We start from the raw sequence: 115,343 nt of genomic DNA, 5'->3' as shown, positions 1-115,343 counted from the left end.
CTGGGCGCCGGTGACCACCGCAGCTTCGGTGCGGCGCTCGGCGGGCGGCCGCACGAGGACGGCCCGCTCGCCCTCGTCTGCACCAACGGCAAGCGCGACCGCTGCTGCGCCCTCCTCGGCCGTCCCCTCGCGGCCGAACTCGGCGCGTCCGGCGTGCGGGGCGTGTGGGAGGTCACTCATCTGGGTGGACATCGCTTCTCACCGACGGTGCTCGTGCTGCCGTACGGATACGCCTACGGCCGGGCCGAGGCCCACGCCGTCAAGGAAGTCCTGCACGGCGTCCAGGAGGGCCGTGTGGTCGCCGAGGGGTGCCGCGGGCGGTCCGCCTGGGCACGCCCCGGACAGGCGGCGGAGCTGGCCGTGCGCTCCGCGACGGGCGAGTACGCGGCGGAGGCGCTGAGCGTCGTACGGACGGACGGCGCGGCGCCGCACTGGGAGGTGACCGTCGCCCACGCCGACGGCCGTCACTGGCGGGTGACCGTGGCCCAGAGTGCCTCGCTGCCACCCCGACCGGAGAGCTGCGGGGCCGCCGTGCTCGGCTCCCCGGCCCGGATGGACGTGGTGGCGGTACGGGAACTGACCGGGGCGGGACTGGCGGGCTGAGCCCTCCGCGCGCGGGACCGCCGTTCGCGGAGACCGCGGCACCGCCGTTCTCGAAAAGGGAGCGGCACGCCGTTTCCCCAAGAATTGGTCAAGAGATCCACGCCACAACCCTTCGGCTGCTCCCGGCGTCCCACGTACCGTCTTGGGTATGAGCCCCACCTCCCCCGCACGCCGTCGGCGCCTGGGTCTGCCACGACGGATGTTCTCGCAGGTCCTGCTGATGCAGCTGGCGATCGCCGCGGGAGTCGTGGTGCTCGCGACCGGGCTGTTCCTGGCGCCGCTGAGCAAGCAGCTCGACCAGGAGGCGATGCGCCGCGCGCTCGCGATCGCGCAGACCACCGCGCAGGACCCGAAGATCGCCGAGGATGTCGTGACCACCCCGCCCAGCGTCGACGGTCCGGTGCAGAAGGAGGCGGAGCGGATCCGCCTCATCACGCACGCCGAGTACATCGTGGTGATGGACCTGCGGGGCTTCCGCTGGTCGCACACCGACCCGAAGCAGATCGGCGAACACGTCTCGACCAGCGCCAAGGAGGTCCTGGCGGGCAAGGAGGTCATGGAGATCGACACCGGCACCCTCGGCCGCTCGGCCCGGGGCAAGGTGCCGCTGTACGACGCCCGCCACCGGATCATCGGCGCGGTCTCGGTCGGTATCGCGTACGACAGCGTGCGGGCGCGGCTGATCGGGGCCATCCCGGGGCTGTTCGCGTACGCGGGCGGCGCACTCGCGGTCGGCGCGCTGGCTGCCTGGCTGATCTCCCGCAGAGTGCAGCGGCAGACCCGGGACCTGGCCTTCTCGGACATAGCGGCACTGCTGGCCGAGCGTGAGGCGATGCTGCACGGGATCCGGGAGGGCGTCGTCGCCCTCGACCGCGCGGGCCGTGTCCGCCTGCTCAACGACGAGGCCCGGCGCCTGCTGGGCATCGGTGACGAGGCCGTCGGCCGGTCGCCGGACGAGGCGCTCGGCGCGGGCCGTACGACCGACGTCCTGGCCGGCCGGGTCACCGGCACCGACCTGCTCACCGTGCGCGGCCAGCGGGTCCTGGTCACCAACCGCATGCCCACCGACGACGGCGGCGCGGTGGCCACCCTGCGCGACCGTACCGAGCTGGAGCAGCTGGGCCGCGAACTCGACTCCACGCGGGGTCTGATCGACGCCCTGCGTGCCCAGGACCACGAGCACGCCAACCGCATGCACACGCTGCTGGGTCTGCTCGAGCTGGAGATGTACGACGACGCCGTGGAGTTCGTCGGAGAGGTGGTCGGCGACCACCGGGCCACCGCGGAGCAGGTCACCGAGAAGATCCAGGACCCGCTGCTGGCCGCCCTGCTGGTCGGCAAGGCGACCGTCGCGGCCGAGCGCGGGGTGGCCCTGTGGGTCTCCGACCGGACCCGGCTGCCGGACCGGCTGATCGAGCCCAGGGGGCTGGTGACGGTCGTGGGCAACCTGGTCGACAACGCGCTCGACGCCGTGGCGGGCACCCCGCACGCGCGCGTGGAGGTCGAGTTGCGCGCCGAGGCGCGTACGGTCGTCCTCAGTGTGCGCGACACCGGTCCTGGTATCCCGGTGGAGCAGCACGAGTTGATCTTCACGGACGGCTGGTCCACGAAGAAGCCGCCCGCGCACGGCAAGCGCGGCCTCGGGCTCTCCCTGGTGCGCCGGTTCGCCGAGCGGCAGGGTGGGAACGCGACGGTGGCCGAAGCGGAGGGCGGGGGCGCCCGGTTCACGGTCGTACTGCCGGAGGCACTGACCGAGCCGGGCCTGGAGGCGGGTCTGCATCCGGCCCTCACCGCGTCCGCCCCGGCCGCCGACGAGGAGGAGGCCCGATGATCGAGGTCCTGGTCGTGGACGACGACGTCCGGGTGGCCCGGGTCAACGCCGCCTACGTGGAGAAGGTACCGGGCTTCCATGTGGCCGCGGAGGCGCACACCGCGGCGGAGGCGCTGCACCGGCTGGAGACACTGCCACGCCTCGACCTGGTCCTGATGGACCATTACCTGCCCGACGAGACGGGCCTGGCGGTCGTGCAGGAGATGCGCCGCCGGGGCCACCAGACCGACGTGATCATGGTGACGGCGGCCCGGGACGTGTCGACGGTCCAGGCCGCCATGCGGCAAGGCGCCCTCCAGTACCTGGTGAAGCCGTTCGCCTTCGCCGGTCTGCGGGCGAAGCTCGAGGCGTACGCGCAGCTGCGCCGGACCCTCGACGGCGGCGGCGAGGCCGAACAGGCCGAGGTGGACCGCATCTTCGGCGCACTGTCCGCGCCGTCGGAGCCCGGGCTGCCCAAGGGGCACTCCCCCACCACCGCCGAGCTGGTGCGCCAGTGCCTGATGAACGCCGAAGGCCCGCTGTCGGCGCAGGAGATCGCCGAGCGGACCGGGGTGAGCCGGCAGACCGCCCAGCGCTATCTGAAGCTGCTGGAGCGCACCGGCCGGGCGAGGCTGACCCTCAAGTACGGCGATGCGGGCCGCCCGGAACACCGTTACGTGTGGGCGACCCGCATCTGACAGCTGCCGACGGGGACGTAAGGCCGACGGGGGCGTCACCCCGCCTACTTCGCGGCCTTGTCGACGAATTCGGTCGTGTAGGTCTTGCTCAGGTCCACCTTGGCGTTCTTGATGTTGGGATTGAAGGCCTTGAGGACCTTCTCGACGGTCTCGGGGCCGTTCGCGGGCATCACCCCGTCGTCGGTGAACATCGGCAGGGTGCTCTTGATGGCCTCGGCGTACAGCGTCTTGTTGCCCTGGGAGTAGTCGGCGGGCATCTTGGCCGCGATCTCCGAAGCGCTGTGGGTCGACATCCACTTGAGGGTCTTGACGAACGCGTTGGCCAGCTTCTGGACGGTGTCCTTGTGGCTGTTCACCCAGTCCGTCGTCATGTACAGGCTGGACGACGGGTACGGGCCGCCGAGCGCCTCCTTGGAGCCTTCGGGCGTCCGCATGTCCAGGAGGACCTTGCCCGCCTTCTTGTCCAGGATCGTGGCGACGGTCGGGTCGGTCGTCATACCGCCGTCGATCGAGCCCTGCTGGAGCGCCGAGATGAACGTCGGGCCCGCGCCCACCGCGACCGGGGTGAAGTCGCTGACCTTCACGCCGTTCTTGACCGCGAGGTACTTGGTGAGGAAGTCGGTCGAGGAGCCGAGACCGGTGATGCCGAGCTTCTTGCCCTTGAAGTCCTTCGGCGAGGTGATGTCGCCCGCGTTCTTGGTGGAGACGACCTCGACCTCGCCGGGAGCGTGCGAGAACTGCACGACGGACTCCACGGACTTGCCCTTCGTCTGAAGGTCGAGGGTGTGGTCGTAGAAGCCGACGGCGCCCTGGACCTGGCCGGAGACGAGCGCTGTCTCGGCCTGGACACCGGCGGGCTCGCTGAGGAGTTCCACGTCGAGGCCCTCGGAGTCGAAGTAGCCGAGCCGCTGGGTCAGCATCGCCGGCATGTAGATGACCTTGTCCAGGCCACCGACCATGATCTTGACCTTCGTGCCCTTGCCGTCGCCCTTGCTGCCGGCGTCGGCGGAGGTGCTGCTCGCCGCGTCATTGGCGCAGGCGGTGAGCGAGGAGAGGGCGAGCAGGCCGGAGGCGGCGAGCGAGGCGTATCTGGCGGTCTTGCGCATGGCGGTTCACGTCCTTGTGAGAGGGCGGTGCGGGGAGAAGGGGGGTGTCTTGGAGCGCTTCGCCCGGTGGCGGCGCTGGGCGGGCCGGACTCAGTTGCCGGAGTTCGCCGGCTTCCACCGGAAGATGCGGTGCTCGGCGAAGGTCAGCAGGCCCTCGGCCACGAGTGCGACGGCCGCGAGGATCACCATCGCGGCGTAGACGCCGGCGGCGTTGAAGGTGCCCTGGGACGCGGCGACGAGCAGGCCGATGCCCTTGGTGGCGCCGATGTACTCGCCGACGATGGCGCCGATGAGGGCGAAGCCGAAGCTGACGTGCAGGCTGGTGAAGATCCAGGAGGTCGCCGACGGGATGACCACCTGAAGCGTCACCCGGCGGTCGCTCGCGCCGAGGATCCGGGCGTTGGCCACCAGGTTGCGGTCGACCTCGCGGGCACCCTGGAAGGCGTTGAAGAACACCGGGAAGAACACCAGCACCACGGCCGACGCGACCTTGGAGGCGGGACCCAGTCCGAACCAGATCAGGAAGATCGGGGCCAGGACGATCCTGGGGATGGAGTTGAGCACCTTGATGTAGGGACCGAGGACATCGGCGAGGAAGGCGATCCGCCCCAGAGCGATACCGAAGATCACACCGGCGACGACACCGATGCCCCAGCCGAGCAGCGCCTCCTGCAACGTGGCCCAGATCTGCTCGCCCAGCGAGCCCTGTGCGGTTCCGTGCATCACCCAGGTGCTGATCTGGTCCCAGATCTGCGAGGGCATCGAGAAGTTGAACGGATCGATGATCTTGGCCCGGGACAGTCCTTCCCACAGGCCGAGCACGACCACCAGGAGGAGCACCCGCGCGGCGGCGACGACCACCTTGCGTCTGCGTGCGGCAGCGGCGCGCGTCTGGGCGCGGCCCGGAGTCTTCGCCGTGTCGACGACCGGCGTGCTGATGACCTCAGGCGACATTGGCGGCACCCCTCTCACGGGTGATGCGGACCTCTTCGCCGAGGGACTCCCAGATCTCGCGGTAGATCTCGATGAACCGCGGCTCCAGACGTACCTGCTCGACCTTGCGCGGCCGCGGCAGGTCGATGTCGAAGACCTGCTTGACGGTCGCGGGCCCGGCGGTCATCACGACGACCTTGTCGGCCAGCGCGATGGACTCCTCCAGGTCGTGGGTGACGAAGACGACGGAGGCGCCGGTGCCCTCCCACAGCTCCAGCAGCTCGTCCGACATCAGCGCCCGGGTCTGCACGTCGAGCGCCGAGAAGGGCTCGTCCATCAGCAGGATCTCGGGGTCGTTGACGAAGGTGGCGGCGAGGGCGACACGCTTGCGCTGACCGCCGGAGAGCTGGTGGGGGTAGCGGTCCTCGAAGGCGGCGAGCCCCACCCGGGCCAGCCACTCACGGGCCTTCTGCTTGGCCTCCGGCTTCGGCACGCCACGGAAACGGGGGCCCGCCATGACGTTGGACAGAACCGTCCGCCAGGGGAAGGTGGCGTCCTGCTGGAAGACGAAGCCGACCTTGTCGCCGACTCCGTTCACCGGCTCCCCGGCAACCAGCACGTCGCCCTCGGTGGGCTCTTCCAGGCCGCTGACCAGGGTCAGCGTGGTGGACTTGCCACAGCCGGTGGGGCCGACGACGGCCACGAACTCGCCGCGCCCGACGGTCAGGTCCAGGTCCCGGACAGCCGTGTGCAGACCCCCCGACGGGGTTCTGAAGGTCTTGCTCGCGCCCCGTAGCTCGATGGCGGGGCTGGTGTCTGCGCTCATGGGCCGGGACGGTAGGTGTGGCCCGGGCCACAGCATCAGTCTTCTGAGCGCAAGCCATTCTTTTGCTCGCAAGAGCCTGTTGTGCTCATTTTGCTCGCGTTACAACTGCGGAGCACGAAACACGGGCTTAACGCTCGCCGGCCTTGAAGGAGAGGCCCGATGATTGACGTCCTGGTCGTGGACGACGACTTCCGCGTCGCCGAGATCAACGCCAAGTACGTGGGAAAGGTTCCCGGCTTCCGGGTGGCCGCCCGCGCGCACTCCGCCGCCCAGGCGCTGTCCGCCGTGGAACGCGGAGGCATCGACCTGGTGCTGCTCGACCACTACCTGCCGGACCGGACCGGCCTCGAACTGGTACACCGCATGCGAGAACAGGGCCACGGCACCGACGTCATCATGATCACGGCGGCCAGCGATGTGACGACGGTGCAGAAGGCCATGCGCCTGGGCGCCCTGCACTATCTGGTCAAGCCGTTCACCTTCGCCGCGCTGCGTACCCGCCTGGACTCGTACGCCGCGCTGCGCCGCACCGTCGACCGGGTCGGCGGCCGGGGCCTGGCGGGCCAGGAACAGGTCGACCGGATCTTCGGCGCCCTGCGGACCGCGCCCGCGCCCTCCTCCCCCGGTCTGCCCAGCGGCCAGTCGGAGCCCACCACGGACCTCATCTGCGGGGTCCTGCACCGCGCCGAGCACCCGCTCTCCGCCCACGAGGTCGCCGCCGAGACCGGTCTGAGCCGCTCCACCGCCCAGCGTTATCTGCGCCACCTGGAACAGGCCGGCCGGCTCCGTCTCTCCCTCAAGTACGGGGACACCGGCCGGCCGGAGCACCGGTACGCATGGGTGGCGCCCTAGCCGTTCACCGTCCGGGGTCGTGCTCCGCCCGGCCCGCTCCCCCGCTACACGGCCCCCGCTCCGGTCAGCGACCGCACCTCGGTCTCCGCGTACCCGGCCTCGTCCGGGGTTTCGTCCGAGGTGACCGTGCCCAGCCAGCCCGCCAGGAAGCCCAACGGGATCGAGACGATGCCCGGGTTCTGCAACGGGAAGTACTGGAAGTCGACGTCCGGGAACAGCGAACCCGGACTGCCCGACACCACCGGGGACAGCACCACGAGCCCCAGGGCCGGCAGCAGCCCTCCGTATACGGCCCATACCGCGCCCCGTGTCGTGAAACCGCGCCAGAACAGCGAGTAGAGCAGCACGGGCAGGTTGGCGGACGCGGCCACGGCGAAGGCGAGTCCCACCAGGAAGGCGACGTTGAGGTCCCGGGCCAGCAGACCGAGCGCGATCGCGAGCACGCCGATGCCCACGGCGGCGACCCGCGCCACGGCCACCTCGCTGCGCGGCGCCCCACGCCCGCGGCGCAGGGACGTGTACAGGTCGTGGGCCACGGACGCCGAGGACGCGAGCGTGATCCCGGCGACCACCGCGAGGATGGTGGCGAAGGCGACGGCTGCCACGACCGCGAACAGAACCGTTCCACCGGTGGAGTCCGCCCCGCCGCCCAGATCGAGCGCGAGCAACGGAACCGCCGTGTTCCCGGCCGCGTTCGACCTGCGTACCTCCTCCGGCCCGACGATCGCGGCCGCGCCGAACCCGAGGACGATCGTCATCAGGTAGAACCCGCCGATCAGCCCGATCGACCAGACCGTCGAACGACGCGCGGCCGGTGCGGTCGGCACCGTGTAGAAGCGCGACAGGATGTGCGGCAGGCCCGCTGTTCCGAGCACCAGCGCTAGGCCCAGGCTGATGAAGTCCAGGCGCGCCGTCCAGTCCCCGCCGTACTTCAGGCCCGGCGCCAGGAAGGCGCGCCCGTGGCCGCTGCGCTCGGCGGCCGTGAGCAGCAGCTGGTCGACGTCGCCGTGGAACCTCAGCAGGACGAGCACGGTCAGCACGACGGTGCCGCTGAGCATCAGGACCGCCTTCACGATCTGAATCCACGTGGTGGCCCGCATCCCTCCCAACGACACATAGATCACCATGAGCGCGCCGACCCCGATGACGGTCCAGGCCTGCGCCGCCTCGCCGGTCCGCCCGAGCAGCAGCGCGACCAGACTGCCCGCGCCCACCATCTGCGCCACCAAGTACAGAACGGACACGGTGACCGAGGAAGTTCCCGCGGCGAGCCGGACCGGCCGCTCGCTCATCCGCGCGGCGATCACATCGGCGAGAGTGAAGCGCCCGCAGTTGCGCACCAGTTCGGCGACCAGGAACAGCACCACGAGCCAAGCGACGAGGAAGCCCACCACATACAGCAGTCCGTCGTAGCCGAACAGCGCGATCAGCCCGGTCACACCCAGGAACGAGGCGGCCGACAGATAGTCGCCCGCGATGGCAAAACCATTCTCCATCGGGGAGAAGAGCCGCCCGCCCGCGTAGAACTCCTCCGCCGAGCCACGCCGGTGGCGGCCCACCCAGGTCGTGATCGCCAGGGTGACGGCCACGAACACGCTGAACAGCCCGAACGCCAGTGTCTGATGCTGACCCGTCACAGCGCACCGCCCCTGCCGCCGCGCGCCAGCTCCTGCGTGTCCCAGCGCAGGTCCAGGGCCGCCCGGTCCCTGCGCAGACGCGCGTGCCGGGAGTAGGCCCAGGTGAAGAGGAAGGTGGTGAGGAACTGTCCTAGCCCCGCGAGCATCGCCACGTTCACCGCGCCCGCCACCGGCCTGGCCATCAGACCGGGTGCGACCGTCGCAGTCACCACATATCCCACGTACCAGCTGAGGAAGAGGACGACCCCGGGCACCACGAACCTCCGGTACCGGCTGCGCACCTCCTGGAAGGCCGCACTCCGCTGCACCTCGAGGTACACGTCGCGGGCGCGCACCTCCGGCCCCGGCCGGCCGGCCCGCGCGACCGGCACGGCGGCCGGAGCGGGAACACCCGTACCGTCCAGTTCGCCCCACCCCGAGGCAACCGCGTCGTGCCAAGGGTCCTCGTACCTCACGTGGTGGGGATCCGGGCCGTGGCCGTCCTGGTTCTCGGCCGTGTTGTCCGGACCGCCCCCGTCTGGGCGGTAACCACCGTTGTTTGACTGCATGCCCAAGGATGGACAGACCGGGGAGACCCCGGCTCTTCTTCGCCGGGCTCTTCACCCCATCAGGTGACTCAACCCGCTGGTGGCCGCGCCAGTCCCTTGGCGTACGCGTAACGCACGGCCTGGGCACGGTCCTTGAGTCCTGTCTTGGCGAAGAGGTTGTTGATGTGTGTCTTCACGGTCGCCGTGGAGACACACAGCTTGCGGGCGATCTCCTGATTGGTGAACCCCTCGGCGATCAGCACCAGTACCTCGGTCTCCCGGGCGGTCAGTCCGTCCGGCGCCTCCTCGGGCGCCGAGGGCGGCTCGGGCTGCGACAGCCGTTCCAGCAGCCGCCGTTGCACGCTCGGCGACAGCCCGGCGTGCCCCGACAGCACGCTCTCCACGGCCCGGACGATCTCCTCACCGCCGGCGTCCTTGGTGAGGTAGCCACGTGCTCCCGCTTTCAGCGCGGGGAACAGCGAATCGTCGTCCGCGAAGGTGGTGAGCACCACGACCTGGGTCCCGGGGTGTTCGGCCCGGATCCGCCGGGTCGCCTCCACACCGTCGCAGCGAGGCATCCGCAGGTCCATCAGGACGACATCGGGTGCGAGTTCGGCGACGAGCCGCACCGCTTCCTCCCCGTCGCCCGCGGCCCCGACGACCTCGATGCCCGGCAGCAGCCCGAGCAGCATCACGATGCCCTCCCGGACCACGGTCTGGTCGTCCACGACGATCACCCGCGCGGGCTTCTTCCCGGCCTCCTCCGTCATGCGGGCACCTTCAGCCTCACCACGAACCCCTCCTCCTCCGGCCCCGCCTCGAGCGAACCACCCAGCAGTTCGGCACGCTCCCGCATGCCCAGCAGACCGTATCCCGCGCCCGCACCGGTCAGTTCCCCCGGCGTTCCGCCCGAGTCCCGCACGCTGAGCATCACTTCGTGCTCGCCGTACTCGAGCCGTATCCGGACCTTGGCGCCGTGGGCGTGCTTGCGCACGTTCGTCAGCGCCTCCTGCGCGACTCTGCGCACGGCCTGCGACGCCTCGGCGGACAGCGGCCTGCGATCACCCGTGACGGTGACCTCGGCTCCGACCGCCTCGCTGACGAGCTCGGCCAGGAACTCCTCCAGCGGGGTCAGCTCGCCCCGCAGCGCGGAGAGGGCCTGCCGGGTCTCGGCGAGACCGTCGCGAGCCATTCCCCGTGCCGCGACCACCCGCTCCAGGATCTGCTCCCGGTCCGCACCCCGCTCTATCAGCAGCCGGGCGGCTTCCAGGTGCACGAGCTGGGCGGAGAGGCTGTGGGCCAGGACGTCGTGGATCTCCCGCGCGATCCTGGCGCGCTCCGCCAGCGCCGCGGACTCGGCCTCGGCGGACCGGGCGGCCCGCTCCTGGGCGAGCAGCCGCTGGGCGCTGCCCCGGGCTTCGGCGTCGAGCCGGAGGACGTAGCCGGCCAGGGCCATGCCCGTGACCGTGGCGACGGTGGTCAGCCATACGTCGTTGTTGGCCGCGGAGAAGGCGGCGAGGGCGAGAGCGGCGACGGGGAGGGCCGCGCCGAGCGGCATCCGCTCCAGCGCTGAGATCGCGCAGCCGCACCACATGACGAGGGCCGGCCCGCGGAACCCCGTCGACTGGGCCACCGTCGCCAGGCCCAGCAGCAGCGTGACGACCGCCAGCGACGTCAGCAGACGGTGCTGGTAGGTGGTCCGGTGGAAGGCCCAGGCGAGAGCTCCGACCAGGACGATGCCGGCCACCGCCACGACCGTGCCCCAGCCGTGCACGTGGCGGTCTTCGAAGGCGCTCCACAGCAGCAGGGTGAGGACGACCAGGCGCACGACCCAGGCGATCACGCGCCTCGGCTGCGAGACACCCTCCCGGCCGAGCGCCTCCCGGGAGGGCCACCGTGTCCAGGCGTTGTCCGTCACACACGTTCCTTCCACGCGGGCCGCGGCATGGCGTCACCGTACGCCGCGGCCGGGGCGACCGCGGTCGGGAGGGACTGGGCACGCCAGAGCAGGATTCCGGAGCGGACGAGCAGGGTGCCGGCGAGCGCGAGGAGCAGAGCGGAGCTGTCCTGGTGGACGCCGAGCAGCACGCCGAGGCCGAAGAGGCCCGCCCGCAGGGCGATACCGAGTATCCAGACGGCCACGCTCGCCTTGGTGCTCCTGCTCCACACGACCCCGTCCGGCTCCCGCCACATGCGGCTCGTCCATGCCCAGCCGGCACCGGTGGCCAGGCCTATGAGCAGCTCGGCGGCGAGCAGCAGGACGGACGCGGTGGGGTGGTGGGCGTCGACCGTCCCCGGCTCGCGCAGCGCCAGGACCGCGAGGACGACGGGCACGAGCCACCACCGTCGGTCGGTGCTGATGGCCTGGGCACGGAACTGGCGCACGATCACCAGCGCGACGACGGCCACGATCAGCAACGCGTTGACGAGCCCGGGCATCAGAGCCTCCGTGAGCGGAAGGGAGTGCCTGCAGCGAGCGCTGCCGACGCCTTCGACGCTACGGAAATTCGCAGGTCAGCAGATCGGAGCAGGGGTGGATCGTGGGTGGATCCGCACCCCCGCACAGCCTCCACCCGCGGGTGGAGAAACACCGGAGCGGTCGGCAGCCACGGGCGGTCACGAGACGCCGGACGACCGCGCTCGGACGACCGCGCTGCGGGGCCCGGCCCGGCCGGTCGGGAGGTGCCCAGCGCTGTGAGCCACGGACAAGGACGGCGGCGGGCGAGACCGCGAGCGCCGCCCCCGCCGGGCCTCCGTCGGCCTTCGGAACCCCAGCTGGGCTTCGGAGCCGCGGTCGGACCGCCACACAGCGCCGCGCAACCCCACGGCACCGTCCGCACGGCACCGCACCGCACCGTACGGCACCGCGCCGACTCAGCGGGCACCGCGCCCGGCCGGGCCCGTCGTACAACGCCCCGGCGACGTCGTCGGCACCCCGATCGGCCACCGGGGTGCCGCACCCACCCGGCCAAGGCCGAGCGCAGCGCCTACGTGTCGATCCGGGAGCGGTCCAGCGTCGCCGCCGAGCTGGAGATGAACTCCTTGCGAGGTGCGACCTCGTTGCCCATCAGCAGATCGAAGACCTGCTCGGCGGCTTCGAGGTCGGAGAGATTGATCCGGCGCAGAGTACGGTGGCGCGGGTCCATCGTCGTCTCGGCCAGCTGGTCGGCGTCCATCTCACCCAGACCCTTGTAGCGCTGGATGGAGTCCTTGTACCGGACGCCCTTGCTCTGGAACTCCATGAGCTTGTCGCGCAGCTCGCGGTCCGAGTACGTGTAGACGTACTTGTCCTGGCCCTTCTTCGGCTGGACGAGCTCGATGCGGTGCAGCGGCGGCACCGCGGCGAACACCCGGCCGGCCTCGACCATGGGCCGCATGTAGCGCTGGAAGAGCGTCAGCAGCAGACAGCGGATGTGGGAGCCGTCCACGTCGGCGTCGGTCATCATGATGATCTTGCCGTAGCGGGCCGCGTCGAGATCGAACGTCCGGCCCGAGCCCGCTCCTATGACCTGGATGATCGCGCCGCACTCGGCGTTCTTCAGCATGTCGGTCACGGATGACTTCTGGACGTTGAGGATCTTGCCGCGGATCGGCAGCAGCGCCTGGAACTCGGAGTTCCGGGCGAGCTTCGCCGTGCCGAGCGCGGAGTCTCCCTCGACGATGAACAGCTCGCTGCGGTCCACGTCGTCGCTGCGGCAGTCGGCGAGCTTGGCGGGCAGCGAGGAGGACTCCAGAGCCGTCTTCCGGCGCTGTGCGTCCTTGTGCTGGCGGGCCGCGATGCGTGTACGGGCGGCGGCGACCGCCTTTTCCAGGACCACCCGGGCCTGCGCGGCCGCGTCGCGCTTGGTGGAGGTCAGGAACGCCTTGAGTTCCTTGGTGATCACGGTGTTCACGATGCGACGGGCCGCCGAGGTACCGAGGACCTCCTTGGTCTGGCCCTCGAACTGCGGCTCGGCCAGGCGTACGGTGACGACCGTGGTGAGGCCCTCCAGGGCGTCGTCCTTGACGATGTCGTCCTCGGCGACGCGCAGCATCTTCTTGGCGCGCAGCACCTCGTTCATCGTCTTGGTGACGGCCTGCTCGAAGCCGGCGACGTGGGTGCCGCCCTTGGGGGTGGCGATGATGTTGACGAACGACCTGAGCGTCGTGTCGTAGCCGGTGCCCCAGCGCAGCGCGACATCGACGCCGAGCTCCCGGGTGACCTCGGTGGGGGTCATCTGGCCGTGGTCGTCGAGGACCGGGACGGTCTCCTTGAAGGTGCCCTGCCCGGTCAAGCGGAGGACGTCGCAGACCGGCTTGTCCGTGGCCAGGTACTCGCAGAACTCGCTGATGCCGCCGTCGAAGCGGAACGACTCCTCACCCTTGCTGCCGCCCTCGCCCAGACCGTACTCGTCACGGACGACGATAGTCAGGCCCGGCACCAGGAACGCGGTCTGGCGCGCGCGCTGGTGCAGCGTCTCCAGGGAGAGCTTCGCGTCCTTGAGGAAGATCTGCCGGTCGGCCCAGTACCGCACGCGTGTGCCGGTGCGGGTCTTGGGGATCTTCTTCGCCTTGCGCAGACCGCCCTTGGCCTCGAACTTGGCGTCCGGGCCGTTGCCCGCGAAGGCACCCGGAACACCGCGCCGGAAGCTGATGGCGTGGGTGTGACCGGCGCGGTCGACCTCGACGTCCAGGCGGGCGGACAGCGCGTTCACCACGGAGGCGCCGACGCCGTGCAGGCCGCCGGAGGCCGCGTACGAGCCTCCGCCGAACTTGCCGCCGGCATGCAGCTTGGTCATGACGACCTCGACACCGGAGAGGCGCGTCTTGGGCTCCACGTCCACGGGGATGCCACGGCCGTTGTCACGGACCTCCACGGAACCGTCGTCCTGGAGGATCACGTCGATGTGGTCGCAGTAGCCACCGAGGGCCTCGTCGACGGCGTTGTCGATGATCTCCCACAGGCAGTGCATCAGGCCACGGCTGTCGGTCGAGCCGATGTACATGCCAGGGCGCTTGCGCACGGCTTCGAGACCCTCGAGGACGAGCAGATGCCGCGCGGTGTAGTTGGAACCGTCCCGGTCTGCTCCTGCCAGCAGCGCTGTGGACGGCACGGACGTCTCGGCGGTCACGCGGTTCGCTCCTCGCTGAATTTCAGGTGGACCCCATTTGGGTAAGGGGCCGGCTTCGGTCGCCGCTCAGAGGGTACCGAGGCCTGGTAGAGCCGTTGTACCGCCACCCTCGTCATGAACTCACCCTAGTCCAGACTCGCATACGCGTTCGATCCCTCGTTGGAGTGAAGCACACATCACGTTCCCTTCGAGGCATGAACCATTTAGGCTCCGGGCACGTCCTCATGAACAACCGGCAAGCCAGCCGGGAGGACGAATACCGACCGACACACTGACAGCGCGAACCCGTAAGCACGCAAGAAACGCAATACGGCACATTCGCCGCCAACCGGCAGCAAGCAGCCGCCCCGGGAAAGATTCTTTCGAGGAAAAGCCACGAGCGGGAACGTTTTCGGGCTGGTTGGATGTTGACCCTGGTACGACAGCTCGTCGAGCTAGAGAAGAGGCGACGTGACTACTGTTCTGACCCCCGCGAGCCCGTTGACGGCCGCCGATCGCTGCGACCGCTGCGGCGCCCAGGCATACCTGCGCGTCGTCCTGCTCAGCGGCGGAGAACTGCTCTTCTGCGCCCACCACGGCCGCAAGTTCGAGCCGGAACTCAAGAAGATCGCCGCTGAGATACAGGACGAGACGGAGCGGCTGACGTCCGTTCCCGCAAACGCGTCCGAAGAAGAGCGCTGACATCTCGCAAAACGACGAGCCAGCGCCGGCACAGGCCGGTGAACGGGCGGCAGCTCCCGACCGACGGGAGCTGCCGCCCGTACTGGTTCACCCGCCGGTCGGGGCCCGCCGCCGTAGCGGCACCGACCCTGAACACCCGTAGGCCCCCAGGAGCCCTCAGGCGCCCGCCTGCGGCCCCCGAACGCCACTCCCCCGGTTCACCCACCCCAGTGCCCGCATGATGTCGGACACCCGCGTGTAGACGCCGGGGCTGCCCGGTCTCCCGCAGCCGTTCCCCCAGGACACCAGTCCGATCAATCGCCCCTGGGCGACCAGCGGGCCTCCGCTGTCACCCTGACAGGCGTCAGGGCCGCCCGCGGCCTCACCGGCGCACAGCATGGAGTCCGACCGGTACTTGCCGTCGGGCCCGCCGGGATAGGCCCGGGCGCAAAGGGCATCGGCCAGCACGCGCACGCGTGCGGCGTGCAAGTGCCGGGCGTAGTCACCGGCGCCGGTCGTGTCACCCCACCCGTAGACCAAGGCGTCGGTCTCCGGCGCGTACGCCGGGTCGCGGTCGGCCGCCATGGGCACGACAGAGCTCTGAAGCATGGGCTCGGCAAGGGTGAGTACGGCGAAGTCCCCGGCGTTGCTGACCTTGTCGTATCCGGGATTGACCCACATGTCGCGCACGGCGATCTCCTGACCAGCGCTCGACAGCAGATCCGTACGACCGGCGATGACCTTGAGGTCGTGTCCCTTGTCGGGCGGCGCCCCCAGGACCTCCTCGGCCAGGCAATGGGCCGCGGTCAGCACCGTCGTCCGCCCGACCACCACCCCTCCGCAGAACTGCCCCGCCCGCGTACCCCCGAACCGGTCACGGCTGGAGAGCGCCACCGTCCACGGACTCTCGGACACGTCCACGGGAAAGCCCCCCACGACAACGCTGTCGGCCGCCACGGGGACCGCGTCGGCCAACGGTATGGCGGCGGTGACAGCCGCCAGGAACAGCGGCCGGAGCAACACTCGGACACAGGGTCGGCGCATAGGGGCTCCTCACTCTGGGTGGGATCAGGACACCCAGAGTCATCCAGAGCGCCACGGCGCGCAGCACGAAGGCCCGGCTCCCGCGCGGGGAGACCGGGCCTTCGATCGGAGCGTGCGACCTAGTCGAGGTAGTCGCGCAGCACCTGCGAACGCGACGGGTGACGCAGCTTCGACATGGTCTTGGACTCGATCTGGCGGATGCGCTCACGCGTCACGCCGTACACCTTGCCGATCTCGTCGAGGGTCTTCGGCTGACCGTCGGTGAGACCGAAGCGCATCGAGACGACGCCGGCCTCGCGCTCGGACAGGGTGTCGAGCACCGAGTGCAGCTGCTCCTGGAGGAGCGTGAAGCTGACCGCGTCGGCCGGGACGACGGCCTCGGAGTCCTCGATGAGGTCGCCGAACTCACTGTCGCCGTCCTCACCCAGCGGGGTGTGCAGCGAGATGGGCTCGCGGCCGTACTTCTGGACCTCGATGACCTTCTCCGGAGTCATGTCGAGCTCCTTGGCCAGCTCCTCCGGGGTGGGCTCGCGGCCCAGGTCCTGGAGCATCTGGCGCTGCACGCGCGCGAGCTTGTTGATGACCTCGACCATGTGCACCGGGATACGGATGGTGCGGGCCTGGTCGGCCATTGCGCGGGTGATCGCCTGACGGATCCACCAGGTGGCGTACGTGGAGAACTTGTAGCCCTTGGTGTAGTCGAACTTCTCGACGGCTCGGATCAGACCGAGGTTGCCCTCCTGGATGAGGTCCAGGAAGAGCATGCCGCGGCCGGTGTACCGCTTGGCCAGGGAGACCACCAGACGGAGGTTGGCCTCCAGGAGGTGGTTCTTGGCGCGGCGGCCGTCCTCGGCGATGATCTCCAGCTCGCGCTTGAGCTTCGGCGCCAGCTTGTCGGCGTTGGCGAGCTTGTCCTCGGCGAAGAGGCCGGCCTCGATGCGCTTGGCCAGCTCGACCTCCTGCTCGGCGTTGAGCAGGGGTACCTTGCCGATCTGCTTGAGGTAGTCCTTGACCGGGTCGGCGGTGGCGCCGGCCGCGGCGACCTGCTGGGCGGGCGCGTCGTCCTCGTCCTCGTCGGAGAGCACGAAGCCCGCGCTCTCGGCGCCCTCGGGTTCGTCGGCGACCTTGGTGTCCTCGAGAACCTCTTCCTCGAGGATCTCGCCGTCGTCCTTCTTCCCGGTCGTCTTCTTGGCCGCCGTCTTCTTGGCGGCGACGGTCTTCTTCGCGGCCGCCTTCTTGGCGGTCGTCTTCTTGGCTGCGGCCTTCTTGGCGGGTGCGGCTTCCTCGGCGGGATCGACGGCGGAGGGGTCGGCGGGCGCGGCCGGAGCGGCCGTGGTGGCGGTGGCCTTCCGCGTGGTCACCGTCTTCGCCGCGACCGTCTTGGTGGCGGTGCGCTTGGCCGGACTCTTCGCTGCGACGCTCTTCCGGGTCCGCTTGGGTTCCGCGGCACTGACCATCAGCGTCACACCCTCTTCCTCGAGGATCTGGTTGAGGCTGCGCAGTACGTTCTTCCACTGAGTGGCCGGGATCTGGTCAGCTTCGAAGGCCCGACGCACATCGTCGCCGGCGATCTGCCCCTCAGCCTTTCCCCGCTCAATGAGCGCCATGACAGAGACGGACTCGGCGATCTCCGGCGGGAGCGTACGGGATGTGCTGGCCGACACGAACAACCTCTCGGAACGTTGGAAAACGGCTTCCGGCCCCGTCCAAGACGGACAGGAGCCGACCGCCGGCTTGGGGATGGGCCGACGGCGCGGGCGGGGGCCGGGAAGATGCACAGCGCCTTGTATGGCGTCCGTATTCCCTCCGCGGCTGTCACCTCTTAGGTCATCGCGTTGTTCCCACAAGCGTTACGCCCAATCTACGTGGCCCGAGTCACACCCCGTAAACACGCAAAAACGGCCAGACACGGACAAACAAGGTCGTAGATGATCACGCCGCCGGACCCGCGGGTTCCCGAAGGATCCGACGCGGTCCGGCGGCTGACGGTTCCCGGGCCCGGCCACACCACGAGAACGCGGCACTCCGACCCCACCGCCCTACGGTGCGGGTCAGTGCTCGCGCGGGGCGGGCACCACGCGCTCGACCTCGGGATGGACGGTGAGCAGTTGACGCATGGCCGCCTCGGCAGCCACGCCGTCCCCGGTGCCGAGCGCGTCGACGATACGCGCGTGGTGGGCCACCGAAGCCTCGTTCGGCCGCTCGCAGCCGGTGACCGGGCCGCCGGAAACCTGCAGGGCGGCGGACACGATGCCGTAGAGGTGCTCCAGCATGCGGTTGCCCGCGATCTGGATGAGCAGCGTGTGGAACTCGGCATCGGCGCGGGAGAAGGTGAGCATGTCACCCTGCGTCATGGCGTGACTCATGATCTCGACCATGTCGGAGAGGCGCTGCTGGACGTCCTCGCGCCCGTGCCCGGCGGCCAGGCGCGCCGCGAGCGGCTCGATCGTCCAGCGCAGCTCACTCAGCTCCCGTCGCTGGTCGTCTCGCTGCGGCCCGAAGGCGCGCCACTCGATGACGTCGGGGTCGAGGAGGTTCCAGTCACTGACGGGACGCACGCGCGTGCCGACGTTCGGGCGGGCGCTGACCAGCCCCTTGGCCTCCAGGACACGGAGGGACTCACGGACGACGGTGCGGGAGACCTCGAAGCGCTGGCCGATCTCCTCGGGCACCAGCGGGCGGTCCGCGCCCAGGTCGCCCGAGACGATCATCTGACCCAGCTGCTGCACGAGCTGGCCGTGCAGTCCGCGGCCGCGGCTGCCCGCGGTGCGTCGGCCCACACGCCCCAGTTCGGGGTCCGCGCCGTCCCAGACGGGCGCTCCCACGCGGTCGACGGCGGACGTCTCGGCGTAGGGATAGCGGTCGAGTTCGCCCGGACCGGACAGACCTGAGTCGGCGGAGCGGGCGGCGGTCATCATGGTGTGCGCAAGGGTACTCACGGATCCTTTGTCGGCGTTGTGTCCAACTCCCTTGAGGGCTTTGGTGAAAAGCACACGAAAGGGTGATCGCTTACCCCATCGCACTTGACGCCTTATCGGAAAGAAATGGGCTTTCTGTGGGGAGTTGTGCGCATGGTGGGGTCAGGTGAGCACGCACAGTAGTCACCGGAGACCGCTCCTCAGGGTCGTGCACAGATACGCGCAGAGCAGGGCCGTCAGCGACAACGCCAGTGCGCTGCCGACGGGTTGGGAGACGACCCGGGCCGCGGCGACCAGGTAGCGCTCGCCCCCGAAGGGCCACTGCAACAGGAAGACCTGATGCATGCGCAGCGGGAAGTCCGCCGCCATCCGCACGGCCGGGCCCTCCAGCGCCTTCTCCACGAGGGGCACGACCACGACCGGTACGGCGACCACCGCGGCGAGCCCGCCCGTGGTAGACCGGAAGACTCCAGCGGCCAGCACACCGGCCCAGGCGCACCCGACCACAAGCCCGAACCAACTCGCGCAGAGGGAGAGCCAGTCGGCGGGAACCTTCGCGAGCTCCCGGCCGTAGACGACGTAGAGCACCTCGGCGTCGCAGCCCACGGTGAGGAAGGCCAGCATCCCCGCCGTGGCACCGGAGACGAGGAGTTTCGCGGTCAGCAGCCCCAGCCTGCGGGGCACGGTGCCGCGGTCGGCCGCCAGGGCGGGATGGCGGAACTCGTCACCGAAGGCCAGCGCGCCGAGCAGCGCCGCGCCGAACGCCGCGGGCGGCAGGGGCAGCTCCAGCGGCCACGCGGCGAACAGGCGCGCCTGTGGGGTGTGACCGAGACGCGCGAACAGCACGGCGGCGAGCGCGGACACCACGAGCACGGCGCCGCAGGTGAGGAAACCCGTGCCGATGCCGGAGGCACGCCGGAGTTCGTAGCGCAGCGGGCGGAGGGGGCTGGGGGCGGCGCGTACGGAGATGGGAGGCGGGAGCGGGGACAGGGGGTCGGAGGCGGGGACGGCATGCTCGGTGGTGAGCCCGGACCCGCTCGGGACGGTCCGATCGCCATCCGGGTCAGGCCCGTCGTGCGGCGCGTACGCCTCGGTGAGGGACGTACGACTCGCCGCCGCGGCGGTGGCGGTGTCCGCATGCGCTTGGGCTGCCTGGGCCATGGCGGAGTCCTGAGCGGAATGCGTGGCGCTGGCGGTCGCGACCGCCACTCCGGCCGACGGGGCGGGGATCGAGGGTGCCGCGTCCGCGGCGGGCGAGTCCCCGTCGGGCTGCGGCTGCCCTCGAGTCCACAGGGCGCCTCCGGCCGGGGATCGGTCCGCCGCCGGCCGTTCGTGGGCGGCCTGCACTCGGTCCATGGCCGAGAACTCACGGGTGTCCTCCGCCCGGTCCGTGGCGGACAACTCATGGATGTCCTCCGCTCGGTCCACCGCGGATGCCTCGTCCGCGCCGGAGCGGTCACCCTTGCGCGGCTGCCCGACAACGGCGTACCCGTCCGCGGTGTGCCGCCGGCTCGCCGGCGCCGCTTCGTCCGCGTCGCGGAGTCCGCTGCCCGCCGACGGCCGGGCTCCGGCTCCGGGGCCCATGTCCCCCACCTCGTCCGCGAGTTGGTGGACGAGGATCCCGTGGCGGAACGCGGTCTCGCCGACCTCGGCGGTCGTACTGCCGTACACGGACAGATGGTTGCCGCCCTCCGGTACGACCTCGACGGAGCGCCGGTCCGTACGGGCCTCCTTGGCGAGAAGGGCGGCGAGCCGGGGGGCGTGCGGGCTGCGGACGGCGACGCGGGGGCGCAGGCGGGTGCGGCCGAACTCCGAGGCGTCCTGGTCGGCGAGGAGCCTGCCCCGCTCCAGGGTGACGACGCGGTCGGCGGTGCGAGCGGCCTCCTTGGGGTCGGCCGTGGCGAGCAGGACCGCGCCGCCCTGCGCCGCGTGCGCGCGCAGCATGCCGTGCAGCCAGCGGCCTTCCCGGACGGACAACCCGTCCACGGGATCGTCCAGCACCAGCGTGTGCGGGTCGGACAGCAGGGCGCAGGCCAGGCCGAGCCGGCGGTCCACGCCGCGCGAGAGCGTACCCAGGCGTTCCTCGCGCAGACTGACGAGCCCGACCGCCTCGAGCACCTCGTCGGCGCGCCGGACGGGCACTCCCGCCGCCGCACAGAGCATGCGCAGGTGACCGCGGACCGAGCGTGCCGGGTGTCCGGGTACGTCACCCAGTAGCGCGCCGACCTCACGCGACGGGTGGGCGATGCGGTGCAGGGGCAGTCCCCTGAAGTAGGTGATCCCGCGCCCCGGTTCGAGTTCCAGCATCAGCCTGAGTGTCGTCGTCTTGCCCGCACCCGGTGCTCCCAGGAGCGCGGTGACACAGCCCGGCCGCGCCTCGAAGGAGACGTCGTCGACGGCAGGCGGGCATCCCCTGCGGGCGTTGCTGGTCAGTCCGATGGCCTGGATCACCCGCAGCAAGATAGCGCGATATGTCCGAATTTTCGGGTACCGCTTCGCTGCCGTCGCTCGGCGCCGGAGCGGTCAGACCTCGGGGCGCAGCATCGGGGGGTTGAGCAGCGTGGCGCCACCGGCCCGGAAAAGCTGGGCCGGGCGGCCTCCTTGGCGGGTGGTCGTACCGCCGGTGGGGACGAGGAACCCCGGGGTGCCGGTGACCTTGCGGTGGAAGTTGCGAGGGTCGAGTGCGACAGCCCACACCGCCTCGTAGACCCGGCGCAGCTCTCCGACGGTGAACTCGGGCGGGCAGAACGCGGTGGCCAGCGACGAGTACTCGATCTTGGACCGCGCCCGCTCCACCCCGTCGGAAAGAATCTGGGCGTGGTCGAAGGCCAGGGGTGCCACCGGCTCCCCGTCGCGGCCGTACCCGCCCTGCTGCAACAGCTCCTCGACGGGCGCCCAGCGCGCGTTGCTGGCGTCGCCGCCCGCGCGGGGTGCGGGCAGGTCGGGCGCGAGCGCGAGGTGCGCGACGCTGACCACGCGCATGCGCGGGTCGCGCTTCGGGTCCCCGTAGGTCGCCAGCTGCTCCAGATGCGCACCGTTGTCCTGGCTCGGCGCGTCCGGGTCGTGGGCGCGCAGCCCGGTCTCCTCGGCGAGTTCGCGCGCCGCGGCCTGTGCCAGGTCCTCGTCCTCCCGTACGAAGCCTCCGGGCAGCGCCCAGCGTCCCTGGAACGGAGGCTCACCCCTGCGTACCGCCAGCGCACACAGGGCGTGGCGGCGCACGGTCAGCACGACCAGGTCCACGGTGACGGCGAAGGGCGGGAACGCTGACGGGTCGTAGGGCATGCCGCGATCATAGTCGTCTGCCTGACGATAAACACGCCCTTCGCCGGTCGCATCGGCGTCTGATCCACTTCAGCCCGTTGTGCGGCCCGTGATCGACTCCAGCTGCTGTCGTCCTTCGTATCGTCCGAGGTCACACTCGCAGTTGCAGGGCGTCCGCCGCCTCCTCGACCATGGCCAGTCCGAGTCTGCTGACCCGTACGGAGAAGGGCGCGCCCGCGACCCGCAGTCCGGTCAGGACGATCTCGCCCAGGGGCGCGCTGTGCATGGGGCGCAGGGTGACCGTGCGGGCGGGCGCGTCGGGGCGGATGCCCGCGAGCGCGGCGAGGACCAGCACGCCGGAGGCCGCCGCCGTGGCCGCCGGGCGGCAGGCCGCAGGATGCGGTACGGGCGCGTTTCCGTCGGCGCGCTGCTCCCCGGCGTACATCTCGGGCAGCCGGTGCCCGAAGCACTCGGCCGCGGCGAGCAGCCCCCGCAGCAGTCCGCCGGCCTCCTTCTCGTAGCCCGCCGCGGCCAGCCCGGCGACGGCGAGGGCCGTCTCCTGGACACGGACGGCCCCGGTCCGGTGGCCGAACGGATTGTGGCCCGCCTCCTTGGCGCCCAGCCCGCGCAGGCCCCAGCCGGAGTCCATGGCCGGAGCGCCGAACAGCCGGGCGAGCTGCCCCGTCCGCATCTTGTCGAGCAGGCCGGGCGCTAGCTCTCCAGCGCCCAGCAGACCTGTGTCCAGGAGATGGACGGCGGCGGAGCCGAGGTGCGGAACGGGGCGACCGTCCGGACCACGGGCCGCGACCGGGCGGCCGCCGCCCGGGTCCTCCGCCCAGAAGTCCTCCCGGAACGCGCTCCGCAGCTCCTGCGCCCACTGCCGCAGCCCGTCGCCACCCGGTCTGCCGTACGCGTCGAGCAGATCGGCGCCGAGCAGCGCGGCGCGGTGCGCGTGGGCCTGTGTCTCACAGCGTATGGGCCCGCCCGGCTGTGGATCGTGGAGGTAGGGACCCTCGCCCACGGTGGTCCGCAGCCAGGTCAGGCAGCGCTCCGCCGTGGGCAGCAGTTGCTCCGTCTCCTGCTCCGGCAGCCCCCAGCGGCGGGCCTCCGCCAGCACGGCCGGGAACAGCAGTGTGGCCTCGGTGCCCGTGCAGCCCGGCGGCAGGAATGCGCCCGCGTCGCGACGCGGCCCCGGGATCATGCCCGTCCGCGGTCCTGGGCCGGTGAGCTGGGTGCGGGCGAGGATGCGCAGGGTGCCCGCGGCGAGTCGGGTGCCGAGCGGCAGCGTCATCCGTGCGGCGGCGAGTGCCTCGGCCGGGGCCGGACCGCAGCGCCAGGGCGCCCCTGCCGCGAGGCAGGTGTCGGAAGGCTGTGCGGGGTCGCGCAGCAGCAGGGCCTGCAGATCCTCGACGCTCGTGCGCAGGAGCGCCGGGACCCGCGGGTCGTCCCCCGCCGCCCGGGCCGCCGCCAGGGGGCTCGTCGCGGCTCGGCCCACGGCTCTGACCGGTCCGCCGCCGTCGGGTCGTACCCGCAGCTCCACGGTGGCCGTGCCGCCCGGCGGCAGTTCGAACTCCCAGCGCAGTAGCCCCGCGGCGGCCAGCGCGTCGGCGGGCGAAGGGTGCGCCGTGACCGAGGAGTTCTCGCCGGCGCGGGTCCAGCGCAGGCCGGAGTCGTGGACGGTGGCGGGCAGTTCGGGGCCCGCGTTGCCGGAGGCGATGGCGCTCAGGTCCGCGAGGTCCGTGGCGAGAGCCACTTCGACCGGCAGGCGCAGTGGGCGCGGGGCGGCGCTGTGGAGCGTGATGCGCTCGGTGCCGTCGGCGTGGCGGATGCGTTCGACGACGACGTCCGGGTCCGGGCCCGCGACCGGCGAGGCGCGCAGCGTCCCCACGAAACGGGCCCGGTCGGCTCCGGTCATCCTGGCCTGAACCGGCAGCGGCTCGCGGCCGGCCACCCTGAGCCGGCAGCGTGAGAGAAGCCGGCGGCCCGCTCGGTAGAAGCCCTCCAGGCCACGTCCGGTCAGCTGTCCCTGTTCCGTGGAGATGGCCAGGGCGGGCAGCGCGACACAGATCAGGGCGGTGTGGGTGGGGGGCAGGTCTGCCGGACGGTGTGTGGCCCGGTGCGGTGCGCGTGCGGGGTCTGCGCGGGGCAGGGTGGCGCCCCGTTTCGGTGGTCGGGGCGGAACGCCCGTGCTGTCCGGGGAGGGCGGGCCGAGGCCGGCGCCCTCCGGAGACGGCGCGGGCCGGCCGGGGGCGAGGCGGCCGTCGCCTGTGGCGTGCGGAGTCGGCTGATGCATGGCGGGCTTCTTCTGCGCTCTCTGTGCCGGGGACGTGCCCGGCGCCGGTTGGGCGAGGGTTCGGGAGGGACACGGGACGTGCGGCGGCACGGCCCGTCCAGGCGTTCCGCCACTCAGGTGAACGGAAACGGGCTCCTCCGGGTCACGCCTCCCCTCGGGTGAGCCGAGCGGATGGCGGCGCGTCCGGAGGGCCGACGTGAGGTTCAGGCCACCGCGCGGGTGGCGGCGGAAGGGTTCCGGGCCGCCGGAACCGGTCCCGCTCCCCCGGACCGGCCGATGCCCGCGCGTGCCGGACGGCGGCCTTCCCGAGCCGTCACAGCCCCGCCTCACCGAGCGACGCCGGAGCCGGAGCCGGGCGCAGGAGAGGAAGCGGCCCGTCGGCAGTCGGATCCAGCCGACGTTCACATGTCCCCCTCCACACCGTTGCCCGCGGATCGTGTGGCCTCCGGCGCGGTGGCATCGGGTCGGCCGCGGCCCTTCCCCGCCGTACGCGCGCGCGTACTCCCCGGCTTCGAGGTGCCGGGGCGGGCGCGGTCCGGCGCCGTGGGGCGGGCTCGCTTGCCCTCCGCCGCTCGTGCCGGTCGCGGGTGGGCGTCGGTGCGCTCGCCGGAGCGTGCGCGGCGGCGTCGCCGGCCGCCGGTCTCCTGCACGTCCCGGCCGGTCACGGCGTCGGGGGCCTGCGTGATGTCCTCGGGCGTGTCGTCCGGAAGGGCGCGTCCCGCGCGTTCCGTGCGCAGGCAGCGGCGGATCGACTCCGGGTCCAGGCCTTCGTTGCACGCCTGGTGCAGGAGGCGGGCGAAGAGGTAGTCGGGGTCCGCGCCCAGCGCCATGGCCAGGGCTTCACGGGCCTCGAGTTCGTCGCCGGTGGACCATGCGACCCAGCCGGCCAGGGTCAGGGGTGCGGCGGCGTGTTCCCCGTAGGGCCCGACGCAGCGGCGGGCCAGGGCGCGCCACAGACGCAGGGCCGGGCCGGCCTCCTCACCCTCCATCCACGCTGCGGCGCGGTCGCGGGTCGTGCGGTCCTGCAGGCCGAGGATGAGCGCCGCGGCCTCGTCGTGACCGAGCAGTTCGTCGTCGCGGCGGTCCGCCTGGATCCCGCCGGACACGGTAGGGGCCGCCGCGAACCGACCGATGACCCGCTCGGCCAGGTCGAGAGTTTGCTCCGCCACTTCGGCACGGCTCGTGTCGTCGAGGATCCGGGGCACCAGATCCATGCCGGCGGCGTCCAGGACGATCTCCTGCTCCAGCGCCGCGGCGGTCTCCCAGGGCAGCAGCCTGGCATGCAACTCGCGGAGTGTTCCGCGCACCTGGATGCCGGCATAGGTGGCCGCAGCCGCCAGCACGGAGGTGCCGGGCAGGCCCATCGGTGTTCCCTCGGCCGGACAGCAGCCCTCCTGCGGACAGCAGTACGACCAGAAGCGGCCGCCGGAGATGCACAGCGCCTCGATCACCGGTACGTCGAGGCGGCCGCACTCGGTGCGCAGCAGTTGGGCGAGCGGACGCAGACGCCGCATGACCTCGCCGCACGACTCGCCCTTCTGCGGTTCCTGGCAGACGTAGGCCACCATCTGCTCCGGGCGGGTGCCCCTGCGTTCGCTGCCGGTCACCAGGCCGTGGGCCAGTTGCCGGGCGGCCGCGGCCCAGTCGTCCGGGTTCGCCGGGATGCCGAGCCGGGCCCGCCCGCCGAACCGGCCGCGGCCGTCGCGGTCGTGGAGGGCGACCAGGACCATGCTGTCCTCGGGGCGGTACCCGAGCAGGTAGGGCAGGGCGTCGGCCAGCTCGGCCGGGGTGCGCAGGGTGACCTGGCCGTCGTGTGCGATGGATGCGTCGAGTGCGCCTCGTGCGGTGATGTCACCGTTTTCGGCGGGTCCAGTCGTTTCGCTGTGGTTCGTCATGCGCCGACGATCTCGCGGATTACGAGATTCCGCTTGAGCCTGTGGATAAGTCCGAGCAGGGACACGCCAAGGGCCGACGCTTCCCGTTCCGGGCGCCGTGGCACGCCCGACTGCCAGCCGTCCTGTTGTCCCGACTGTCAGTGCCGTCCTGTTGTATGGAACGCATGGAGCACACGAGCAACGCGGATCTCCGGACGCAGGCCGACGCCGTCCTCGCCCGCCTCGTCGGGGACACCACCGGCACCGCCCGGCTGCGCGAGGACCAGTGGCGGGCGATCGAGGCACTGGTCGCCGACCGGCGCAGGGCACTGGTCGTCCAGCGCACCGGGTGGGGCAAGTCCGCGGTGTATTTCGTGGCGACCTCCCTGCTGCGGGCCCGCGGCAGCGGGCCCACCGTGATCGTGTCGCCGTTGCTGGCGCTGATGCGGAACCAGGTCGAAGCGGCGGCCCGCGCCGGCATCCACGCCCGGACGATCAACTCCTCGAACACCGAGGACTGGGATGCCATCCAGGACGAGATCGCCGCCGGCGAGGTCGACGTCCTGCTGGTCAGCCCGGAGCGGCTCAACAATCCGGACTTCCGCGACCAGGTCCTGCCCAAGCTCGCCGCCGCGACCGGCCTCCTCGTCGTGGACGAGGCCCACTGCATCTCCGACTGGGGCCATGACTTCCGCCCGGACTACCGTCGGCTGCGCACCATGCTCACCGACCTTCCGCCGGGCGTCCCCGTGCTGGCCACCACTGCCACGGCCAACGCGCGTGTCACCGCTGACGTCGCGGAGCAGCTCGGCACCGGCGGCGCTTCGGACGCGCTGGTGCTGCGCGGCCCGCTGGACCGGGAGAGCCTCTCCCTGAACGTCCTCGGACTGCCGGACGCCGCGCACCGCATGGCGTGGCTCGCCGACCACCTCGACGACCTGCCGGGCTCCGGGATCGTCTACACGCTCACCGTGGCCGCCGCGGAGGAGGTCACCGCCTTCCTCCGGCAGCGCGGGCACGCCGTCGCCTCGTACACCGGCAGGACGGAGAACGCCGACCGGCAGCAGGCCGAGGAAGACCTGCTCGCCAACCGGGTCAAGGCGCTCATCGCGACCTCGGCGCTCGGTATGGGCTTCGACAAGCCCGACCTCGGATTCGTCGTCCACCTCGGCTCGCCCTCCTCCCCCATCGCCTACTACCAGCAGGTCGGCCGCGCGGGCCGCGGCGTCGAGCACGCCGAGGTGCTCCTCCTGCCCGGCAAGGAGGACGAAGCGATCTGGGAATACTTCGCGTCGCTCGCCTTCCCCTCGGAGGATCTGGTGCGCCGCACCCTCGACGTGCTCGCCCGCGCCGACGGCCCGGTGTCGCTGCCCGCCCTGGAGCCCTTGGTGGAACTGCGCCGCTCCAGGTTGGAGACGATGTTGAAGGTCCTCGACGTGGACGGCGCGGTCAAGCGCGTCAAGGGCGGCTGGATCGCCACCGGCCGGCCGTGGGCGTACGACTCCGAGCGGTACGCCTGGGTGGCACGCCAGCGGAAGGCCGAGCAGCAGGCGATGCGTGAGTACGCCGCCACCACGGGCTGCCGTATGGAGTTCCTGCAACGCCAACTGGACGACGAGGGCGCGAAGCCCTGCGGCCGCTGCGACAACTGCGCGGGCGCGCGTTTCACCGCGGACACCTCGACGGCCGCGCTGGACGCGGCGCGTGTCGATCTTGGCCGGGCCGGTGTGGAGGTGGAACCCCGCCGCATGTGGCCGACGGGACTCCCGGCGATCGGCATCGAGCTCAAAGGCCGTATCCCCGCCGCCGAACAGGCTGCCCCGGGGCGGGCCCTGGGACGTCTGTCGGACATCGGCTGGGGCAACCGGCTGCGGCCGATGTTCGCGTCCGGGGCCGCCGACGCGCCCGTACCGGACGACGTCGCACGAGCCGTGGTGGGCGTGCTGGCCGACTGGGCGAAGGGGCCCGGCGGCTGGGCCCCCGGCGCACCCGACGCCCAGGACCGCCCGGTGGGTGTCGTCACCGTCGCCTCGCGCACCAGGCCGCGGCTGATCGATTCCCTGGGCACCCGCATCGCGGAGATCGGCCGGCTGCCCCTGCTGGGCTCGGTTGCGTACGCCGGTGACGTGCCGCGCGCCTCCCGCAGCAACAGCGCGCAGCGCCTCAAGGCCCTGGACGGTGCGTTGACCGTGCCGCCGGAGCTCGCATCGGCCCTCGCCGGGGCGCAGGGTCCCGTCCTCCTCGTGGACGACTACACCGAGACGGGCTGGACCCTGGCGGTCGCGGCCCGGCTGCTCAGGAGGTCCGGCGCACAGGGGGTGTTGCCGCTGGTCCTCGCTCTCCAGGGCTGATCGTCCGCCCCTTGCGTCACCAGGCGACCCAATGGGTAGGGATATAAGTCACGCACCACCAGATAACAGTCGGTGGCCCCAATTGCTCGTTGCCGCATCCAAGTTCGACAGGAAGAATTGAGGTCCGCTCCCCGCACGGCTCGTCCGTGATCCGGCTGGGTTCTGCTGCGGTGCGCGCTCCCCCGAAATCCGACCTCGCCCGCAGTGTGGGCGCGTAGCCGAAGGGAGGAACGTGACCTTCGGATTCGCTCCGTCCTCGGCGGCATCGCTGTCGACGTCCGCGTCCGCCGCGTCCGCCAGTCGCCTGCTCGAGCCGGCGGAATGGGCCGCTGCCGGAATCCCGCTGCTGCGCAACCCCCGCGAGGTGGTCAGCGGGCTGCACGCCCGGCACCTTCCCAAGCCGGCCACCGCGATCGTGGCCGTCCTGGACCCGGACGACCGGTTGTGCGCCAGTGCCTCGTTCACCCGTCGCGCGGCCCCGGCCGACGGCTGGATGTTCCGCAACGCGCTGCTGGCGCAACTCCGCCGGGTCATTCCGCACGACCTGCGGCGCCGCACCCCGGTGCGCACCGCCGTGCTGCTCTACTGCCGCGAGGGGGACGCGCGTTGGACGGAGGAGGACGGCGCGTGGATGTGGGGCCTGCGTGACGCCTGCACGCTGCACGGGCTGCGCTGCGGGGCGTACATCACGCTGACCCGGGACGGCTGGCAGGTCCTCGGCGAAGGCCGCGGTGGACGCCGCCCGAACGCGGACTCGGCACCGGAGTCCCTCGCCGCCTCGGACCCTTCGCCCCTGCTGCCCCGTACCGGCGGCGCCGTCTCGGAGGTCCTTCGCCGCGCGGCGGCCCGCTGAGCGAGGCCCGTACGGGCAGAGGAGCTGTTACGGCACCCTCGTGACGCACGGCAGTCGCCTGTCGGCCAGGCGCTGCTCCGGTACTGCGCCGAGGGGAGCGTAGATTGGCGACTTCGCACTGCGGTGACGGTCACTCACCCGTGACAGTCGTTCTGCGGTGCCGGTCGTTCTGCGGTGACCTACGACGGCCACAGCCGCGTCGTACAACGCACGGAACCCCGCGCGCGATGTCCCCGCGCCGCGCCGCGCGGGGAGCGCCGCCTCCGCCTGTCACGCGGGCACGCCGAAGGCAGCACCGTGCAGGTGCCGCCGCGGCGGCACCACCGTCACCTACGCTGCCCCCGGACGGGCCGGACGCGGATCAGACGCCCGTGCCCAGCACCGAGTTGATCTGCTGCGGGTCACCGCAGACGATCAGCAGGGCACCCGCCCGCCCGTGAGCCAGCGGCAGTGCGGTGGCGGCAGTGGCGCTGGAACCGCCGTTGACGGCGACGACGACCACGGGGCGGGACGCGGCGCGGGAGGCCACGGCGGCGTCGGTGTAGAAGACGTCGTCGCCCGCGTCGTGCTGCGCCCAGTAGGAGGCATCACCGAAGGTCAGCTCATGGGCGGCCCACGGGTGCGGTTCGCCGGTGGTGATCACCAGCACCTCACCGGGGGCACGACCCGATTCCAGGAGCAGGTCCACTGCTTCCTCGGCAGCGTCGAGGGCACCCTCGGCGGAGGCGGGGATCAACTGGATCTGCGGGGTGGCCGTCGCGGTTGCGGCGGCAGCGGTCGGGCCCGACGGGCCTGGCTTGGCAGTGGCCGTGTCACGCGGCGTACGTTGCACCGGGGGCGCGGGCCGGAGAGGGCCCGGACGACCGGGACGCGACGGAGCCGCGGGGCGGGGGCCGGGTACGGGACGGGGGGTCGGCGCGGTACGGCCACTGGCCGGAGTGACGCGGGGACCCTGGGCACTCTCGTGAATCTGAGGCTCCTCGGGAATGAGAGGCATGACCTGATATTTATCAAACGTTGGTGCGGCTTGCGCAACTGGGTGGCACGTCAGTGCGAACGGAACGGTCAGAAATCGAAGCCGAGCTGACCCTCGATTTCCGGAACGCTTCCATCCGCCCAGCTGCGGACCTTCTTGAGGTGCCGCCACTGGGGCAGCGCATCAAGATACGCCCACGACAACCGGTGGTACGGGGTGGGGCCCCGCTCCTCCAGTGCGGCCTTGTGCACAGGTGACGGATACCCGGCGTTGTCCGCAAAACCGAAGTCTGCATGGTCGATACCCAGTTCGGCCATCATTTTGTCGCGCTGAACCTTGGCGATCACCGACGCCGCCGCGACAGCCACGCAGGACCGGTCACCCTTGATCACCGTGCGCACCCTCCAGGGCGCGCCGAGATAGTCGTGCTTCCCGTCGAGGATGACGGCTTCGGGTCGGACGGGCAGGGCCTCCAGGGCACGGACCGCGGCGAGCCGCAGCGCGGCCGTCATCCCGAGATCGTCGATCTCCTCCGGGGAGGCATGTCCCAGGGAGTAGGCCGTCACCCACTGGCGCAGTACCACGGAGAGCTCCGAGCGTCGCTTGACGGTCAGCAGCTTGGAGTCGGTGAGGCCCAACGGCGGACGGCGAAGGCCGGTGATCGCCGCGCAGACGGTCACGGGCCCGGCCCACGCGCCGCGCCCCACCTCGTCGACACCGGCAATGACCTTGGCTCCGGTCGTGGCTCGCAGTGAGCGCTCGACGGTGTGAGTAGGTGGTTCGTACGGCATGGCGCCCTTAGCCTACGCCGCCGAGATCGCTGCGCGACACCCTGGTTGCCCAACCGCGGCCGAGGTCGGTGCGGCCGGGGATCAGGGACCGATCGGCCGCAGCAGCGGAAGCATCAGTTGGTCGATCATCTCCTCCAGATCCCGGTCATTCCATTCGCTTCCGCCAACTTTTGAGCGATACATCATCATCGCCGGGATGGCGTCGAAGACATAGCTGTTCGCCGCGTCGGGCCGCACCTCTCCCCGCTCTATTCCACGGGTGATGACGTCACGCAGCAGCCTGACAGTCGGCTCTACGACACCGTTGAAGATCACACCGTGGAAGCGTTCCGCTTGCACGGGATCGCATTCGTGAATCACGGCACGCAGCGCGAACCCAGGGCGGGAGAACATGGCCCGGCGGGCCTGGCGGCAGAGCTCGAGCAGGTCCTCGCGGACACCGCCCAGGTCGGGTGCCTCCTCGAGGCGCGGCAGTCCGGCCTGCAGCGCGTCCACGACGAGGTCCTCCTTGGACGGCCAGCGGCGGTACACCGCCGCCTTGCCGGTCTGCGCACCGGCGGCGACACCCTCCATCGTGAGGCCGTTCCAGCCGACCGTACTGAGCTGTTCCAGCGCGGCGTCCAGGATCGCGCGTTCGAGTACGACGCCGCGCCGGCGGGGAGTGACCGGACGAGCGGGAGCAGCCGTCCAGCGCGAGGTAACCATCCGAGTTTCTCCAGGGAGCGGGGGGAGCGGGGATTCGGGCAACGAGGGAAGCGCCGCGCTACAGCAAGGGGGACGCAACGCGGCGACGAGCCAAGTGAACGCTTGCGTTCTCTATCGAGGACTCACTACCGTTGACGCAACAGTGAACGCGAGCGTTCACTAATGGCTTTGTGGGGGACCCAAGGTGACAACCTCTCAACTGATTCAGGACGACAAGCCCAAAGCGGCCCGCCGGGAGGGGCATCCCGGCATAGCGCTCACCGTCATCGCGGCCTGCCAACTCATGGTGGTACTCGACGCGACGATTGTGAACATCGCGCTTCCGCACATTCAAGGCGCTCTCAAGTTCAGCACCACGGACCTGACATGGGTGGTCAGCGCCTACACGCTCACCTTCGGTGGTCTCCTGCTGCTCGGCGCACGCGCCGGTGACATCCTCGGCCGCCGACGGGTGTTCATGACCGGAATCCTGCTGTTCACGTTCGCGTCGCTGCTCGGCGGTCTCGCGCAGGAACCCTGGCAGCTGCTCGCGGCACGAGCCCTGCAGGGCATGGGCGGCGCGATCGCGTCGCCCACCTCGCTGGCGCTCATCACCACCACGTTCCCCGAAGGTCCGGAGCGCAACCGGGCGTTCGGTGTGTTCGCCGCGGTCTCCGCGGGCGGCGGCGCCATCGGCCTGCTGGCAGGAGGCATGCTCACCGAGTGGCTCGACTGGCGCTGGGTGCTCTTCGTCAACGTGCCGATCGGAGTACTGATCGCCTTCCTGACACCGCTCTACATCAGCGAATCCGAACGGCACCCCGGGCGCTTCGACATCGCGGGTGCGCTGACCTCCACGGCAGGTATGGCGACGCTCGTCTACGGCTTCATCCGGGCGTCCGAGGAGGGCTGGCGCGACAGTCTGACCCTCGGGTCCTTCGGCGCCGCGGTGGTCCTGCTGCTGACCTTCGCCTTCACCGAGAGGCGGGCCAAGGAGCCGATCACCCCGCTGAAGATGTTCGCCGACCGCAACCGGTCGGGGACCTACGTGATCATGTTGAGCCTGGCCGCGGCCATGTTCGGCATGTTCTTCTACATCGTCCTGTTCGTCCAGAACGTACTGGGCTACAGCCCGATCAAGGCCGGTGTGGCCTTCCTTCCCGTGACGGTCGCCATCGCCGTCGGCGCGGGGCTGTCGCAGCGTTTCCTGCCCGTCCTCGGCCCCAAGCCGTTCATGACGGTGGGCTCGACGCTCGTGGTGATCGGGCTCGCCTGGCAGACCTTCATCAGCCCCGACAGCTCCTACCTCGGTGGAGTACTGGGCCCGATGCTGGTGTTCGGCTTCGGCATGGGCCTGAACTTCGTGACGGTGACGGTCACGGCGGTCTCCGGCGTCGCCCAGCACGAGGCCGGCGCGGCATCCGGGCTGCTCAACGCCACACAGCAGGTGGGCGGTTCGCTGGGGTTGTCGATCCTGACCACGGTGTTCGGGTCCGCCAGCAAGGATGAGGCGAAGAAACAGCTGCCGAAGTTCCTCGCCGACGGCACGTCCCAGCAGCAGGCCGCGTTCGCCAAGACGCATCAGCTGCCCGCCCCTTGGGGGCACGAGGTGCTGGCCCACGGCATCTCGACCGCGTTCGTCCCCGCTGCGGCGATGGCCGTACTGGCCCTGGCCACCGCCGGTCTGGTGATCAAGGTGCGCAAGAGCGACCTCGAGGCCCTCGCGGGCAGCACGGGCCCTGGCATCGGCTGACCCGACCGGGTCCGCCCATGGCCGCGGATGGCCGGCCCGAGCCCGGGGGACAGCCGGCAAGGGCGTCGGACCGGCCATCCGCTTCCCAGCCCGCGAGGCCGGCGAGCAGGCGCGGAGACGGAGCACGAAAAGGGCATGAGAAGGGCCATCACCGTGTGCCACGCCCCCACCTCCTGCTGCCCGCGCGACCCGATGACCGCGTGCCCTCCGCCTTCGCACGGCGACTGTCCGGACAACGCACGACGGTCACGCACAGTTCCCATCGAGCACGCAGCGTTTCCGCGTGGCTTCGGACGAGCCGTATTCAGGCGTCCTCGGGTGTCACGCGGTCGTCGGCGCCCAGTCCGGCAGCGGCTCCGTCCACTGCACCCACTCGGCAGGCGGAGTCCCCGCCTTACCGGCCGCCAGCACACCTCCGACGATGGCGCAGGTGGTGTCCACGTCACCGCCGACCTGGGCGGTGGTCCAGAACGCCGCTTCGTAGTCACCGAGGGAACGGGCGGCCGACCAGAGGGCGAAGGGCACGGTGTCATGGGCGCTGGTACGCCGACCGCAGCCCAGCACGGCGGCGACGGTGCCGGCGTCGCCGTAGTCCAGCATGTCTCGGGCGCGGCGCAGGCCCGCGCCGACGGCGCTCTTGGGGACGAGGGCGACGACCGAGTCGAGAAGTGCTTCGGGGCTCGGCGGACCGCCGGGGGCCGCGACCAGGGCGGCGGCGGCGGCGACGGCCATGGCACCGACGACGGCCTCGCGGTGCTGGTGCGTGGGATACGCGGAGATCTCCGCCTGGTGAGTGGCCTGCTCGGGGTCGTCCGCGTACCAGGCGCCGAGGGGCGCGATCCGCATCGCCGCGCCGTTGCCCCAAGAGCCCTGTCCCTTGAAGAGCGCGGCGGCCAGCTCTCGCCAGTCCTCGCCCTCCCGGACGAGACGCAGCAATCGGTTGACCGCCGGCCCGTAGCCCCGGTCGAAGTCGTGGTGGTGGGCGAAGGAGTGGGCCAGGGCGTCCTGGTCGATGCGTTGGTGGGCGGCCAGCACGGCGACCACCGAGCAGGCCATTTCCGTGTCGTCGGTCCACTGCCACGGCCCGGCGGGCAGCTCGCGGCGCTTGAGCAGGGGGTAGTGCGCCGGAACGAAGAACTGCGAGCCCAGCGCGTCCCCCACAGCGAGGCCGCGCAGGCTGGTCAGGGCGCGCGCCAGGCGGTCGAGGGGAGAGGATTCAGCGGTCATCGCCCTGTCACTCTAGCCGTTGATCCAGTACGGCATCGGTTCCCGCCAGCGTTCGAAGGGCCGGTCGAGGGTGTATCTGCCGTCGTCCCCGAGCACGAGCATGCGCATCTCGGCGTTCCCGGGGTTGGCCAGCGCCTCGAACTCCGCGACCGGCCAGTGGAACCAGCGCATGCAGAAGAGGCGCATGGCCAGGCCGTGGGTCACCAGGAGCACGTTCGGCGGATGGTCGGGGGCCTCGAAGCTACGGAACAGGCTCTCCAGGAAGCCGCCGACCCGGTCGTACACATCGGCACCGGACTCGCCCTGCGGGAAGCGGAAGAAGAAATGCCCGTAGGCGTCCCGGTAGGCCTTCTGGAGGCGTACGTCGTCGCGGTCCTGCCAGTTTCCCCAGTCCTGTTCGCGCAGCCGGGGCTCCTCCCGCACGCGTATGAGGTCCGGGTCGAGGTGGAAGGCGCGCAGCGTCTCGTGGGTACGCCGATAAGGGGACACGTACACGCTCACGCGTTCGCGTCCGAACACCTCGCGAAGTGTCTTTCCGGTCTCTTCCGCCTGCCGCCAGCCCCGCTCGGTGAGCGCGAGGGCGTGGTCGGGCTCCCGCTCGTACACGGAGTCATCAACATTGCCCGTTGACTCCCCGTGTCGGACAAGAACGATGCGCCGTGGTCGTGCCATGCCAGAACCCTAGATCGTATGAGAGCCGGTCGAGCACACGTACGGGCTCCATACGGCATAGGTCACATGATTCCCGCGCCACGGACCACACAAGCACACTCGGCTCGGGGCTGCGGGTGTCAAACCGTCCAGCTCGGCTCCAGTTCCACGATGTCACCGGTGAGGGCGGCGATGTCGGCCTCGGTCTGTGCGCGCAGGGCGAGGCGTTCCACACGCTCGGTGCGGTACTTGCCGTGCTCGGCCGCCGATCGCCACATGGACAACACCAGGAACTCCTGCCCCGGAGCCTCACCGAACATGCCACGGATCATGCCCGGTGAGCCGGCCATCGCAGGGTTCCAGACCTTCTCCTGCATGAGCGTGAAGTGCTCGACGCGCTCCTCGTGGACACGGCAGAGGGCCACGCGGATCAGATCGGTGTCCGTGAACCGTGGTTCGAAGCCGGTCTTCACGTCGAAGCGGTACTCGAACAGCTTGACCTGCATGTCCTTGAACGTGCCCGACTGCGACGCCGCCAGCCGGTCATGGGAGCGAGCCATGAAGGAGTCGTAGAAGGCACGGCTCTCCCAGAAGGCGAAGATGTGCGCCACGCCCGGCCGCTGTCGGCTCCACCCTCCCCCCTGCCCCCGAAATCCCGGCTCCCCCAGAAGCCCCGCCCACTTTCGCTGCCCCCGCTCGAAGCCGCGGCGGTCCACCACGGTGCAGCGAATCCACTTGACCAGCACCGCGCCATGGTAAGGCCACGGGGCGTGGCGCCGGTCACGCTCCGGCGGAGATCGCCCGCGCACACGCCCCCGCGCCCATGGCACGATGGACAACGACCTGTCGCTGCTCAGGAATTGAGGCAGTGAAGCCTCTAGGGGGAAGGGGACGCCTGGTGACCGACTTCAGCAAGGGAATCCGCAAGGTCGAGGTGGCACTCAAGTGGGACCCGAGTCCGGTCGGGCAGCCGCCCACCGATCTGGACATCGTTGCCGCACCGTTCCTCACGAGTGACCCGTACGGTGCTCCGGCGTATGTGGTGCACTTCGACAGCCGGTCCCCCGACGGCACCATCTTCCTCAATCGGGACAGCACCGACGGCAAGGGCTTCGGCTGGGACGAGGTCATGACCCTCGAGCTCGACCGGCTCGACACCCGGTACGCGCGCGTGGTGGTCGGTGTCGTGATCCAGCAGCGCCTCGTGGACCGGACCTTCGTCGGCGTCCTGAACCCCGCGGTGCGCATCCGGGAGGGTTACAACGTGCTCGCCGAGGACGACTTCGGATCGGTACTCGGGGCACCGGCCGCGACGGTCGCGGAGTTCGTGCGCAACGAGTCCGGCGGCTGGAACTTCCACCCGGGCGTGCACGGCTTCGAAGACGACCCGGCGACCTTCACCAGATCCATGGGCCGGATGCAACGGTAAGGGGCGCCGGCCCTGGGCCGGCGCCCCTTACCTCAGGCCATGCCTGTCATCAGCTGCAGCCGCTGGTCGAGCCGCAGCCCTCGCAGATGTAGCAGGAACCGGCCCGCTGCATCTTGGTGCCGCAGGAGAAGCACAGCGGGGCGTCGGCCTGGATGCCCAGCTGCATCTCCACCAGCTCTGCGCTGGTGTGGGCCTGCTTCGGGGCGGGCTTGGCCGCCTCGGACTCGGTCCTCGGGGTGGCGACGGCCTTCAGCTCCTGGGCGCGCGGCGCCGACTGGGCCAGGCCCTCGACGTCGACCTCGTCCTCGGTGGGCTCGTAGGAACCCGTCTCGAGGTGACGCTGGCGCTCCTCGGCGGAGTGGATGCCGAGCGCGGAGCGCGTCTCGAAGGGCAGGAAGTCCAGCGCCAGGCGGCGGAAGATGTAGTCGACGATCGACTGGGCCATCCGCACGTCCGGGTCGTCCGTCATGCCGGCCGGCTCGAAGCGCATGTTGGTGAACTTCGAGACGTACGTCTCCAGCGGCACGCCGTACTGGAGGCCGACCGAGACGGCGATCGAGAAGGCGTCCATCATGCCCGCGAGGGTCGAACCCTGCTTGGACATCTTCAGGAAGACCTCGCCGAGACCGTCGTCCGGGTAGGAGTTGGCGGTCATGTAGCCCTCGGCGCCGCCGACGGTGAAGGAGGTGGTGATACCGGGACGTCCCTTGGGGAGGCGCTTGCGGACCGGGCGGTACTCGACGACCTTCTCGACCGCCTCGCGGATGATCGCCTCGGCCTTCTCCGTGACCTCGACCTTCTCCTTCTCCTTGGTCTTGGCGGAGAGCGGCTGGCCGACCTTGCAGTTGTCGCGGTAGATGGCGAGGGCCTTGATACCCATCTTCCAGGCCTCGAAGTAGATCTCCTCGACCTCCTCGACGGTCGCCGACTCCGGCATGTTGACCGTCTTGGACAGGGCGCCGGAGATCCAGGGCTGGATCGCGGCCATCATGCGGACGTGGCCCATCGGGGAGATGGCGCGCTCGCCCATGGCGCAGTCGAACACCTCGTAGTGCTCGTGCTTGAGGCCGGGGGCGTCGATCACATTGCCGTGCTCGGCGATGTGGGCGACGATCGCCTCGATCTGCTCCTCCTGGTAGCCCAGGCGGCGCAGGGCCTGCGGGACGGTGCCGTTGACGATCTGCATCGAGCCGCCGCCGACCAGCTTCTTGAACTTGACCAGGGCGAGGTCGGGCTCGAGGCCGGTGGTGTCGCAGGACATCGCGAGACCGATGGTGCCGGTCGGGGCGATGACGGACGCCTGGGAGTTACGGAAACCGTTCTGCTCGCCGATGCGCAGGACGTCCTGCCAGGCCTCCGTGGCCGCGGCCCAGACCGGGGTGTCCAGGTCGTCCATGCGGACGGCCACGGCGTTGGCGTCGGAGTGCTGCTTCATGACGCGCTTGTGGGCGTCGGCGTTGCGGGCGTAGCCGTCGTACGGACCGACGACCGCGGCGAGTTCGGCGGAGCGCTTGTACGCGGTGCCGTTCATGAGGGAGGTGATCGCACCGGCCAGCGCACGGCCGCCGTCGGAGTCGTAGGCGTGGCCGGTCGCCATCAGCAGGGCGCCGAGGTTGGCGTAGCCGATGCCGAGCTGGCGGAACGCGCGCGTGTTCTCGCCGATCTTCTGGGTCGGGAAGTCGGCGAAGCAGATGGAGATGTCCATCGCCGTGATGACGAGCTCGACGACCTTGGCGAAGCGCTCGACCTCGAAGGACTGGCTGCCCTTGCCGTCGTCCTTGAGGAACTTCATCAGGTTCAGCGAGGCGAGGTTGCAGGACGTGTTGTCCAGGTGCATGTACTCGCTGCAGGGGTTCGAGCCGTTGATACGGCCGGACTCCGGGCAGGTGTGCCAGTGGTTGATGGTGTCGTCGTACTGGATGCCCGGGTCGGCGCAGGCCCAGGCGGCCTCGGCCATCTTGCGGAAGAGGGACTTGGCGTCGACCTCCTCGATGACCTCGCCGGTCATCCGCGCGCGCAGGCCGAAGGAACTGCCCTGCTCGACCGCCTTCATGAACTCGTCGTTGACCCGGACGGAGTTGTTGGCGTTCTGGTACTGGACGGAGGTGATGTCCTCGCCACCGAGGTCCATGTCGAAGCCCGCGTCGCGGAGGGCGCGGATCTTCTCCTCCTCCTTGACCTTGGTCTCGATGAAGTCCTCGATGTCGGGGTGGTCGACGTCCAGGATGACCATCTTGGCGGCGCGGCGGGTGGCGCCACCGGACTTGATCGTCCCAGCGGAGGCGTCGGCGCCGCGCATGAAGGAGACCGGGCCGGAGGCGTTGCCGCCGGAGGACAGCAGTTCCTTGGAGGAGCGGATACGGGAGAGGTTCAGGCCGGCACCGGAGCCGCCCTTGAAGATCATGCCCTCTTCCTTGTACCAGTCGAGGATCGACTCCATGGAGTCGTCGACGGACAGGATGAAGCAGGCCGACACCTGCTGGGGCTGCGAGGTGCCGACGTTGAACCAGACGGGGCTGTTGAAGCTGAAGATCTGGTGCAGGAGGGCGTACGCCAGCTCGTGCTCGAAGATCTCGGCGTCGGCGGGCGAGGCGAAGTACTTGTAGTCCTCGCCGGCCTTCCGGTACGTCTTCACGATGCGGTCGATCAGCTGCTTGAGGCTGACCTCGCGCTGCGGGGTGCCCACGGCACCGCGGAAGTACTTGCTGGTGACGATGTTGACCGCGTTCACGGACCAGAAGTCCGGGAACTCGACGCCACGCTGCTCGAAGTTGACCGAGCCGTCGCGCCAGTTGGTCATGACGACGTCACGGCGCTCCCAGCTCACCTCGTCGTACGGGTGTACGCCGGGGGTGGTGTGGATGCGCTCGATACGCAGTCCCTTGGTGGCCTTGGCGCCCTTGGATCGGGAACCTCGTGCCGGACCGCTCGCCGTCTCTGTCATGCCGCCTCCCTGTACGGGCAAAAACGCCCTGAAATGCCACGATGTTCCCGTGGCACGGTGTTGTGTCTTGTGTTGCGGACACCCTCACGCTGTGTTGCCCGCAACAGGTCTGTGTCGCCGCCGTCCTGCCGGAACCGGTGTCTCCGCCCTGTTCCGGCTCGCCGATCAGTCGGCGGCGTGGGCGGGCACGGGGACCTGGGAAGTCCCTCCGCGCCCGCGATCGTCTTCCTTGCTCCCCGCTCCCGCGTCTTCGTCGTCCGCGGCGGGGCCTCGCGTCGCCTCCCTGAGTTCCGCGATGGCGGCCTCGAAGTCCTCGAGCGAGTCGAATGCCCGGTAGACGGAGGCGAATCGCAGATAAGCGACGAGGTCGAGCTCCTGCAATGGGCCGAGTATGGCCAGCCCCACGTCGTGGGTGGTCAGCTCGGCGCTTCCGGTGGCCCGCACCGCCTCCTCGACCCGCTGGCCGAGCTGGGCGAGTGCGTCCTCGGTGACAGGCCGCCCCTGGCATGCCTTGCGCACGCCGTTGATGACCTTGGTACGGCTGAAAGGCTCGGTGACTCCGGACCGCTTGACCACCATGAGCGAGCATGTCTCCACGGTCGTGAAACGACGGGAGCAGTCAGGGCACTGGCGGCGCCTGCGGATCGACGTGCCGTCGTCGGTCGTGCGACTGTCGACCACGCGGCTGTCGGGGTGCCTGCAGAAGGGGCAGTGCATGATCTCCAACCCTCCTCACAGCAGACTGAACAGCCCCAAGAGACCTCATGGGCCCCTCGGAGCAGCCACAAGCATAGGGGATCACAGAAGCACCACGGACCCCGGGGACCACAACTTGTGGGTAGCTGTAGCAATCCAACCACTACATGTAGGGCTTGGCTCATACACCAACACGCACGCGTGTCGCAGACGTGTCGCGGGGGCGGATACGGAGATACCGTGGGCGCGGCACGGAGGACACGTAGGACTCCGGCACAGATGGGGTCCGGTACCCGGTTGACGGGCTTCCGGATGGCAGACTGGGGACGCAGCCCACGAGGTCATCACCCCGGCGGTGAAGAGTACAACAATGAGCCCTTTTGTCCGCCAGGTGCCACGTTGGCCATACACCTGCACACGTGATCGCGTCAGGTAAAACGCGTTTTTTCACTCGAACGTGTGTTTGGCGCAACCTTTCGAAAGCAACTACCGTTGTCCAGCAGGGAGACCATCGAGAGGGGCCGACGTGACCACCACCGCAGACAGTGCCACCATCACCGCCCAGGACCGCTCCCAGGGCCGACTCGAGCCGGTGCACGCGATGAACGAAGCCGCGAATCCCGAGGGACCCAAGCGCTCCCTACCGGGCCGACCTCCAGGCATCCGGGCGGACAGCTCCGGACTCACCGACCGGCAACGCCGGGTGATCGAGGTCATCAGGGACTCCGTACAGCGACGGGGCTACCCGCCGTCGATGCGGGAGATCGGCCAGGCCGTCGGCCTCTCCAGCACATCCTCGGTCGCGCACCAGTTGATGGCGCTGGAACGCAAGGGCTTCCTGCGCCGTGACCCGCACCGCCCGCGCGCGTACGAGGTACGCGGCTCCGACCAGGCGGTGACGGTGCAGCCCACCGACACCGCGGGCAAGCCGGCCGCGTCGTACGTCCCACTGGTCGGCCGTATCGCCGCCGGTGGACCGATCCTCGCCGAGGAGTCGGTCGAGGACGTCTTCCCGCTCCCCCGGCAGCTGGTCGGTGACGGCGAGCTCTTCGTCCTCAAGGTCGTCGGCGACTCCATGATCGAGGCCGCGATCTGCGACGGCGACTGGGTCACCGTCCGCCGCCAGCCGGTCGCCGAGAACGGCGACATCGTGGCGGCCATGCTCGACGGCGAGGCCACCGTCAAGCGCTTCAAGCGCGAGGACGGCCATGTCTGGCTCCTGCCCCACAACTCGGCCTACGAGCCGATCCCCGGCGACGACGCCACCATCCTGGGCAAGGTCGTCGCGGTGCTGCGGCGCGTGTGACGGCTGCGGCGGACGGCCGGAGGCGGCTCGTCCACTGACCGGGCCCCGGAACCCCTGCGCCGGTTCCGGGGCCCTGTGCTGTGCGGAGACCGGGGGCGTGGGGCTGTACGAGCCGGAGGCTCGACGTTTGCGTCAGAGGGACCCCGCCCCGGCAGGGGGCGGGCCCTTCTGATCAGTTCGCTTCCGCCTGCTTCGCCACCGCGTCGATGGCGGCCAGGGACTTCCGGACCTGATTGCGGTCCGTGGTGTACCAGAAGTCGGGCAGGGACGCCTTGAGATAGCCGCCGTACCGCGCGGTGGCCAGCCGTTGGTCCAGTACGGCCACCACGCCCCGGTCCCCCGAGGCCCGTACGAGACGGCCGGCGCCCTGGGCCATGAGGAGCGCGGCGTGGGTGGCGGCGACCGCCATGAAGCCGTTGCCGCCGGCGTCCTCCACCGCCTTCTGGCGGGCGCTCATCAACGGGTCGTCGGGGCGCGGGAACGGGATCTTGTCCATGACGACCAGCTGACAGCTGGGGCCGGGGACATCGACGCCCTGCCACAGCGACAGCGTGCCGAAAAGACACGTTTTCGGGTCCGCCGCGAAGTTCTTGATCAGTTCGCCGAGGGTCTCCTCTCCCTGGAGCAGGATCGGGAACTCCGGAATGCGGGAACGGAGCTCCTCGGCGGCGAGCTGGGCGGCACGCATCGAGGAGAACAGGCCGAGCGTGCGGCCACCGGCGGCCTCGATGAGTTCGGTCAGCTCGTCGAGCATGTCGACACGGTCGCCGTCCCGCGCGGGACGGGCCAGGTGCTTGGCGACGTACAGGATGCCCTGCTTGCGGTAGTCGAAGGGCGAGCCGACGTCGACCCCCTTCCACTGGGGGATGTCGTCACCCTCCGTACCCTCGGGGGCAAGCCCCACGGAGGCGCCGACGCCGTTGAAGTCACCGCCGAGCTTGAGCGTCGCGGAGGTGAGGACGACGGAGCGGTCCGCGAAGAGCTTCTCTCTCAGGAGGCCGGAGACCGACATGGGGGCGACACGCAGGGAGGCACCGAAACGGTCGTGCCGCTCGTACCAGACGACGTCCCACTCGGAGCCGTTGACGACGCGCTCGGCCACGTCGTGCACCGTCTCCACAGAGGCGAGGGCCTGCTTGCGGACCGCGTCCTCGTCCTGGACCGACTTGTCGCGGGTCGTGCCGATCGCCGAGATGACCGTGCGCGCGGCGTCCCGCAGGGCCATCAGAGCGTAGCCGAGGTCCTCCGGGATCTCCTCCAGGCGGCCCGGCAGAGCGAGCTCCATCAGCCGTTCGAAGCCCTCGGCCGCGGTCTGCAGCTGGTCGGCGGCCTTCTCGTTGACCAGCTTGGCGGCGCGGCGCACCGCACGGTTGACCTGGCCGGGCGTCAGCTCGCCCGTGGCGACACCGGTGACGCGTGAGACCAGTTCGTGCGCCTCGTCCACGATCAGCACCTCATGCTGCGGAAGCACCGGCGCGCCCTCGATCGCGTCGATGGCGAGCAGAGCGTGGTTGGTGACGACGACCTCGGCGAGCTTGGCCCGTTCGCGGGCCATCTCGGCGAAGCACTCGGCGCCGTACGCGCACTTCGTGGCACCCAGGCACTCCCGGGAGGACACCGACACCTGAGACCAGGCGCGGTCGGAGACGCCGGGCGTGAGGTCGTCCCGGTCGCCCGTCTCGGTCTCGTCCGACCAGTCACGCAGCCGCAGCAGGTCCTGGCCCAGCTTGCTGGTCGGAGCGGCGGCCTCGAACTGGTCGAACAGGCCCTCCTCCTCGTCCTGCGGCATGCCCTCGTGCAGACGGTGCAGGCACAGGTAGTTCGACCGGCCCTTGAGCATGGCGAAGTCCGGGCGGCGGCGCAGCAGTGGGTGCAGCGCCTCCACCGTGCGCGGCAGGTCGCGCTCCACGAGCTGGCGCTGCAGGGCCAGGGTGGCGGTCGCCACGACGACGCGCTCCCCGTGCGCGAGCGCCGGCACGAGGTAGCCCAGCGACTTTCCGGTGCCGGTGCCGGCCTGGGCCAGCAGGTGGGATCCGTCGTCGATCGCCTCGGCGACCGCTTCGGCCATGGTGACCTGGCCGGGGCGCTCCGTGCCGCCGACGGCTGCGACAGCCGCGTGCAGGAGTTCGGGGAGAGAGGGCTTCGTCATAGCGCGTCAACCCTACGGCCCAGCGCTGACAATCGGGCGATCAAGTCCGGAACCAGGGGTGGGAACGCGGAGGCGCGGGACGGGATCAAGCAATTTCCAATTCGTCCGGCCGGCTGGGAACCGGGGCGGCTCGGGCTTCGTTCCATCTGTGACGACGTCGTTACGTAGTGCTACATCAGATGGCGCAGGGTCCGGTCCCGGAGCATGAGGGCGGCCCGCTTGGCGGGCAGGTCGACCTCGGCGCCGAACCGGAAGCCGGCGCTCAGGAAAGCGGCCACGGAGGGAGTGTTGCGAAGGTCGGGTTCCGCGACGACGCGAGCGCAGTGCGGGCGGTGGTCCATGACCAGGTCGGCGACCGATCTGAGCAGGGCCGAGCCGAGGCCCCGCCCACGGTCGGCGACCGTGCCGATGAGGAGGTGGATCCCTGTGTCGTGCGGGCGGGCCGGGTAATGGCGGGCCAGCGGGTCCAGATCGGCCCGGTACACCTCCCAGTAGCTCATCGGGACACCGTCCAGCATGCCGACGCACGGGACGCTGCGTCCGTCGCCGTCCAGTTGGGCGTGCAGGTGTTCCTCGGTCCGCGCCGGGGAACCGGCCAGCCCCCAGAACGCGGAGACGGCGGGGTCGTTCATCCAGCGGCTGATGAGCGGCAGGTCGCGCTCGATGCGGATCCGGGCCAGCTGGAATCTGCCCACGGGTGTGACGGTCGGGCCCCAGCCTCCGACTCCGTCGAGCAGGTCTTCGGCGGACGGGGACAGCGCGCCGGTCTCCTTTGTGCCGCCGAGTACGCGCCGGCCCGCCGCCGCACATCCGCCGCGGGTCGCGGTGTCAGCCGTCTCCGCGGTGAAGAGAGCGACGAGTTCGTCGGGCAGCCGCAGTTCCAGTGTGTCCTCGCCGTCTCCGCCCGGATCGGGGCAGTCCGGGTGGATGGGGACGGGGCCGGCGTCGGTGCTCGCGTCGATGGGAGGCACGGCGCGCTCCTCTCAGGAGACGGGGTGGGTCATGTTCCTCGGAAGCGGATGAAGTCGGTGCTGTCGTGCAGTCGGTTCAGGAGTGAAGGGGGTTGGCGATGGTGACGTAGACGGACTGGGTGTCGACCGGGCCGACCAGCTCGTCGAGGCCGTGCAGCCGGGTCAGCAGGTTGGCCTTGCAGCGCAGGACGGGCGAGTCGAGCAGGAGGGCGGGCAGGGCGGTTCGCAGCGGGGCGGGGCCGGAGGCGATGTCGCCGAGGAACCGGCGGAAGGCGGCGAGCAGCAGGTGTTCGTCCGACAGGTGCTGGGCTCCGAACGCACCGATGAGACCGAGCACGTTGTTGACAGCGAGGTAGTACACGAAGCGTTCGTTCGTGACCTCGTCGGAGACGAAGGTGTCGCTGTGCACGCCGATCCCGGGCAGGCGCGCGTCGAGTTCGGCGCGCCGGGACTCGCGGAAGTAGTAGCCCTGGTTGTCGCGGTAGCGGCCGCCCGCGGGCCAGCCGTCGCCGTCCAGGAGGAGCAGAGTGTTCTGCTGGTGTGCCTCGAGGGCGATGCCCGCCTCGCTGTCCAGCCACAGGACGGGCCGCACGACCTGCTCCAGGTAGCGCAGGAACCACTCGGCGGCGACGGCACCACGAGGTCGGCCCGTGCGCTCGGCGAGCCGTGTGACGACTGCGGCCAGCCGGGAGCGGAGGGGCCACCTCCCGGCACGTGGGCGTTCGTCACCGGTGGCCGGGTGGCCGTCGGGCCGGGGTGAGACGAGTCCGGCGAGGCAGGAGACGTCGTCGGGCGGGGTGAACGGGTTGTGGCGGATCACCACGTCGAGCCCGGGCACGGGCCTGCCGTGCGGGTCGTCGACGGCCAGCCATGCCGGGTCCCGGACGATGTCGAAGCCCGGGTGCACGGCCTGCCACTGCCGGGACAGGCCGCCGCGGAGCAGACGGTGCACCTCGACGCCGCGGTGGAGTTCCTTGCGGAGGTTCTCGCGGCGGGAGTTGGTGATCCGCAGACCGAGGGACAGCTTGAGCATGGCGGCGGCGCCGGACTGGTGGACGGTCCGTACGGAGGAGGTGGGGTGCCACGGGGAGCCGTGGGTGCCGAGTGGCCTGAGCAGCCCGGCGTCGAGGAGGGCCGCGGTCGTGTCGCGGTGCCGGACCTCGCGCCACTGCCAGGGGTGCACGGGCAGGGCGGCGTATCCGTCGGGCAGGGGCAGCCCCTGTCCGGCGAGCCGGGCCGTGAGCCGGTGGGCCGGCACGGGGCGGCCGCTTTCGGTCCAGGCCGAGTCGGTCGCGAGCAGCGAGGGGGCGACAGCGATCCAGTGCAGGGGGAAGGAGCCGCGCAGTTCGGGTGAGTAGAGGAGGGCTTCGGAGTCGGTCAGGCCCTCGCGGCTCTTCGGGGTCGGGTGGAAAGGGTGCCCGAGCAGCAGTGCCTGTTCGGCGGCGAGGAAGCGGTCGGGGCCGTCGGCGGGGCGCGCGCGCCGGTCACGGATGAAGGTGACGGTACGGCGGAGGGAGTCGGCGACGCGTGCGACGAGGTCACCGCCGTCGGCGGCGACGGTGTCCGGGCCCGCGGCGGTACCGTCGGTTCGCCCGTGTGTCTCCCGGCCGATCCCGTGTGTCTCCCGGCCGATCAGGGACGCGAGAGTCACCGCGTCGAGCGGTGGGGCGGTCTCGGGGGCGTTGGTGAACCGGGGCGGTCCGAAGCGGTGCCAGCCGGTCGGGGACCAGTGGTGGACCGGGGCGATCACCGCGGTGCCGCTGGCGGGGAACGGAATGCGGAGGGCGCCGGTGTCCGGTGCCGGGAGGTCCGTCTCGCGTACCCAGCAGCGGAGCAGGTTCTCCACGGCGGCGGCCTGTGCGGCGGTGTGCGGGTCGGGGTGTTCCAGGAGGTCGGCGGTGACGACGCGCGCCGACTCGGCTTCCGGGGACCGCGATGTCAGACGGGGCACCGATTCGGCGGTCGGTTCGGGTGGGGCTGGTACGGGTGGAGAAGAGATGCGGTGGGCGCGAAGGTGTGGGACGTGGGCACTGCCGTTCGGTGCGGGGGTGGCGTTCAAGTCTGGTCCTCCGGAGTTCGTGCAGGGGGGCGCTCGGCGGCGCGGTGGGCGGAGGGGTATGCCTCAGGTCCGGGACCTGACGGCTCCGTTGCGGCGGGAGAGGCCGCGGGACACGGCCTCGACCGCGTCGGCGAGGCGGTCGAGAACGGCGGCGGCCTGCTCGTCGCTGATCGTCAGGGGCGGCAGGAGTCGTACGACGCTGGAGTGGCGGCCGCCGAGTTCGACGATCAGTCCGCGGCGCAGGCACTCCCGCTGGACGGCCGCGGCGAGTTCGGGTGCGGCGGGGTGTGGGCCGCGGAGGCTCCGTGGTCCGGCGACTGGCGCTGTCGGGTCACCTGCCGGACCGTCCGCCGGAGCGAGAACCTGTCCCGGCACGAGAGGGGCGTCGCCCTGCCCAGCCGCGTCCGTCTCCCCACCCGTCTGCCCGCCCGCCTGTCCTTCGCCTTCCGGATCCACCACTTCGACGCCGATCATCAGCCCCCGGCCCCGCACATCACCGACGCAGGGGAATTCCTCCTTGAGGGAGCACAGTTGGGACAGCATGCGCGAGCCGAGCTCGGCGGCGCGTTCGGCGAGGCTGTTCTCGCGGACGTGGGCGAGTGTGGCCGTCCCCGCGGCCATGGCGAGCTGATTGCCGCGGAAGGTGCCGGCGTGGGCGCCGGGTTCCCACACGTCGAGGTCGTCGCGGTAGACGACGACGGCGAGGGGGAGGCTACCCCCGATGGCCTTGGAGAGGACCATCGCGTCGGGCGTGACGCCGCTGTGCTCCACCGCCCAGAAGGTGCCGGTCCGTCCGACTCCCGTCTGGACCTCGTCGGCGATCAGCGGGACGGAGCGGGTGGCCGTGATCTGCCGCATGCGCCGCATCCAGTCGTCCGGGGCGGGAATCACTCCGCCCTCGCCCTGGACGGGTTCGAGGATCATCCCGGCGGGCAGTGGCACGCCCGACTTGGGGTCGTCGAGAACGGATTCGGTCCAGCGCGCGGCGAGTTCGGCGCCGCGTGGACCGCCGACGCCGAACGGGCAGCGGTAGTCCTGCGGGTAGGGCAGGCGGGCGACCCGTACGTCGCAGGCGCCGCCGGACGCGGCCAGGGCGCCGGTGGTCATGCCGTGATAGGCGCCGGTGAAGGCCAGAATTCCGGAGCGGCCGGTCGCGGCCCGGACCAGCTTGAACGCGGCCTCCACGGCGTCCGTACCCGCGGGACCGCAGAACTGGACGCGAGCCCGGTCCGCGAGGCCGGGCGGCAGGGTGCGGAACAGCTCGGTGATGAAGGCGTCCTTGACCGGGGTCGCCAGGTCGAGGACGGACAGGGGGGCACCCGAGTCGAGGACCTTGCGGATCGCCTCCAGGACGACGGGGTGGTTGTGGCCGAGGGCGAGGGTTCCCGCGCCGGAGAGGCAGTCGAGGTAGCGGCGGCCGTCGGCGCCCTCGATGGTCAGGCCGCGCGCCCGGACCGGCACGATGGGGAGGGCGCGTGCGTAGGTGCGCGCCGCGGACTCGCGCGCCGACTGGCGCCGCAAGATCCCCTCGTGTGCTCCGCGCGCTCCCCCGGACACCGATTCCGTCACGGCCACGGCCTTGTCCTCCCGCCGTCCAGAGGCGACTTGCTCCCTCAGGGGACCGGGCACAGGCAGCAGGCCCCCCCACCGCTACCAACCGCGGCCCGGCCGACCGGTTACGGGTTGCTTCAAGATCCTTGCCGTGACGGACCAACTCAGCGGCCCTCGCCACGGCGGCGCAACAGAACCTTCAGCGCTTCACGGGCATCACGGCGCCTGCCGGCACTGCGAGCCAGCGCGGCTGTCAAAGCCACCGTCCCATGTGCGGGGATTGTTCGGGGTTCATTTCGGACCGGCCGAACACCGAATGGCGGACGGGGGCGGTCTCGGTATGACGGAGGCTCGGGGCGATCCGGCACAGGACTTCTGGAGCGAGCTGCACGCCATCCACGTGGCCGCGGGCAGTCCGCCGTACTCGGCGCCGGCCCGTCGGGTGGGCGTGGTGCAGTCCGTCCTCTTTGACTGGGTGAACGGCACATCGATTCCCTCCGACAAGCGCAAGCAAGCGCTCAGCGTTCTGGTGTCCGTGCTGGGTCACATGGCTCCGGCGAAGCACCGGCGGCAGGCGGATCGCTGGTGGGAAGCCGCCCCCGAACGGTGCGCGAAATCCTGGGGCCCGGTCCCGCCGGAGGCGGAGTGCTGTCGGAGCTGTCGAGACTCTCACCGATCTGCTGGAGCATCGCAGGCGGGTGTTGGGCGAGGACCATCCGGACACCGTTGTCAGCAAGGACAATCTGGCGCTCTGGAAGGGGCGCTCGGGCGACACCGACGGGGCTGTCTCCGGGTTCGCCGACGTGGTGGAGGACGCGGCGCGCGTGTTCGGCGTGGACCACTCCAACTCACTGACGGCATGGGCCCAGTTCGCCCTCTGGAAGGGGCGGGCCGGTGATTTCTCCGGGGCGGCGGCCGCCTGTGCCGAGTTGCTGCAACTCCAGAAGCAAGCCATGGGCGAAGACCACGTCGCCATCGGTGTCACGCTGGCCGACATCGCCCGTTGGAGCGTGCGCGCAGGCGACCGCGAGGCGGCAGTCGCGGCGTACGACCGACTGATCGAGGACTTGGTGCGCCGATTGGGGCCGCACGACCCCACCGTTCTCGGCGCGACGGTCGGCCGTGCCAACTACCGGGGGCATCGCGGGGACTTCGCAGGCGCTGCTGACGACCTCACGGAACTGGTCTCCACCCTCAGGAGTCTGGAAGGCGCTGACCAGCCCCGCACGCTGTCCGCCTTGCACGGTGTCTTCATGTGGCGCATGGAGGCCGGAGACGCCGACGCGGCCACGCTCGTGTACACGGAGTTGATGGAAATCCTTCGACGAACCCTGGCGCACGGTCCACAACACCTGGTGCTGCGTCACAACCTCGCTTGCGGGCGTGGAGAGACGGGGGACAGGGCAGGAGCCGCGACCGCGTTCGTCGAACTGACCCGGCATGTCCAGCGTGCGCTCGGCGGCGACGCCTCACCGGTGTACATCGCCGCTGCCGCGGTGGCCTACTGGCGATGGCGTTCCGGCAGGGGAACACTGCTGGCGATCCGTTCGGCTCGGCAATCGGCTCGCACCGAGGCTCTCACAAGCGGCATCGCCGCCGGCCCGCCCGCTTGGTTCAGAGGAATTCAATAGCTCAATAGCCCTTCCGATGCGCCTGAAGCCACATCGGTCGCGGACCGCCGCACCTCCGCCGCTGCCCGCCCAACCCTGGCGATTGCCAGGTCAGACGGGTTGTAGCCGAACCGTTGCCGTTCCGTCGGAAGTCCCCCACAGCGAGCGCATAGTGTGTGGTGCCGTTCCCAGACGTCCGTGAGACAGCCGTGAACTCCCCATGAGTTCCGCCGGGTCACGCGGGCACAGCACCGAAGTTCCTTTACAGCAGGGGGAGTCAAGACCATGCGATCCATACGGCCGTCGTCCACCGTCCGCCGAGGGAGGGGCGGGCCGCGCAGAACCTCCCCCGTGCTGGCGGCCGTCGCCCTCGCCTCGGCGCTGGCGCTGACCGCCACCGCCTGCAACGGCGACGGTGACGCCAAGGCCGACGGCACGCCGACCGCCGCCGCGACCAGCGGCGACGGAAAGATCAAGATTCCGGACGACATCAAGAACAAGCTCAAAGAGCACGGGATCGACATCGACAAGTGGAAGCACGGCGCCTGGAAGAACTGGGACAAGGACGACTGGCTGCGCGAGGCCAACGACTTCATCAACCCGATCATCAAGGGCCTGTGGGACCCGGACCGCATGCGCGACGCCAACGACCCGGACAAGGGTGTCGACGACAACGACATCTCCGGTGACCAGGGCGTGACGGACCCGACGCCGGCTCCGGTCAAGGCGCAGGCGGTGCGGCCGCCGTACCACACCAGCGCGGCCACGGCCGGCAAGGTCTTCTTCGATTCCCCCGAGGGCACGATGGTCTGCTCGGCCACGGTCGTGAAGGACCCGGCGCACCCGGGCAAGTCCAACCTCATCTGGACGGCGGGCCACTGCGTGCACGCCGGCAAGAAGGGCGGCTGGTACCGCAACATCGCCTTCGTGCCCTCCTACAACGACGCGGGCAAGACGGCCGACCAGCTGAAGAACGCCTCCAGGGCCGCGGTCGCCCCGTACGGCGTCTGGTGGGCGGATGCGGCGCAGACGTCCCAGCAGTGGATCGAGCAGGGCGGTGAGACGGGCGGGAACGGCGCGTCGTACGACTTCTCCGTCATCCATGTCACGCCGGAGCAGGGCAACGGCGGCAAGTCGCTGGAGGAGACGGTCGGTTCGGCGCTCCCGGTGAACTTCACCGCGCCGGCGGTACCGAAGGTGCAGAGCATCACGGCGACCGGCTACCCGGCCGCGGCGCCGTACGACGGCCAGCTCGCGTACCAGTGCCAGGACAAGCCGGGCCGGCTGTCGATCCAGAAGTCGGACCCGACGATGTACCGCATCGGGTGCACGATGACGGGTGGTTCGTCCGGCGGCGGCTGGGTGGAGACGGGCTCGGACGGCAAGCCCGCGCTGGTCTCCAACACCTCCATCGGCCCGGTGTCCGCGGGCTGGCTGGCGGGTCCGCGGCTGGGGGACGTGGCCAAGGGCGTGTACGACTCGGTCAGCAAGAAGTTCGCCGGTCAGTAGGGCCCGGTGAGCCGGCCTGAGGCCGGTGTGCGAAAGGCCCGCCCCCGGGTGATCGGGGGCGGGGCCCTCACTGTGGTGCGGCAGAACGGTTGTGCGTCAGAGCGCGGGAGCGGGCGTGTACGGCGCGAGGTCCGACGCCAGCTCCTCGTGCACCCGCACCTTGAGCAGGGTGCCCTCCGCGGTGTGCTCCTCAGAGATCACCTCGCCCTCGGTGTGGGCACGGGCGACCAGCTTGCCGTGCGTGTACGGCACCAGCGCCTCGACCTCGACGGACGGCCTGGGCAGCTCGTTGTCGATGAGCGCCAGCAGCTCGGTGATGCCCCGGCCGGTGCGGGCCGAGACGGCGATCGAGCGCTTCTCCATCCGCATGAGCCGCTGGAGCGTCAGCGGATCGGCCGCGTCCGCCTTGTTGATCACGACGATCTCGGGCACGTCGGTGGCGCCGACGTCCCGGATCACCTCGCGCACGGCAGCCAGCTGCTCCTCCGGGACCGGGTGCGAACCGTCCACGACGTGCAGGATCAGGTCGGAGTCGCCGACCTCCTCCATGGTGGAGCGGAACGCCTCGACCAGGTGGTGCGGCAGATGCCGCACAAAGCCGACCGTGTCGGCCAGGGTGTACACACGGCCGCTCGGGGTCTCGGCCCGGCGCACGGTCGGGTCGAGGGTCGCGAACAGGGCGTTCTCGACCAGCACGCCCGCGCCCGTGAGGCGGTTGAGCAGGGAGGACTTGCCGGCGTTGGTGTAGCCGGCGATGGCGACGGACGGCACCTTGTTGCGCCGGCGCTCCTGGCGCTTCACCTCGCGGCCGGTCTTCATGTCCGCGATCTCCCGGCGCATCTTCGCCATCTTCTCGCGGATCCGGCGCCGGTCCGTCTCGATCTTGGTCTCACCGGGGCCACGCGTGGCGAGGCCGCCGCGACCGCCACCCATCTGCCGGGACAGCGACTGACCCCAGCCTCGCAGCCGCGGCAGCATGTACTGCATCTGCGCGAGCGCGACCTGCGCCTTGCCCTCTCGGGACTTGGCGTGCTGGGCGAAGATGTCCAGGATCAGGGCAGTACGGTCGATGACCTTGACCTTGACGACGTCCTCCAGCTGGATCAGCTGGCCCGGGCTCAGCTCACCGTCGCAGATGACGGTGTCCGCGCCCGTTTCGAGGACGACGTCACGCAGCTCGGCGGCCTTGCCGGAGCCGATGTAGGTGGCCGCGTCGGGCTTGTCGCGGCGCTGGATGACGCCGTCGAGCACGACCGCACCTGCGGTCTCCGCGAGGGCGGCGAGCTCCGCTAGGGAGTTGTCGGCGTCCTGGGCGGTCCCGGTGGTCCACACCCCGACGAGGACGACGCGCTCCAGGCGGAGCTGGCGGTACTCGACCTCGGTGACGTCCTCGAGCTCGGTGGAGAGGCCCACGACGCGGCGCAGGGCCGCCCGCTCGGTGCGGTCGAACTGGTCGCCGTCCCGCTCTCCGTCGATCTCGTGGCTCCAGGCGACGTCCTCTTCCATCAGGGCATCGGCCCGAAGACCTTCGGGGTAGGCGTGCGCGAAGCGCTTGGTGTCCTGGGAAGGGGAAGAAGAGGAGGTCATTTGATCCTTACGTCGATGGAGAATCCGATGGGCGGCCCACGGTGTGATCCGTCCGTCACTGTGTTCAACGCACGAGTACCCGGAGAGATTCCCGTCTCCGTGCCGCGCCGACCCGAAGATGGTCGCACGGAACGACCCGTCTCGTCACCGCCTTATTCCGCGGCGGCGGGACGACAGCGGGCCCCCGTCACGGCCCCTCCTCCGGCCTCACGAGCCCCTACTTCTTCGCCACCCGCCGCGGCGCCGCCGCCTTCCAGTCCGGGTGACCGGGCATGGGCGGGGTCTTCTCGCCGTACAGCCAGGCCTGGAAGAAGTCGGTCAGGTCGTGGCCGGCGAGGTCGGAGGCGAGGCGGGTGAAGTCGGCGGTGGTCGCGGTGCCGTCGCGGTGCTGACCCACCCAGACCCTCTCCAGGCGTTCGAAGGCGGGCCGGCCGATCTCCTGGCGGAGGGCGTAGAGGACCAGCGCGGCTCCGTCGTACACGTTGGGCCGGAAAATGCCGATCTTCTGGCCCGGCTCGGGCGGCTTGGGCAGCGCGGGCGGGCCACCGGAGGCGCGCCAGCGGTCGGAGGAGCTGTAGGCCGCCTTCATGCGGTCGACCATGGGCTTGTGCGCCTTCTCCTCCGCGTAGAGGGCCTCGTACCAGGTGGCGTGCCCCTCGTTGAGCCATACGTCGGACCAGGTGCGCGGGCTCACGCTGTCGCCGAACCACTGGTGGGACAGCTCGTGCACCATGATCGACTCGATGTACCACTTGGGGTAGGCACCATCGGTGAACAGGCTCTTCTCGAAGAGGGAGAGGGTCTGCGTCTCGAGTTCGAAGCCGGTGGCGGCCTCGGCCATGAGCACGCCGTACGTCTCGAAGGGGTAGGGCCCGATCTTGCTCTCCAGCCAGGCGATCTGGTCCGGGGTCTTCGCGAGCCAGGGTTCGAGGGTCTTGCGGTCGGCGGCGGGGACCACGTCGCGGACCGGCAGTGCGTGCGGTCCGGTGCGGTGCAGCACCGCGGAACGGCCGATGGACACCTGTGCGAGTTCGGTGGCCATGGGGTGCTGGGTCCGGTACGTCCAGGTGGTGGAGGCGCCGGCCCGGGTCACGCCGGCCGGGATGCCGTTGGCGACGGCCGTGTAGCCCTTGGGCGCCGTGACCCGGATGGTGAACATCGCCTTGTCGGAGGGGTGGTCGCTGCACGGGAACACCAGGTGCGCGGCGTCGGCCTGGTTGGCCATGACCAGCCCGTCGGCCGTCCGCACCCAGCCGCCGTCCCGGCCCTCGACGGCTCTGGGATCGCTGGTGTGCCGCACGGTGATCCGCGTCCAGCTGCCCTCGGCCAGCGGCGTCTCGGGCGTGACCACCAGGTCGTCGCCGTCGCCGGTGAACGCGGCGGGCCTGCCGTCCACCTGGACGGACTCGACGGTGCCGTGCGCGAAGTCGAGGTTGAGCCGTTCCAGCGGGGCGGTCGTCCAGGCGTGGATCGTGGTCACGGCCTGGAGGGGCTTGTCGTTGGCGCCGGGATACGTGAAGGAGAGGTCGTACGACGCCACGTCGTATCCGGGGTTGCCCAGGTAGGGGTAGAGCCGGTCGCCGACGCCCAGGGGGACGGCGGGGGCGCTCGCGGCGAGGAGACAGGCGGAGACGGCGGAGGCGAGGAGGACGGCGGCCCTCCTGCGGCGGCGGGGGGCGGGTCGGGCACCGGGGGTGCCGGGGCGCCGATCCGGCATGCGGGGCGTGAGCAGCATGGACCACGGCTACCAGCACGCGCCCGCCCCGCCGCGACGGCGCGCGACCGGCCCACCCGAACGGGGGCCGCCGGGTTGCCGGGGCGCATGTCTCAGGAATCGGATCCGGTGCGCGTGTCCCAGGAATCGGATCCCTGGTGCTGCGCCCGGCCGACGTCGTACACGCCCGGCACGTTCCGCATGGCGCGCATGAGAGCCGGGAGGTGGGCCGCGTCGGGGAGCTGGAGGGTGTAGGTGTGGCGGACGCGCTGCTGACTCGGCGGGGCGACGGTGGCGGAGACGATCTCGGCGCCTTCGAGGGCGATCGCCTCGGTGAGGTCGGCGAGCAGATGGGGGCGGCCGAACGATTCGGCGACCAGCGTGACCCGGCACTCGGTGGTGTCACCCCAGCGCACGCCGACCTCCGCACGCCCGACGCTCTTCATGCGCGCCGCTCCGGCGCATTCCACGCGGTGCACGGTCACCACCCCTCCGCGTACGGCGAACCCGGTGACCTCGTCGGGCGGTACGGGCGTACAGCACCCGGCGAGCCGCACGGTCGCCCCGGGCCGGTCCACGACGGCACTGGCCGCCGCGGGGCGGGGGGAAGAGACATCGGCGGCGGGACCGGTCACGGGGCGGAAATCCCGGTCGGCCGCCGCTTCGGAGTGCTGGCCCGTGGTGCCGTCCGCCCCGCCCGGGGACTCCGCGCCGCTCCAGCGGCCCTTGCCGGCCTCCCGTGCCGCCGCGTCGCCGCCCTCCGGGTGGGCCGCCAGCCACCGCTGGATGGCGATCCGGGCGGCCGGGGTGTGGGCGTGGTCCAGCCACTCCCGGGAGGGCTCGGAGGCGGGGTCCTGGCCCATGAGGAGCTGAACGGTGTCGCCGTCTCTCAGCACGGTGCTCAGGGTCGCCAGCCGGCCGTTGACGCGCGCGCCGATGCAGGCGTGCGCGTCCTCGCCGTACTGCGCGTACGCGGCGTCCACGCAAGTGGCGCCCTCGGGCAGGCCCAGCGTGCCGCCGTCGGGCCGGAAGACGGTGATCTCGCGGTCCTGGGCGAGGTCCTCGCGCAGGGTGGACCAGAAGGTGTCGGGGTCGGGTGCCGCCTGCTGCCAGTCGAGGAGACGGGAGAGCCATCCGGGGCGGGTGGGGTCGACACGCTCGTCGCCCGCGGCCTGCTCCTCCGAAGGAGGCGCGTACGGGTTGCCGAGCGCGATGACACCGGCCTCGGCGACCTTGTGCATCTGGTGGGTGCGGATGAGGACTTCGACGACCTGCCCGTCCGCGCGGGCGACGGCGGTGTGCAGCGACTGGTACAGGTTGAACTTCGGTACGGCGATGAAGTCCTTGAACTCCGAGACGACGGGGGTCATGCAGGTGTGCAGCTCGCCCAGCACGCCGTAGCAGTCCGCGTCCTCGTTGACCAGCACCAGCAGGCGGCCGAAGTCCGCGCCGCGCAACTGCCCGCGCTTGCGTGCGACGCGGTGGACGGAGACGAAGTGCCGGGGGCGGATGAGGACTTCCGCCTGGATGCCGGCGTCACGCAGGACCGCGCGGGCCTCGTCGGCGACCTCCGCGAGGGGATCGTCGGGACGGCTCGCGTTGCCGGAGATCAGCTCGTGCGTGTGTGCGTGCTCCTCGGGGTGGAGGATCGCGAAGACGAGGTCCTCCATCTCGGTCTTGAGTGCCTGGACACCGAGACGCTCGGCGAGCGGGATCAGGACGTCCCTGGTCACCTTGGCGATGCGCGCCTGCTTCTCGGGGCGCATGACGCCCAGGGTGCGCATGTTGTGGAGCCGGTCGGCGAGTTTGATCGACATGACGCGGACGTCGTTGCCGGTCGCGACCAGCATCTTGCGGAAGGTCTCGGATTCGGCGGCGGCCCCGTAGTCGACCTTCTCGAGCTTCGTGACCCCGTCGACGAGATAACGAACCTCCTCGCCGAACTGTTCCCGCACCTGATCGAGGGTCACCTCGGTGTCCTCGACGGTGTCGTGGAGCAGAGAGGCCGTCAGGGTGGTGGTCTCGGCGCCGAGTTCGGCGAGGATCAGGGTCACGGCGAGCGGGTGCGTGATGTACGGCTCGCCGCTCTTGCGCATCTGGCCGCGATGCGAGGACTCGGCCAGGACGTAGGCGCGGCGCAGGGGGTCGAGGCCAGCGTCGGGGTAGTGGGCACGGTGCGCCTCGACGACGTGGCCGATGGCGTCGGGCAGCTTGTCGCGGGCACCGGGGCCGAGCAGCGCGGCCCGGCCGAGTCTGCGCAGGTCGATCCGGGGGCGGGCCTTCCTGCGGGGCACTGTAGGGGCTACAGGGCCAGGGGTCGCAGGGTTCGTGGCCTCCGCACTCATGGGCACCTCCGGCTCGTGGACCGGCGGACGGGCCCCCAGGGCATACACGGCTCAGGGATGGCTACGTTCCCCCGTCCGTGCCGGTGCTTGATGCTACCGAGCCCACCACGCCCGACTGACCGCCTCTCGCCGAGCGTGAAACGGATCACCCATTCGTGCGACGGCTGAGAGGTTTACGGTTTTGCGCCACGTGGTCGTCGGCCTGCCGTCGTTTCGCATCGAACCGGCCGTCGGAAGGCGTGATTCGGATGTCCGGGGCCGACCGGGGCCACGGTTCATATGGTCAACGGACCGCGTTTTCCAGCCATTCGGCGTCGATCTCACCCTCGGCGACGATCACGGCGGGTCCGGTCATCTCGATCTGGCCGTCCGGTCGCTCGGTGATCACCAGTCGCCCGCCGGGTACGTCGACCGTGTAGGTCGCCCGGGTGCCGGTGACGGACGGGTCGGCGCCGTCCCGGCGCGCGGCCGCCACGGCGACGGCGCAGGCGCCGGTGCCGCAGGAGCGGGTCTCGCCGGAACCGCGCTCGTGCACGCGCATCGCGACGTGGCGGGGGCCGCGGTCGACCACGAACTCGACGTTCACCCCGTCCGGGTAGGCGGCGGCAGGGCTGAAGGGCGGCGGCGCGAACAGGTCACCGGCGTGCGCGAGGTCGTCGACGAAGGCGACCGCGTGCGGGTTGCCCATGTTCACGTTGCGCGCGGGCCAGCTGCGCTCGCCGACGCTCACCGTGACGTCCCCCTCGGGCAGGCGCGCGCTGCCCATGCCGACGGTGACGTCCCCGTCCTTGGCGATGTGGACGCTCTTCACGCCCCCGCGCGTGGCGATCGCGGTGTCCCCTTCGGCCACGTGCCCGGCGTGCTGGAGGTAGCGCGCGAACACCCGGACTCCGTTGCCGCACATCTCCGCGATCGAGCCGTCGCCGTTGCGGTAGTCCATGAACCACTCCGCCTCGCCAGCCATGTCCCTGGCCTCCGGGTGGGCGGCGGACCGCACGACGTGCAGCACGCCGTCGCCGCCGATGCCGGCGCGGCGGTCGCACAGGGCGGCCACGGCGGCCGGGGTCAGGCCGATGACGTTCTCGGGGTCCGGGACGATCACGAAGTCGTTCTCCGTGCCGTGACCCTTGAGGAAGGCGATCCGCGTGCTCATTCCTCGATCGTACGGGAGCGGGAGCGCTCCGCCGGGGGCCGGTGGGACGGTGCGGGCCGGGAGGAACAGTGCCGGCCGTCTGTGGCCGGTCGCGCCCACTCGGCGGAGCCGCATGCCGATACCGGACCGGCGCCCCTGTCAGGGGCGCCTCAGCGCAGCCTTGCCACGCGCCACACGGCGAGAACCGCCACCACGGCCACCAGCAGCACGTACCCGAGCACGACCCGCCAGTCGGCGCGGCGGTCCGAGCCTCGCGCCGGCAGGCCCGGCCAGGTGTAGCCGACGCGGCGCGCGGCCATCATGCCCCAGCCCGCGGCGCAGGAGCAGATCAGCAGGCCCAGCATGGCGATGACGGCGCCGCTGTCGCCGAAGTCGAAGGCCAGCGGGAAGGCGAACATCAGGGAGCCGCCCGCGGCCAGGCCCACGATGGGGGCGAGCTGCCAGATGCGCAGCCTGCGCTGCGGGCGCAGCTCGACCTCGACCTCCGGGCCGCCCGCGAACATCTCCTCGGGCTCGGGGCCGTCGTCGGTCACACCGTCCGGCGTCTCGTCCGGTCCGTCGGGGCTGAGTCGGTCCTCGCCCTGTTCCGGTTCGCCGCCGTCGGTGGTGACGTACTCGGTGCTTCGTGCGGTGTCGCGAGGGCCGGCCTCCATCGCCACGCGCCCTCCCAACTAGGACTCCACTTGGTCGATCGAAGCTCGATGATGGCACGGCGCCGGAGGCCGAGATGACCGGCGGCGCATCCCGATGCCATGACGTGATCAGGCTGTGACCGGTCGTTCGACCAACGCCAGGGCGAGCTGCGGAAGTTCCTTGCGGTCCGCCACTGCCCCACTCAACCACTGCACCCGGGGATCGCGCCTGAACCATGAATCCTGGCGGCGCGCGAAGCGTTTGGTGGCGCGTACGGTCTCGGCCCGGGCCTCCTCCTCGGTGCACTCCCCGGCGAGCGCCGCGAGGATCTGCTGGTAGCCGAGCGCGCGCGACGCCGTACGCCCCTGGCGCAGGCCCCGCGCCTCCAGTGCGCGCACTTCGTCCACGAGCCCCGCCTCCCACATGCGGTCGACCCGGCGCGCGATGCGCTCGTCGAGCTCGGGGCGGGCCACGTCCACACCGATCTGGATGGTGTCGTAGACGGAGTCGTGACCGGGGAGGTTGGCGGTGAAGGGCTGGCCGGTGATCTCGATCACCTCCAGGGCCCGGACGATTCGGCGGCCGTTGCCGGGCAGGATCGCGCGCGCGGCCTCGGGATCGGCGGCGGCCAGCCGCGCGTGCAGCGCCCCGGAGCCGCGCAGCGCGAGCTCGTCCTCCAGGCGGGCTCGGACCTCGGGGTCGGTGCCGGGGAACTCGAGGTTGTCGACCGCTCCCCGGATGTACAGGCCGGAGCCGCCGACCAGGATGGGCCAGCGCCCCTCGGCGAGCAGCGCGTCGATGCGGGCGCGGGCCAGCTTCTGATACTCGGCGACGGACGCCGTGACGGTGATGTCCCAGATGTCCAGTAGATGATGCGGGACGCCGTCACGTTCCTCGGGCGTCAGTTTGGCGGTGCCGATGTCCATCCCTCGGTAGAGCTGCATGGAGTCGGCGTTGACGACCTCGCCGCCGAGCTGCCGGGACAGGAAGACGCCCAGATCGGACTTTCCGGCCGCGGTGGGTCCGACGACGGCGATGACGCGGGGGGCGGGGGATGCACTGCTCACCGCACCAGTCTCGCAAACCTCCCGGCCGTGCCTCGAACGAGTTACGTGACGACCCGGGTCCGGGGTCGTTGCCCGTTGCGAGGTACCTGCCGCCCGCTTCCGGAGGCGGTGAGCCGGGTCGCGCAAACGGGCGCACCGGGCTTCGCGGGATTCGCCCGCACGAGTAACGTATGGAGTGGATATGGGTGTTTTTGCGCGACTTTTGCGGAGGTCGAAGGCGACGGATGAGGCGTCGGCCACCGAGCCGCTGACCGGTGCGGAGTCGGGCGGGCCCGAGACGGAGGAATCACCGGAGGAGGCGACGGCGTCGGCGACGGCTGCGTCGACTGTGTCGTCCCAGAGCGGGGCTACCGAGATCGGGCCGACGGCGGCGGAGGCTGCGTCCTCGGACGGCGGGGAGACCGGCCGGGCGGCCGCGGCCGAGGCCACCGAGATCCCGAAGCAGCAGTCCGCCGAGGAGGCCGCCGACAACGAGGCCGGTGACGGCGCCCGTACGTGACCGCCCCGCGAGGGAAGGTGGATCAATGGGTCTCTTGCACAATCTGAAGAGCAGGCTCGCCCCGGCCAAGGACAGGATGTCGCACTTCGCGCAGCAGCACGGGGACACGATCGACAAGATCGAGCACGGCATCGACAGGGCCGCGAAGGCCGTGGACGAGCGGACCAAGGGCAAGTACAGCGACAAGATCCACGCCGGTACCGGGAAGGCCAAGGGCGCCATGGACCGGTTCGCGCACAAGGGCGGCACCGAGGCGACCGATGACGGGCCCGGCACGGGACCGGACGTGCCGCCGCCGGTTTCCTGAGCGGCAGCGACCCATCGATCGGCGGACGGCCGCAGAGCGGGACGGCTCCCGGCCGTCCGCCGTTCGCGCCACCCACCGTTCGCGCCACCCACCGTTCGCGCCGCCCGGCGTTCGCGCCACCCACCGGTCCGCCGAGGCCGGCCCGCTAGGACCAGGCCGCGACCATGTACCCCACGCCGTACGGCGCGTCCTCGTACAGCAGCGTTCCCGTCAGACCCGCGTTCTCGGCCGCGCCCGCCAGGACCTGCCAAGGGGCGCGGCCCGACGCCTTCAGCTCGTACGCCAGGCCGGGATCCAGCGCCTTCAGCGCCGCCACGTCCGCCGACCCCAGTGCCCGCGCGACCCCGGCGTCGAAGGGCGCGGCACGTTCGTCGAGGTAGCCCGGTGCTTTGACCGTGCGGCAGGCGCTCGCGTCGCCCATCACCAGCAGCCCCACCCGCTCCCGCCGCGCGCCGATCTCCCTGCCCGCCTCGACACACCGCTCGGGCGCCAGGGGCTCCCCCACGCCCAGTCCCTCGATCGGCGCGTCCGCCCAGCGCGTGCGCTCCAGCAGCCAGCCGGCGACGGCGAGCGACGGCGGCAGCGTACGGTCGTACGCCGTTCCCTGGCCGGGACCGAGCCGTACGTCGAGGTCCACGCCGAAGCCGCGGAAGGACCCCGGGGTGCCCTGCGGGTGCGGTCCGCGCCCGCTCTGCTCGGCGGGCCCGACCACTACCAGCAGGTCGGTGCGGGCGGCGGCGAGCACACCGAGCGCGTCCGCGCACGCGGCACGCGCCGCGTCCAGCTCGGGTGCGGCTCCCGCGGCGACCTGCGGCACGAGCAGCGGCGGACAGGGGCAGAGTGCGGCGGCGACAAGCATGACCGGCAGGGTAACGCCGGGTCCGGGCCTCAGTCGCAGCCGCAACCGCTCGCGGCGACGGGCAGCGGTGCCGGTACGCCGATCTTCGGCAGCCCGAGCAGCACACCCGCCGGCTTGGCGGCCTCCGCGGCGTTGCGCTTCTCCCAGGCGTCGCCCGCGCGCGTGGGACGCACGGCGAGGACGGGGCCCTCGGCGAGGAGGTGGTGCGGGGCGGCGTACGTCACCTCGACCGTGACCACGTCGCCGGGGCGCACCTCCTGCTCCGGCTTGGTGAAGTGGACCAGCCGGTTGTCCGGGGCGCGGCCGGACAGCCGGTGGGTGGCGCCGTCCTTGCGGCCCTCGCCCTCGGCGACCATCAGCTCCAGGGTGCGGCCGACCTGCTTCTTGTTCTCCGCCCAGGAGATCTCCTCCTGGAGGGCGACGAGACGCTCGTAGCGCGCCTGGACGACCTCCTTGGGGATCTGGTCGTCCATGGTCGCGGCGGGCGTGCCGGGCCGCTTGGAGTACTGGAAGGTGAACGCCTGCGTGAACCGTGCCTCGCGCACCGCGTGCAGGGTCTGCTCGAAGTCCTCCTCGGTCTCGCCGGGGAAGCCCACGATGATGTCGGTGGTGATCGCGGCGTGCGGGATGGCGGCGCGTACCTTCTCGATGATCCCGAGGTAGCGCTCCTGCCGGTACGACCGGCGCATCGCCTTCAGGACGGTGTCCGAACCGGACTGGAGCGGCATGTGCAGCTGCGGCATCACGTTCGGGGTCTCGGCCATGGCGGCGATGACGTCGTCGGTGAAGTCGCGCGGGTGCGGGGACGTGAAGCGCACGCGCTCCAGGCCCTCGATCGCGCCGCAGGCCCGCAGCAGCTTGCTGAAGGCCTCGCGGTCGCCGATGTCGGAGCCGTAGGCGTTGACGTTCTGCCCGAGCAGCGTGATCTCGGAGACGCCCTCGGCGACCAGGGCCTCGACCTCGGCGAGGATGTCGCCGGGACGGCGGTCCTTCTCCTTGCCGCGCAGCGCCGGGACGATGCAGAAGGTGCAGGTGTTGTTGCAGCCCACGGAGATCGACACCCAGGCCGCGTACGCGCTCTCGCGCCGGGTCGGCAGCGTGGAGGGGAAGGCCTCCAGCGACTCGGCGATCTCGACCTGCGCCTCCTCCTGCACGCGCGCGCGTTCCAGCAGGACCGGCAGCTTGCCGATGTTGTGCGTGCCGAAGACGACGTCCACCCAGGGCGCCTTCTTCACGATGGTGTCCCGGTCCTTCTGCGCCAGACATCCGCCGACCGCGATCTGCATCCCGGGGCGCTGCGACTTCTTCGGCGCGAGCCGGCCCAGGTTGCCGTAGAGCCGGTTGTCGGCGTTCTCCCGGACCGCGCACGTGTTGAAGACCACGACGTCGGCGTCCCCGTCGGATCCCTCGGGCGCGCGCACGTACCCGGCCTCTTCGAGCAGCCCGGACAATCGCTCGGAGTCGTGGACGTTCATCTGGCACCCGTAGGTGCGCACTTCGTACGTCTTGGATGAGGGGACGTCCACCGCGGGGCTCCGGTCGCTGCTGCTGGTCATTCCTCAAGGGTAGGCGGTCCCGGACGTGCCCCGAGCCGGGCGTGGCCCTGCCGTGCCGGGGTGGGTGCCGCTGCCCAGTTGGTCCGCCAGGCAGGCGAGGTAGAGGGCGGTGGTGGTGCGGTGGTCGCGCAGTGGGCGGCCGGTGAGCTGCTCGATCTTGTTCATCCGGTAGACGACTGTGTTGCGGTGGACGTGCAGGGCGGTCGCGGCCCGTACGAGGGTGAAGCCGCTCTCGCACCAGGCGGTGATCGTTTCGCGGAGGGCCGGCCAGTCCGGCTGGGCGCGCAGGTCCGCCGCGGTGGACTCGAGCAGGCGATGCCGGGCGGACTGGCTCACCGCCGCCAGGATCTGGTGGACCCGCAGCCCGTCGATCGGATGGACGCAGGAGCCGTCCGACCGGCGGGAGCCGAGGCGGAGCGCCTCGCACGCGTCCTGGTAGGAGTCGTGCAGACCGCCGACGGAAGCGGCCGGCTCGCCGATCCCGGCGCGGGCGGCGAGGCCGTCCTGGGCGCGGACGGCGTCGATGACGCGCCGGCAGTCGACCGTCAGGGAGTCCATCGGACGCCGGTCCGGGAAGCGGTGCAGCACGCCGATCCATCCCAGAGCCGTGGCGGCGACGATGTCCTGGGGGTCGGCGAAGACCTCACGGACCGTGCGGAGCAGTTCGGAGCGGACCAGCGCCATGTCCCGGTGCGGGGTGCCCTGGCGGCGGGCCGCCGTGTAGGGCGCGGTCACCTCGAAGGCCACCGCGACCCGGCGCAGTCTCAGGTCGAAGCCGAGTTCGGCGGCCCGGAACACAAGGGTGTCGTCCTCGATGACCTGCGGATCGTACGAGCCGATGTCGGTGAGCAGCTTCTCGGCGGCCCGCTCGGCGAGCAGGCGGGACCGCAGCATCACGGATTCCCGCAGCAGGATCTCCGTCTGGCGCTTGACCAGCAGTCCGAAGCGGCGCACGTGCGCGGGTGTGCCGGTGATGCCCACGGTCCCCACCGCCTGACCGCCCGCGACCAGGGGCAGGGTGACGCCGGGGCGTACTCCCCGCAGCAGCTGAGCCTGCGACGCGGTGTGCGTGGCGGGCTCCTTGGTGCGGATGACCTCGACGGACGCCTCGTGGAACGAGCCGACCCGGCTGCTGTCGCCGCTGCCGATGACCACGCCCTCGGCATCGGTGATGAGCACGTTGAAGCCGATGACGGCGGTGGTGTCCCCGGCGATCTCCTGGGCGAGTGACGGGCTCAGCACAAGCGGTCCTCCCGTCGAAGGGCGGGCTGGGCTTGGACGGACCGTACAGGGGATCGAGCGATTCCAGCCACACATTCGTACGAAGCGAACGGTGACGCGTGGCAGCGCGATGCCTAGCGTATGGGCCCAATCACATCCCCGCCGGGGACACAGCCCGGTGAACGGCGGGGTCCTCCAGTACCGATACGGAAGGCCCGTGCCGATGCTCCGTGTGCGCTCACTCGTCCTGGCCCTGTCCGCCACGCTCATGATGTCCACGGTCGCCGCCTGCGGTTCGGGCGGCGACGACGCCCCCAAGAACGTCTCCGCGAAGACCGCGGCGCTGGGCACGCTCACGCCCGGCGTCATCAAGGTGGCCGTCCAGCCGTACGCGCCCTACACCAGCGTCCAGGGCGGGAAGATCGTCGGCCTCGACGGCGACATCCTCGGCTACGTCGCCAAGAAGCTGGGCCTTCAGATCAAGCCACAGGTCACCGACTTCGCCGGCATGCTCGCCGGGGTGCAGGCCCGCCGCGTGGACATCACCATAGGCGGCGTCGCCTGGTCCGCCGACCGGCAGAAACAGGGCCTGTTCACCGACCCGCCCTACTACTCGCCCCCGGCGATGGCCGTCCGCGACGGGAAGACGTACAAGACGGTCGACGACCTGAAGGGCCTGAACCTGGGCACGGTCGAGGGCTACGTCTGGGTCAAGTCCATCCAGTCCGTGCCCGGCGCCAAGCTGCACGCCTACCCGGACGCCAACGGGGTCTTCGACGATCTCGGCGCGGGCCGCGTCGACGTCGGCTTCCTCGACCCGCTCATCATCATCGCGGCGCAGAAGCAGCGCCCGGACCTGAAGATGACCACGGAGTACCTGACACCGCCGACCGCTGCCGAGGTCAAGGCCAAGCCCGCCTACCAGTACTTCCAGCCGTACCAGACCGGCTTCTACCTCCCGAAGAAGGCGACGAAGCTGGAGAGCGCGATCTCCGCGCAGATCGACGCCATGTACAAGAACGGCGAGATGGCGAAGCTCGTCGAGAAGTACGGCGGCGATCCCGAGCAGTTCCTCAAGCCCTCCGCCGACGTCGCCGCCGCGCGGCGCGGCGTGGACCGGCCGCAGGACTGGACGCCGCCGTCCATCGGACAGTGAGGGGATGACATGTCCGGTCTCTTCCAAGTCCCCTGGTCCGACTACAAGTACGAGCTCTGGCAGGCCCTGGGACGCACCGTGTCCTACACGGCGGCCGGCTTCACCGGCGCGGTCGTCCTCGGACTGGCCGTGGCGCTGCTCCGGCTGAGCAGGGCCTGGCCGGCACGGGCGCTGGCCGCCGTCTACACCGAGGTCTTCAAGAACGTCCCGCTGCTGGCCATCATCTTCCTGACCTACTTCGGCCTGGCCTCGGCCGGGATCCGGCTGGACGTGTTCACGGCCGGCTGCCTGAGCCTCGTCGTCTTCTACGCCGCCTACCTGTCCGAGATCTTCCGGTCCGCGATCAGCGGAGTGCACACAGGGCAGACCGAGGCGGGCGAGGCCCTGGGCCTGGGCAGGGCCGGGATCTTCACCCACGTGATCCTGCCGCAGGCCGTCCGGCAGGCCCTGCCCGGCACCAACACCATGCTGGTCGACCTGCTCAAGTCCACCTCGCTGCTCGTGACGATCTCCGCCGCCGAGCTGATGTCGGAGGGGCGGCTCATCACCTCGGCGACTTTCCGCGCGCTGGAGGTGTACCTGGTCATCTCCGCCGTCTACTTCGCCCTGTGCTACCCGCTCTCCCAGCTCCTTCTGCTGCTGGAGCGGAAGGTACGGGCGGGTGTCCCGCTGTCCCCCTGGCGACGGCGCCGGGTGCGTGCGGCTCGTGCGCTGCTCGCCGCCGATCTCGGCGGGGCAGCCGAACGGAAGGAGGTGACGGCATGACCGAGCCCGTCACCACGGCGAAGACCCTGCCACCCGCCCGTACCGAGGCCGTCGTGCGGATCGAGGGGCTCGGCAAGTCCTTCGACGGCCGCCTGGTCCTCGACGACGTGAGCCTGGAGGTCGACCGCGGCCGTATCGTGAGCGTCATCGGACAGAGCGGCGGCGGCAAGACCACCCTGATGCGCTGCGTCAACCTGCTGGAACGCCCTGACCGGGGCACGGTCGAGGTGGCCGGCGAAGTAGTGCACCAGGGCGGCCGGACGGTCTGCCGCGACCTGCCCCGGCTGCGCCGCAGCGTCGGCATGGTCTTCCAGCGCTTCAACCTCTTCCCGCACCTCACGGCCGTGGAGAACATCGTCCTGGCCCAGCGCAAGGCCGGTGTCCCGCAGCAGCAGGCGCTGGAGACGGCCGTCGCGCTGCTGCGCCGGGTCGGCGTGGCCCACCGCGGGCTCGCCCAGCCCGATCAGCTCTCCGGCGGCGAACAGCAGCGCGTGGCCATCGCCCGGGCGCTGGCGCTCAAGCCCGCGGTCCTGCTCTTCGACGAACCAACGTCCTCCCTGGACCCGGAGGCCACCCGGGAGGTGCTGAGCGTGATGCGGGAACTGGCCGCGGAGGGAATGACGATGCTGCTGGTGACCCATGAACTGCCCTTCGCCCGCGAGGTGTCCGACCACGTCGTGTTCGTCGACGGCGGCCGGATCGTGGAGGCGGGCCGGCCCGAGGACGTGCTCGACCACCCCGCCCACGCACGGACCCGGGAGTTCCTCGCCTCGTACGGATCCGCCTCATGAGCGCTGCGCCCGGCGCGGCCGGCGGGCTCGGCGACGGCCCGGTCGTGGTGGTCGGCGGCGGCGTCGTGGGCCTGTGCACGGCGTACTACCTGGCCGCGGCCGGTGCGCCGGTCGAGGTCGTGGAGCGACGGGACCTGGGCTCGGGGGTGTCGCGGGGCAACGCCGGGTGGGTCTGCCTGAGCCATTCCACGCCCGTCCCCGCGCCGGGCGTGGTCCGCTACGCGCTCCGGTCGCTGGGCCGCCCCGACTCACCGCTGTATCTGCGGCCCCTGCCCGATCCGGCGTTCGTACGGTGGCTGTGGCGGTTCTGGCGCAGCAGTACACCGGCCGCCTTCCGGCGTGGCTACACGGCGATCGCCGAGCTGAACCGCGACACCTTCGGCCTCTTCGAGGGGCTGCGCGAGGCCGGGGTGGAGACGACCCTGGCCCGACCCGGCATGGTGCACGCCTTCCTGTCGCCGGCCGAGGCCCGTCATCACCTCGCCGTCCAGCGGGAGATGGCGGACGGCCGCTACCGGCTCCCCGACGACGTGACCACGGGGGATGACGCCCGGCTGCTGGACGACGCCCTGTCGCCCCGTGTGCGGGCCGCGTATCTCGTCGAAGGGGAAGGCGTGGTGGATCCCGAGGCGTTCGCCCACGGACTCGGCGATGCGCTCGCCGCCTCGGGCGTGAAGATCCACGAGCACGCGGAGGTCACCGGATTCCGCGTCGCCGGGGGGCGCGTCACGGCGCTGCGCACCACCCAGGGCGAGCTCCCCTGCGCGGCCGTCGTCATCGCGGCCGGCATGCGCTCCCCCGACCTGCTGGACCTGCTCGGGCAGCCGCTTCCCCTCCAGGCGGGCAAGGGCTACAGCTTCTCCGTGGACCTGGACCCGGCGCCCCGGCACACCCTGTACTTCGGCGAACGCCGTGCCGTCGCCTCGCCGATCGGCAACACCACGAGGATCGGCGGCACGATGGAGCTGAGCGGCAACAACAACCGCCTCGACTGGCGCCGTGTCGTCGCCGTGGCCCTGGCCAGCCGCCACTACCTGGGCCGCTGGTTCGACGACCCGGACGATCTGGTGGGCCTGATCCGCGACCCATGGGTCGGAGGGCGGCCCTTCCTGCCCGACGGGCTCCCGGTGATCGACCGTGTGCCGGGACACGACAACGCCTTCGCGGCGACCGGCCACGGCATGCTCGGCGTCACGCTCGGCCCCGTCACCGGCCACAGGCTCACCGAGTACGTCCTCACCGGCCGCCGCCCGGAAGTCCTCACGCCCTTCCGCTTCGACCGGCTGCGCCACTGAGCCGCCACTCCGGCAACGGGCCCGAGAGACGCGTGATGCAATGGGGCCACTGAGCGGATCTCGGGCTGGAGTGAGGCGTGTTGAGCGAGGGCGGGGCCGATACGGGGAGTTTCGAGCCGCTGGAGGACGGTGATCCGCGGGTCATCGGCGGGTACCGGCTGATGGCGCGGCTCGGGTCCGGCGGGATGGGGCGGGTGTACCTCTCGCACACGCCGGGCGGGCGGGCCGTCGCGGTCAAGGTGATCCGGCCGGAGCTGGCCGAGAACGCCGAGTTCCGCAAGCGGTTCCGGGCCGAGGTGGCGGCGGCGAGCCGGGTGCACGGGCTCTATACGGCTCCGGTCGTGGACAGCGACACGGAGGGAGCCGTGCCGTGGTGCGCGACCGCCTATGTGCCGGGGCCGTCCCTCGCCGACGCGGTCCGCGACCACGGGCCGCTGCCCGTCGGCACGGTGCTGCGGCTGATCGCCGGTGTCGCGGAGGCGTTGCAGGCGGTGCACCGCGAGGACATCGTGCACCGTGACCTCAAGCCGTCGAACGTGCTGCTCGCCGCCGACGGCCCGCGGGTCATCGACTTCGGTGTCGCGCGGGCCGCGGACGCCACGTCGGTGACACAGAGCGGCGCCACCTTCGGCACGGTCGCCTACATGGCGCCGGAGCAGGTGCTCGGCGGGGTCGCCGCCGCCTCCGCCGACGTGTTCGCCCTGGGGCAGACCGCAGTGTTCGCGGCGACGGGTGCCGGCGCCTTCGGGGACGGGGATCCGCACGCGGTGCTCTATCGGGTGGTGCACGAGGAGCCCGACCTCAGCCGTGTGCCCGAGGAGATACGGGAGTTGGTGGCGCGGTGCCTGCGCAAGCCCGCCGCCGAGCGGCCTTCCGTGGAGGAGGTCATCCGCGCCGTCCAGACGATCCAGGCCGACCGCGGTGACGACGCGCGGCTCGCGTCCGGGGCGTGGCTGCCGGGCGAACTGGCGGCGGGGATCGCGGCTCGGGTGGAAGGCGCTGATCAGGGCCGGGCGGGCGTGGGGGCCGGGCCTGGAACGGCGGCGGGAGCGGGAGCGGCTGAGGGCGCGCAGGCCTCCGCCGGTGCGGGGCCCGTGAGTCCGGGGGAATTCGGGCCTGCGGGTTCCGGCGGTTTCGGACCCGCGGGCAGTCCCGGCGGTTACGGTGCCGTGAGCGGCCCGGGTGGTTACGGCCCCGCCGCGGCCTACTCCCCCACCTCGCCGTCCCCCGCCGTGCCGCACGTGCCCTTCGCGACGCAGCCAGGAGCCGCACCGAATCCGTACGCGCCGTCCCCCTGGGCGCAGTCGCAAGAGGCGGCCTTCGCGCAGACCGCCCCGCAGACCTCTTCCGGACCCACGGGCGGAAAGGGCCGCCGGGCCCGGGTCTGGATGCTGTCGGCGGTCGCCGTCGCCCTCATCGCCGGTGGGGCGACCGTCGCACTGGCGTTCGCCCCACGGGAGGGCGACAAGAGCGACGGCCGGGTGCAGGAGGCGGGCACGTCCCGGTCGGCCACGGCAACCGCCACCGAGGCGTCGCCGTCGGCGTCCGGCTCCCCGTCCACCCGGGCCTCGAAGAAGCCGAAGCCCACCAAGTCCGCTCCGCCGCCCAGCCCTTCGGGGCCCGCGACGCCCACACGGACCGCGACCTCGGCTCCCCCGACTGCCGCGACCGGCGAGCCCGCGGCCTCGAAGGCCCCTGTCGCGACCGCGTACTCCGGGATCCGGATGACCGCGAGCCACGACCTGTACCTGGCGGACTCCCCCGTGCGGTCCAAGGCGGACACCGGGACCTCCGACGAGGATCTGACGTACGCCGTCTACTCCTCGGGCGCGGTCCTCGCCCCCGGCACCGACTCCGGCAGCTCCCTCGCGCTGCTGCCCGCGGGACGGCAGGGCGGCCTCGACGCGTGCAAGGCCGCGACCGGCTACAAGAGCTACATCTGGGTCAAGGACCTGGCCGTCGGCCAGCAGATGTGCGTCATCAGCGGGACGGGGCACGTGGGGCTGGTGACGTACCGGGGCTCGTCCGGGACGACGTACGCGACCCTGGACGTGAAGGTGTGGCGCGACGCGGCCTGAGGCCACGGACCGGGCGCGGCCTCGTGTCGGTCAGGCGCCGTCGGGGGCCCACCCCTGGCGGCGCAGGACGGCCGACACGTCCGGCGCCCGGTAGTGCTCGCCCTTGAGGACCTTGCCGTCGGCGCGGCGGGCTATCTGTCCGTCGGGACCCAGCTTGCTCATGTTGGCGCGGTGGATCTCGGCGATCACCTGGTCGAGGTCGACCCCGTGCACCAGGGCCGTGCCGTACGCCACGTAGACCACGTCGGCCAGTTCGTGCGCGAGCCGGTCGAGCGGGCCGGTGACCGACACCTCGGCGACCTCCGCGGCCTCCTCGGCGAGCAGTTCCCCGCGGTGCGCGGCCAGCTCGGGTGCCACCTCGGCCGGCGCGGTGCGGGCGTCGAGGCCGAAGGCGCGGTGGAACTCACGGACGAGGTCGGCGGGCGAAGAACTCATGTGGCGACTCTAACGGCCACCACTGACAGTCCCCCGTCGCTCGCCCCGCGCTGGTCAGGACCGCGGGCGGCTGGCAGGATCGCGCGCATGTCCAAGGTGTTCCCCCGTATCAGCAGGCGCCGGGCCCTCCAGGGCGCGGCGGCCGGCTTCGTGGTCTTCGGGCTGCTGCTGTGGTGGCTGCTGCCCCTGGGCGAGAACCCGCCGAGCGGGACGATCACCTTCAGCACCGGGGGGTCCCGGGGTGTCTACCAGGAGTACGGCGACCGGCTGCGCAAGGAGTTCCGCAAGGACATGCCGGGGCTGAAGGTGAAGCTGCTGGAGAGCGCCGGTTCACAGCAGAATGTGCGGCGCGTGGCCACGGGGAAGGCCGACTTCACCATCGCGGCGGCCGACGCGGTGGAGACGTACGAGCTGGAGCACCGCAGTGGCGCCGGGCAGTTGCGCGGTGTGGCGCGGCTCTACGACGACTACGTGCAGCTGATCGTGCCGCGCGACTCGGACATCACGACGGTTACGGACCTGCGGCACAAGCGGGTGGCGATCGGGCTGCCCAACTCGGGTGTCCGGCTGATCGCCGACCGGGTCCTCAAGGCCGCGGGGATCGACCCCGACAAGGACATCACCCCGATGTCCGACGGCATCGACACCGGCCCCGGCCGGCTGCGGCACGACAAGATCGACGCGTTCTTCTGGTCGGGCGGGCTGCCCACCAACGGCCTGGTCGAGCTCGCCAGGAAGTTCCCCTTCCGGTTCATTCCGATCGACGGCGGGGTGGTCACCAGGCTGCACGCCGAGGGGGACGTCGCCCGCTACTACCGGACGACCAACATGCCCCAGTCGGCCTATCCCTCCCTGCGGCAGAGCTCCACCGTCCCCACCATCGCGGTGTCCAACCTGCTGATGACCCGCAAGGACATGGATCCCCGGCTCACCGAATGGATCACCCGCATCGTGATCAAGAGCCGTGACGGCATAGGCGCCCACGTCCACTCCGCCCAGCTCGTCGACCTGCGGACAGCGATCTACACCGACCCCCTCGCCCTGCACGAGGGCGCGCGCCGCTACTACCGGTCGGTGAAGCCCTAGCGGTGTCGTTCGGATCAGCCCCGGTGCGCGGGTCCGTTCCTCGGCACCGTGACCGTCACCCGCAGTCCCTGCTGCTCGTGGTGGGCGTACGTGATGGAGCCGCCGGACGCCGTGAGCAGGGCGCGGCTGATGGACAGGCCCAGGCCCGAGCCCTTGACGTTCTGATGGCGGCCGCTGCGCCAGAAGCGGTCGCCGACCCGGGCGAGTTCCTCGTCGGTGAGGCCGGGGCCGGTGTCGGTGACGACGACCGTCGAGGTCTCGCCGTTGGAGGAGACGGCCACCTCGACCTTGCCTCCCTCGGGGGTGAACTTCACCGCGTTGTCGATCACGGCGTCCAGCGCGCTGGACAGCGCGATCGGATCGGCCCAGCCGGTGGCGGGCGGACAGTCGCCGGCCAGCCGGACGGCCTTGACCTCGGCGGCCGGCGCCCAGGCGGCCACTCGCTCGGCGGCCAGCTGGCCGATGTCGGTGAGCCGGACGTCCGCCTCGGCGTGCTCGGCCAGCGCCAGGTCGAGCAGGTCGTCGAGGACCTGCGCGAGACGCTTGCCCTCGGTCCGGACCGAGGCGATCTCCTCGTTGTCCTCGGGCAGTTCGAGGGCGAGCAGTTCGATGCGCAGCAGCAGCGCCGCGAGCGGGTTGCGCAACTGGTGCGAGGCGTCGGCGACGAAGGCGCGCTGCTGCTCCAGCACGTCCTCGACGTTGTCCGCCATCTCGTTGAACGACCGGGCCAGCCGCCTGAGTTCCGGCGGGCCGCCGGCCACCGCGACGCGGGACTTCAGGCGTCCCGTGGCGATGTCGTGGGTGGTGGCGTCGAGGACCCGTACGGGCAGGAGCACCCAGCCGGTCAGCCGCAGCGCGGCGCCGACGGCCAGCAGCATCGCGGCGATCTCGCCCGCGCCGATGAGCAGCCAGCCGTGCAGGATCCGTGAGCGCATCGCACCGGTGGGCGAGTCGGTGACCACCACCGCCACGACGTCGCCGTCCCGGATCACCGGCGAGGCGACGACGAGACGCGTGCGCTGCCAGGGCCACACCTGCCTCGGGTCGTGGCTGCGCCGGCTGAGCAGGGCCTCCTGGAAGGCGTCCCGCATCACACCCTGGTCGGGCAGAATCCAGTCGTCGGGCGCGTTGGCCATCGCCGAGCCGTTGCGGTAGAAGACGCCCGCGCGAATGCCGTAGACGCCGTAGTAGCTGGCGAGTTCGCGGCGCAGGGTCTCGGTGCGCTCGTCGACGCCCGTGGGGCTGGATCCGCCGGCCCCGTCGGTGACGAACTGGGCGAGCGCCGCGAAGCGGGCCGTGTCGTCGATCCGGTCGACGACCACGCGCTGCTGCTGGGCCGCCGCCACACTGACGGCGAGCGGGAAGCCGAGGGCCAGCAGTACGGCCGCCATCAGCACGATGAGCAGCGGGAGGAGCCTGGTGCGCACCCGTCCCCGCTAGGCGGCCGGGGCGACGAGGCGGTAGCCGACGCCGCGTACGGTCTCGATCAGCGCGGGCATGCGCAACTTGGCGCGCAGGGAGGCGACGTGCACTTCCAGGGTGCGTCCCGTGCCCTCCCAGCTCGTCTGCCACACCTCGCTGATGATCTGTTCCCGGCGGAAGACCACTCCGGGGCGCTGGGCGAGCAGGGCGAGGAGATCGAACTCCTTGCGGGTCAGTTGGACGACCGAACCGTCCACGCTGACCTGGCGGGTGGGCAGCTCGATGTGTACGGCACCGAGTCGCAGCACGCTCTCGCCGTCCGGCCCGGCTTCCTCGTGGGCGGTGCGCCGGCTGACGGCGTGGATCCGGGCGAGCAGTTCCCCGGTGTCGTACGGCTTCACCACGTAGTCGTCGGCGCCGAGATTGAGGCCGTGGATGCGGGAGCGGACGTCGGAGCGGGCGGTGACCATGATCACCGGGGTGCTGGTGCGCTTGCGGATCTTGCCGCAGACCTCGTAACCGTCCTGGTCCGGCAGGCCCAGGTCGAGCAGGACGACGCCGAAGCCGTCGCCTTCCGGGACGAGGGCCTGGAGGGCCTCCTCGCCGCTGCGCGCGTGGGTGACGTCGAACCCGTGCCGCTTGAGGACCGCGGACAGAGCTGCGGCGACATGGTTGTCGTCCTCGACGAGCAGCAGTCTCATCCCGGCCCCCTCCGGTTCGAACGGTCGTAGTCTCTGGTTGTAGAAATCCGTAGAACATCGCGTGCACGCGCGCGTGCACCAAGGCAGTCACGCTGATGGACGACTACGGCGTCAAGAGGGTTCCGGTTGCCCGCGACTTCCGTTACCCGGCCGATACGCACACCCGTCGCAACTGCTACGACACGTGTCCGATTGCTATCGGATCGTGATGCTCAGATTCCCCTCAGATGTAATGACGCAGGTCATTCGGCCTCACTACTGTCCTCCGAAACCGAGGAGGACGGAGCCTGAAAGCGATGACCGAAGTATCGGTGGCCAAGGAAGACGTGGCCGCGACCGGCGAACTGGTCGTCCTGAAGAGCGTCAACAAGCACTTCGGCGCGTTGCACGTGCTCCAGGACATCGATCTGACGATCACCCGCGGCGAGGTCGTCGTGGTCATCGGGCCCTCCGGGTCCGGCAAGTCCACCCTGTGCCGCACCATCAACCGGCTGGAGACCATCGACTCGGGCACCATCACGATCGACGGCAAGCCCCTTCCCCTGGAGGGCAAGGAGCTGGCGCGGTTGCGGGCGGACGTCGGGATGGTCTTCCAGTCCTTCAACCTCTTCGCACACAAGACCGTGCTGGAGAACGTGATGCTGGGCCAGATCAAGGTCCGCAAGACCGACAAGAAGCAGGCCGAGGACAAGGCCCGCGCCCTGCTCGACCGGGTCGGTGTGGGCACCCAGGCCGACAAGTACCCCGCGCAGCTCTCCGGCGGCCAGCAGCAGCGCGTGGCCATCGCCCGAGCGCTGGCGATGGGCCCGAAGGTCATGCTCTTCGACGAGCCGACCTCGGCCCTCGACCCCGAGATGATCAACGAGGTCCTCGAGGTCATGCAGCAGCTCGCCCGGGAGGGCATGACGATGGTCGTCGTCACCCATGAGATGGGTTTCGCACGATCGGCTGCAAACCGAGTGGTCTTCATGGCGGACGGCCGCATTGTCGAACAGGCTGCGCCCGACCAGTTCTTCAGCAATCCGCGCAGTGACCGGGCCAAGGACTTCCTGTCGAAGATCCTGCACCACTGACGGCTCGCGGCGCGCCTCACGCTCTGTGTTCACCCGGGCCGAGGGCCCGCATCTCCTCACCACACGAAGGATGTTCACCATGAAGCTCCGCAAGGTCACCGCCGCCTCGGCCGTCGTGCTCGCCCTCGCCATGGCCGCCACGGCGTGCGGCGAGAACAAGAAGGACAAGGAGAGCGGCTCCTCCGGCAGCGGTGGCGGCAACAAGATCGCCATCGGCATCAAGTACGACCAGCCCGGTATCGGCCAGAAGACCCCTCAGGGCTACTCGGGCTTCGACGTGGACGTGGCGACGTACGTGGCCAAGAAGCTCGGCTACAACGCGGACCAGATCGAGTGGAAGGAGTCGAAGAGCGCCGACCGCGAGACGATGCTCAAGCGCGGTGACGTCGACTTCATCGCCGCCTCCTACTCGATCACGCCGGAGCGCCAGAAGCTGGTCGACTTCGCCGGCCCGTACCTGCTCGCCCACCAGGACGTGCTGGTCCGCGCGGACGACAACAGCATCAAGTCGCCCTCGGACCTGAACAAGAAGAAGCTCTGTTCCGTGACCGGCTCCACGTCGGCGCAGAACGTCCACGACAAGCTGGCCCCCAAGGCGCAGCTCCAGCAGTACCCGACCTACTCCGCGTGCCTCACCGGTCTGCAGAACAAGGCCATCGACGCCCTGACCACCGACGACTCGATCCTCGCCGGTTACGCCTCCCAGGCGCAGTTCAAGGGCAAGTTCAAGCTCGGCGGTCTCAAGATGACCAACGAGAACTACGGCATCGGCGTCAAGAAGGGCAGCGACCTCAAGGCCAAGATCAACAAGGCGCTGGAGTCGATGGTCTCCGACGGTTCCTGGCAGAAGGCCGTGGACAAGAACTTCGGTCCGGCCGGCTACAAGAACGAGCCCGCCCCGAAGATCGGCGACGTCAAGAGCTGAGGCAGTGCCCGCCGGTGCGCCGTCCGGCGACGGCGCACCGGGGGCATCCCTACACGCGGAAGCGCGGGAGATCGTGTTCGACTTCGTTGACAATTACGACGTGCTGGGAGCCTTCTGGACGACGGTGCAGCTGGCCCTGCTGTCCGCCGTCGGCTCCCTGATCTGGGGCACCCTGCTGGCCGCCATGCGGGTCAGCCCGGTGCCGCTGATGCGCGGTTTCGGGACCGCCTACGTGAACATCGTGCGGAACATCCCGCTCACGGTGATCATTCTGTTCACCTCGCTCGGCCTCTTCCAGACGCTGAACGTCACCCTCGGCGCCGGAGACGACTTCAAGACGGCCAACTTCCGGCTGGCCGTGCTCGGCCTGATCGTCTACACCTCGGCCTTCGTGTGCGAGGCGCTGCGCTCCGGCATCAACACCGTCCCGGTCGGGCAGGCGGAGGCGGCGCGGGCCATCGGCCTGAGCTTCACTCAGGTGCTGGGACTGGTCGTCCTTCCACAGGCCTTCCGGGCCGCGGTCGGCCCGCTGACCAACGTCCTGATCGCGCTGACGAAGAACACGACGGTGGCTGCCGCGATCGGCGTGGCGGAAGCGGCGTACGTGATGAAGGAAATGCTCGACAAAGAAGCCCAGCTGATGGCGATCTCCGCGGTCATCGCCCTCGGCTTCTGCTGCCTGACGCTGCCGACCGGTCTGATCCTCGGCTGGGTGGGCAAGAAGGTGGCGGTGAAGCGATGAGCTCGGTCCTGTACGACGCCCCGGGCCCAGGCGCCAAGCGGCGCAACATCCTGTACACGGTGGGCTTCCTGGTGGCCTTCGCCGCCGTCGTGTGGTGGGTCTACAGCGCCCTCTCCGACAAGGGCCAGTTGGAGTGGGTGCTGTGGAAGCCGTATCTCGGCGGCAGCACCGAGGCCTATTCCACGTACATCTGGCCCGGTCTGCAGAACACGCTGAAGGCCGCGGCACTGGCCATGGTCATCGCGCTGCCGCTGGGTGCCGTCTTCGGCATAGCCAGGCTCTCGGACCACGTCTGGATCCGCGTACCGGCCGCGGCCGTGGTCGAGTTCTTCCGGGCCATCCCCGTGCTGATCCTGATGATCTTCGGGAACGCCCTGTACGCCGACTACACCGACATCAGTTCGGACGACCGTCCGCTGTTCGCGGTCGTCACGGGCCTCGTGCTGTACAACGCGTCGGTGCTCGCGGAGGTCGTCCGGGCGGGCATCCTCTCGCTGCCCAAAGGCCAGTCCGAGGCCGCGATGGCGATCGGGCTGCGCAAGAACCAGATGATGCGGCTCGTCCTGCTGCCGCAGGCTGTCACCGTCATGCTCCCGGCGATCGTCAGCCAGCTCGTGGTGATCGTGAAGGACACGGCTCTCGGCGGCGCGGTCCTCACCTTCCCCGAGCTGCTCTCCGCGGCCAACACGATGAGCGGCTACTACGGTGCCAACACCATCGCCTCCTTCACCATCGTGGCCTTGATCTTCCTGGCGCTCAACTTCTCCCTCACGAGCTTCGCGACCTGGCTGGAGGGCCGGCTGCGACGCGGCAAGAAGTCCACGGGCGCGGTGCTGGCGCCCAACGACGCGTCGATCGAGGGCACCGCGGGGACGGGCGCCGGCGGTGCGGGAGGCCCTGGCATGGGCGCACTCTGACGTTCTTGAGTCGGTCCCCGGGGTCCTTGACTCGGTCCCCGGGCCAAGTCCGGTCGTCCAAGGGGTGGCACGCATGAGTGCCACCCCTTCTGATCTTCCCGACCGCCACCCCACTCCGTCGCTTGACGCAAACACCGCCAATGGGTTGCATACGTTCTGTGATCGTGCACCCTGCTCCACCTTTTTGTTCACACTCATCCTTCAGGGCACCGCTGCGGGCAGGGGGCGACGCGCCGTGGACCCGGTGATCATCGTCGGAGCGGGACCCGTCGGGCTCACGCTCGCGCTGGCGCTGGCCCGCCAGGAGGTGCCGTGCGTCGTCCTGGACGAGGGACCGGGCAAGGACGAACCACGGCTCGCGCGTACGGTAGTCCTGCGTGAGGACACCGCCGCACTGATGGAACGGCTGACCGGCGTCCCGCTCGGCGAGCGGGGTGTCCACTGGGCCGGATGGCGGTCGATGCGGCGCAAGCAGGTGATGCGTGAGATCACCTTCGGCCTTCCGGCCGAGGCAGCCAAGGACGCCGAGGCCACCGGGGCGGGCGAGGTCTCCGAGGAAGGGGCAGACGGAGGAACCGGTCCCGCCCCGCTGCACCTCGCCCAGCATGAGCTGACCGGCGCGCTGCGTGCCGCTGCTGCCCGCGAGCCGCTGGTGAAGGTCGCCGTGGACAGCCGCGTGGACGCGATCGAGCAGGAGCGTTCCGGCGTCGCCGCGCACACCCGGGGGCCCAGCGGCACCTGGTGGCGCGGCAGTTACCTGGTCGGCTGCGACGGCCCGCGTTCTACCGTGCGCAAGCTGCAGGACATCCGCTTCCCGGGCCGGACGGCGGTGGAACGACACGCCGTAGCCGCCCTGCGCGTGGAACTTCCGCGGCCGGGTCGTGCGTTGCTCCATCGGATGCCGCCGTGGCGGACGTCCGGCCCCTCGGCCGCGGAGGTGACCGCCCGCCCCCTCCCGGACGGGGTGTGGCGTCTGGACTGGCTGCTGCCACCAGGCAAGGACCTGGTCACGCCCGAGCTGCTGGTAGCCCGCGTCCGCGAGACCCTCGCGGGCTGGACGGACGGCACCACACCGCCGTACGAACTCCTCGACACCGGAGTCCACACGGTGCACCACCGGCTGGCCCGCCGGTGGCGCGTCGGCCGGGTCCTCCTCGCCGGGGACGCGGCCCATCTGCTCGGCGCGCTGGGCACCCAGGGTCTGGACGAGGGGCTCCGGGACGCCGACAACCTCGCCTGGAAGCTGGCGCGCGTCTGGCACCACGGCCCGCACGAGCCGCTGCTCGACAGCTACCAGGCCGAGCGGCGCGCCGTGATCGCCGCCAGGCTGCGCGCCGCCGACCAGGCGCTGCCGGTGCTGCGCGGCGGCGGTGGGCTGCGCGCGTACGTCCCCGGCACCGCCCGGGGGCACGACGCACTGCTCATGGACGCTCATCTCGGGCGTGGGCCGCTCGGCGCGCCGGGGACGTACGTCGACTCGCCGCTCGCGCCCCCGCACATCGAGGGCGAGATCACCGTCGGCACCCCGCCCGGCGCGCAGGTGAGCGACGTTCGGGTCACGGCGGAGGACGGCACCTTCGTACGGCTGCGGGACCGGCTCGGCCGCGGCGCGCTGCTCGTCGTCCTGATCGCGCCGGGCACGGGTGTGTGGGACCGCAAGCACTGGGTGACCGCCGGGGTCATGCCCCGGCTCGCGGGCGCGGTGACCGCGCTGCCGCACCCCGCCGAGCTGCTGGTCGCCGAGAGCTATCCGGGTGCGCCCGCGCACAGCGTGCTGCTCGTACGCCCGGACGGCCACCTGGTGACCGCGCTGAGCGGGGTCCGCCCGGCCGATCTGTACACGGCGGCGGAGGCGGCGGTGGGCGGCCCGGCTGCGGCGAAGGGTGAGGAGGACACGGACGCCGATGTCGGCGCGGAAGCGCAGGCCGGGGCGGGCTCCGGCGCGCGTTGAGCGCACATACAGTCACACTGTGGTCCACATAGTGACTGTGAGTTGACCGGTGGACGCCGCCAATGGTGTACTCCGGACCATGACCGACACCGATGTGCGCCTGTGGCGGAGGGTCCATATGGACCTCGTCCGCTATGCGGGCTGCGTGTGTCGCCCGTCCTGCTGAATTCGCTTCCCCTTTTCTCTCCGGGCGCCCCGTTGGGCGCCCCTTCGGCGAACGTTCTTCAGGACGGTGCACGTGTCTGTCTCTCCCCCCGTGTCCGCGGCCGTTTCGGCACCCACGCAGGCGGATCTCCTCGACTTCGTACGGCGTACGGCCGCCGACGCCGAGCTCGTCGCCTCGCTCCCGCTCGACCCGGAGGGCCGCACCTGGGTGCGGCTCGAAGGCCCTGGCGGCAGTGAGGCCTGGCTGATCGGCTGGCCGCCGGGCACCGGCACCGGCTGGCACGACCACGCCGACTCGGTCGGCGCGTTCCTCACCGCGGCCGGCGAGCTGAAGGAGAACTCGCTCGCCGCCCGGCTGCCCACCGACGGCTGGAAGACCCTGGAGCTCAGCGACGACGTGGACCGCGAGCGGCGGCTGCCGGCCGGCAAGGGCCGCTCCTTCGGCCGCCACCACGTCCACGAGGTGCTCAACGAGTCCACCGAGCGGCACGCGATCTCCGTACACGCCTACTACCCGCCGCTGCCCCAGATCCGCCGTTACAGTCGCACCGGACAGGTGCTCCGGCTGGAGCAGGTCGAGCGCCCGGAGGACTGGCAGTGAGCAGGACAGGACAGCCGCCCGGCATCGACGAATTGCTGGAGCGCGTGCGCGCGGACTACCGGCGCATCGAGGCGCGGGAGGCGTACGAGGCGGCGCAGGCGGGTGACGCGCTCCTGGTCGACATCCGGTACGCCGCCCTGCGCGACCGGGACGGCCTGATTCCCGGCGCCCTGGTCATCGAGCGCAACGAACTCGAGTGGCGCCTCGACCCCCGAGGCAGCCACCGGGTTCCCGAGGCGACCGGTCACGACCGGCACATCGTGGTGATCTGCAACGAGGGCTACGCGTCCAGCCTGGCCGCCGCCTCCCTGCACCAGCTGGGGCTGCACCGAGCGACCGACCTGGTCGGCGGGTTCCAGGCGTGGAAGGCGGCGGGGCTGCCGGTGGTGCCGGAACCCGCATGACGGCCTGGCCGGCTACTCCCTCGCCGTCGCCACCCTCACCGCGGGCACCCTGAGGGCCACGCGTCCCGGCAGGGCGGTGGCCACCAGGGCGAGGAGGGCGGCGGTCGCGACGACCGTGACGTACAGCAGGGGCGTGACCGCGGGCGCGGCCCGGCCCGTCATGCCGACGCTGAACGCGGTCAGGACGGCGAGGGCGATACCGCTGCCGAGGGAGGTGGCGAGGAGCAGCACCGACAGCGCCTCGGTCCGCAGCATGCGCAGGACCTGACGGCGGGTCGCCCCGGCGAGGCGGAGCAGGGCGAACTCCCGGACCCGCTCGGACACCGACATGGCCAGCGTGTTCACCACGGCGATGGCGGTGAAGGCGAGGACCAGCCCCATGGCCAGGAAGTTGACCGCGGCGTTGGCCTGTTGCCGTTCCGCCTGGAGGGAGTCCGCGGCGGCCGGGGAGAGAATTCGGATTCCCGGGAACTCACGGAGTGTAGTCGCGAGTTGTGTCTGTGTACGGGTCGTGGCGACGAGGACGGAGGAGGCGAGCGGGTTGTCGACGTGGTGTGCGACCAGGTCGTGCGCGAAGGTCAGGTCGCCGAAGCCGAGACCCCGGCGGTAGACGGCGGCGACGGTGAACGTGGCGGGCGTGCCGTCGCCGAGCGTGAGCTTCAGGGTGCTGCCGGGCTTCAGATGCTGCTGGTCCGCGGCCAGTTGACTGACGGCGACGGTGCGCGCGGTGAGCCGGCTGAGGGAGCCGGCGGTGACGTCCGGGTCCCACGTGCGGGTGAGGCCCGCCGGGGTGACGCCCTGGGCGGGGTATTTGTCCAGGCCGACGCGGACGGTCGTGCGGACGACCTCGGTGACGGCGTCGTCGTGCGTGCGCAGCAGACGGGCGGCCTCGGCCGGGACGCCCGGTCCCTGGGCCGCCACCACCCAGTCGGCACGGACGCCCTCGCGAGCCTGAGCGCGGGCGGCGTCGCCGAGGGTCGACTGGACGAACAGGACGGTGCAGGTCATGCCGATGAGCAGGGTGAGAGGGGTGACGACCGAGGCCATCCGGGCGGCGTTGCCGCGCAGGTTGGCGGTGGCGAGCCGACCGCCGGGGCCGCTGAGCCGCAGCGGATTGGACAGCAGCAGCGTGGCCGCCCGCACCAGCAGCGGGCCGAGCAGGGCGACGGAGGTGGACAGCACGATGACGGTCAGGAAGGTCACCGGCGTCGAGGCGGGCTCGGTGCGCAGACCGGTGAGCACGACGACGAGGACGACACCGCCGCAGAGGAGCAGCAGGCCCGCGACGATCCTTCCCCACGCGGGGCGGGTGCCCTCGGTCCTTGCCTCGGCCAGCGCCTCGGCCGGACGGATACGGGTGATCCGGCGGGAGGCGACCCGGGCGGCGGCCCATGCGCCGAACAGGGTTGCGGCGAGGGCGGCGAGCGGGGGGTAGACACTGGCGGTGTGCTGGAGGGTGGCGGGGACGGCGCCCTTGGCGACGAACCTGGCGTGCAGCCAGCCACCGAGCGGCAGTCCGAGCAGCGCGCCCACCACGCCGGCGGCGGCGCCGACGATCAGGGCCTCCCGGCCGAGCAGCTTGCGGATCTGGCCGGGCGTGGCGGCGATGGCGCGGAGCAGGGCGAGCTCCCGGTGACGCTGCCGCACGCCGAGCGCGAAGGTTCCGACGACCACCAGGACGGCCACCAGCAGTGAGGTGCCGCCCATCGCGCCGCCCATGCTGACCAGCCGGACTCGGGCCGCGGCCGCGTCCAGGAACTCGACGGGGCCGCGGGCGTCACCGGCGCTGACCTGAGCGGTGGTGCCGTGCAGCGCGTCGGCCACGGCCTGCTCGATCCGGCCGGTGTCGGTGCCCTGGGCCGGGATCACGCCGAACGCGGTGACCTGCCCCGGGTGCGCGGCCAGGCGATGGGCCTCGCCGGTGGAGAAGAACAGGGACGTCTGGTGGCTCACGTCCGCGGCCGGGGCGGCGATGCCGGTGATCCGGTAGCTGCGCGGGGCCCGGGTCGACTGGACGGTGAGGTGGTCGCCGGGCTCGAGACGGGCGCGTGCGGCGAGGTAGCGGTCGATGACCAGGTCGGTGGCGGCCTTCGGTGCGGTGCCCGCGGTCAGCCGGTACGGGGTGAGCGCGGCGGATTGCCAGGCATGCCCGTAGGCGGTACGGCCGCCCGTGCCGGCCGAGGTCAACGGCTGGGCGAGGAAGGTGAGTTCGGGGACGACGCGGGCCACTCCGGGGGTGCGGGCGAGGGTCTGCTCGAGGTTCGCCGGCAGCCAGGCGCGCTCGGCGATGGGTTTCGCCTTGTGCTTGACTTTCGTCTTGCCCTTCTTGTGCTTGACGATGGTCCGGTGCACGTTCTGGTCGCCGGAGACCACGACGGGGGCCGCCGCGTAGCGCTCGGTGCGGATCGTGCCGCGCAGGCCGGTCTCGAGCAGGGTGCCGCAGGCGGTGATGAGAGCGGCCGCGCACATGAGGGCGAGGAAGGCCCCGAGGAAACCCGCCTTGCGGGCACGGACGGTCTGTAAGGCGTAGCGCAGCATCATGCGTACACGGTCGTCGACGCACAGGTGTCCACACACTCCGGTGCCCCGGCGTCTTGGGCGGGGGTTAGCCCCACCCCCGTCACCGGGAAACCCGATCTCCTCGAAGACGGCCCGGCCGCCCGCCGAACGCCGGTCAGTAGCCCTCGTCCTCGAGGAACTCCGTGTCCTCGCCCTCTTCCTCCAGCGCCTGCCGGACGACCCGGAGGGCCATGCCCTCGGGGTAGCCCTTGCGGGCGAGCATGCCGGCGAGGCGTCGGATGCGCTTGTCGCGGTCGAGGCCACGGGTGGCCCGTAGCTTGCGGGCGACGAGCTCGCGGGCCGTCTCCTCCTCCTGATCGGAGTCGAGCTGGGCGACCGCGTCGTCGATCAGCGCCGAGTCGACGCCCTTGGTCCTCAGTTCCCGGGCGAGCGCGCGCCGGGCCAGCCCCCGGCCGTGATGCCGGGACTCCACCCAGGCGTCCGCGAACGCCCCGTCGTCGATCAGCCCGACCTCCTCGAACCGTGACAGCACCTCCTCCGCCACGTCCTCGGGGATCTCCCGCTTGCGCAGGGCGTCGGCGAGCTGCTTGCGCGTACGCGGGGTCCCGGTGAGCAGGCGCAGGCAGATCGCCCGCGCCCGCTCAGCCGGGTCCCCTGAAGACTCCCCCCGCTCGGCCCTCGACGAGGAAGGGGCGCCTTCGTCTTCCCGGGGCGCGGACGGCTCCCCGAAGCCGCGCCGACGGCGTCCGCGCCCACCACGGGGCCCGGCGCCGTGCGAGCCGTCGTGGGCCCGCTCTTCCCCGTACCCGCCGTCCCCGTACCCGCCGTCACCGTCCGGGGCGGAGCCTGTGTCGCCCCCGGTGCCCCTCCCCCGTGGAGCACCGGGGGAGGCGTGTTCGTACTCGGCCCAGTCGGTTCGTCGTGTCACGGGTCAGCTCTTGGCAGCGGCGGCCTTGGGCTTGGTGGCCTTGGTGGCCGCCGGGGCGGGCACCGTCTTGGCGGCGTCCTCGGTGGCGGCACCGACGGCCGCGTCCGCGCCCGGCTCGGCGGCGGGCTCCTCGGGCCGCACGCCCACGCCCAGCTTCTCCTTGATCTTCTTCTCGATCTCGTTGGCCAGGTCGGGGTTGTCCTTCAGGAAGTTGCGCGCGTTCTCCTTGCCCTGGCCGAGCTGGTCGCCCTCGTAGGTGTACCAGGCACCGGCCTTGCGGACGAAGCCGTGCTCGACGCCCATGTCGATCAGGCCGCCCTCGCGGCTGATGCCCTGGCCGTAGAGGATGTCGAACTCGGCCTGCTTGAAGGGCGGCGCGACCTTGTTCTTGACGACCTTGCAGCGGGTGCGGTTGCCGACCGCCTCCGTGCCGTCCTTCAGGGTCTCGATGCGGCGGATGTCGATGCGCACCGAGGCGTAGAACTTCAGTGCCCGGCCACCGGTCGTGGTCTCCGGGGAGCCGAACATCACGCCGATCTTCTCGCGGAGCTGGTTGATGAAGATCGCCGTGGTCTTGGACTGGTTGAGCGCGCTGGTGATCTTCCGCAGGGCCTGGCTCATCAGACGGGCCTGCAGACCGACGTGGCTGTCGCCCATCTCGCCCTCGATCTCCGCGCGCGGGACGAGCGCGGCGACGGAGTCGATGACGATGAGGTCGAGGGCGCCGGAGCGGACCAGCATGTCCACGATCTCCAGGGCCTGCTCACCGTTGTCCGGCTGGGAGAGGATCAGGTTGTCGATGTCCACGCCGAGCTTGCGCGCGTACTCGGGGTCGAGGGCGTGCTCCGCGTCCACGAAGGCGACCTGGCCGCCGGCCTTCTGCGCGTTCGCCACCGCGTGCAGGGTCAGGGTGGTCTTACCGGAGGACTCCGGCCCGTAGACCTCCACCACACGGCCGCGCGGCAGGCCGCCGACGCCGAGGGCGACGTCGAGTGCGGTCGACCCGGTCGGGATGACCTCGATGGGCTCCATCGACCGGTCGCCCATGCGCATGACCGCGCCCTTGCCGAATTGCCGTTCAATCTGTGCGAGCGCGGCGTCGAGCGCCTTCTCGCGGTCGGTTCCTGCCATGGGTTCCACCCGGTTTGCTTGAGTCGATCGCTTCACGTCAAAGACGCTAACGCCTGCCACTGACAATGCGCCCCGACGCCGGCCCGGCCTGTGGATAACTCGGGCACTTCTCCACTCAAACCGTGTCGAAATCCCCGCCCGGAGCCTCGCCTGAGCTTCCATAAGAATGGATGTTCGATTTTCGTGTCAAGCGCCCCCAGCGCACCACGGGACGCATCACGCGGCAGGCGTCCCGCTACTCCCCGGGGCGTACGAGGGGTGCCTTCGGCCGGACGACGACCGCGCGAGGGCGCTCCCGGGAGCCTTGGCCCCATGAAGAATCCGCGTCCCGCCGAGCGCCTCTGCCACGCGACCGGTGTGCTCCTCGTCCTCTCCGGCCTCGCGCACCTGCTGGTGTTCGCGGTCGACGGCGGGCCCTGGGAGGGGCCCGTCTCCTGGCGCAAGCCCGTCACCTTCGGGCTCTCCTTCGGTGTGACGCTGATCGCGGTCACCTGGGTCACGTCGTACCTGCGCGTCGGCCCGCGGCTGCGTACCGCCCTGCTCGTCGTGTTCGCCGCCGACTGCGTGGTGGAGGTCGGCGGCATTACCCTCCAGGCCTGGCGCCGGGTGCCCTCGCACCTCAACATGGAGACCCCCTTCGACACGGCGGTGTCCATGACCCTCGCGGTCGGCGGCGGTGTCCTGGTGGCGCTGCTCACCGTCTTCGCCGTGGTGTCCTTCCGGCACCGGCCGACGGGCCCCGTCGGCATGCCGCTCGCGGTGCGGTCCGGGTTCGCGATCCTGCTCGTGGCGCTGGCCTCGGGCGCCGCCATGATCGCGCGCGGTGTGGTGCTCACCCGGACCGGCCATCAGGAGGCGGCCTACCACTCGGCGGCCCCGCTCAAGCCGCTGCACGGGGTGAGCCTGCACGCCGTCCTGGTACTGCCGGCGCTGGCCTGGCTGCTGTCCCGGACCTCGTGGAGCGAGCGGGCCCGGCAGCGGGCCGTGAGTGCGGCGGTCGGCTGCTACGCGGCCGCCGTCGCCGGGGCCGGAGTGTGGGCGGTCCTCACGTACTGAGGTCCTCACGCACGAGGGACGCGCTCAGGATCCGCCGCTCTCCTCGGCGGCCCGCGTCTCCGGCGGCCGCGTCCACAGCCGGCGCGCACGCGTGAGCAGGCCCGGCCCGCCCGGACCCCGTCCGCGGTGCCCGTGGACCCGGGGATCGTCCGTGACGGCGTAGCGCTTCACGTACGCGCCCAGGAACGCCTGGAGCGTGGCGACCGCGGGGATGGCGATCAGCGCGCCGACGGCGCCGAGGAGGGCGGTGCCCGCGATGACCGAGCCGAAGGCGACCGCCGGGTGGATGTCGACGGTCTTGGAGGTCAGCTTGGGTTGCAACATGTAGTTCTCGAACTGCTGGTAGATCACGACGAACACCAGCACCCACACCGCGTACCAGGGGTTGACGGTGAACGCGATCAGCATGGGCAGCGCGCCCGCGAGATAGGTGCCGATGGTGGGGATGAACTGGGAGACCAGGCCCACCCAGACGCCCAGCACGGGTGCGTACGGCACGCCCAGGGCCTGGAGCAGGATGTAGTGGGCGATCCCCGATATGAGCGCCATCAGGCCGCGCGAGTACAGGTAGCCGCCGGTCTTGTCGACGGCTATCTCCCAGGCGCGCAGCACCTCGGCCTGGCGGGCGGGCGGCAGGACGGAGCAGAGCGCCCGGCGCAGTCGCGGCCCGTCGGCGGCGAAGTAGAACGAGAACAGGGTGACCGTCAGCAGCTGGAACAGGCCGCCGAGCACCTGGGCGGACACGTCGAGCACACCGGCGGCACTGTTCTGCGCGTACTTGCGCAACCAGTCGGAGTGGAGCAGGCCCTCCTGGACGTCGACCCGTCTGAGCTCGGTGTGGAAGGTCTGGTTGACCCAGTGGATGACCGAGTCGAGGTACTGCGGGAATCCCTCGACCATCTTGATGATCTGGCCCGCGAGCATCGAGCCGAGCAGTGTGACGAACCCCGCGGTCGCGATCATCAGGCCGAGGAAGACCAGGAAGGTGGCGAACCCGCGACGCATGCCGCGGGCGGCCATCCGGCTCACCGCGGGTTCTATGGCGAGGGCCAGGAAGAACGCGATGAGTATGTTGATCAGCAGGCCGGTCAGCTGGTGGAAGGCCCAGCTGCCCAGCTGGAAGGCGGCGACGAGGCCGAGCGCGAGCACCATGGCGCGCGGCAGCCAGCGCGGCATGCGGACGACCGGCGCGGGGGCGTCGGCCGGGGGCCGGGGGGACGGCGTCGTACCGGAAGGGGATGCCTGCTGGGCGGTCTGCCCTGTGTCGTCAGTCGGTGCCACGATGCAAGTCTCGCCCACGCCGCCGACAACCCGGCACACCCCTGCGATCTCCGTGACGGATCAGTGCCTCTCCCCCGGAACGTTCATGACGGCGCAGACCACGCGCCACACCTCCTTGGCCTCCCAGCCGTCCGCGAGCGCCTGGTGCACCGTGCGTCCGCCGAGTTCCGCCATCACGTGGTCGCGCGCGAAGGTGTCGGCGTACCCCGCACCGAAGTGATCCGCCATCCGCTGCCAGAAGACCGTCAACCGCATGACACCAGTATCCCGCCCCTGGGGGTGGGCCCCGCCCGGGACCGCATGCCGAGACCGCTTTCCGCCCTACGGTCTGACGCATGCCCGAAACAGGAGCTTCCCCACTCCCCCCACTCCCCTCTGCCCCCTCGGCGCACTCCCCGCTCTTCCGTGCCGAGCATTTCGTCTGGCTCACCGCGCGCGTGCTGGAGCAGCGCCTCTTCGCGTACCACTTCCTGAACGGCGGCGCCGATCCGGTGGAGGCGGCGCTGGACGCCTACCGCAACGAGGACGGCGGGTACGGCCACGCGCTGGAACCCGATCTGCGAGGTCCGGTCAGCCAGCCGCTGCACACCGGCCACGCGCTGCGTGTGCTGGACGCCGTCGGGCGGTGCGGCGGACAGCGGGTGGAGCGTGTGTGCCGGTACCTGACCTCCGTCTCCACCGCGGACGGCGCGCTGCCCGCCGTCCGTCCCGGCCAGCGCGGCTATCCGGCGGCGCCCTTCATCCCGATCGTCGACGACCCGCCCAGCGAGCTCCTCGCCACCGGGCCGGTGGTCGGCCTGTTGCACCGCAACGGTGTGTGGCACGCCTGGCTGTTCCGGGCCACCGACTTCTGCTGGCGGGCCGTGGAGTCCCTGGAGAAGTCCCACCCCTACGAGATCGAGGCCGCCGTGGCCTTCCTCGACTCGGCACCCGACCGCCCGCGCGCGCAGGCGGCCGCCGACCGCCTCGGCCGTCTGGTGCGCGAGCACCGGCTCGCCGCGCTCGACCCGGAGCGCCTCGGTGAATACCCGGTCGCTCCCGGCTACGCACCGGGCGAACACCACTTCCCGCACGACTTCGCCAGGACCCCGCAGTCCCTCGCGCGCCCCTGGTTCACCGACGACGAGATGGCCCGCTCCCTGGACTTCCTCGCCGCGGACCAGCGGGAGGACGGCGGCTGGCCCGTCCGGTGGCGCCAGTGGGCGCCCGGCACCGCCCTGGAGGCCCGCCCCATGGTGACGATCGACGCCCTGCGCACGCTCAGGGCCCACGGGCGATTCGTGGGCTGATCCGCGTCGTCCTCCCCACCCGCCCACGACCGCTCGGCGGAACGCGTTTCCCCAGGTCAGGGCGATTGTCAGAGCCGGGGTGCAGGATGGACGCATGGTCAGCTCCGCACACCGGGCCCTCGACGGCTTCTCCCCCGCGACCCGCGGCTGGTTCACGGGGGCCTTCTCCGCGCCCACCGCGGCCCAGGCGGGGGCGTGGCGGGCCATCGGGGAGGGCTCGGACGTGCTGGTGGTCGCGCCGACCGGTTCGGGCAAGACGCTGGCAGCGTTCCTCGCCGCACTCGACCAGCTCGCCTCGACGCCTCCGCCGGCGGACCCGAAGAAGCGCTGCCGCGTGCTGTACGTGTCTCCGCTGAAGGCCCTCGCGGTCGACGTGGAGCGCAACCTGCGCAGCCCCCTGACCGGCATCCGCCACGAATCCGTGCGGCTGGGCCTGCCCGAGCCGGAGGTCAAGGTCGGCATCCGCTCCGGCGACACCCCGGCCGCCGAGCGCCGAGCCCTGTCCACGCGACCGCCGGACATCCTGATCACCACCCCGGAGTCCCTGTTCCTGATGCTGACGTCGGCCACGCGCGACGCGCTGACCGGTGTGGAGACGGTGATCCTGGACGAGGTGCACGCGGTCGCGGGCACCAAGCGCGGCGCGCATCTCGCGCTCTCCCTGGAGCGCCTCGACGAGCTGCTGCCGAGGCCGGCCCGCCGCATCGGCCTGTCCGCGACGGTCCGCCCGGTGGACGAGGTGGCCCGCTATCTCTCGCCGCGCCGCAAGGTGGAGATCGTCCAGCCGGAGTCCGGCAAGGAGTTCGACCTGTCCGTCGTCGTCCCGGTCGAGGACCTGGGCGAGCTGGGCGGCTCCCCGGTCGCCGACGGCAGCGAGGGCGCGGAACGGCCGTCGATCTGGCCGCATGTCGAGGAGCGGATCACCGACCTGGTCCAGGCCCACCGCTCCACGATCGTCTTCGCGAACTCCCGGCGGCTCGCGGAGCGCCTGTGCAACCGGCTCAACGAGATCGCGTACGAGCGGGCGACCGGCGAACCCTTGGACGAGCACCACTCGCCGGCCGAGCTCATGGGCGGCTCCGGCGCGGCCCACGGCGCGCCCCCGGTCATCGCGCGCGCCCACCACGGCTCGGTCTCCAAGGAGCAGCGCGCCCTGGTCGAGGAGGACCTCAAGGCCGGCCGTCTCCCGGCCGTGGTCGCCACCTCCAGCCTCGAACTGGGCATCGACATGGGCGCCGTCGACCTCGTCGTCCAGGTCGAGTCCCCGCCCTCCGTGGCCTCCGGCCTCCAGCGTGTCGGCCGCGCGGGGCACCAGGTGGGCGCGGTCTCCACCGGTGTGGTCTTCCCCAAGTACCGAGGAGACCTGGTCCAGGCCGCGGTGGTCACCGAGCGGATGCGCACCGGCGCCATCGAGTCCCTGAAGGTGCCCGCCAACCCCCTGGACGTCCTCGCCCAGCAACTGGTCGCGATGACGGCGCTGGACAGCTGGCAGTTCGACGACCTGCTCGCCACGGTCCGCCGCGCCGCCCCCTTCGCGTCGCTCCCGGAATCGGCGTTCACGGCCGTCCTGGACATGCTCGCGGGCCGCTACCCCTCCGACGCCTTCGCCGAGCTGCGCCCGCGCGTGGTGTGGGACCGAGTGACCGGCACCGTCACCGGCCGCCCGGGCGCCCAGCGCCTCGCGGTCACCTCCGGGGGCACGATCCCCGACCGCGGGCTCTTCGGTGTCTTCCTCGCCGGTGCCGACCCCAAGAAGGGCGGCGGCCGGGTCGGCGAACTCGACGAGGAGATGGTCTACGAGTCCCGGGTCGGCGACGTCTTCACGCTCGGCACGAGTTCCTGGCGCATCGAGGACATCACGCGCGACCGCGTCCTGGTCTCCCCCGCGCCGGGCGTGCCGGGCAGGCTGCCCTTCTGGAAGGGCGACCAGCTGGGCCGCCCGCTGGAACTGGGCCGCGCGGTGGGCGCGTTCCTGCGCGAGGTCGGTTCACTGTCCAAGGACGACGCCCGGCTGCGGCTCCTCGCGGCGGGCCTCGACGCGTGGGCGGCGGACAACGTCCTGTCGTACCTGGACGAGCAGCGCGAGGCCTGCGGTCACGTCCCGGACGACCGCACGATCGTCGTGGAGCGCTTCCGCGACGAGCTCGGCGACTGGCGCGTGGTCGTGCACTCCCCCTTCGGCGCCCAGGTGCACGCCCCGTGGGCGCTGGCGCTCGGTGCCCGCCTGTCCGAGCGGTACGGCATGGACGCCCAGGTCATGCATGCCGACGACGGCATCGTGCTGCGCCTGCCGGACGCCGACCTCATGGGCCTGGACCTGCTCGACCGGGAACCGACGAAGGCCGACGGGTCCCCGGGTACGGAGTACGACGCCGACCAGGCCCCCGTGGGCGCGGCGGACGTCGCCTTCGACAAGGGCGAGGTCGACCAGGTCGTCACCGACCAGGTCGGCGGCTCGGCGCTGTTCGCGTCCCGCTTCCGCGAGTGCGCCGCCCGCGCGCTGCTGCTGCCGCGCCGCAATCCCGGCAAGCGCACACCGCTGTGGCAGCAGCGCCAGCGCGCCGCCCAGCTGCTGCAAGTGGCCAGCGAGTTCGGCTCGTTCCCGATCGTCCTGGAGGCGGTCCGCGAATGCCTCCAGGACGTCTTCGACGTCCCCGGACTCGTCGAGCTGATGGGCGACCTGGAGTCCCGCAAGGTCCGCCTCGTCGAGGTCACCACACCCGAGCCCTCGCCCTTCGCCCGTTCCCTGCTCTTCGGATACGTCGCCCAGTTCCTGTACGAGGGCGACTCCCCCCTGGCCGAGCGCCGCGCGGCCGCTCTGTCGCTGGACTCCCGGCTGCTGGCCGAACTGCTGGGTCAGGCGGAGCTGCGCGAGCTGCTGGACGCGGAGGTGCTGACCGAGCTGGAGCGGGAGCTTCAGTGGCTCACCGAGGACCGCCGCGTCAAGGACGTCGAAGGCGTCGCGGACGTACTGCGGGTGCTCGGCCCGCTCACGGACGCCGAGCTCACCGAGCGGGGCGCCGAGCCGCACTGGGCGCGGGAGCTGGCCGGCGCCCGCCGGGCCATCCGGGTCCGCGTCGCGGGCGCCGATCACTGGGCGGCGATCGAGGACGCGGGCCGCCTGCGCGACGCCCTCGGCACGGCGCTGCCGGTCGGTGTCCCCGAGGCCTTCACCGAGCCGGTCAAGGACCCGCTGGGCGACCTGCTCGCCCGCTACGCCCGCACGCACGGCCCGTTCACGTCGGCCACGGCGGCGGCCCGCTTCGGCCTGGGCGTGGCGGTCACGGACGGCGCGTTGCAGCGGCTGGCCGCCAACGGACGTGTCGTCCAAGGTGAGTTCCATCCAGCGGGCATCGGCCAGGAGTGGTGCGACGCGGCCGTGCTGCGCCGTCTGCGGCGTCGGTCCCTGGCCGCCCTGCGGCACGAGCTGGAGCCGGTGCCGCCGGCCGCGCTGGCGCAGTTCCTGCCGCAGTGGCAGCACATCGGCAAGGGCCACGGCCTGCGCGGGGTCGACGGACTGGTGCGCGCCGTGGAGCAGTTGCAGGGCGCGTCCGTGCCCGCATCCGCCCTGGAGAAGCTGGTGCTGCCGTCCCGCGTGGCGAACTACACCCCGTCGATGCTCGACGAGCTGACCGCCGCGGGAGAGGTGGTGTGGGCGGGCGCGGGCGCGCTGCCCGGCAAGGACGGCTGGGTCTCCCTGTACGTGGCCGACGCGGCCCCGCTGTTGCTGCCGCCGCCCCACCCGCTGGAACTGACCGCCCTTCACCAGTCCGTCCTGGACGCCCTCTCGGCGGGCTACGGGCTGTTCTTCCGTCAGATCGCCGACCAGGTCCGTGCCACCACCCACCCCGATGTCACCGATCCCCAACTGGCCGACGTCGTCTGGGATCTGGCCTGGTCGGGGCGGCTCACCAACGACACGCTCGCCCCGATGCGCTCCCTGCTGGGTTCCGGCCGCACCGCCGGCTCCACGGCCCACCGCGCCAAGCGCGCCGTCCCGCGCGGGCGCTACGGCTCGCTGACGGCCGCCGCACGCCCCGCCTCCCGCAGCGGACCGCCGACCGTCGCCGGCCGCTGGTCCCTGCTCCCCCAGCGCGAGCCGGAGCAGACCGTGCGTGCCCACGCCCTGGCCCGCGCCCTCCTCGACCGGCACGGCGTGGTCACCCGGGGCGCGGTCGCCGCGGAGGGCGTCGAGGGCGGCTTCTCGGCCGTGTACCGGATCCTGTCCGCCTTCGAGGAGACCGGACAGGCCCGGCGCGGCTACGTGGTCGAGGGCCTCGGCGCCGCGCAGTTCGCGATGGACGGAGCCGTGGACCGTCTGCGCGCGGTGTCCAACGCACGCGAGCGGGGCGAGGGGCTGCCCGGCCCGGGTTCCGGCGGCGCCGGTCCCCAGTCCTTCGGCACGCCCGGCAACCCCCCGGACCCGGACCCCTTCGGCCAGGGCGACGGCGAACACGGCATCGCGGACTTCGCCGACTTCGACTGGCCGGCCGACCATCGCGCCGGCCCGGGCGACTACGTCTCCCCGCGCGACGCCGCCGCCGATCTCTCCTCGCCCGGCTTCGGCGGCCCCCGGGGCGGTCCTGTCTCCCCGTACGGCTCCGGCTACGGCGCCCCGCGTACCCGTACGCCTTCGGCCCCCGACTCCCGGGCGGTCGTCCTGGCCGCCGCCGATCCCGCGAACGCCTACGGCGCGGCCCTGTCCTGGCCCGAGCCGCCGGACGGGGCGGGGCACAAGCCGGGCCGCAAGGCCGGCTCGCTGGTGGTGCTCGTCGACGGCGAGCTGACGCTGTACATGGAGCGCGGCGGCAAGACGCTGCTGGCCTGGCCCGGTGCGCCGGACAGGGAGGCGACCGACGACCCCCGCCTCCGCTCGGCCGCGGACGCCCTGGCGGCGGCCGCCCGCGCGGGCACACTCGGCACGGTCACGGTGGAGCGCGTCAACGGCGCCTCGGCCCTCACCTCCCCCGTCGGCGCCCTGCTGGAAGGAGCGGGGTTCATCGCCACCCCGCGCGGCCTGCGGCTCAGAGCCTGATCCGCGGGACGACCGCACGGTCCGCCGCGGGCCTGATCCGCGGGCCTGATCCGCGGGGCACCCGCGCGGTCCACCGCAGGTCACCCCGTCGTGTCACCCTTGACGCATGCCCGAGGGTGACACGGTCTGGCAGACCGCGAGGCGGCTGCACGGCGCGCTCGCGGGCAAGGTGCTGACCCGCAGCGACTTCCGGGTGCCGAAGTACGCCACGGTCGACCTCACCGGCCGGACCGTCCTGAGCACCGTCCCGCGCGGCAAGCACCTCTTCACCCGGATCGAGGGCGGCCTGACGCTGCACACCCACCTGCGCATGGAGGGCGCCTGGAAGGTCTACGGCCGGGACGAGCGGTGGCGGGGCGGACCCGCCCACCAGATCCGGGCCGTCCTCGGCACCACCGACCACTCGGCCATCGGCTACCGCCTTCAGGTCCTGGAGTTCCTGCGCACCGGGGAGGAGGAGCGCGTCGTAGGACACCTCGGCCCCGATCTGCTCGGCCCGGACTGGGACCCCGAACGCGCCCTGGCCAACCTGCTGGCCGACCCCGCCCGCCCGCTCGGGGAGGCCCTGCTCGATCAGCGCAACCTCGCCGGCATCGGCAATATCTACAAGAGCGAGCTCTGCTATCTGCTCGGCGTGACCCCGTGGCTGCCCGCCGGCGCGCTCCCGGCGGACCGCGCCGCCCAACTGCCCGCCCTCGCCAAGAAGCTCCTCGAGGCGAACCGCGACCGCCCGGTCCGGCAGACCACGGGCGTGCGCCACCACGACCTGTTCGTGTACGGCCGCGCACCCCGCCCCTGCCTGCGCTGCCACACGCCGGTCCAAGTGGCCGACCAGGGCGACGGCACCCAGGAACGCCCCACCTACTGGTGCCCCACCTGTCAGAAGGGCCCGGCTCCCGTGCCGGGAGCACCACAGAAGTGGCGGGACCGCTATCGACGCACGCCCAATTGACGACCCGTCAGAAACGCTCGTACCGTCGCTGCATGCCCGTCAAGGCGTACGACCTCACCGGACGCACCGCATTCGTCACCGGCGCCGCCAGTGGCATCGGCCGGGCCTCGGCCGTCCTGCTCGCCGAGGCGGGCGCGACGGTGCACTGTGCCGACCGGGACGCGAAGGGCCTGCACGAGACGGCGGCCCTCATCGAGGACCGCGGCGGCACCGCCCGCACCCACAGTCTCGACGTCACGGACCGCGCCCGGCTCGGCGAGGCGGTCCGCTCCTGCGAGCGGCTGGACGTGATGGCGGCGATCGCCGGCGTCATGCACAGCAGCCCGGTCCTGGAGACCCGGGACGAGGACCTCGACCGGGTGCTGAACGTCAACTTCAAGGGCGTGCTGTACGCCTGCCAGGAGGCGGCCCGGCTGATGCTCGCCCGGCACACCCGGGGCAGCATCATCACCATGGCCTCGGGCGCGATCGACACCGGCGGACCGGGGCTGCTCTGCTACGGCGCGGCGAAGGCGGCCGTGGTCCAGCTCACCAAGACGCTGGCGGCCGAGGTCGGCCGGCACGGCATCCGCGTCAACGCGGTCGCCCCCGGCTGGATCCGCACGCCGATGACCGACCGCCACGACCACGAGGCCCAGGCGCACACCGAGGCCCTGATGGCCCGCATGTCCCCGCTCGGCAGGGTCGGCGAGGCCGACGACATCGCGCACGCCGTGCTGCACCTGGCGTCCGACGCGTCGTCCTTCACGACGGGCCAGATCCTGCGTCCGAACGGTGGGGTGGCGATGCCCTGGTGAGGTTCCCCGCCGCCCGTCTCTTCGGCACACAGTGCACCGGCAGCAGACTGAGCCCCCACCCCCCGGTGACGACCGCCCCCTCGACCACGCCGCCGTCCCCCACGGCGACCCGCACCACGGCCCACCACCACACCGTCCCGAGTCCCAGGACGACTCCCCAGCGCACTGTCCGCCCCACCATGGCCGCCTCCTCCAGCCGGACGCTAGAACGCCACCGAACCCGCCGGGGAGGCGCACCAACGGCTCACTGATGCAAGGCCGGGGAAGTCGTCAACCCAGGCGTCAACCCGAGGCGTCAACGCCGGGCGACGACATCCCCCGGCCGGCTCACCCGTTCTCGGCCTGGAACATCCAGTGGTGCTTCTCGAGATCCGCGGTGATGGTGATGAAGATGTCCTGGGACACCGGATCCGGGTCCCCGGTCGCCGCCACCCGGCCCCGCATCCGCGTGATCACCGCGCCCAGCGCGTCGACGAGCGCCCGCACCGCGTCGGTGTCCTTGATCCAGCCCGAGGGCGCCGCCGCGATACCGCTGCCGGCCGCCACGGTCGCCGCGCGGCCGTCGGGCGGCACGCCCAGCGTCGACGCCCGTTCCGCCACGGTGTCGGAGTGGGTGCGCGCGGAGGCGACGACCTCGTCGAGCTGGAGATGGATGGAGCGGAATCTGGGGCCGACGATGTTCCAGTGGACCTGCTTGGCGACCAGCGACAGGTCCACCAGGTCCACGAGGGCGCCCTGCAACGCCTCCGAGACGGTCTTCAGGTCCGCGTCGGGCAATGGGCTCTTCACGACGGACATGCGCACCCTCCGATGCCTCGACCCCGTCACGTCCCTCCACCATGACCGCGCCACCGGACACCGGCAAACGGAGACAGCAGCACGAAGGCCCCGGCCGGGGGCTCCTCCAGGTCTCCCCGGAGACGGCCCCGGCCGGGGCCTCAGACGTGTCGCGTCAGGCGGCGACGACATCCACCGCCTCGGCGGGCGCCTTGATGGTCACCCGTTCCGGTGGCACGCCGGTCACCGACACGGAACCCAGCATCGGGCGAACCGGCGTGGGTACGGGCTCGGTGGCCGCGGCAGACCGGGCCAGCTCGGCGAGGGCGAGCTCGTCGCTCACTTCCCGCATGAGCTCGGACATCCGTACGTCCAGCGCGTCGCAGATGGCGGAGAGCAGTTCGGAGGAAGCCTCCTTCTGCCCCCGCTCCACCTCGGAGAGATAGCCGAGCGAAACTCGGGCGGACGAGGAGACTTCGCGCAGAGTACGGCCCTGGCGCTGGCGCTGCCGACGCAGCACGTCACCCAGCAGGCGACGGAGCAGAATCATCGGTGGCTCCCTCCTCGGACCGCGTAGCCGCATCCTTCTCGCCCCACCGTACCGCCTCGCGCTGCGGCCGTGCGGGGAGCGATGTCGTGTTCACTCAGGGCTGCAAACATCAAAACCCCCCGTTCCGTTCCGTATCCTGTGCCCGCTCATTTCCGCTGTGTTCGCTCGCGAGCTGCTCGAGAAGCAGTGCGAGCACGCTCCGTACACTCTCCATACGAATTTCCGCACGGTTGCCGTTCAACCGCAGAGCTGTGACTTTTCCGCCACCGGCAGAACCGGAACCGGTCCCGAACGGCCCCTCCACGGCCACGAAGACCGTGCCGACGGGCTGTCCGTCCTGCGGGTCCGGGCCGGCGACCCCCGTCGTCGCCAGCCCCCAGTCGGCGCCCAGCGTCTTGCGCACCCCGGCCGCCATCTGGGCCGCGACCTGCGCGTCCACCGCCCCGCGCTGGGCCAGCAGGGTGGCGTCGACACCCAGCAGCCGCTGCTTCAGGTCGGTGGCGTAGGCGGTGACCGAACCCCGGAACACCTTGGACGCCCCGGGGACGGTCGTGATCTCGGCCGCCACCAGACCACCGGTGAGCGACTCGGCGACGGCGACCGTCTCGCCCTTCACCGTCAGTAGTCGCACCACTTCAGTGGCCGGGGAACTCACGCTTCCGACTCCTCCAACGCCGCCCGGCGCTCGGCGATTCCCTGCCGGCGCAGCACAATGGCCTGTCTCACATAGTCGAGACCGGTCACAACGGTCAGAACGACCGCCACCGCCATCACCCAGAACCTCAGGGTCGCCAGCCATCCCGTCAGTGCCAGCACGTACATCCCCACGGCCACGCCCTGGGTGAGCGTCTTCAGCTTGCCGCCGCGGCTCGCCGGGATGACGCCGTACCGAATGACCAGAAAACGCAGGAGCGTGATCCCGAGTTCCCGGCCGAGGATGACGGCCGTGACCCACCACGGCAGATCGCCCAGCGCGGACAGACAGATCAGTGCCGCCCCCATGATCGCCTTGTCGGCGATCGGATCGGCGATCTTCCCGAAGTCGGTGACGAGGTTGTACGTGCGCGCCAGGTGACCGTCGAACAGGTCGGTGATCATGGCGACGGCGAAGGCGGCCCAGGCGAGCGAGCGCCACGCCGGGTCGTACCCGCCGTCGGCCAGCATCAGGGCCACGAAGCCGGGCACCAGGACCAGCCGGAGCATGGTCAGCAGATTGGCGACGTTCCAGACGCTGGCCTGGTTGACGGCCGCCGCCGCCAGCTTCGCGCCCCGGGGCGACTTGCCCGCGCCCTGCGCACCCTCGGCGGAGCCACCGGGAGCGGTGGTGCCGGAGCCCGAGCCGGCCGCCGCGCCGGAGGCACCGGCGGAGCTCGCGGCGCCCTGAGCGCCGGAGGAGCCGCCCGCGGCGGACGCCGGGACTCCGGTCATCTGTCCGCCTCCTCACTACACGCGAGCGAGCCCTCGAGCGGCTCGGCCACCAGGTCGACGCCTTCCGTACCGACCACCTTCGCCTCGACCATACGGCCGACGCTCAGGCCGGCGCCGCTCGTGAGCAGCACCTGGCCGTCCGTCTCCGGGGCCTGGTGTTCCGCACGGCCGTACACGCCCTCCTCGTCGTCCACGGACTCCACGAGGACGTGCACGGTCTCACCGACGCGCTCCTCGGCCCGCTGCGAGACGAGTTCCTCGGCCAGCCGGGAGATGTGCGCCAGCCGCTCGGCGACGACGTCCTCGTCGAGCTTGCCGTCGTAGGTCGCCGCCTCCGTGCCCTCCTCGTCGGAATAGCCGAAGACGCCGATGGCGTCCAGTCGCGCGCCGTTCAGGAAGCGCTCCAGCTCGCCCAGGTCCGCCTCGGACTCGCCGGGGAAGCCCACGATGAAGTTCGAGCGCACGCCGGCCTGCGGGGCCTTGCTCCGGATGGTGTCGAGCAGCTCCAGGAAGCGGTCGGTGTCGCCGAAGCGCCGCATCGCACGCAGCACGTCGGGCGCGGAGTGCTGGAAGGACAGGTCGAAGTAGGGAGCGATCTTCGGGGTGGAGGTGAGCACGTCGATCAGGCCCGGACGCATCTCGGCCGGCTGGAGGTAGCTGACGCGCACACGTTCGATCCCGTCGACCTCCGCCAGCTCAGGAAGCAGGGACTCCAGCAGGCGGATGTCGCCCAGGTCCTTGCCGTAGGAGGTGTTGTTCTCGGAGACCAGCATGATCTCCTTGACGCCCTGCTCAGCCAGCCAGCGCGTCTCGTTCAGCACGTCGCTCGGGCGGCGGGAGATGAAGGAGCCGCGGAAGGACGGAATGGCGCAGAAGGAGCAGCGCCGGTCACAGCCGGAGGCGAGCTTCACCGAGGCGACCGGGGCGCCGTCCAGCCGGCGGCGCAGGGGTGCGCGAGGGCCCGACTGCGGGGCCAGGCCCTCCGGCAGGTCGGCCGGGGCGCCGTGCCCGGGCAGGGCCACATCGGTCGCCGCCTGCCGCTCGGCCGGGCTGATCGGCAGCAGCTTGCGGCGGTCGCGCGGGGTGTGGGAGGCGTGGATGCCGCCGGAGAGGATGGTCTGGAGGCGGTCGGAGATGTCCGTGTAGTCGTCGAAGCCGAGCACACCGTCGGCCTCGGGGAGGGCCTCGGCGAGCTCCTTGCCGTACCGCTCGGCCATGCAGCCCACCGCCACGACGGCCTGGGTTCTGCCGTGGCCCTTGAGATCGTTGGCCTCCAGAAGGGCGTCCACGGAGTCCTTCTTGGCGGCCTCCACGAAGCCACAGGTGTTGACCACGGCGACATCGGCGTCCCCGGCGTCCTCGACGAGCTGCCAGCCGTCCGCCTCCAAACGGCCTGCGAGCTCCTCCGAGTCCACCTCGTTACGGGCGCAGCCGAGAGTGACTAGTGCGACGGTACGGCGTTCAGGCATGGGCTCAAGACTACTTCGTCCCGCTGACACCCCACGTCGACGGGGTTGGCCGATCTTGGCCAACCCCGTGCGAAGACGCCCTCTCCGGGCCGCTCGTGCCCAGCGGGCCCTAGCCGACCTCGGGGTCGCCCTTCGTGTACGTCAGCCGCTCCACGGCCCCGGGCTGGAAGTCGTCCTCGATCTTCTTGCCGTTGACGTAGAGCTGTATGGCGCCGGCGTCACCCAGGATGAGGTTGATCTTCGAGCTGTCCTGGAAGGTCTTGGACTCGCCCTTGTTCAGGAGCCCGTCGAACAGCATGCGGCCGTTGTGGTCCTTGGCCGAGATCCAGCTGCGCCCGCCCGCGGCGCTGACCCGGACGGTCACCTTGTCCTGGGGCGCGGCCGCGATGGCGCTGTCGGACGGGTCGGCCTTCTGGCCGGCGGGCTTGTCCTTCTTGGGCGTGGGCGAGGCGGCCTTGCTGATCGTGGGTGTGGCACCTTCGTGCGCCTGCGCCTTGGCGTCGTTGCCGGAGTCACCACCCTTGACGACCGTGAACCCGACGAAGCCGATCACCGCGACGATCGCGGCGACCATTGCGGCGGTCCAGTTCGGCCCACGCCGCTCGGGGCGGATACGTTCCGCCTCGAACAGCGGGGCGGCCGGGGTCGGGGCGGGGCGCCCGCCGTGCTCGGCGTCGAACTGGGCCAGCAGCGGGGCGGGGTCGAGGTGCACGGCCCTGGCCAGGGTCCGGATGTGCCCGCGGGCGTACACGTCGCCGCCGCAGGGTGCGAAGTTGTCCGCCTCGATGGCGTGCACGATGGCGATGCGGACCCGAGTGGCGCTGCTGACGTCGTCGACGGTGAGCCCGGCGGCGATGCGCGCCTGCCGCAGCGTACGGCCGATGGAGGTACGGGCTTCCTCGGAGACGTCGGAGAACGGACGCTCGTCTTCAGGAGAGTTGCCGATGGACACGGGGGCGCCTTTCGAGCGTGTAGCCACCTGTGCTGGAAGTTCAGTCTAGGGGGGGTGCAAAAGGGTGGGGCAACCGGGCGGTTGGGCTTTGTACGCCATCGGTATGGCCCGACATACCGACGACGGGCCAGGCACGAACCCCAGAATGGAGCCCGCACCTGTCCTCTCGCTCAACTTGACGTGCGACAAGGGGAAACGGTTGCCCGCCGCTCTCTAACAGGTGGATCACGACGAGGCAACCGTCCGGCTCCATCCCGGCCACCGGACGACCCGTGTCCCTTCGGGACCAATCCCTACCCCTCAGACTCCCCGCGTATCACCGCGAGCACGCCGTCCAGGTCATCGGGTTTCACAAGAACATCACGCGCCTTGGACCCCTCGCTCGGTCCCACGATGGCGCGCGACTCCATGAGGTCCATGAGCCGGCCGGCCTTGGCGAAACCGACGCGCAGCTTGCGCTGGAGCATGGACGTGGACCCGAACTGCGTGGAGACCACCAGCTCGGCGGCCTGGCACAGCAGGTCGAGGTCGTCGCCGATGTCCTCGTCGATCTCCTTCTTCTGCTTGGTGCCGACGGTGACGTCTTCCCGGAAGACGGGCGCCATCTGGTCCTTGCAGTGCTGGACGACGGCGGCGACCTCGTCCTCGGTCACGAACGCGCCCTGCATACGGGTCGGCTTGTTCGCCCCCATCGGCAGGAACAGGCCGTCGCCCTTGCCGATCAGCTTCTCGGCACCCGGCTGGTCGAGGATGACCCGCGAGTCGGCGAGCGAGGAGGTGGCGAAGGCGAGCCGGGAGGGCACGTTGGCCTTGATCAGGCCGGTGACGACGTCGACCGACGGGCGCTGCGTGGCGAGCACCAGATGGATACCGGCCGCGCGCGCGAGCTGTGTGATACGCACGATCGAGTCCTCGACGTCACGCGGCGCGACCATCATCAGGTCGGCCAGCTCGTCGACGATCACCAGCAGGTACGGGTACGGATGGAGCTCCCGCTCGCTGCCCTCCGGCGGCTTGGCCTTCCCCTCGCGCACGGCACGGTTGAAGTCGTCGATGTGCCGGTAGCCGTAGGCCGCCAGGTCGTCGTAGCGCAGGTCCATCTCGCGTACGACCCACTGGAGCGCCTCGGCGGCCCGCTTGGGGTTGGTGATGATCGGCGTGATGAGGTGCGGGATGCCCTCGTAGGCGGTCAGCTCCACCCGCTTGGGGTCGACCAGGATCATCCGGACGTCCTCGGGGGTCGCCCGGATCATGACCGAGGTGATCAGGCAGTTGATGCAGGACGACTTGCCGGAGCCGGTGGCGCCGGCGACCAGCATGTGCGGCATCTTCGCCAGCGAGTGCATGACGTAGCCGCCTTCGACGTCCTTGCCGAAGGCGACCAGCATGGGGTCGTCGTCCTCCGCGGACTCCGCGAGGCGCAGCACGTCGCCGAGGTTGACCATCTCCCGGTCGGTGTTGGGGATCTCGATGCCGACCGCGGACTTGCCGGGGATCGGGCTGATGATCCGGACGTCGGGGCTGGCGACGGCGTACGCGATGTTCTTGGTCAGTGCGGTGATCCGCTCGACCTTCACGGCGGGGCCGAGCTCGACCTCGTAGCGGGTGACCGTCGGGCCGCGGGTGAAGCCGGTGACGGCCGCGTCGACCTTGAACTCGGTGAAGACGTTGGTGAGCGAGGCGACGATCGCGTCGTTGGCGGCACTGCGTGACTTGCCGGGGCCGCCGCGGGTGAGCAGGTCGAGGGAGGGCAGCGCGTAGGTGATGTCGCCGGAGAGCTGGAGCTGCTCGGCGCGCGACGGCAGGTCCCGGGGCGCCTCGGGGGCCGACTTGGTGAGGTCGGGGACCGGGCCGGACGTGACCTTCTCCTGCTTCGGCCGTCCGGCCGGGGCCGGGACGGGCGGCGCGGTCCGCTCCGGAGCCGGCGTGGGGGCCGGTACGGGCGTCGGCGTCGTGTCCTCCCGGTCGCCGACGCTGACCCCCTGGGTGAGGTCGGCGACGATCCGCGAGGGCGGCATGCCGTGCAGGACGGCGCCGTCGAGGTCGGCCGCGGCGGCCGCGGCGATGTCCACGGCGTCCATGTGCCGGTCCATGGCGGGCTGCGGCACCGCCGAGCGCCTGGGGCGGCCCCGGCGCTTGGCGAGTGCCTCCTGCTCGGCGCTGTCGGGGTCGTACGCCTCGGGGGCGCTCCGGCGCCTTCGGGGGCGCGCGGGCATCGCCTCGCGCCACTGCTCCTCGTACCGCTGGTCGTCGTCGGTGAACTCGTCGAACTCGTCGTCGGCGAGGTCGGGCAGGAGCCCCAGGCGTACGCCGAGCGCGCGCAGCCGCTGCGGGATGGCGTTGACCGGGGTGGCGGTGACCACCAGCAACCCGAAGATCGTCAGCAGCACGAGCAGCGGTACGGCCAGGACGTCGGTCATGGCGTACGTCAGCGGCGTCGCCGCGCCCCAGCCGATGAGGCCGCCGGCGTCCCTTATGGCCTGCATGCCGTCGCTGCGGGCGGGCGAGCCGCAGGCGATGTGGACCTGGCCCAGCACGCCGATGACGAGCGCGGACAGGCCGATGACGATCCGGCCGTTGGCCTCCGGCTTCTCGGGGTGCCGGATGAACCGCACGGCGATGACCGCGAGCAGTATCGGCACCAGCAGGTCGAGGCGGCCGAAGGCACCGGTCACCAGGATCTCCACGAGATCCCCTACGGGGCCGCGCAGATCGGCCCAGGTGCCGGCGGCGACGATCAGTGCGATTCCGAGCAGCAGCAGCGCGATGCCGTCCTTGCGGTGGGCCGGGTCGAGGTTCCTCGCGCCCTGTCCTATGCCCCGGAAGACGGCGCCGACGGCGTGCGCGAGGCCGAGCCAGAGGGCGCGCACCAGCCGGTAGACGCCCCCGGTGGGGTTGGGGGCGGGTTTGGGCGCGGGCGCGGCTTTCTTCGCCGCGGCCTTCTTGGCGGGCGCCTTCTTCGCCGGAGCCTTCTTCGCGGCGGCCTTCTTCGCCGGAGCCTTCGCCGCAGCGGTCGCCTTCTTGGCGGGCTGCTTCTTGGCTGCGGAGGGACGTGAGGCCATGGATGTGAGGTTACCGGTGGAGACGACGGTGGACACGCGCGCCCAGAGCTTCACCCGTTCGTGTCGCCCTTGGGAGTGCACGGAACTGACGCCCGCTCATTCGCAAGTACGGCCGCCGCGGGCGTCAGTTCTGCGACGGCATCGGCGCGGCGCCGCCCGTACCCGGCTCCAGGGCGTCGAGTGCGCGGCGCAACCCCGTGAGTTTGCGTTCGAGATGGGCCGCGGTGGCCACCGCGGCGGCGTCCGCCGACTCGTCGTCAAGCTGCTTGGACAGGGCCTCGGCCTGCTCCTCGACCGCCGCGAGCCGGGCGGAGAGCTCGGCGAGGAGTCCGGCCGACTCCTTGCCACCGCCGACCGCGCCCTTGCCGTTGCCGCCCTCCAACTGGAGCCGCAACAGCGCCGCCTGCTCCCGCAGCTGGCAGTTCTTCATGTACAGCTCGACGAAGACGGAGACCTTCGCGCGCAGCACCCAGGGGTCGAACGGCTTGGAGATGTAGTCCACCGCGCCCGCCGCGTAGCCCCGGAAGGTGTGGTGCGGGCCGTGATTGATGGCGGTGAGGAAGATGATCGGGATGTCCCGGGTCCGCTCTCGCCGCTTGATGTGCGCCGCGGTTTCGAAACCGTCCATTCCCGGCATCTGGACGTCCAGCAGAATGACCGCGAAATCGTCCGTGAGTAGTGCTTTGAGCGCTTCCTCCCCGGAGGATGCCCGCACCAGCGTCTGATCGAGCGCAGAGAGGATGGCCTCCAGCGCCAGCAGATTCTCCGGCCGGTCATCGACCAGGAGGATCTTGGCCTTCTGCACCATGGCCCGCCCTCCTCGCCCCGGCGGTACACCGGGCGCCGCCCCAGGGGACGACTCCGTTTCGCCGCCCGTCCTTGTGCCGGTCATGGTAGCCGCACCCCGCCTGTCGCCACACCCTGTCACCGCGATGTCACTGTGCACATAGCAGAAACGCGGCGGGAGACCAGAAGGTTCCCCGATTCCCGCACTTCCACACCTACGCGGCCACCCTGCGTCAACAACTTCGCACACGCATCGCCGGTTCCCGGCACCTTCACCCGACTTTCACCCGGGCCCGCCGACACGGTCACTCAGCGCTCATGCGCCGCTCATGCGAGACCCGCCCGGCGCTCATTCCGCGCTCATCCACTGCTTCATCACCGCCAACAGGTGATCGGGGTCGACCGGCTTCGTCACATAGTCGGAAGCGCCCGACTCGATCGCCTTCTCCCGGTCGCCCTTCATCGCCTTGGCGGTCAGCGCCACGATCGGCAGCCCGGCGAACTGCGGCATCCGGCGGATCGCCGTGGTGGTCGCGTACCCGTCCATCTCGGGCATCATGATGTCCATCAGCACGACCGCCACGTCGTCGTGCTGCTCCAGGACCTCGATGCCCTCACGGCCGTTCTCCGCGTACAGCACGGACAGGCCGTGCTGCTCCAGGACGCTGGTGAGCGCGAAGACGTTACGGATGTCGTCGTCGACGATCAGCACCTTCTCCCCGCCGAACCGCACCGGCCGGTGCGACGGGTGCGCCGCCTCCTGCTGCTCGGCGACCGGCCAGAGGTCGGTGCGCAGCTCGTTCGTCGGAGCGCCCCGGCGACGTCGCCGGAAGAGCGCGGCGGGGCCGTTCTGGGTCTCCCGGTACGACTTCACCTCGGCCGGCGTCTCGATCTCCACGGGGGACAGCTCGGTGGAGTGGCCCTCCGAGGCGACCAGGTCGCCCGCCTCCAGCGCGGGCAGGGACTGCTGGTAGCCCTGTGGCGGCAGTTCGCTGGGGTGCAGCGGCAAATACAGCGTGAACGTCGAGCCGCGTCCCGGCTCGCTCTGCGCGTGGATCTCACCGCCGAGCAGCTGGGCGATCTCCCGCGAGATCGACAGCCCGAGGCCCGTACCGCCGTACTTGCGGCTGGTGGTGCCGTCCGCCTGCTTGAAGGCCTCGAAGATCACCCGCATCTTGCCGGCGGCGATGCCGATGCCGGTGTCGGTCACGGAGAACGCGATCAGCGGCGCGTCCGCGTCGGTCAGCGACCCGGCCTCCAGCAGCTGCTCCCGGATGCGCACCGGCACGTCCGATCCGGCCGGCCGGATCACCAGCTCGACCGAGCCGGAGTCGGTGAACTTCACCGCGTTGGACAGCAGGTTCCGCAGCACCTGGAGCAGCCGCTGCTCGTCCGTGTGCAGCGTGGCGGGCAGCTCCGGCGAGACCCGCACGGACAGGTCGAGGCCCTTCTCGGCGGTCAGCGGCCGGAAGGTGGCCTCCACGTAGTCCACGAGCTGGACCAGCGCGATACGCGTCGGGGAGACGTCCATCTTGCCCGCCTCGACCTTCGACAGGTCGAGGATGTCGTTGATCAGCTGGAGCAGGTCGGAGCCCGCCCCGTGGATGGTCTCGGCGAACTCGACCTGCTTCGGGGAGAGGTTGCCCTCGGCGTTGTCCGCGAGCAGCTTCGCCAGGATCAGCAGCGAGTTCAGCGGCGTACGCAGTTCGTGCGACATGTTGGCCAGGAACTCGCTCTTGTAGCGCATGGAGACCGCGAGCTGCTCGGCGCGCTCCTCCAGGACCTGCCGCGCCTCCTCGATCTCGGTGTTCTTCACCTCGATGTCGCGGTTCTGCTGGGCCAGCAGCTCGGCCTTCTCCTCCAGTTCGGCGTTGGAGGCCTGGAGCGCCTTCTGCCGCTGTTCCAATTCCTCCGAACGCAGCCTGAGTTGCTCGGTCAGCTCCTGCGACTGCCGCAGCAGCACCTCCGTCTTGGTGTTGACGGAGATGGTGTTGACGCTGGTCGCGATCATCTCGGCGAGCTGGTTGAGGAAGTCCTTCTGGATCTGCGTGAACGGCGTGAAGGACGCCAGCTCGATGACGCCGAGGACCGTGTTCTCGAACAGCACCGGCAGCACGACCACCTGTGCGGGCGGCGCCTCGCCGAGCCCCGAGGAGATCTTCAGGTAGCCGCTGGGGGCGTTCTCCACGATGATCGTGCGCCTCTCCTGGGCGGCCGTTCCGATCAGCCCCTCACCCGGCCGGAACGACGTCGGCATGGACCCCATCGAGTAGCCGTACGAACCCAGCATCCGCAGCTCGTACGCGTCCTCGCTCTCGGCGCTCATGTCCTTGCCGTCGACGAGTGGCATCGCGAGGAAGAACGCGCCGTGCTGCGCCGAGACCACCGGTGTCAGCTCGCTCATGATCAGCGAGGCCACGTCCTCCAGATCGCGGCGGCCCTGCATCAGCGCGGAGATACGGGCGAGGTTGCCCTTGAGCCAGTCCTGCTCCTTGTTGGCGATCGTGGTGTCGCGCAGGTTGGCGATCATCTTGTTGATGTAGTCCTGCAACTCCTGGATCTCGCCGGAGGCGTCGACGTCGATCTTCAGGTTCAGGTCGCCGCGGGTCACCGCGGTCGCCACGCGCGCGATGGCACGCACCTGCCGGGTCAGGTTCCCGGCCATCTCGTTCACGGACTCCGTCAGGTCCCGCCAGGTGCCGTCGACGTCACGCACACGCGCCTGACCGCCCAGCTGCCCCTCGGTACCCACCTCGCGGGCCACCCGGGTGACCTCCTCGGCGAAGCTGGACAGCTGGTCGACCATGGTGTTGATCGTCGTCTTGAGCTCGAGGATCTCGCCACGGGCGTCAATGTCGATCTTCTTGGTCAAGTCACCCTTGGCGATGGCGGTGGTGACCATGGCGATGTTGCGCACCTGGCCGGTCAGGTTGGACGCCATCTGGTTCACCGACTCGGTGAGGTCCTTCCACGTGCCGGCCACACCCGGCACGCGCGCCTGGCCGCCGAGGATGCCGTCCGTGCCCACCTCGCGGGCCACCTTGGTGACCTGGTCGGCGAACGAGCTCAGCGTCTTGACCATCGTGTTGATCGTGTCGGCGAGCTGCGCCACTTCACCGCTCGCCTCGATCGTGACCTGCCGGGTCAGGTCGCCGTTGGCGACCGCGGCCGACACCTGGGAGATGTTGCGCACCTGCATGGTCAGGTTGTTGGCCATCAGGTTGACGTTGTCGCTCAGGTCCTTCCAGATGCCCGTGACACCCGGCACGCGCGCCTGGCCGCCCAGAATGCCCTCCGTGCCCACCTCGCGGGCCACCCGGGTCACCTGCTCGGCGAAGCTGGACAGCTGGTCGACCATCGTGTTGACCGTCGTGACGAGCTCAAGGATCTCGCCCTTGGCGTCCACAGTGATCTTCTTCGACAGATCGCCCTTGGCGACCGCCGTGGTGACCTCGGCGATGTTGCGGACCTGGATGGTCAGGTTGTTCGCCATGAAGTTCACGGACTGCGTGAGGTCCTTCCAGGTGCCCGCGACCCCCTGGACCTCCGCCTGACCGCCGAGCATGCCCTCGGTGCCCACCTCGCGCGCGACACGCGTGACCTCCTGGGCGAACGACGACAGCTGGTCGACCATCGTGTTCAGCGTGTTCTTCAGCTCGAGGATCTCCCCGCGCGCGTCCACGGTGATCTTCTGCGACAGGTCACCCCGGGCCACCGCGGTCGCGACCTGCGCGATGTTGCGCACCTGGGCGGTGAGGTTGCCGGCCATGCCGTTCACCGAGTCGGTCAGGTCGCGCCACACACCGGCCACGCCGGGCACCTGCGCCTGACCGCCGAGGCGGCCGTCCGTACCCACCTCGCGGGCCACCTTGGTGACCTGGTCGGCGAAGGCGGAGAGCTGGTCGACCATCGTGTTGATGGTGTTCTTCAGCTCGAGGATCTCCCCGCGCGCGTCGACGTCGATCTTCTGCGACAGGTCACCCCGGGCCACCGCGGTCGTCACCTGGGCGATCTGCCGCACCTGCGAGGTGAGGTTGCCGGCCATGAAGTTGACGGAGTCCGTCAACTCCTTCCACGTACCCGACACGCCGTCCACACGCGCCTGTCCGCCCAGGCGGCCCTCCGTGCCCACGTCCCGCGCCATCCGCGTCACCTGGTCGGCGAAGCTCGACAGCTGGTCCACCATCGTGTTGACGGTGTTCTTCAGCTGGAGCATCTCGCCGGAGACGTCCACCGTGACCTTCTGCGAGAGGTCACCGTTGGCCACCGCCGTCGTCACCTGGGCGATGTTGCGCACCTGACCGGTGAGGTTGCGGAACGCCGTGTTGACGGAGTCCGTCAGGTCCTTCCACGTACCGGCCGCCCCCGGCACCTGCGCCTGACCGCCCAGCTCACCCTCGACACCGACCTCCCGCGCCACGCGGGTGACCTCGGCACCGAACGCCGACAACTGGTCGACCATCCCGTTGACGGTGTTCTTCAGCTCCAGCATCTCGCCGGCCACGTCGACCGTGACCTTCTGCGAGAGGTCACCGCTGGCCACCGCCGTCGTCACCGCCGCGATGTCCCTCACCTGTGTGGTCAGATTCCGGAACACGGTGTTGACGGAGTCCGTCAGGTCCTTCCAGGTGCCCGCCGCGCCCGGCACGTTCGCCTGGCCGCCGAGCTGCCCCTCGGCTCCGACCTCGTTGGCCACACGGGTGACCTCGTCGGCGAAGATCCGCAGCGTCTCGGTCATCTGGTTGATGGTCTCGGCGAGCTGCGCGACCTCGCCACGCGCCGGGACGGTCACCTTCTGCGACAGATCACCGTTGGCCACGGCCGTGGTGACCTGGGAGATCCCGCGCACCTGGGCGGTGAGGTTGCCGCCCATGGTGTTGACGGAGTCGGTGAGCTCCTTCCACACCCCGGCGACCCCGGGCACCTGCGCCTGGCCGCCCAGGATGCCCTCCGTGCCCACCTCACGGGCGACACGGGTCACCTCGGAGGAGAACGAGGACAGCTGCTCCACCATCGTGTTGACGGTGTTCTTCAGTTCCAGCATCTCGCCGGCCACATGCACGGTGACCTTGCGTGACAGATCACCCCGCGCGACCGCCGTGGTCACCAGCGCGATGTCACGCACCTGCGCGGTGAGCCGGTTCGCCATCGTGTTGACGGATTCCGTCAGGTCCTTCCACGAACCGGACATACCGCGCACCCGGGCCTGACCGCCCAGCTTGCCCTCGGTGCCCACCTCGCTGGCCACGCGCGTGACCTCGTCGGTGAACGTCGACAGCTGGTCGACCAGATTGTTGACGGTCCGCCCGACCTTCAGGAACTCGCCCCGCAGCGGATGCCCGGTCCCGTCCGGCGCCTGCGTCCTGAGCTCCATGCGCGGCGACAGATCGCCCTCCGCCACCGCGGTCAGGACCCGGCCGACCTCGGAAACCGGTCGTACGAGATCGTCGACGAGCGCGTTCGAGGCGTCGATGGCCGAGGCCCAGGAACCCTCGCAGGCGCCGGTCTCCAGCCGTTCCGTGAGTTTTCCCTCACGTCCGACCACACGCCGCACTCGCGACAGTTCACCCGTCAGGTGCAGATTCCGGTCGGCCACCTCGTTGAACACGGCCGCGATCTCCGACATCACGCCGTCCCCGGACACCGTGAGCCGCTTGCGGAAATTCCCGTCCCGCATGGCCACGAGAGCCACCAGCAGCCGGTCCAGGGCGGCGGTGTCCACCTGGGTGGTGCCGCCCCGCCGCCTGCTTTGGGACGGTCCGTTCTTCGCGCGCGTGTTCGTGCTCCGCGTCGCTGCGCCAGACTCCACTGTGTCCCTCCCGCAGGGATCGACCGTTACTGCTGTGCTCGGGTACTTCTGTTCGGCTACCGGTTACTCGTGCGTATTTCTGCCAGAAGAGATCCGCTCGCACCAGGGGCTGCTGCCCTCCGTACACGGAACGCACGCAGCCTGGACGGACCTTCACCAGAAGCTTGCCCAGTGTTTCACCCCGGCCGAACCAGGCCATAACAGTTCGGCAGCTTCGCACATCGTCCGCACACCTTGGGGGCGTAATCCCCGCCGACCGGCATCCTCACGGACCGCGAAGGTAAGTAACCTTGCATGCGGCTGTCCAGCCGCACCGGTCCGTCCGGCCTGGGCGGTGGCACGAGAACGAGCGGGCATCGGAGGGGCGGCCGCAGACCATGACCACCGGACTGATCCCGGGGGGACAGCCCCCGGACCCCCAGCCTACGGGCACGCGGATGCCGCACCAGCGGCACGAGCCGGACGGCACCGGATCCCTGCACGTCGACAACCGGTCGAGGAGTTCTGTGATCACCGCGCGCGCGGCCGCCAGCTTCGAACCCGTCGGACGATCGGTCGCGACCGCCCGGTCCTTCGTCCGTGACAGCCTCCAGGGCTGGGGCTTCGCCGACATCGTGGACGACGCGGTGGTCCTCACCAGCGAACTGGTGACCAACGCGGTCGTCCACGCGGGCACCGCCGCCGACGTGCTGTGCCTGCGCACCGAGGACGGCGTACGCATCGAGGTGGCCGACCGGTATCCCGAGCGCGAGGTGCCCCTCCAGGGCTCGGCCGCCACCATGGGCAGCCCCGACCGCGAGGGCGGTCGCGGACTACAGCTGTGCGCCGCCCTGGCCGCCCGCTGGGGCGTGGACTACACCCCCACCCACAAGAACGTCTGGTTCCAGCTCGACCTGCCCGAACGCCCGGTCGGCACCCGCGCCGCCGGCCCGTCCCTGCCCGCCGACCTCCTCCCGCTGGCCGACGGCCGGGTCCGCGTCGCGGTCGTCCAGATCGACCGCAAGGGCGCCGTCACGGCCTGGAACGAGGACGCCGAGGAACTCTTCGGCCACACCGCCGCCCAGGTCACAGGCAGGCCCCTGACCGACTTCGCGGCCTGGCCGCACACCCCGGGCACCGGCACCGGAATCGCCGAGGCGCTCCAGCTCTCCCGCTGGGAGGGCAGCTACGGCATCCGCGGCGCCGACGGCCGGGTGACGTCGGTGTACGCCTCCCACCTCCGGGTCCGCGACACCGCCGGCGAGCCTTCCACGGTCTGCCTCCTGGTGCGGGACCATGAGCGCGCCGTCCTCCAGACGCCGATGCGCCTGCCGTCCTCCGACCCGGCCCCGGCCGCCGACGGCCAGAGCACCGACCCCTTCGAGGTGTTCATCGGCTCCCCGGCGCCGGACGACCTCGACGGCCTCCTCCAGCGCACCGTCGAACGCGCCCGCGACATGCTCGACGGAGACGCGGCCTTCCTGCTGCTCGCGACCGACGACGAGACGGAGCTGGAGGTCCGCGCCTCGACCGGCCTGCCGTCCGCCCGCCAGCGCTTCGCCCGCGTCCCCGTCGAGGCGGGCCCCGGCCGCTACGGCTCGGCCCGCATGCCCGCCGTCCACGACGACCTCACCGCGGTCCACGGCGCCGTACCCCTCCTCAACGACACGGGTATGCGCTCGGTCGTCACCGTGCCGCTGAAGGTCGAGGGCCGCCTCACCGGATCCCTCGGCGTCGCGGCGGAGGCTCCGGGCAGATACTCCAACGAGGAGGCCCTGCGCCTCCAGTTCGCCGCCGACCGGATCGCCCTGGCCGTCGAATCGGCCCGCCTCGGCGAGCTGGAACGCCTGCGCCGCGGTTCGCTCAGCTTCCTCGTCGAGGCGTCCGACCTGCTCGCCGGCACCCTCGACCGCGACCAGACCCTCGCCCTGATGGCGCAGATGACGGTGCCGACCCTTGCCACCTGGTGCGCCGTCTACACCATCGCCGACCAGGCCTCCGAGCCGTACCTCTCGTACGTGCTGCACGAGGACGAGGAGCTCATCGACGGCATCAAGTCCCTGCTGTCGAAGGTCGCCCCGCCCGACCCGGTACCGACGCCGGGCGCCCGCGTCTGGTCGGCCCCCGGCGAGGTGGCACACCAGGCGGCCCTGCGCTCCTCGATGCGCAGCCTCGGCCTGACCGGCGTGCCCGCCTACCCGCTGTCCTCGAGCATCGGCCCCACGCTCGCCACGGCCTCCGCGGTCGGCGGCGAGACGGTCGTCCTGCCGCTGGTCGCCCGCAACCGCGTCATCGGCATGCTGACGCTGGGCAAACCCACCGACGAACACTTCCGCCAGGAGATCCTGGAACTGGCCGAGGACCTGTCCCGCAGGGCCGCCCTGGCCCTGGACAACGCCCGCCTGTACTCGGAGCGGACGGCCATCAGCCAGGCCCTCCAGCGCAGCCTCCTGCCGCCCGGCCAGCCGCAGATCAACGGCGTCGAGGTCGAGGTCATCTACCGCGCGGCCGGCGAGGGCAACGAGGTCGGCGGCGACTTCTACGACGTCTTCCCGATCAGCGACGGCGCGTACGGCTTCGCCATCGGCGACGTCTGCGGTACGGGCCCGAACGCCGCCGCGGTCACCGGCCTGGCCCGGCACGCGCTGCGCCTGCTGGCACGCGAGGGGCTGAGCGGCCCCGCGGTCCTCGAACGCCTGAACTCCGCCATCCTCGACGAGGGCGCCCGCAGCCGTTTCCTGACGCTCCTGTACGGCGAGTTGCGGCCACGGGAGGACGGCAGCGCCGAACTGAAGGTGGTGTGCGCCGGCCACCCGCTCCCCCTGCGCCTGCGCCAGGACGGCACGGTGGAGGCGGCGGCCGAGCCACAGCCGCTCCTCGGCGTCATCGAGGACCTGGAGCTGTACGAGGAGACGGTCGTCCTGGACCCGGGCGACGTCCTGCTGTGCGTCACGGACGGCGTCACGGAACGCCGTGAGGGCACCCGCATGCTGGGCGACGACGGCCTCGCGGAGGTCCTCACGACCTGCACGGGTCTCACCGCGGGAGCGGTGGCCGCCCGGATCATGCGCGCGGTGGAACGCTTCGCGTCCGACGCCCCGTCCGACGACATGGCGATCCTGGCGATGCGCGTTCCGGGTATCCAGACGGAGTAGGACATGAAAAGACCCCGCCCGAGTGGGCGGGGTCTTTTCTGGGTCCTTCTGCTGGAGCCCCCAAACGGAATCGAACCGTTGACCTTCTCCTTACCATGGAGACGCTCTGCCGACTGAGCTATAGGGGCCTGTCGCTTTCGAGGTTTCCCTCGCGGCAACGAAATAGATCGTACCCCGAACAGACCCGGGTTCCCAAACTCGTTCAGTGCACGCTCATCGCCCACTCAGAAAGCGGGCTGGAGCAGCCCTCCGAGGGCATTGCACGCGGACACGACCCGCTGCATCTCACGCCTCGTCAACGAAGCGTCCACGGGCAGCGCGAGCGTCTCGTCCGCGGCCCGTTCGGTCTCCGGCAGTGCCACGCAACGCCGGAACTCGGGCAGCCGGTGCACCGGCGTCTTCACGGGCACCCGGCACTCGATTCCCTTGGCCCGTATCGCCCTGGCGAAGGCGTCACGGTCCGGCCGCCCGTTGCCCGGCACCCGCACCACGTACTGCTGGTAGGTGTGTCCGTCGCCGCCGTCGGGCGTCCGCACGCCCCTGAGCTTGGCGTCGAGATAGGCGGCCCGCTCCCTGCGCTGGGCGACCTCGTCGTACGGCGCCTCGGACTCGCCCTGCTCCAGCACCAGCAGCCCGTGGCGCTGACCGATCGCGTGCAACCGGGCGATGTCCGCCCGCCGTCCGAAACGATGCACGACAACGACCGCCGCGGTACGAGGAGTTATGGCCGCCTCGACTGCCTCGGCGTCGAGGCAGTACGTCGCCGGATCTATGTCGGCGAACGCCGGAAGCGCACCGGCGAGGGTCACGGCTTCGGCTACCTCGACGTTCCCGAAGGCCGGCACGACGACCTCGTCACCGACTCCGACGCCGGCGGCCCTGAGCATTGCAGCAGTACCCATGAGATGGATGCTGGTTGCGGAACGTGAACTTCAAGTGACGCATAACAAAAAAGGGTTGGTCCCCGAACCGAAGTTCAGGGACCAACCCGTCAATATTTGTTCGGCGGTGTCCTACTCTCCCACAGGGTCCCCCCTGCAGTACCATCGGCGCTGTGAGGCTTAGCTTCCGGGTTCGGAATGTAACCGGGCGTTTCCCTCACGCTATGACCACCGAAACACTATGAAACAGACAACCGGACCACGTCGTGGCAACGTGGGGCTGTTCGTGGTTTCAGAACCAACACAGTGGACGCGAGCAACTGAGGACAAGCCCTCGGCCTATTAGTACCGGTCACCTCCACCAGTTACCTGGCTTCCAGATCCGGCCTATCAAC

At 71.0% G+C, this 115,343-nt stretch carries 89 protein-coding genes, 1 tRNA gene and 1 rRNA gene (1 of these 91 running past the window's edge); 34 read left to right on the top strand and 57 right to left on the bottom strand.

Annotated elements, in window-relative coordinates:
- From ABZ915_RS11850 to ABZ915_RS11840, 3 genes are all read left to right on the top strand, one after another.
- A protein-coding gene (locus tag ABZ915_RS11850; protein ID WP_361799778.1) for a sucrase ferredoxin crosses the window boundary here: on the top strand, nt 1–603 show its 3' portion. The gene continues 339 nt to the left of window position 1, outside the view; only the last 603 of its 942 coding nucleotides appear in the window; its start codon lies beyond the left edge, outside the window; the stop codon is at nt 601–603.
- Between the two features lie 148 nt (nt 604–751).
- On the top strand, nt 752–2,434 hold the full coding sequence (locus ABZ915_RS11845; protein ID WP_361799775.1) for a sensor histidine kinase: 1,683 nt from the start codon (nt 752–754) through the stop codon (nt 2,432–2,434).
- Nucleotides 2,431–3,111, top strand: a complete 681-nt coding sequence (locus tag ABZ915_RS11840; RefSeq protein ID WP_361799772.1) for a response regulator — start codon at nt 2,431–2,433, stop codon at nt 3,109–3,111. The genes ABZ915_RS11845 and ABZ915_RS11840 overlap by 4 nt, the downstream gene beginning before the upstream one ends.
- 44 nt (nt 3,112–3,155) lie before the next feature.
- Here ABZ915_RS11840 and ABZ915_RS11835 read toward each other — a convergent pair whose 3' ends face one another.
- The 3 genes from ABZ915_RS11835 to ABZ915_RS11825 form a co-directional block, all read right to left on the bottom strand.
- Nucleotides 3,156–4,217, bottom strand: coding sequence for an ABC transporter substrate-binding protein (locus ABZ915_RS11835; protein WP_361799769.1), 1,062 nt, complete (start codon nt 4,215–4,217; stop codon nt 3,156–3,158).
- Between the two features lie 90 nt (nt 4,218–4,307).
- The gene (locus ABZ915_RS11830; protein WP_361799766.1) at nt 4,308–5,171 is read right to left on the bottom strand and encodes an ABC transporter permease; all 864 of its coding nucleotides are present in this window, start codon (nt 5,169–5,171) and stop codon (nt 4,308–4,310) included.
- Complete coding sequence (locus ABZ915_RS11825; RefSeq protein ID WP_132850636.1) at nt 5,161–5,976, bottom strand: ABC transporter ATP-binding protein; 816 nt, start codon at nt 5,974–5,976, stop codon at nt 5,161–5,163. The genes ABZ915_RS11830 and ABZ915_RS11825 overlap by 11 nt, the downstream gene beginning before the upstream one ends.
- 159 nt (nt 5,977–6,135) lie before the next feature.
- Between ABZ915_RS11825 and ABZ915_RS11820 the strand changes: the two genes are divergently transcribed.
- On the top strand, nt 6,136–6,828 hold the full coding sequence (locus ABZ915_RS11820) for a response regulator (RefSeq protein WP_361799763.1): 693 nt from the start codon (nt 6,136–6,138) through the stop codon (nt 6,826–6,828).
- A 44-nt stretch (nt 6,829–6,872) separates the two neighbouring features.
- Here the strand turns inward: ABZ915_RS11820 and ABZ915_RS11815 are convergent, their stop codons facing one another.
- From ABZ915_RS11815 to ABZ915_RS11790, 6 genes are all read right to left on the bottom strand, one after another.
- Nucleotides 6,873–8,465, bottom strand: a complete 1,593-nt coding sequence (locus tag ABZ915_RS11815) for a cation acetate symporter (protein ID WP_361799760.1) — start codon at nt 8,463–8,465, stop codon at nt 6,873–6,875.
- Nucleotides 8,462–9,013: a DUF485 domain-containing protein gene (locus tag ABZ915_RS11810; RefSeq protein ID WP_361799757.1), complete on the bottom strand. Its 552-nt coding sequence runs from the start codon at nt 9,011–9,013 to the stop codon at nt 8,462–8,464. The genes ABZ915_RS11815 and ABZ915_RS11810 overlap by 4 nt, the downstream gene beginning before the upstream one ends.
- 68 nt (nt 9,014–9,081) lie before the next feature.
- A complete protein-coding gene (locus ABZ915_RS11805) occupies nt 9,082–9,762 on the bottom strand; it encodes a response regulator transcription factor (protein ID WP_361799754.1) in 681 nt (226 codons plus the stop codon).
- Entirely contained in the window at nt 9,759–10,910 is a 1,152-nt protein-coding gene (locus ABZ915_RS11800; RefSeq protein WP_361799751.1) for a histidine kinase, read from the bottom strand. Before ABZ915_RS11800 ends, ABZ915_RS11805 begins: the two co-directional genes overlap by 4 nt.
- Nucleotides 10,907–11,431 (bottom strand): DUF1453 domain-containing protein, encoded by a 525-nt coding sequence (locus ABZ915_RS11795; protein WP_361799748.1) that lies wholly within the window; start codon nt 11,429–11,431, stop codon nt 10,907–10,909. Before ABZ915_RS11795 ends, ABZ915_RS11800 begins: the two co-directional genes overlap by 4 nt.
- A gap of 548 nt (nt 11,432–11,979) precedes the next feature.
- Complete coding sequence (locus tag ABZ915_RS11790; RefSeq protein ID WP_361799745.1) at nt 11,980–14,103, bottom strand: DNA topoisomerase IV subunit B; 2,124 nt, start codon at nt 14,101–14,103, stop codon at nt 11,980–11,982.
- Nucleotides 14,104–14,553: 450 nt separating this feature from the next.
- On the opposite strand from ABZ915_RS11790, the gene ABZ915_RS11785 reads away from it, so the two are divergent.
- Nucleotides 14,554–14,784, top strand: coding sequence for a hypothetical protein (locus tag ABZ915_RS11785; RefSeq protein WP_141357618.1), 231 nt, complete (start codon nt 14,554–14,556; stop codon nt 14,782–14,784).
- A 156-nt stretch (nt 14,785–14,940) separates the two neighbouring features.
- Here the strand turns inward: ABZ915_RS11785 and ABZ915_RS11780 are convergent, their stop codons facing one another.
- From ABZ915_RS11780 to ABZ915_RS11750, 7 genes are all read right to left on the bottom strand, one after another.
- Complete coding sequence (locus ABZ915_RS11780) at nt 14,941–15,807, bottom strand: serine protease (RefSeq protein WP_361799742.1); 867 nt, start codon at nt 15,805–15,807, stop codon at nt 14,941–14,943.
- A 119-nt stretch (nt 15,808–15,926) separates the two neighbouring features.
- Nucleotides 15,927–17,471, bottom strand: a complete 1,545-nt coding sequence (locus ABZ915_RS11775) for an RNA polymerase sigma factor (RefSeq protein WP_361799740.1) — start codon at nt 17,469–17,471, stop codon at nt 15,927–15,929.
- Between the two features lie 387 nt (nt 17,472–17,858).
- A complete protein-coding gene (locus ABZ915_RS11770) occupies nt 17,859–18,746 on the bottom strand; it encodes a FadR/GntR family transcriptional regulator (protein ID WP_361799737.1) in 888 nt (295 codons plus the stop codon).
- A 162-nt stretch (nt 18,747–18,908) separates the two neighbouring features.
- On the bottom strand, nt 18,909–21,176 hold the full coding sequence (locus ABZ915_RS11765; RefSeq protein ID WP_361799734.1) for an ABC transporter ATP-binding protein: 2,268 nt from the start codon (nt 21,174–21,176) through the stop codon (nt 18,909–18,911).
- A 72-nt stretch (nt 21,177–21,248) separates the two neighbouring features.
- Nucleotides 21,249–22,007: an NUDIX hydrolase gene (locus ABZ915_RS11760; RefSeq protein WP_361799731.1), complete on the bottom strand. Its 759-nt coding sequence runs from the start codon at nt 22,005–22,007 to the stop codon at nt 21,249–21,251.
- Between the two features lie 130 nt (nt 22,008–22,137).
- The gene (locus tag ABZ915_RS11755) at nt 22,138–24,279 is read right to left on the bottom strand and encodes a glycogen debranching N-terminal domain-containing protein (RefSeq protein WP_361799728.1); all 2,142 of its coding nucleotides are present in this window, start codon (nt 24,277–24,279) and stop codon (nt 22,138–22,140) included.
- A gap of 401 nt (nt 24,280–24,680) precedes the next feature.
- Nucleotides 24,681–26,174, bottom strand: a complete 1,494-nt coding sequence (locus tag ABZ915_RS11750) for a DUF4192 domain-containing protein (RefSeq protein ID WP_361799725.1) — start codon at nt 26,172–26,174, stop codon at nt 24,681–24,683.
- Nucleotides 26,175–26,338: 164 nt separating this feature from the next.
- Here ABZ915_RS11750 and ABZ915_RS11745 point away from each other — a divergent pair, with 164 nt between their 5' ends.
- Nucleotides 26,339–28,504 carry a RecQ family ATP-dependent DNA helicase gene (locus ABZ915_RS11745; protein WP_361799723.1) on the top strand — a complete coding sequence of 722 codons (2,166 nt, stop codon included), beginning with the start codon at nt 26,339–26,341 and terminating at the stop codon, nt 28,502–28,504.
- A 232-nt stretch (nt 28,505–28,736) separates the two neighbouring features.
- A complete protein-coding gene (locus tag ABZ915_RS11740) occupies nt 28,737–29,357 on the top strand; it encodes a hypothetical protein (protein ID WP_361799720.1) in 621 nt (206 codons plus the stop codon).
- Nucleotides 29,358–29,718: 361 nt separating this feature from the next.
- Here ABZ915_RS11740 and ABZ915_RS11735 read toward each other — a convergent pair whose 3' ends face one another.
- From ABZ915_RS11735 to ABZ915_RS11725, 3 genes are all read right to left on the bottom strand, one after another.
- Complete coding sequence (locus tag ABZ915_RS11735) at nt 29,719–30,354, bottom strand: hypothetical protein (RefSeq protein ID WP_361799717.1); 636 nt, start codon at nt 30,352–30,354, stop codon at nt 29,719–29,721.
- A gap of 68 nt (nt 30,355–30,422) precedes the next feature.
- A complete protein-coding gene (locus ABZ915_RS11730; protein ID WP_361799714.1) occupies nt 30,423–31,124 on the bottom strand; it encodes a ribonuclease HII in 702 nt (233 codons plus the stop codon).
- Nucleotides 31,125–31,205: 81 nt separating this feature from the next.
- Nucleotides 31,206–31,829 carry a TetR/AcrR family transcriptional regulator gene (locus ABZ915_RS11725; protein ID WP_361799711.1) on the bottom strand — a complete coding sequence of 208 codons (624 nt, stop codon included), beginning with the start codon at nt 31,827–31,829 and terminating at the stop codon, nt 31,206–31,208.
- A gap of 184 nt (nt 31,830–32,013) precedes the next feature.
- Here ABZ915_RS11725 and ABZ915_RS11720 point away from each other — a divergent pair, with 184 nt between their 5' ends.
- A complete protein-coding gene (locus ABZ915_RS11720; protein WP_361799708.1) occupies nt 32,014–33,561 on the top strand; it encodes an MFS transporter in 1,548 nt (515 codons plus the stop codon).
- A 321-nt stretch (nt 33,562–33,882) separates the two neighbouring features.
- Here ABZ915_RS11720 and ABZ915_RS11715 read toward each other — a convergent pair whose 3' ends face one another.
- The 3 genes from ABZ915_RS11715 to ABZ915_RS11705 form a co-directional block, all read right to left on the bottom strand.
- On the bottom strand, nt 33,883–34,788 hold the full coding sequence (locus ABZ915_RS11715; protein ID WP_361799705.1) for an ADP-ribosylglycohydrolase family protein: 906 nt from the start codon (nt 34,786–34,788) through the stop codon (nt 33,883–33,885).
- Between the two features lie 12 nt (nt 34,789–34,800).
- Nucleotides 34,801–35,460 carry a histidine phosphatase family protein gene (locus ABZ915_RS11710; RefSeq protein WP_361799702.1) on the bottom strand — a complete coding sequence of 220 codons (660 nt, stop codon included), beginning with the start codon at nt 35,458–35,460 and terminating at the stop codon, nt 34,801–34,803.
- Nucleotides 35,461–35,579: 119 nt separating this feature from the next.
- Entirely contained in the window at nt 35,580–36,185 is a 606-nt protein-coding gene (locus tag ABZ915_RS11705; protein WP_361799699.1) for a YdbC family protein, read from the bottom strand.
- A gap of 152 nt (nt 36,186–36,337) precedes the next feature.
- Here ABZ915_RS11705 and ABZ915_RS11700 point away from each other — a divergent pair, with 152 nt between their 5' ends.
- On the top strand, nt 36,338–36,868 hold the full coding sequence (locus ABZ915_RS11700) for a TerD family protein (RefSeq protein WP_361799696.1): 531 nt from the start codon (nt 36,338–36,340) through the stop codon (nt 36,866–36,868).
- Nucleotides 36,869–36,917: 49 nt separating this feature from the next.
- On the opposite strand, the gene ABZ915_RS11695 is transcribed toward ABZ915_RS11700, so the two are convergent.
- Nucleotides 36,918–39,812, bottom strand: a complete 2,895-nt coding sequence (locus ABZ915_RS11695) for a vitamin B12-dependent ribonucleotide reductase (RefSeq protein WP_361799693.1) — start codon at nt 39,810–39,812, stop codon at nt 36,918–36,920.
- Nucleotides 39,813–39,977: 165 nt separating this feature from the next.
- Complete coding sequence (gene nrdR / locus ABZ915_RS11690) at nt 39,978–40,529, bottom strand: transcriptional regulator NrdR (protein WP_361799690.1); 552 nt, start codon at nt 40,527–40,529, stop codon at nt 39,978–39,980.
- A 505-nt stretch (nt 40,530–41,034) separates the two neighbouring features.
- On the opposite strand from nrdR, the gene lexA reads away from it, so the two are divergent.
- Nucleotides 41,035–41,814 carry a transcriptional repressor LexA gene (gene lexA / locus ABZ915_RS11685; RefSeq protein WP_361799687.1) on the top strand — a complete coding sequence of 260 codons (780 nt, stop codon included), beginning with the start codon at nt 41,035–41,037 and terminating at the stop codon, nt 41,812–41,814.
- A 172-nt stretch (nt 41,815–41,986) separates the two neighbouring features.
- On the opposite strand, the gene ABZ915_RS11680 is transcribed toward lexA, so the two are convergent.
- The 4 genes from ABZ915_RS11680 to ABZ915_RS11665 form a co-directional block, all read right to left on the bottom strand.
- Nucleotides 41,987–43,963 (bottom strand): ATP-dependent DNA helicase, encoded by a 1,977-nt coding sequence (locus tag ABZ915_RS11680; RefSeq protein WP_361799684.1) that lies wholly within the window; start codon nt 43,961–43,963, stop codon nt 41,987–41,989.
- Nucleotides 43,964–44,133: 170 nt separating this feature from the next.
- Nucleotides 44,134–44,925, bottom strand: a complete 792-nt coding sequence (locus ABZ915_RS11675; RefSeq protein WP_361800973.1) for a GNAT family N-acetyltransferase — start codon at nt 44,923–44,925, stop codon at nt 44,134–44,136.
- 85 nt (nt 44,926–45,010) lie between these two features.
- Nucleotides 45,011–46,885, bottom strand: coding sequence for an IucA/IucC family protein (locus ABZ915_RS11670; RefSeq protein ID WP_361799681.1), 1,875 nt, complete (start codon nt 46,883–46,885; stop codon nt 45,011–45,013).
- A 171-nt stretch (nt 46,886–47,056) separates the two neighbouring features.
- Complete coding sequence (locus ABZ915_RS11665; protein ID WP_361799678.1) at nt 47,057–48,568, bottom strand: diaminobutyrate--2-oxoglutarate transaminase family protein; 1,512 nt, start codon at nt 48,566–48,568, stop codon at nt 47,057–47,059.
- A gap of 674 nt (nt 48,569–49,242) precedes the next feature.
- On the opposite strand from ABZ915_RS11665, the gene ABZ915_RS11660 reads away from it, so the two are divergent.
- Both ABZ915_RS11660 and ABZ915_RS11655 read left to right on the top strand, forming a co-directional pair.
- The gene (locus tag ABZ915_RS11660) at nt 49,243–50,175 is read left to right on the top strand and encodes a tetratricopeptide repeat protein (protein WP_361799675.1); all 933 of its coding nucleotides are present in this window, start codon (nt 49,243–49,245) and stop codon (nt 50,173–50,175) included.
- Between the two features lie 264 nt (nt 50,176–50,439).
- On the top strand, nt 50,440–51,663 hold the full coding sequence (locus ABZ915_RS11655) for a hypothetical protein (protein ID WP_361799672.1): 1,224 nt from the start codon (nt 50,440–50,442) through the stop codon (nt 51,661–51,663).
- 96 nt (nt 51,664–51,759) lie between these two features.
- Here ABZ915_RS11655 and hflX read toward each other — a convergent pair whose 3' ends face one another.
- The 6 genes from hflX to miaA all read right to left on the bottom strand — a co-directional run bounded on the left by hflX (nt 51,760) and on the right by miaA (nt 60,162).
- On the bottom strand, nt 51,760–53,250 hold the full coding sequence (gene hflX / locus ABZ915_RS11650) for a GTPase HflX (RefSeq protein WP_361799669.1): 1,491 nt from the start codon (nt 53,248–53,250) through the stop codon (nt 51,760–51,762).
- Nucleotides 53,251–53,467: 217 nt separating this feature from the next.
- A complete protein-coding gene (locus ABZ915_RS11645; RefSeq protein ID WP_361799667.1) occupies nt 53,468–54,985 on the bottom strand; it encodes a M1 family metallopeptidase in 1,518 nt (505 codons plus the stop codon).
- 92 nt (nt 54,986–55,077) lie between these two features.
- Entirely contained in the window at nt 55,078–57,309 is a 2,232-nt protein-coding gene (locus ABZ915_RS11640; protein ID WP_361799664.1) for an HD domain-containing protein, read from the bottom strand.
- A 283-nt stretch (nt 57,310–57,592) separates the two neighbouring features.
- Nucleotides 57,593–58,462 (bottom strand): diaminopimelate epimerase, encoded by an 870-nt coding sequence (gene dapF, locus ABZ915_RS11635; RefSeq protein WP_361799661.1) that lies wholly within the window; start codon nt 58,460–58,462, stop codon nt 57,593–57,595.
- Nucleotides 58,463–58,611: 149 nt separating this feature from the next.
- Entirely contained in the window at nt 58,612–59,115 is a 504-nt protein-coding gene (locus ABZ915_RS11630) for a hypothetical protein (protein WP_361800970.1), read from the bottom strand.
- Nucleotides 59,116–59,223: 108 nt separating this feature from the next.
- A complete protein-coding gene (gene miaA, locus ABZ915_RS11625) occupies nt 59,224–60,162 on the bottom strand; it encodes a tRNA (adenosine(37)-N6)-dimethylallyltransferase MiaA (RefSeq protein WP_361799658.1) in 939 nt (312 codons plus the stop codon).
- Nucleotides 60,163–60,343: 181 nt separating this feature from the next.
- Here miaA and ABZ915_RS11620 point away from each other — a divergent pair, with 181 nt between their 5' ends.
- On the top strand, nt 60,344–60,661 hold the full coding sequence (locus ABZ915_RS11620) for a hypothetical protein (protein WP_361799655.1): 318 nt from the start codon (nt 60,344–60,346) through the stop codon (nt 60,659–60,661).
- A 25-nt stretch (nt 60,662–60,686) separates the two neighbouring features.
- Entirely contained in the window at nt 60,687–60,968 is a 282-nt protein-coding gene (locus ABZ915_RS11615) for an antitoxin (RefSeq protein WP_361799652.1), read from the top strand.
- Between the two features lie 145 nt (nt 60,969–61,113).
- Here ABZ915_RS11615 and ABZ915_RS11610 read toward each other — a convergent pair whose 3' ends face one another.
- From ABZ915_RS11610 to ABZ915_RS11600, 3 genes are read right to left on the bottom strand one after another with little or no spacing between them, the layout of a single operon-like run.
- Nucleotides 61,114–61,827 (bottom strand): class III extradiol dioxygenase subunit B-like domain-containing protein, encoded by a 714-nt coding sequence (locus tag ABZ915_RS11610; protein WP_361799649.1) that lies wholly within the window; start codon nt 61,825–61,827, stop codon nt 61,114–61,116.
- 29 nt (nt 61,828–61,856) lie between these two features.
- A complete protein-coding gene (gene miaB, locus ABZ915_RS11605) occupies nt 61,857–63,383 on the bottom strand; it encodes a tRNA (N6-isopentenyl adenosine(37)-C2)-methylthiotransferase MiaB (RefSeq protein ID WP_361799646.1) in 1,527 nt (508 codons plus the stop codon).
- A 3-nt stretch (nt 63,384–63,386) separates the two neighbouring features.
- Nucleotides 63,387–64,625, bottom strand: coding sequence for a sugar diacid recognition domain-containing protein (locus ABZ915_RS11600; RefSeq protein ID WP_361799643.1), 1,239 nt, complete (start codon nt 64,623–64,625; stop codon nt 63,387–63,389).
- A gap of 202 nt (nt 64,626–64,827) precedes the next feature.
- On the opposite strand from ABZ915_RS11600, the gene ABZ915_RS11595 reads away from it, so the two are divergent.
- The 5 genes from ABZ915_RS11595 (at nt 64,828) to ABZ915_RS11575 (ending at nt 70,689) form a co-directional block, all read left to right on the top strand.
- A complete protein-coding gene (locus ABZ915_RS11595) occupies nt 64,828–65,760 on the top strand; it encodes a transporter substrate-binding domain-containing protein (RefSeq protein WP_361800967.1) in 933 nt (310 codons plus the stop codon).
- A 9-nt stretch (nt 65,761–65,769) separates the two neighbouring features.
- The gene (locus ABZ915_RS11590; RefSeq protein WP_361799640.1) at nt 65,770–66,525 is read left to right on the top strand and encodes an amino acid ABC transporter permease; all 756 of its coding nucleotides are present in this window, start codon (nt 65,770–65,772) and stop codon (nt 66,523–66,525) included.
- Nucleotides 66,522–67,316, top strand: coding sequence for an amino acid ABC transporter ATP-binding protein (locus ABZ915_RS11585; RefSeq protein ID WP_361799637.1), 795 nt, complete (start codon nt 66,522–66,524; stop codon nt 67,314–67,316). Before ABZ915_RS11590 ends, ABZ915_RS11585 begins: the two co-directional genes overlap by 4 nt.
- The gene (locus ABZ915_RS11580; RefSeq protein ID WP_361799634.1) at nt 67,313–68,611 is read left to right on the top strand and encodes an FAD-dependent oxidoreductase; all 1,299 of its coding nucleotides are present in this window, start codon (nt 67,313–67,315) and stop codon (nt 68,609–68,611) included. The genes ABZ915_RS11585 and ABZ915_RS11580 overlap by 4 nt, the downstream gene beginning before the upstream one ends.
- Before the next feature lie 77 nt (nt 68,612–68,688).
- Nucleotides 68,689–70,689 (top strand): protein kinase, encoded by a 2,001-nt coding sequence (locus tag ABZ915_RS11575; RefSeq protein WP_361799631.1) that lies wholly within the window; start codon nt 68,689–68,691, stop codon nt 70,687–70,689.
- 30 nt (nt 70,690–70,719) lie between these two features.
- Here the strand turns inward: ABZ915_RS11575 and ABZ915_RS11570 are convergent, their stop codons facing one another.
- Entirely contained in the window at nt 70,720–71,124 is a 405-nt protein-coding gene (locus ABZ915_RS11570; RefSeq protein WP_361799628.1) for a MazG nucleotide pyrophosphohydrolase domain-containing protein, read from the bottom strand.
- An 87-nt stretch (nt 71,125–71,211) separates the two neighbouring features.
- On the opposite strand from ABZ915_RS11570, the gene ABZ915_RS11565 reads away from it, so the two are divergent.
- Nucleotides 71,212–72,210: a TAXI family TRAP transporter solute-binding subunit gene (locus tag ABZ915_RS11565; protein ID WP_361799625.1), complete on the top strand. Its 999-nt coding sequence runs from the start codon at nt 71,212–71,214 to the stop codon at nt 72,208–72,210.
- A 14-nt stretch (nt 72,211–72,224) separates the two neighbouring features.
- Here the strand turns inward: ABZ915_RS11565 and ABZ915_RS11560 are convergent, their stop codons facing one another.
- Both ABZ915_RS11560 and ABZ915_RS11555 read right to left on the bottom strand, forming a co-directional pair.
- Complete coding sequence (locus tag ABZ915_RS11560) at nt 72,225–73,637, bottom strand: HAMP domain-containing sensor histidine kinase (RefSeq protein WP_361799622.1); 1,413 nt, start codon at nt 73,635–73,637, stop codon at nt 72,225–72,227.
- Between the two features lie 9 nt (nt 73,638–73,646).
- Nucleotides 73,647–74,333, bottom strand: a complete 687-nt coding sequence (locus ABZ915_RS11555) for a response regulator transcription factor (protein ID WP_361799619.1) — start codon at nt 74,331–74,333, stop codon at nt 73,647–73,649.
- A 296-nt stretch (nt 74,334–74,629) separates the two neighbouring features.
- On the opposite strand from ABZ915_RS11555, the gene ABZ915_RS11550 reads away from it, so the two are divergent.
- From ABZ915_RS11550 to ABZ915_RS11515, 8 genes are all read left to right on the top strand, one after another.
- Complete coding sequence (locus ABZ915_RS11550) at nt 74,630–75,406, top strand: amino acid ABC transporter ATP-binding protein (RefSeq protein WP_361799616.1); 777 nt, start codon at nt 74,630–74,632, stop codon at nt 75,404–75,406.
- A gap of 79 nt (nt 75,407–75,485) precedes the next feature.
- The gene (locus tag ABZ915_RS11545) at nt 75,486–76,331 is read left to right on the top strand and encodes a glutamate ABC transporter substrate-binding protein (protein ID WP_361799613.1); all 846 of its coding nucleotides are present in this window, start codon (nt 75,486–75,488) and stop codon (nt 76,329–76,331) included.
- Between the two features lie 73 nt (nt 76,332–76,404).
- A complete protein-coding gene (locus ABZ915_RS11540) occupies nt 76,405–77,073 on the top strand; it encodes an amino acid ABC transporter permease (protein ID WP_361799610.1) in 669 nt (222 codons plus the stop codon).
- The gene (locus ABZ915_RS11535) at nt 77,070–77,990 is read left to right on the top strand and encodes an amino acid ABC transporter permease (RefSeq protein WP_361799607.1); all 921 of its coding nucleotides are present in this window, start codon (nt 77,070–77,072) and stop codon (nt 77,988–77,990) included. The genes ABZ915_RS11540 and ABZ915_RS11535 overlap by 4 nt, the downstream gene beginning before the upstream one ends.
- A 235-nt stretch (nt 77,991–78,225) precedes the next feature.
- Entirely contained in the window at nt 78,226–79,941 is a 1,716-nt protein-coding gene (locus ABZ915_RS11530; protein WP_361799604.1) for an FAD-dependent monooxygenase, read from the top strand.
- Nucleotides 79,942–80,020: 79 nt separating this feature from the next.
- Nucleotides 80,021–80,107 carry a putative leader peptide gene (locus tag ABZ915_RS11525; RefSeq protein ID WP_311605579.1) on the top strand — a complete coding sequence of 29 codons (87 nt, stop codon included), beginning with the start codon at nt 80,021–80,023 and terminating at the stop codon, nt 80,105–80,107.
- Between the two features lie 72 nt (nt 80,108–80,179).
- Nucleotides 80,180–80,707: a cysteine dioxygenase gene (locus ABZ915_RS11520; RefSeq protein ID WP_361799601.1), complete on the top strand. Its 528-nt coding sequence runs from the start codon at nt 80,180–80,182 to the stop codon at nt 80,705–80,707.
- Nucleotides 80,698–81,111: a rhodanese-like domain-containing protein gene (locus ABZ915_RS11515; RefSeq protein ID WP_361800964.1), complete on the top strand. Its 414-nt coding sequence runs from the start codon at nt 80,698–80,700 to the stop codon at nt 81,109–81,111. Before ABZ915_RS11520 ends, ABZ915_RS11515 begins: the two co-directional genes overlap by 10 nt.
- 12 nt (nt 81,112–81,123) lie before the next feature.
- Here the strand turns inward: ABZ915_RS11515 and ABZ915_RS11510 are convergent, their stop codons facing one another.
- The 3 genes from ABZ915_RS11510 to recA form a co-directional block, all read right to left on the bottom strand.
- Entirely contained in the window at nt 81,124–83,652 is a 2,529-nt protein-coding gene (locus ABZ915_RS11510) for an ABC transporter permease (protein WP_361799598.1), read from the bottom strand.
- Between the two features lie 133 nt (nt 83,653–83,785).
- Nucleotides 83,786–84,559, bottom strand: coding sequence for a recombination regulator RecX (gene recX / locus ABZ915_RS11505; RefSeq protein WP_361799596.1), 774 nt, complete (start codon nt 84,557–84,559; stop codon nt 83,786–83,788).
- Nucleotides 84,560–84,562: 3 nt separating this feature from the next.
- Complete coding sequence (gene recA / locus ABZ915_RS11500) at nt 84,563–85,690, bottom strand: recombinase RecA (RefSeq protein WP_361799593.1); 1,128 nt, start codon at nt 85,688–85,690, stop codon at nt 84,563–84,565.
- 312 nt (nt 85,691–86,002) lie between these two features.
- Here recA and ABZ915_RS11495 point away from each other — a divergent pair, with 312 nt between their 5' ends.
- The gene (locus ABZ915_RS11495) at nt 86,003–86,746 is read left to right on the top strand and encodes a hypothetical protein (RefSeq protein ID WP_361799590.1); all 744 of its coding nucleotides are present in this window, start codon (nt 86,003–86,005) and stop codon (nt 86,744–86,746) included.
- Between the two features lie 24 nt (nt 86,747–86,770).
- Here the strand turns inward: ABZ915_RS11495 and ABZ915_RS11490 are convergent, their stop codons facing one another.
- Nucleotides 86,771–88,027 carry an AI-2E family transporter gene (locus ABZ915_RS11490; protein WP_361799587.1) on the bottom strand — a complete coding sequence of 419 codons (1,257 nt, stop codon included), beginning with the start codon at nt 88,025–88,027 and terminating at the stop codon, nt 86,771–86,773.
- 60 nt (nt 88,028–88,087) lie between these two features.
- Nucleotides 88,088–88,282 carry a DUF3046 domain-containing protein gene (locus ABZ915_RS11485; RefSeq protein WP_361799584.1) on the bottom strand — a complete coding sequence of 65 codons (195 nt, stop codon included), beginning with the start codon at nt 88,280–88,282 and terminating at the stop codon, nt 88,088–88,090.
- Between the two features lie 80 nt (nt 88,283–88,362).
- On the opposite strand from ABZ915_RS11485, the gene ABZ915_RS11480 reads away from it, so the two are divergent.
- From ABZ915_RS11480 to ABZ915_RS11465, 4 genes are all read left to right on the top strand, one after another.
- Nucleotides 88,363–89,316: a hypothetical protein gene (locus tag ABZ915_RS11480; RefSeq protein WP_361799581.1), complete on the top strand. Its 954-nt coding sequence runs from the start codon at nt 88,363–88,365 to the stop codon at nt 89,314–89,316.
- 94 nt (nt 89,317–89,410) lie between these two features.
- Nucleotides 89,411–94,351, top strand: a complete 4,941-nt coding sequence (locus tag ABZ915_RS11475; protein ID WP_361799578.1) for an ATP-dependent helicase — start codon at nt 89,411–89,413, stop codon at nt 94,349–94,351.
- Between the two features lie 106 nt (nt 94,352–94,457).
- Nucleotides 94,458–95,303 carry a DNA-formamidopyrimidine glycosylase family protein gene (locus ABZ915_RS11470; protein ID WP_361799575.1) on the top strand — a complete coding sequence of 282 codons (846 nt, stop codon included), beginning with the start codon at nt 94,458–94,460 and terminating at the stop codon, nt 95,301–95,303.
- Between the two features lie 32 nt (nt 95,304–95,335).
- Complete coding sequence (locus ABZ915_RS11465) at nt 95,336–96,100, top strand: SDR family NAD(P)-dependent oxidoreductase (protein WP_361799572.1); 765 nt, start codon at nt 95,336–95,338, stop codon at nt 96,098–96,100.
- A 327-nt stretch (nt 96,101–96,427) separates the two neighbouring features.
- Here ABZ915_RS11465 and ABZ915_RS11460 read toward each other — a convergent pair whose 3' ends face one another.
- The 9 genes from ABZ915_RS11460 to ABZ915_RS11420 form a co-directional block, all read right to left on the bottom strand.
- On the bottom strand, nt 96,428–96,898 hold the full coding sequence (locus ABZ915_RS11460) for a DNA starvation/stationary phase protection protein (protein WP_361799569.1): 471 nt from the start codon (nt 96,896–96,898) through the stop codon (nt 96,428–96,430).
- A gap of 154 nt (nt 96,899–97,052) precedes the next feature.
- Nucleotides 97,053–97,427: a helix-turn-helix transcriptional regulator gene (locus ABZ915_RS11455; protein WP_361454779.1), complete on the bottom strand. Its 375-nt coding sequence runs from the start codon at nt 97,425–97,427 to the stop codon at nt 97,053–97,055.
- 109 nt (nt 97,428–97,536) lie between these two features.
- Nucleotides 97,537–98,082: a CinA family protein gene (locus tag ABZ915_RS11450; protein WP_361799566.1), complete on the bottom strand. Its 546-nt coding sequence runs from the start codon at nt 98,080–98,082 to the stop codon at nt 97,537–97,539.
- The gene (gene pgsA, locus ABZ915_RS11445) at nt 98,079–98,855 is read right to left on the bottom strand and encodes a CDP-diacylglycerol--glycerol-3-phosphate 3-phosphatidyltransferase (protein WP_361799563.1); all 777 of its coding nucleotides are present in this window, start codon (nt 98,853–98,855) and stop codon (nt 98,079–98,081) included. Before pgsA ends, ABZ915_RS11450 begins: the two co-directional genes overlap by 4 nt.
- Nucleotides 98,852–100,324 (bottom strand): 30S ribosomal protein S12 methylthiotransferase RimO, encoded by a 1,473-nt coding sequence (gene rimO / locus ABZ915_RS11440; RefSeq protein WP_361799560.1) that lies wholly within the window; start codon nt 100,322–100,324, stop codon nt 98,852–98,854. Before rimO ends, pgsA begins: the two co-directional genes overlap by 4 nt.
- Nucleotides 100,325–100,433: 109 nt before the next feature.
- Nucleotides 100,434–101,276 (bottom strand): RodZ domain-containing protein, encoded by an 843-nt coding sequence (locus ABZ915_RS11435; RefSeq protein ID WP_361799557.1) that lies wholly within the window; start codon nt 101,274–101,276, stop codon nt 100,434–100,436.
- 293 nt (nt 101,277–101,569) lie between these two features.
- Nucleotides 101,570–104,338: a DNA translocase FtsK gene (locus tag ABZ915_RS11430; RefSeq protein WP_361799554.1), complete on the bottom strand. Its 2,769-nt coding sequence runs from the start codon at nt 104,336–104,338 to the stop codon at nt 101,570–101,572.
- A 124-nt stretch (nt 104,339–104,462) separates the two neighbouring features.
- Nucleotides 104,463–105,146: a response regulator gene (locus tag ABZ915_RS11425; protein WP_361799551.1), complete on the bottom strand. Its 684-nt coding sequence runs from the start codon at nt 105,144–105,146 to the stop codon at nt 104,463–104,465.
- Nucleotides 105,147–105,473: 327 nt separating this feature from the next.
- On the bottom strand, nt 105,474–110,933 hold the full coding sequence (locus ABZ915_RS11420) for a HAMP domain-containing protein (protein WP_361799548.1): 5,460 nt from the start codon (nt 110,931–110,933) through the stop codon (nt 105,474–105,476).
- Between the two features lie 377 nt (nt 110,934–111,310).
- On the opposite strand from ABZ915_RS11420, the gene ABZ915_RS11415 reads away from it, so the two are divergent.
- Nucleotides 111,311–114,067, top strand: coding sequence for a SpoIIE family protein phosphatase (locus tag ABZ915_RS11415; protein ID WP_361799545.1), 2,757 nt, complete (start codon nt 111,311–111,313; stop codon nt 114,065–114,067).
- Nucleotides 114,068–114,119: 52 nt separating this feature from the next.
- On the opposite strand, the gene ABZ915_RS11410 is transcribed toward ABZ915_RS11415, so the two are convergent.
- The 3 genes from ABZ915_RS11410 to rrf form a co-directional block, all read right to left on the bottom strand.
- Nucleotides 114,120–114,195, bottom strand: a tRNA-Thr gene (locus tag ABZ915_RS11410).
- Between the two features lie 96 nt (nt 114,196–114,291).
- Nucleotides 114,292–114,954, bottom strand: a complete 663-nt coding sequence (locus ABZ915_RS11405; RefSeq protein ID WP_361800961.1) for a DegT/DnrJ/EryC1/StrS family aminotransferase — start codon at nt 114,952–114,954, stop codon at nt 114,292–114,294.
- 113 nt (nt 114,955–115,067) lie between these two features.
- Nucleotides 115,068–115,184 (bottom strand): 5S ribosomal RNA (gene rrf / locus ABZ915_RS11400).
- Nucleotides 115,185–115,343 lie beyond the last annotated feature (159 nt).

Origin of the sequence: Streptomyces sp. NPDC046915, assembly GCF_040644935.1 — a bacterium.
In the GTDB taxonomy this organism is placed as follows: Bacteria; Actinomycetota; Actinomycetes; order Streptomycetales; family Streptomycetaceae; genus Streptomyces.
This window is presented reverse-complemented; position numbering and strand designations above follow the sequence as displayed.

Coding starts and splice junctions, on each gene's coding strand:
- ABZ915_RS11595 (WP_361800967.1), top strand. CDS start 64,828: ATGCTCCGTGTGCGCTCACTCGTCCTGGCCCTGTCCGCCACGCTCATG.
- miaB (WP_361799646.1), bottom strand. CDS start 63,383: ATGACCAGCAGCAGCGACCGGAGCCCCGCGGTGGACGTCCCCTCATCC.
- ABZ915_RS11425 (WP_361799551.1), bottom strand. CDS start 105,146: ATGGTGCAGAAGGCCAAGATCCTCCTGGTCGATGACCGGCCGGAGAAT.
- rimO (WP_361799560.1), bottom strand. CDS start 100,324: ATGCCTGAACGCCGTACCGTCGCACTAGTCACTCTCGGCTGCGCCCGT.
- ABZ915_RS11840 (WP_361799772.1), top strand. CDS start 2,431: ATGATCGAGGTCCTGGTCGTGGACGACGACGTCCGGGTGGCCCGGGTC.
- ABZ915_RS11845 (WP_361799775.1), top strand. CDS start 752: ATGAGCCCCACCTCCCCCGCACGCCGTCGGCGCCTGGGTCTGCCACGA.
- ABZ915_RS11710 (WP_361799702.1), bottom strand. CDS start 35,460: ATGGCACGACCACGGCGCATCGTTCTTGTCCGACACGGGGAGTCAACG.
- ABZ915_RS11820 (WP_361799763.1), top strand. CDS start 6,136: ATGATTGACGTCCTGGTCGTGGACGACGACTTCCGCGTCGCCGAGATC.
- ABZ915_RS11645 (WP_361799667.1), bottom strand. CDS start 54,985: ATGCTGCTCACGCCCCGCATGCCGGATCGGCGCCCCGGCACCCCCGGT.
- ABZ915_RS11470 (WP_361799575.1), top strand. CDS start 94,458: ATGCCCGAGGGTGACACGGTCTGGCAGACCGCGAGGCGGCTGCACGGC.
- ABZ915_RS11415 (WP_361799545.1), top strand. CDS start 111,311: ATGACCACCGGACTGATCCCGGGGGGACAGCCCCCGGACCCCCAGCCT.
- recA (WP_361799593.1), bottom strand. CDS start 85,690: ATGGCAGGAACCGACCGCGAGAAGGCGCTCGACGCCGCGCTCGCACAG.
- ABZ915_RS11750 (WP_361799725.1), bottom strand. CDS start 26,174: ATGACGAACCACAGCGAAACGACTGGACCCGCCGAAAACGGTGACATC.
- ABZ915_RS11525 (WP_311605579.1), top strand. CDS start 80,021: ATGACCGACACCGATGTGCGCCTGTGGCGGAGGGTCCATATGGACCTC.
- ABZ915_RS11725 (WP_361799711.1), bottom strand. CDS start 31,829: ATGGTTACCTCGCGCTGGACGGCTGCTCCCGCTCGTCCGGTCACTCCC.
- ABZ915_RS11610 (WP_361799649.1), bottom strand. CDS start 61,827: ATGCTTGTCGCCGCCGCACTCTGCCCCTGTCCGCCGCTGCTCGTGCCG.
- ABZ915_RS11480 (WP_361799581.1), top strand. CDS start 88,363: ATGCCCGAAACAGGAGCTTCCCCACTCCCCCCACTCCCCTCTGCCCCC.
- ABZ915_RS11755 (WP_361799728.1), bottom strand. CDS start 24,279: ATGCATCAGCCGACTCCGCACGCCACAGGCGACGGCCGCCTCGCCCCC.
- pgsA (WP_361799563.1), bottom strand. CDS start 98,855: ATGACCGGAGTCCCGGCGTCCGCCGCGGGCGGCTCCTCCGGCGCTCAG.
- ABZ915_RS11430 (WP_361799554.1), bottom strand. CDS start 104,338: ATGGCCTCACGTCCCTCCGCAGCCAAGAAGCAGCCCGCCAAGAAGGCG.
- ABZ915_RS11585 (WP_361799637.1), top strand. CDS start 66,522: ATGACCGAGCCCGTCACCACGGCGAAGACCCTGCCACCCGCCCGTACC.
- ABZ915_RS11745 (WP_361799723.1), top strand. CDS start 26,339: ATGGAGCACACGAGCAACGCGGATCTCCGGACGCAGGCCGACGCCGTC.
- hflX (WP_361799669.1), bottom strand. CDS start 53,250: ATGACCTCCTCTTCTTCCCCTTCCCAGGACACCAAGCGCTTCGCGCAC.
- ABZ915_RS11730 (WP_361799714.1), bottom strand. CDS start 31,124: ATGCCGTACGAACCACCTACTCACACCGTCGAGCGCTCACTGCGAGCC.
- ABZ915_RS11510 (WP_361799598.1), bottom strand. CDS start 83,652: ATGATGCTGCGCTACGCCTTACAGACCGTCCGTGCCCGCAAGGCGGGT.
- ABZ915_RS11630 (WP_361800970.1), bottom strand. CDS start 59,115: ATGGAGGCCGGCCCTCGCGACACCGCACGAAGCACCGAGTACGTCACC.
- ABZ915_RS11475 (WP_361799578.1), top strand. CDS start 89,411: ATGGTCAGCTCCGCACACCGGGCCCTCGACGGCTTCTCCCCCGCGACC.
- ABZ915_RS11615 (WP_361799652.1), top strand. CDS start 60,687: ATGGGTCTCTTGCACAATCTGAAGAGCAGGCTCGCCCCGGCCAAGGAC.
- ABZ915_RS11715 (WP_361799705.1), bottom strand. CDS start 34,788: ATGACCGCTGAATCCTCTCCCCTCGACCGCCTGGCGCGCGCCCTGACC.
- ABZ915_RS11805 (WP_361799754.1), bottom strand. CDS start 9,762: ATGACGGAGGAGGCCGGGAAGAAGCCCGCGCGGGTGATCGTCGTGGAC.
- ABZ915_RS11565 (WP_361799625.1), top strand. CDS start 71,212: ATGTCCAAGGTGTTCCCCCGTATCAGCAGGCGCCGGGCCCTCCAGGGC.
- ABZ915_RS11455 (WP_361454779.1), bottom strand. CDS start 97,427: ATGATTCTGCTCCGTCGCCTGCTGGGTGACGTGCTGCGTCGGCAGCGC.
- ABZ915_RS11620 (WP_361799655.1), top strand. CDS start 60,344: ATGGGTGTTTTTGCGCGACTTTTGCGGAGGTCGAAGGCGACGGATGAG.
- ABZ915_RS11830 (WP_361799766.1), bottom strand. CDS start 5,171: ATGTCGCCTGAGGTCATCAGCACGCCGGTCGTCGACACGGCGAAGACT.
- ABZ915_RS11735 (WP_361799717.1), bottom strand. CDS start 30,354: ATGCCTCTCATTCCCGAGGAGCCTCAGATTCACGAGAGTGCCCAGGGT.
- ABZ915_RS11825 (WP_132850636.1), bottom strand. CDS start 5,976: ATGAGCGCAGACACCAGCCCCGCCATCGAGCTACGGGGCGCGAGCAAG.
- ABZ915_RS11810 (WP_361799757.1), bottom strand. CDS start 9,013: ATGCAGTCAAACAACGGTGGTTACCGCCCAGACGGGGGCGGTCCGGAC.
- ABZ915_RS11795 (WP_361799748.1), bottom strand. CDS start 11,431: ATGCCCGGGCTCGTCAACGCGTTGCTGATCGTGGCCGTCGTCGCGCTG.
- ABZ915_RS11550 (WP_361799616.1), top strand. CDS start 74,630: ATGACCGAAGTATCGGTGGCCAAGGAAGACGTGGCCGCGACCGGCGAA.
- ABZ915_RS11535 (WP_361799607.1), top strand. CDS start 77,070: ATGAGCTCGGTCCTGTACGACGCCCCGGGCCCAGGCGCCAAGCGGCGC.
- ABZ915_RS11460 (WP_361799569.1), bottom strand. CDS start 96,898: ATGTCCGTCGTGAAGAGCCCATTGCCCGACGCGGACCTGAAGACCGTC.
- nrdR (WP_361799690.1), bottom strand. CDS start 40,529: ATGCACTGCCCCTTCTGCAGGCACCCCGACAGCCGCGTGGTCGACAGT.
- ABZ915_RS11570 (WP_361799628.1), bottom strand. CDS start 71,124: ATGAGTTCTTCGCCCGCCGACCTCGTCCGTGAGTTCCACCGCGCCTTC.
- ABZ915_RS11405 (WP_361800961.1), bottom strand. CDS start 114,954: ATGCTCAGGGCCGCCGGCGTCGGAGTCGGTGACGAGGTCGTCGTGCCG.
- ABZ915_RS11835 (WP_361799769.1), bottom strand. CDS start 4,217: ATGCGCAAGACCGCCAGATACGCCTCGCTCGCCGCCTCCGGCCTGCTC.
- ABZ915_RS11590 (WP_361799640.1), top strand. CDS start 65,770: ATGTCCGGTCTCTTCCAAGTCCCCTGGTCCGACTACAAGTACGAGCTC.
- ABZ915_RS11465 (WP_361799572.1), top strand. CDS start 95,336: ATGCCCGTCAAGGCGTACGACCTCACCGGACGCACCGCATTCGTCACC.
- ABZ915_RS11780 (WP_361799742.1), bottom strand. CDS start 15,807: ATGCGCCGACCCTGTGTCCGAGTGTTGCTCCGGCCGCTGTTCCTGGCG.
- ABZ915_RS11680 (WP_361799684.1), bottom strand. CDS start 43,963: ATGACGAAGCCCTCTCTCCCCGAACTCCTGCACGCGGCTGTCGCAGCC.
- ABZ915_RS11495 (WP_361799590.1), top strand. CDS start 86,003: ATGAAGAATCCGCGTCCCGCCGAGCGCCTCTGCCACGCGACCGGTGTG.
- dapF (WP_361799661.1), bottom strand. CDS start 58,462: ATGAGCACGCGGATCGCCTTCCTCAAGGGTCACGGCACGGAGAACGAC.
- ABZ915_RS11545 (WP_361799613.1), top strand. CDS start 75,486: ATGAAGCTCCGCAAGGTCACCGCCGCCTCGGCCGTCGTGCTCGCCCTC.
- ABZ915_RS11640 (WP_361799664.1), bottom strand. CDS start 57,309: ATGAGTGCGGAGGCCACGAACCCTGCGACCCCTGGCCCTGTAGCCCCT.
- ABZ915_RS11580 (WP_361799634.1), top strand. CDS start 67,313: ATGAGCGCTGCGCCCGGCGCGGCCGGCGGGCTCGGCGACGGCCCGGTC.
- ABZ915_RS11655 (WP_361799672.1), top strand. CDS start 50,440: ATGCGATCCATACGGCCGTCGTCCACCGTCCGCCGAGGGAGGGGCGGG.
- ABZ915_RS11555 (WP_361799619.1), bottom strand. CDS start 74,333: ATGAGACTGCTGCTCGTCGAGGACGACAACCATGTCGCCGCAGCTCTG.
- ABZ915_RS11695 (WP_361799693.1), bottom strand. CDS start 39,812: ATGACAGAGACGGCGAGCGGTCCGGCACGAGGTTCCCGATCCAAGGGC.
- ABZ915_RS11485 (WP_361799584.1), bottom strand. CDS start 88,282: ATGCGGTTGACGGTCTTCTGGCAGCGGATGGCGGATCACTTCGGTGCG.
- ABZ915_RS11760 (WP_361799731.1), bottom strand. CDS start 22,007: ATGCCCTACGACCCGTCAGCGTTCCCGCCCTTCGCCGTCACCGTGGAC.